Origin of the sequence: Streptomyces caeruleatus (assembly GCF_001514235.1) — a bacterium.
Lineage (GTDB): Bacteria > Actinomycetota > Actinomycetes > Streptomycetales > Streptomycetaceae > Streptomyces > Streptomyces caeruleatus.
Window position 1 is genome coordinate 14,208 of the sequence record NZ_KQ948929.1, and the last position, 99,333, is coordinate 113,540.

Consider the following 99,333-nt stretch of genomic DNA (forward strand, 5'->3'; position numbering starts at 1 on the left):
ACAATCGCGGCACTGCGAACCACTCACCCACGAAGACGGGACATCGTCGGGTCGAACAACGGCTCCTCGCTCACGACCGCCTCGACGCGCTGGTCGAAGTAGCCGATGTGCAGCGTGCTGCCGGGCACGGCAACCTCGGTCGGCAGCCACGCGTACGCGATGCCCTTGCCGATCGTGTAGCCGTACGCCGCGCTGGTGACGTAACCAACCGCCCGCTCGCCGTCGAACACCGGCTCCTTGCCCAGGACGACCGACTGCGGGTCATCGATGGTGAGGCAGGTCAGCCTGCGCCCCACGTTCTCCTTGCGGAGCAACAGCGCCGCCTTGCCGATGAAGTCGCCCTTGTCGAGCTTGACGGCGAAGCCGACCCCGGCCTCGTAGGGGTCGTGCTCGTAGGTCATGTCGGTGCCGAAGGAGCGGTAACCCTTCTCCAGGCGCAGGCTGTTGAAGGCGCCGCGGCCGGCGATGACGCCGCCCAGCGGCCGCGCCGCCTGCCACAGGGTGTCCCACAGCTTCTGGCCCTGGTCGGCGGTGGTGTACAGCTCCCAGCCGAGTTCACCGACGTAGGACAGGCGCATCGCCGTCACCGGGACGCTGCCGATGTAGGCGCGCTTGGCTCGGAAGTACTTCAGGCCGTCGTTGGTGAAGTCCTCGTCCGTCAGGGGCTGGAGGACCTGACGGGCCAGCGGGCCCCACAGGCCGATGCAGCAGGTGCCGGGGGTGATGTCGCGGACCTGGACCGTGCCGTCGGCGGGGAGGTGGCGGCTGAACCAGTCGAGGTCCAGGTTGCCGTTGGCCCCGACCTGGAAGAGGTCACGGGCCAGGCGGGCGACGGTGACGTCGCTGCGGATGCCGCCGTCGTGGTCCAGCAGCAGGGTGTAGGTGACCGAGCCGACGGACTTGGCGACCTTGCCGGTGCACAGGCGCTCCAGGAACTCGGCGGAGCCGGGCCCGCTCACCTCCAGGCGCTTGAGGGCCGTCATGTCGTACATCGCGACGGTCTCGCGGGTGGCCTGTGCCTCGGCGCCGACGATGGGCGACCAGAACTGGGCGGCCCAGTCGTTCGGGGTGGGGATGGAACGGCCCTCGACCAGCTTGGCGTTGGCCTCGTACCACTGCGGGCGCTCCCAGCCGTTCGCCTCCAGGAAGAAGGCGCCGTGCTCCTGCTGGCGGGCGTGGAAGGGGCTGGTGCGGATCGGGCGCGGCTTCCCGGACGGCTGGAGGGGGTGGAGGATGTCGTAGACCTCGACGAAGTTCTGGCAGTCGCGGGCCAGGACGTACTCCGGGGACAGCTGGTGCGGTTCGAAGCGGTTGACGTCGCACTCGTGCAGGTCGAAGGAGGAGCAGTAGCCGTCGACCAGCCACTCGGCCATCGCCCGGCCGACGCCCGCGGAGTGGGTGACCCACACGGCCTCGGCGACCCAGAAGCCCTTGACGTCCGTGGACTCGCCGAGCAGCGGGAAGTTGTCGGTGGTGAAGGAGAACAGGCCGTTGATGCCCTCCTCGACCTTGGCCTCCCGTGTCGCGGGGAGCAGGGACTGGGTCTCGGCCCAGGCGGGCTCGAAGTCCTCCTCGGTGAACTTCAGGACCGACGGCATGTCGGCGGCCTCGTCGACGGAGAGGATCTCGTCGGCGGTGATGGGCATCGGGCGGTGGCCGTAGTAGCCGATGCCGATGCCGTCGAAGCGGTCGCGGTAGTAGAGGTCGGCGTCCTGGTGGCGCAGGATCGGGCGGATCGCCTCCTCGGTCTGGCCGGCGAGGGCCGGTACCGGGCCGGTCCAGGCGAGCTGGTGGGCCAGCGGGGTCAGGGGCAGGTTCATGCCGGCCATGCGGGCGATCTTCGGACCCCAGATGCCGGCGCAGCACACGACGATGTCGGCGGGGATCTCGCCCTGGTCGGTCAGGACACCGGTCACCTCGCCGTCGGACTTGAGGACGTCGAGGACCTCGTGGCGGGCGAGGAAGCGGACGCCGCGCTCGGTGGCCCGGCGGATCTGCGCCTCGACGGCGAGGACGGCCTTGGCGAGGCCGTCGGTGGGGACGAGGAGGCCGCCGAGGACCTTGTCCCGGTTGACCAGCGGGTGCTTCTCGACGCACTCGGCGGCGGTCAGGAGCTGTGACTCGATGCCCCAGGCGGTGATCCAGCCGTGGCGGCGGTGCAGTTCGGCGAGGCGCTCCGGGGTGGTCGCCACTTCGAGGCCGCCGACCTGGAGGAAGCAGGGCTTGCCGTCGACGTCGAGGGAGCAGAACTTCTCGACGGTGTAGCGGGCCATCTCCGTCATGGTCTTCGAGGAGTTCGTCTGGAAGACCAGGCCGGGGGCGTGCGAGGTCGAACCCCCGGTGGCCGGGAGCGGGCCCTGGTCGACCACGGTCACCTCGGTCCAGCCCCGCTCCGAGATCTCGTCCGCGAGAGCCGCGCCGACGACTCCCGCTCCGATGATGACCACACGCGGTCCCGCCATCGCCGCACCTCCGGTTGAGTTGCTTTGTACGCAACATGATTCAGGTTGCGCAACTCAATGTGCCTGCCGTCCAGGTGGGTGTCAAGAGGTCCGGTGACGTCGGAGAACGGCCTGGAAAACAGGAATGCCCGGTGGGCGGTGCGCGTCCTCGCGCACCGCCCACCGGGCATCCGTCAAGGGCCTACTTGATCCAGGTCTCCACCTTGTCGCGGTTGGCCTCGACCCACTTCTTCGCAGCGGCCTCCGGAGCCATCTTGTCCACCGCGATGTACTTCGCCACGACGTTCTGGTCGTCGTTGCTCCAGCTGAAGTTCTTCACCAGGTCATAGGCGGGGCTGCCCGACTTGGCGAACTTCGCGCTGACGATCTTGTCCAGCTGGTAGACGGGGTAGTCGCAGTTCACCTTCTCGGGATCGGCGTCGCAGCCCTCCTTGTACTCGGGCAGCTTGACCTTCTCAAGCGGCACCTCGGACATGAACCACTGCGGCTCGTAGAAGTAGCCGATCACCCATTCCTTGTCCTTCTCCGCCTTGCGGAAGGCCTGGATGAGGGCGGTCTCGCTGCCGGCGTACACGACCTTGAAGTCCAGCTTCAGGTTCTTCACCAACGACTCGTCGTTCGTCACGAACGACGGGTCGCCGTCGAGGAGCTGGCCCTTGCCGCCGGACTCGGACGTCCTGAACTCGGCCGCGTACTTGTCGAGGTTGTTCCAGTCGAGGATGTCCGGGTGTGCCTTGGCCAGCCACGGCGGCACGTACCAGCCGATGAGGCCTTCGTTGCCGGTCGGGCCGGCGTCGACGGCGGTCTTCTGGTCGGTGATGTACTTCTTCTTCAGGTCGTCGTGGCCCCAGTTCTCGACGACGGCGTCGACCTCGCCCGTCCCGAAGCCCTGCCAGGCGATCTCTTCCTTGAGGTCCTTCTGGTTGACCTTGCAGCCGAGGTCGTGCTCCGCGACGTACGCGAGGACCGCCGCGTTGGCCTCGTAGCCCACCCAGGGGTTGACCGCGAGGTTGAAGGTGCCGCACTTGCCGGAGCTGCCCGAGCCGCCGGCGTCCGAGGAGCTGTCGCCGACCTTCGCGCCACCGCATGCGGTGAGGGTGAGGCCGAGGACCGCTATGCCGGCCGCGCCGACTCTCCACTGTCTTGCTTGCCTTGCCATGGTGTGCTGCTCCTTATGCGCTGGTGCGGCGAGCCGCTGCCTGGGTGATCCGGTCGAACATGACGCCGAGAAGGACGATGGCCAGCCCCGCGGCGAGCCCCTTTCCGAACAGCTGTCCCTGCGAGAAGCCGGCCACGACGTCGTAGCCGAGGGCGCCCGCGCCCACCAGGCCGCCCACCACGACCATCGACAGTACGTAGATCAGGCCCTGGTTGGTGGCGAGCGTCAGGGCGCCGCGTGCCATCGGCAGTTGGACCTTGGTGATGATCTGCCAGGTGTTGCACCCGGCGGAGGTCGCCGCCTCCACGGTGGTCGCGGGCACGTTCCGCACCCCGTCCGCGATGATCTTCATGGCGACGGGGGCCGCGTAGACGACGGCGGCGACGATCGCCGTGAAGCGGGTGGCGCCGAACAGCGCGAGGAACGGCACGAGATAGACGAACGGCGGCATGACCTGGGCCGCGTCCAGGGTGGGCCGGATCAGCCGGTCCACCAGCGCGCTGCGCCCCATCCACACGCCGAAGACGACGCCGAGCAGCATCACGAGCACCGTGGCGACGAGGGTGGACGCCAGCGTCGTCATGCCGTCCGACCAGACGCCGGTGCCGACCAGCAGACCCACGCAGACGGCCGTGGTGATACCGGCGCGCCGGCCGCCGAGGACGACGGCGAGTGCGATGAGTGCCGCGCCGACGAGCCACCAGGGGGAGTCCGTGAGCAGCGCCTGGAACGGGTTGAGCAGACTGTTGGTGAGGGCGTCCCGGAAGGCGTTGGTGACGCCCGAAAGGTTGTCCTGCACCCAGGTGGTCACGCTGTCCGCCGTGCTCCTGATGGTGCTGCCGGTGCTCCCCTCGCCGGGGAACTCCGCCGCCCACAGATAGGTGTGGGACAGATAGGCCAGCACCGCCGTGACCGCCGCACCTGCCGCCAGCAGCGGGCGTCGCCAGGTGATGAAGCGGTTCTTCGAGAGGCGGGCGGCCTCCTGGCGTGCGCTTGCCGCGGTGGTGACCCGGTCCAGCACGATGGCCATGACGACGATGGCCAGACCCGCGTTGAAGGCCGTGCCGACGTCGAGCGTCTGGAGCGCCTGGACGACGGTCTTGCCGAGGCCGGGCGCGTCGATCAGGGCGGCGATGGTCACCATGGCCAGGGCAGCCATGATGGTCTGGTTGACGCCCATCACCACGGTCCGCTTGGACATCGGCAGCAGGACCTTCATGAGGGACTGCGCTCGCGTGGCACCCAGCGAGTCGGCCGCCTCCACCGTCGTCTCGGGGACGGAGCGGATGGCGTGCGCGGTGATGCGGATGGTCGGCGGCGCCGCGTAGATCAGCGTGGCGATCGTGGCGGAGGCCGGGCCGATCTGGAAGAACAGCGTCAGTGGGGCCAGGTAGACGAAGGTCGGCATGGTCTGCATGAGGTCCAGGAAGGGCGTCACGAACCGGTTGAACCGGTCGGACAGTCCCGCCCACACACCCAGCGGGATCGCGAACACCAGCGCCACGAAGACGGCGGAGACGGTGAGCGCCAGGGTGTCCATGCTCTCCTGCCACAGGCCCTGCAGGCCGAGGAAGGTGAAGCCGGCCACTGCCAGCAGCGCGACCCGCCAGTTGCCCACGGCCCAGGAGACATAGCCGGCGATGCCGACGACACCGAGCCAGCCGATCTGCGGGACGGGCCGGCCGACGGACGGCTGTGAGATCAGCTCCTGGACGAAGGTCACCAGGGAGTCGATGACCAGGCGGATCTCGTTGAAGAAGTACAGGAACAGCGGGTTGGAGTTGCGGTTCGCGCCGATGGAGTCGTTGACGTCGTTGAACCAACGGTGCAGGTCGGTCAGGTCGGCCGCCCCCAGGACGAGGGTCTGCTTGCCGCGCAGTACGACGAACAACACCAGCCAGACGAGCAGGATCGCGCCGACCACCATGGACCGGCTGACCTTGCGCACGCTCCTGGCGGGAGCGGGCGGCTCGACGGCCCCGGTCTGCTGCGGTTTCTCGGTCTTCTCCACGGCGACGGTCATCACGCGCCGCCTTCCTGCCCGGCGACCACCGCGAGGATCTCCTCGTCGCCGACGATGCCGAGCAGCTTGCCGTTCTCGACGACCTTGACCGGCTTGTCGGCCGCGAGCACCGCTCGGGTGGCCTCCTTCACCACGACGTCGGGGCCCAGCTCGGGACCGTCCAGGGCGTCGCCGTCCGCCGGCGGGCGCATGATCCAGCGCAGGGTGAGCACGTCGCCGCGCGGCACGTCCTTGACGAACTCGCGGACGTAGTCGTCCGCCGGGGCGCCGACGAGTTCGTCGCCGGTGCCGCACTGGACCATCTTGCCGTCGCGCATGATCAGGATGCGGTCGCCCAGTTTGAGGGCCTCGGAGAGGTCGTGGGTGATGAACACCATGGTCTTGCCGACCTCGTGGTGCAGGCGAATGACCTCGTTCTGCATGTCCCGGCGGATCAGCGGGTCGAGGGCGGAGAACGGCTCGTCGAAGAAGAGCACGTCAGGGTCGCCGGCCAGCGCCCGGGCGAGGCCGACACGCTGCTGCATACCGCCGGACAGCTGGTCGGGGTAGGACTTCTCGTAGCCCGCGAGGCCGACCAGCTCGACGACCTCCTGGGCCCGCCTGACGCGCTCGGTCCTGCCCATGCCCCGGATCTCCAGACCGAACGCCACGTTGTCCACAACGCGGCGGTGGGGCAGCAGACCGAAGTGCTGGAAGACCATGGAGAACTTACGGCGGCGCAGGTCGCGCAGGCGCTTGTCGTCGGCCTGGCGGATGTCCTCACCCTCGAAGACGACCTCACCGGCGGTGGGTTCGATCAGCCGGGTCAGACAGCGCACCAGCGTGGACTTGCCGGAGCCGGACAGGCCCATGACGACGAAGACCTCGCCGGGCGAGACGTCGAAGTGGACGTCGCGTACGGCGGCGGTGCATCCGGTACGGTCCATGAGTTCGCGCCGGGTGAGGCCGCACAACTCCTCGGAGTCCGGCACCTGGTCGGCCTTCGGCCCGAACACCTTCCACAGCCTGCGCACGGAGATGACCGGGGTGGAGCCCGAGTCCTGGGACGTGCCGCGCCGCTGCGGCACCTCGGTCTGTGTGGTCACGTTCGACCTTCTTTCGGCGTTCAGCCGCTGAACCAGCGCTGCGGCCGGGGTTGGATGTTCTGCCAGATGTGTTTGGGCTCTCGGTACTCGTTCAGGCCGGTCGGTCCCAGCTCGCGGCCCATGCCCGAGTGCCCGAAGCCACCCCATTCCGCTTGCGGCACATAGGGGTGGTAGTCGTTGATCCACACCGTGCCGTGGCGCAGCCGCCGGGCGACCCGCTGGGCCTTGCCGGCGTCCTGCGTCCAGACGGCTCCGGCGAGTCCGTACTCGGTGTCGTTGGCGATGCGTACGGCGTCCTCCTCGTCGGTGAAGCGCTCCACGGTGAGCACGGGCCCGAAGGACTCCTCGTGCACCACCCGCATGTCCTGCCGGCACTCGTCGAGCACGGTCGGCGGGTAGTAGTGGCCGCTCGCCAGCGCGGGGTCGTCGGGCCGAGCACCGCCGCAGCGCAGTACGGCACCCTCGGCGAGTCCGGCCGCGACGTACGCCTCGACCTTCTCCAGGTGCTGTGCGGAGATCAGCGGTCCGGTCTCGGCATCGGGGTCGAAGGGGCCACCGAGCCGGATCCGCCGGGCACGGCGGACCACCTCGTCGACGAAGGCGTCGTGCAGCGAGTCCTGGACGATCAGCCGGGCGCCGGCCGAGCAGACCTGACCGGAATGCAGGAAGACGGCGGTGAGGGCGAAGTCCACGGCCGTCTCGAAGTCGGCGTCGGCGAAGACCACATTGGGGTTCTTGCCACCGAGCTCCAGCGCCACCTTCTTCACGCCCGCGGCGGCGGTGGCCATGATCCGCTTGCCGGTCTCCAGGCCCCCGGTGAAGGAGACCATGTCGACGGCCGGGTCCTCGGACAGCGGCGCGCCCACCTCGGGTCCGGTGCCCAGGACGAGGTTCGCGACGCCGGCTGGGAGTCCGGCCTCCTCCAGCGCCTTCATCAGCAGGATCGAGGTGGAGGGAGTGAGCTCGCTGGGCTTGAGGACGATCGTGTTACCGGCCAGCAGTGCCGGGGCGACCTTCCAACTGGCTTGCAGCAGCGGGTAGTTCCAGGGCGTGATCAACCCGCACACCCCGACCGGCTCGTGGACGACCCGGCTTACGGCGTCGTCGCGGCCGGTGTCGATCACCCGGCCGGCGTCGGTGCCCGCGATGCCGCCGTAGTAGCGGAAGCAGGAGACGACGTCGGCGATGTCGTATTCGCTCTCCACCAGCCGCTTGCCGGTGTCCAGGGACTCGGCGCGGGCGAGAACCTTGGCGTCGCGCTCGAGGATGTCGGCGGTGCGCAGCAGCAGCGCGCCGCGCTCACGCTCGGGGGTGCTGGGCCAGTCCCCCGCGTCGAAGGCGCGGCGGGCCGCGGCGATCGCGGCCTCGGTGTCGGGGCGGGTCGCCTCCGATACGGTCGCCGCGAGCGTGCCGTCGGCAGGACATCGGATCTCCCGGTGCCCACCGGCGACCGGATCCCGCCATTCGCCATCCACGTACAGGTCTGCCACGCGACGAGCCCTTTCCATGGAAATTCGTTGCGCATCGTGCACCCGATTGCTTGTGGTGGAACACAGTGTCGAATAGGCAGATCGGCGTCAAGAGGTTGGCTGATGACGATTTCGCCAGGTGCGCCTTTACCCACCCGCCCTTGACCGCAAGCGACGCCGAGTCGACCATGTTGCGTATCGCTCACCATGTTGTGTATTACGCACCGACGGAGGCCGCACATGTCCCCACGACCCCACCCTGGCCGCGAGTACATCCTGACCCTCTCCTGTCCCGACAGCGCGGGACTGGTGCACGCCCTGAGCGGCTTTCTCGTCAGGAACTCCGGCAACATCCTGGAAAGCCAGCAGTTCGACGACCGACTTCAGGACCGTTTCTTCATGAGGGTCCACTTCGACGTTTCCGACCCGAACGTCGACCTGGAGAATCTGCGTACCCGGTTCGGGCCCGTGGCCCAGGCCTACGGCTTCTCCTGGGCCCTGACCGAGGCGGCCACGCCGACCAGGACGCTGATCATGGTGTCCAAGTTCGGCCACTGCCTGAACGACCTGCTGTTCCGCCGGCGCACCGGTGCCCTCAACATCGAGATCCCCGCGATCGTCTCCAACCACCGGGACTTCGAGGGTCTCGCGGAGACCTACGGCGTCCCGTTCCACCACGTCCCGGTGACCAAGGACAACAAGCCCGAGGCCGAGGCGCGGCTGCTGGAACTGGTGCGTGAGCTGGACATCGACCTCGTGGTGCTGGCCCGCTACATGCAGATCCTCTCCGACGACCTGTGCAAGCAACTGGAAGGGCGCGCCATCAACATCCACCACTCCTTCCTCCCCAGCTTCAAGGGCGCCCGCCCGTACGACCAGGCCTATCAGCGCGGAGTGAAGCTCGTCGGCGCGACGGCGCACTATGTGACGTCGGACCTGGACGAGGGCCAGATCATCGAGCAGGACGTGGTCCGGGTGGACCACTCGCTCGACCCGGGCGAGCTGGTCACCGTCGGGCGGGACGTGGAGGCCCAGGTGCTCGCGCACGCGGTGAAGTGGCACAGCGAGAGCCGCGTGATGGTCGACGGCAACCGCACGGTGGTCTTCCGCTGAAGCCGTATACGACAGGGGCGGGACCGGTTTCCGGTCCCGCCCCTGTCGTATACGGCTCGGCAGTGCCCCTGAGGGGCGCGGGACTGTATCCACATGCGGCTACCGCCGCGCGGGCGCGACCAGCCACGACGAGCCCGCAGACGACGGACGCCCCTTCCGTCTCAGCCGCCCAACCGGTCAAGCACAGCGCAGCGCCACCGCTCCGTCTCGGCGATCTGGTTGAACGTGAACAGGTGCAGGCCTGCCACCCCGGCCGAGGGTGCCGTGAGGGCCTCCTCGGTACGGGACAGCAGGCGCTCGGGGGCATAGCCTCCGGGGGCCGCGAAACGCACGAACCACGAGGCGTGCTTCGTGAGGAAGCGCGTCGACTCCCCCACCCCGATCTTCGTGGCCATCGCCAGCAGCTTCGCCCGCTGCACGGGCCCCGCGATGCCCACGTGGACCGGCAGGGTGACGTCCCGGCGCCGTATACGAACGAGCCACTCCCCCAGCACCCGCGGGTCGAAGCACAGGTTGCTCACGATGTACGTGGCGTGTTCGCGCTTGTCCCACATCGCCTGGATGGTGACGTCGTCGTGGATGAGCGGATGGCTCTCGGGGTAGCCGGTGACGCCGACGCGGGCGAAGGGGCTGCCAACTCGCTCAGCTGGCGCAGCACCGGAAGCGCCCCGCCGTAGACCCCGGCCGGCGGGTCGGAGTCCCCGGCGGGGACGAAGACGTCGTCCACACCGGCCTCCCGGAGCCGGCCCGTGACCTCTTTGAGGTGCACGTCGTCCCGCAGCAGCCGGGCCGGCACGTGCGGGACGACCCGGTAGCCGTGCGCGGCGAGCCGGGCGGCGAGGTCGAGGGTCGGTTCCAGGCCCTTGACCGGCGACGCCGTCACGGTGACGACGACGTCGCGCGGGATATGGGCGAGAACCTTGTCCTCGGTCGCCTTCGCGGGCAGCACCTCGTAGCGGACGCTCTCCAGCAGCGCCCTCAGCCCTGTCGCGCTCAACACCTACCCCGTCAGCTTCCGGGCGTCACGATGGCGGTAGTACGCGGCCTTCGACGGTGCGAGCGGCTCCTTGCCGAGGATCAGGTCGGCGGCCTTCTCGGCGATCATCATCACCGGGGCGTAGATGTTGCCGTTGGTCACGTAGGGCATCACCGACGCGTCGACCACACGCAGCCCCTCCACACCGTGCACCCGCATGCCGGCGGGGTCGACGACGGACATCTCGTCGGTGCCCATCTTGCAGGTGCAGGACGGATGCAGGGCGGTCTCGCCGTCCTTGGCCACCCACGCGAGGATCTCCTCGTCGGTCTCCACCGACGGTCCGGGCGAGATCTCCCCGCCGTTGTAGGCAGCGAGCGCGGGCTGGTTCAGGAGCTTGCGGGCGACCCTGATCGCCTCGACCCACTCACGGCGGTCCTGTTCGGTGGAGAGGTAGTTGAAGCGCAGCGCCGGGTGCTCGCGCGGGTCCCTGCTCCTGATCTTCACGGAGCCGATGGCATCGGAGTACATGGGGCCGACGTGCACCTGGTAGCCGTGGCCGCCGGCGGGCACGGAGCCGTCGTAGCGGACCGCGATGGGCAGGAAGTGGAACATCAGGTTGGGGTAGTCCACGTCCTCGTTGCTGCGCGCGAAGCCGCCGGCCTCGAAGTGGTTGGTGGCGGCCGGTCCCTTCCTGAACAGCCACTGCAGGCCGATGAAGGGGGCCCGCCACTTCGCCAGGTACGGCTGCATGGAGACGGGTTGCCTGCAGGCGTACTGGATGTACACCTCCAGGTGGTCCTGCATGTTCTCGCCGACGCCGGGGAGGTCGTGGACGATGTCGATACCGAGGGCGCGCAGTTCGTCGGCGTTGCCGACGCCGGAGAGCTGGAGAAGTTGCGGGGAGTTGATGGCTCCGCCGCAGAGGATGACCTCCTTGGCGCGGACCTGCTGGAGCGCGCCCCGGCCGCGCTGGTACTCGACGCCGACGGCGCGCTTGCCCTCGAAGAGGACACGGGTCACGAGGGTCCGGGTCCGGACGGTGAGGTTGGGCCGCTTCATCGCGGGCTTGAGGTAGGCCTTCGAGGCCGACAGCCGACGTCCGCGATGGACGTTGCGGTCGAACTTGGCGAAACCTTCCTGTCGATAGCCGTTGACATCGTCGGTGGGCGCGTAGCCCGCCTCCTCGGTGGCCTTGAGGAAGGCTCCGAACAACGGATTGGCCGCCGGGCCGCGCTCGAGGACGAGGGGGCCGTCGTGACCGCGGAACTCGTCGTCCGGGTCGGCCGCGAGGCAGTTCTCCATGCGCCGGAAGTACGGCAGACAGTGCGCGTAGTCCCAGGCGTCCATGCCCGGGTCGGCCGCCCAGCGCTCGTAGTCCATGGGGTTGCCGCGCTGGAAGATCATGCCGTTGATGCTGCTGGAGCCGCCCAGTACCTTGCCGCGGGCGTGGTAGACGCGCCGACCGCCCATGTGGGGTTCGGGCTCGGACTCGTACTTCCAGTCGTAGAACCGGCTGCCGATCGGGTAGGTCAGCGCCGCGGGCATGTGGATGAAGACATCCCACGGGTAGTCCGACCGGCCCGCCTCCAGTACCAGCACCCGGTTCGCCGGGTCCGCGGAGAGTCTGTTCGCCAGTGCGCTGCCGGCGGAACCGCCGCCGACGATGACGAAGTCGTACTGCAAGGGAGCCATAGTGCCTCGTCTCGCTCGCGCCGTAGATGTGCGAGGCATGCTAGACCCGGTCGCGCTATACGCACCAGGTTGCGAACAACGCAACTTCCGGGCCTTCATTTCAGCACGGTTACTTGCAGCTACGTTGTTTACTACGCGTATAGTTTCACTGTGAGCAACTACAGCCCTGACACAGAAACATCAAACTCGCAAACCGGCGGTGTGCAGTCGGTCGACCGCGCCATCAGCGTCCTGGAGATCCTCGCTCAGCGTGGCGAGGCGGGCGTCAGCGAGGTGGCGGGCGAGATCGACGTGCACAAGTCCACCGCCTTCCGACTGCTCGGCGCCCTGGAGGCGCGCGGTCTGGTGGAGCAGGCCGGTGAGCGCGGCAAGTACCGCCTCGGCTTCGGCATCGTCCGGCTGGCCGGCGCGGTCACGGACCGTATCGACATCACACAGCAGGGTCGCCCGGTGTGCGAGCGTCTCGCCGAGCAGCTCGGCGAGACCGTGAACATCGCCGTGATGCAGGAGCACTACGCGATCAACCTCTACCAGGTGCGCGGCCCCGGGGCGATCACCGCGCACAACTGGGTGGGCCAGCTCACCCCCCTGCACGCCACGTCCAGCGGCAAGATCCTGCTGGCGCACATGCCCGCCAAGGAGCGCGCCGCGCTGCTGACCTCCGCCGGTATGCAGAAGGTCACCCCGCGCACCATCACCGCGAAGACCAAGCTCGAGAAGAACCTCGCCGAGACCAGGGAACGGGGCTACTCCTTCACCCTCGAGGAGCTGGAGGTCGGTCTGCACGCGATGGCCGCCCCGGTGCGCAACAGGGACGGCGATGTCGTCGCGGCGCTCAGCGCCTCCGGGCCCGGCTACCGGCTGACCGAGGAGCGCATGCACGAGCTGTCCCCGGTGCTGATCAAGGGCGCCGATGAGATCAGCCACCGGATGGGCTATCTGGGCTGAATCATCCCTGAGGGGCACCCAGGCGCTCGTTCACCCAGTCGTGGAAGGCGCCGATGTGGTGCTCGCTGGGCACGAGCACGCCCCCCTTGGCGTACATACGGGAGCTCATCCCGGGCTGCGTGCGCTCGCAGGCGTCGAAGTCCTGCTGGTTGACGCGGTGGAAGAGTTCCACGGACCGGCTGACGTCCTTGCCGCTCTCGACGACGTGCGGCAGATACAGCCAGTCACACTCCACGATCGTGCGGTCCACCGACACCGGGTACATCCGGTGGAAGATCACGTGGTCGGGGACGAGGTTGATGAAGACCTGCGGCCGCACCGTGATCGCGTAGTAGCGGCGGTCCTGGTCGTCGGTGACCCCGGGAATGCGGTCCAGCCCTTCGGATCCGTCCACGGTGAAGCCCTGGACGTCCTCACCGAATTCGGCGCCGTGACCGACGTAGTACTGGGCGGCGTAACCGTCCGCGAACTCCGGCAGTACCTCGGTGAGTTCGGGGTGGATCGTGGCGCAGTGGTAGCACTCCATGAAGTTCTCGATGATGAGCTTCCAGTTGGCCTTCACGTCGTACGTGATACGGCGGCCCACCTGGAGGTCCTCGATGCCGTAGCGCTCGATCGACTCGACGTCGCCGAGGCGGGCGACGATCTCACCGATGACCTCCTCCTCGAAGGAGGGCGGGTTCTCGGCCAGGCAGACCCACACATAACCGAGCCATTCGCGCACGGCCACGTCGACCAGGCCGTACTCGGTGCGTCCGATGTCGGGCATCTTGGTGAGGTTGGGCGCGGCGACGAGCTTGCCGTTCAGGTCGTACGTCCAGGCGTGGTACGGGCATTGGAAGGCCCGCTTGACCTCGCCGGACTCCTCGGTGCACAGCTTGGCGCCGCGGTGCCGGCAGACGTTGAAGTAGGCACGGATCCCGTTGTCCCGGGCCCGGGTGACGAGGATGCTCTCGCGGCCCACGTCCACGGTGCGGAAGGCGCCGGGCTTCGCCAGGTCGGAGGCGCGCGCCGCGCAGAACCACATGGTCTCGAAGATGCGCTCCTGCTCCTGGGCGAAGATCTCCGGATCCGTGTAGGAGGGGCCGGGAAGGGTGGCGATCAGGCTGTCCGGCAGACTGGTCGAGGTCACGGTGCACTCCTCGGGAGAACGTCGTGGAGGGGTCATTCACGCGCCGGGAAGAGCGACTCCGGACGGCGTTGTGTATGGAGCAACGCTGCGTGCCATATGCAACCGCAGCATGAGATGCCGCTGGGGCGGTGTCAGGATGCGGGCGAGGTCAGGATGTGGCGGCGGCAAGCTGCTTGCGCCAGCGCATGAACAGTCGCGGCTGGTTCATCCCGAGCACGGCGACCGGGTCCCCGGCACGCCGGTAGACGGCCAGGACGTCGCGGTCGTCCGCGGCGCCCGCCTCGATGGTGACGCTGTCGGCGCCGGCCGCGTGACCGGCGAACTGGATCTTCACGCCGTACTGGTCGGACCAGAAGTACGGCGGCCGGGGCACACCCGGTTCCACCGCGCCCCCCGCCAGCAACGTGGCCACCGCGACGTCGGGGCGCTCGCGCGCGCCGGTCCAGTGCTCGATGCGGCGGTGGAAGCCCGCGCGCGGGTCGTACCAGTTGGCGCAGTCACCGACCGCGACCACGCCGGCCAGGCTCGTGCGGCCGTCCGCGCCGCACTTGACGCCGTCGTCGAGAGCGATGCCGGAGCCTTCCAGCCACTCGACGTTCGGACGGGCGCCCACGCCGACCACGACGAGGTCGGCGGGGATGCCGCGGCCGTCCTCCAGCAGGACGGCGTCGACCCGGGCCTCCCCGCTCAGCCCCTTGACCCCCACGCCGCACTCCACGCGTACGCCGTGGTCGGCGTGGAGGGCGGAGACGATGGCGCCCATGGTCTCGCCGAGCGATCCGGCCAGTGGCGTGGGAGCCGCCTCCACGACGGTGACGTCGAGCCCGAGGGCGTACGCGGTGGAGGCGACCTCGGCTCCGATGAAGCCTCCGCCGATCACCACCAGCCGTCCACCGCGGGCCAGTTCGTCCCGCAGGGCGCGGGCGTCGTCCAGGGTGCGCAGGGTGTGCACCCCGGCCAGCCCCTCGGAGCCGGGGAGGGTGCGTGCCGCGGCGCCCGTCGCGATGACGACCCCGTCGGCCCGCACCTGACGTCCGTCACCGAGCCGGACGACACGCCGTGCGTGGTCGAGTCCGGTGGCGCGGACGCCGAGCAGCCACTCCGCCCTCAGGTCCTCGCCGTCCGTCTCCAGCGCGAGTTCGGCTTCGCCGAGGGTGCCGGCCAGGAACTCCTTGGACAACGGGGGCCTGTCGTACGGGCGGTGAAGCTCGTCCCCGACGACGACCAGCCGGCCGTCGTAGCCCTGCTTGCGCAGCGAGCGCGCCGCCGACAGGCCGGCCAGCGAGGCGCCGACCACGGCGACCGTCCTCACGCGGGACCTCCGGCGAGCCGGGCCGAGATGCAGGGCGGCAGGTTGGGCGCCTCGGTGGACAGACGGACGTAGATCATGCCGTCGTCGACGACGACCTCGTGCGTCCGGACCGGAAGCTTGGCCGGCGGGGCGTCGACCGAACCGGTCCTCAGGTCGAACTTCGAAGCATGCAGCGGGCATTCCACCTCGCAGCCCTCCAGCCAGCCGTCGGCGAGCGACGCGTCCTGGTGGGTGCAGGTGTCGTCGATGGCGAAGAGTTCGCCGTCGTCAGTGTGGAACACCGAGACCGGCGGATCGATGTCGAGCCGGTGAGCCTCACCTCGCGGGAGATCCACGAGTCGGCACGCGGGAATCATCATGACACCTCGGGTGCGTATAGCGGAACGGATTGCGATAAGCGCAACGCCAGTCTGAGGTCGCCCAGAATGCTTGTCAAGGCATTCAGAGGCCACGAGGGACCGTTCATTTTGTTGCGCCACGAAAAACTCAACTCATATAGAACAACAGCAGCCCGCCGTATCGGCTCGCGATGACCGCGAGCCGGTACGGCGGGCGTACGAGGGCCGCCTGCGGGCGTCAGAAGCCTCGGTCGATCCACTCCTGGAGGTGCGGGGCCTCGGCGCCGACGGTGGTCGTGTCCCCGTGTCCGGTGTGCACGACGGTCTCCGCGGGCAGCGTGAGCAGCCGGTCCCGGATCGACTCGACGATGGTCGGGAAGTGGCTGTACGACCGTCCCGTTGCCCCTGGACCGCCGGCGAACAGCGTGTCGCCGCTGAAGAGCGCCGCGAGGGCCGGTGCGTACAGACATACCGCACCCGGGGCGTGGCCGGGCGTGTGCAGCACGGTCAGCTCGATTCCGGCCACCGAGATGCCCTGGCCGTCGGCCAGCTCGGCGTCCGGCGCCCGGTCGGGGTGGGTCTGCTTCCACAGCGGCAGGTCGTCCGGGTGGAGGAGGACCGGGGCACCCGTGCTCGCCGCGAGTTCGGGCGCGGCGTCGATGTGGTCGTTGTGGGCGTGCGTGCACACGATCGCGGTGAGGCGCCGGTCGCCGACCGCCCGGGCGATGGCGTCGGCGTCATGGGCGGCGTCGATGACGACGGCCTCGCGGTCGTCGCCGACGATCCAGACGTTGTTGTCGACGTCCCAGGTGCCGCCGTCCAGCGAGAAAGTCCCCGAGGTGACGAGGTGTTCGATGCGGGCGGCCATCAGAGGACCACCACCGAGCGCAGCACGTCGCCGTGGTGCATTCGCTCGAAGGCCTTCTCGACCTCGTCCAGCGCGATGGTCTCCGTGACGAAGGCGTCCAGGTCGAGCCGGCCCTGGAGGTAGAGGTCGATGAGCATCGGGAAGTCCCGGCTGGGGAGGCAGTCGCCGTACCAGGAGGACTTCAGCGAACCGCCCCGGCCGAAGACGTCCAGCAGTGGCAGTTCGAGCTTCATCTCCGGGGTGGGTACGCCGACCAGGACGACGGTGCCGGCGAGGTCGCGGGCGTAGAAGGCCTGCTGGTACGTCTCCGGGCGGCCGACCGCCTCGATGACGACGTCGGCGCCGTGGCCGCCGGTCAGCTCACGGATCGCCTCGACCGCGTCGGACTCCTTGGAGTTGACGGTGTGGGTCGCGCCCAGCTTCGAGGCCGTCTCCAGCTTGCGGTCGTCGATGTCGACCGCGATGACCTTCGCCGCGCCCGCCAGGTTCGCCCCGGCGATCGCGGCGGCCCCGACACCGCCGCAGCCGATGACGGCGACCGAGTCGCCCCGGCCGACGTTGCCGGTGTTGATGGCCGCGCCGATGCCCGCCATCACGCCGCACCCCAGCAGCCCGGCGGCGGCCGCGGAAGCGGTCGGGTCGACCTTGGTGCACTGCCCGGCCGCGACCAGCGTCTTCTCCGCGAAGGCGCCGACGCCCAGGGCCGGCGACAACTCGGTGCCGTCCAGCAAGGTCATCTTCTGCTTGGCGTTGTGGGTGTTGAAGCAGTACCACGACTCCCCGCGCAGACAGGCCCGGCACTGGCCGCACACCGCACGCCAGTTGAGGATCACGAAGTCGCCGGGTGCGACATCGGTGACCCCCTCCCCCACCGACTCCACGATGCCCGCGGCCTCATGGCCCAGCAGGAACGGGAAGTCGTCGTTGATGCCGCCCTCTCGATAGTGCAGATCGGTGTGACAGACCCCGCAGGCCTCGATCTTCACCAGCGCCTCACCCGGACCCGGGTCGGGCACGATGATCGTCTCCAGGCTGACGGGGGCGCCCTTGCCCCGCGCGACGACAGCACGGACCTGGTGCGTCATGGCCACTCCTCGGCTGGTTCGAGACTTGAAACTGATGTTGCTCATTACGGCACACATCTCATGTGCCGCAACACAGCATGGTTGAGCGCCGACTGAGGGTCAAGGAGCGCGACGAGGTTCCCTCAGCCGGGCCGGACCGCGGTCCGAGCAGCGAGAACGCCCGGCGGGGCCGTGGCCGACCAGGTCGGTGCCACGGCCCCGCCGGGCGAGGAGCCCTCCGGCCTCAGCGAGCTGCGGAGGAGGGGGACTGCGTCGGTTGCGACGACTCCTGGGACTGGGACTGCGCGTCCTCCGTGCCGTCGTTGCACGCGACGGGGCCGATGCGGAGTTCGAAGTCGCCGTCGTACTTCTCGTGGCCGGCGATGACAGCCGTTTCGATGGCCTCCTTGCCTATGCGCCCGCGGATGATGAGCGGGTCCTGGCGCAGATCGCGGGTGAGCGCGACACACAGACCGACCATCACCAGGGTGAAGGGGGCCGCCGCCAGGATGGTGAGGTTCTGCAGTCCGGTGAGCGCGTCACCCTTGCCGCCGCCGATGAGCAGCAAGTCCGTCCAGCAGGAGGTCCCCGAGTTCGAAGAAGGCGTCGCAGGCGGTCAGGCCGGTGCTCTCCAGAAGAGCCCCGGACCGGACCGCGTCAACGGTCACCCCACGACCGGGGCGGCGAACTGCCCGTTGAGCGCCCGGAAGGACGCCAGTCCGCACACCTTCCTCGATCCAGTGACGCCTGCCTGAGACGCTGCGTCTGCGTCTGCGTCTGCTTCGCGACGCTCGCGGATGATGATCTCTTCAGGTCACGCGCTGTGTGCGGGTGGCGCTGAGCAGCATCGCCACAGAATTTCGTCGATCACTTGTCGATGATCGCGGCACCGAGCGCAAGGCCGGGGCCGGGGCCCACGCCGGCCGTGCCGGGAGGCCATGTGCACCTGTTCCGGTAGGGCGGTGTCTCGGGGTCCTGGCAGCGTGAACGGGCGGTCCGGGGTTCAGGATGATCCGGTGCTGTAGCGGCTGAGCATGAGGGCGACGGCTTCGTCCACGATCGCTGCGTCGGTGGGGTTGGGCGGGACGAAGTCGGTCCGTACGAGTTGGGGCCACAGGAACTGGCTGCAGATCATGCCGAGGAACTGTTCGGCCACTTCGGATGCCGGCTGCGGCTGTCCGTCGGCCGAACGGAAGTCGAGTGTGCCGGCCTGTGCTTCGGCGTCGAGGTAGTCGCGGAGCCGGTCGAAGAAGGGTCCGCGGTCGATGGCGAAGCCGGTGCCGACGATGTCGGCGAGTTCCGGCATCTGGGGAAGTTCGGTGATGATGAGGCGGCACAGCGCCGCCGTGCCGGGCCGTGCGACCAGGCAGGCGTAGTCGCGGCCGATGTGGTCCAGACCGTACCGGGGATCACCGGGCGGGGGCGGTTCGGCGTACTCCACATCCAGCTGCCACTGTTCGGAGGTGACGGCCGCGAACAGCGCGGCCTTGGAGGGGTAGCGCTTGAAGAGGGTGCCGGTGGAGACGCGGGCCTCCTTGGCGATCTGGGCCAGGGAGGTCTTGTCGTATCCCCGGGCGAGGAAGAGGTCGCGGGCGGCGCGGATGATGCGCGCGCGGTTCTCCGCCTTGATCTGCGCGTGATACCCGGCCTGGCACGTATCGCCTCCGGTTTCCGCTCGGCCCGCCGCCGACATACCCACGCCCCTCGCCCCTCGCCCGTCTCGCGGCCGCGTCCTCGCTGTCAGAGGACGGTCTGGCCTCCGTCCAGGATAAGGTCCTGGCCGACAGCGAAGGCGGAGGCATCGGAGGCCAGGTACACCACGGCTTCCGCGACCTCCTCGGGCAGACCCATGCGTCCCAGCGGGATGGTGGAGCTGATCCCCTCCACCACCGCCGCCTGCACCGCGGGGTCCTCGATCCCGAGCTTGGAGGCGGAGTACAGCGGGGTGTCCACCGGCCCGGGGCTGACCGCGTTGAACCGGATGCCGTGCGAGGTGAGCAGGTCCGCGTTCCACGATCGCATCAAGGAGGAGACGGCCGCCTTCGTCGCTGCGTAGGCGTTCGAATGCCCGTAGCCGCCGTGCGCGCTGTTGGACGCATTGAGGATGACCGAGGACGGGTTGGCCAGCACGGGCACCAGGGCCTGGGTGAGGAAGAAGACGCTCTTGACGTTGATGTCGAAGAGCCGGTCGTAGCTGTCCTCCGTGTGGTCCTCGAACGGCCGCCAGTCCGAGACGCCGGCGTTCAGGAAAGCCACGTCCAGCTCCCCGAAGTGCTCACGCACCTGCTTGGCCAGGCCGCGCTGCGCATCGAGATCCCGTGCGTCGGCCTGCACCACCGGCACCTTCTCCCCGAGGATCTGCCGCGCCCTGTCGATGCTGGCCGGGGTCACGCCCGTGACCAGTACGTCGGCCCCCTCCGCGATGAAACGCTGGGCGGTCTCCAGACCGATCCCGCTCGTGCCGCCGGTGATGAGGGCGCGCTTGCCCGTAAGACGAGTCATGTTCGTTGGTCCTTACCGAGACGTAAGGTAAGTCGATGGACTCACCACCCGAAGGTAACCCTCGCACCCCCTGACGGCAAGTCGATCCACTTACCATTGGCCGGCCGGAGCGCTACGGCCATACCGCTGGGCGGCCATGCGAGCCCCGCAGCGCGTCCGCGGTCAGGAGGCCGTCCCCGCCCGACGACGCCTTCGAGCTGCGCGGGGCGCAGGCGGGTGCGTGCGGACAGGGGCGAGCCCTTGCGCAGGGCGCTGACGAGCGAGGGCTCGCCGTTCGCGGGGAAGCTCTTCACGGGGCCCGTCGCCGCCGGGGCAGCGGGGGCGACCTGAGACCCTGCCGTCAGCGGGTTCCCTGCCTCGCCACGCCGACCTGCCCGGGAAAGCCGGTGAAACTCGCGGGCCCGAGCACGCCGGCTGATCATCACAACGGGACACGACCGACGCGGCACACAGCGAGTGCGGCACGACACCGGTCCAGGCCTCAGCAGCGAGATGTCGGCGATTACGTCCCGCACGTCACGCGGCTGCAGCCTCGACAAAAGATCTTGGCGCCCGCTCGACTCCCATCGAAAAGAGGCCAATTGCCCGGGAGTCGCGGGCACGTTCGGGTGTAGCGGATAAAGCCGACGGAATCCCAGGTCGCGGCCCGTATCGCCCTCACCGGTGACCTGTTGAGGCTCGCCGGGTTGGAACCAGCCGTGACTGCACGACGGCCGGCAGCGGCGCGTATGGGATGACTCCGAAGCGGAGACGACGGACCGTGACGGCTTCACCACGCCGGGGAACACGACCCGAAGCGTGGACCGTCGCGGCTGCGGCGCTGGACACCACACTGCGCTACGAGGGCCGCGAACCCTGCGGCTGCGGCAAGGAACCCGATTCCCGCCCGAATCGGGACTCCTCGCGCCGGATGCTCGGACACGAAGACCCACAGGCACCCGCATGGCTGACGCGCCGCTCCACACCCTGCACACGACCAGAAGCCGCACACGCCCCCTGGCGCGACGGCACTCACCTCACTCGGCGGGCCTCAGACGAAAAGCGGGGCCGGGGATGCTCTCGATGTCTTCCGGCTGCACGGCGTGGCCCTGGTCGCAGCGGATCTGGGCGTCAACGTGCGCGCCGCATCCACGGTGCCTGGAGAGCATGGCCGGGCCCTCCGGGTCGGCGCTGTAGCGGTCGCCCCACTGCAGGAGCCCCATCACGGCCGGGACCAGATCCATGCCCTTGGGCGTGATCACGTACTTCGGCCGGCTCCGCGAGCCCGGCTCCTTGTAGGTCTCGGCGGCCAGGATCCCTTCCTCGACGAGCATCCGAAGTCGCGCCGCGAGGAGGTTGCGAGGACAGCCGAGGACGCGTTCGAACTCGCTGAAACGGGACGAGCCGTACCAGACCTCGCGCAGGATCAGGATCGTCCACTTCTCGCCCACGACCTCAAGGGTCCGGGCGATCGAGCAGTTCGACGTGTCCCGGTCGAGACGGGGGTCCACGCCGGCGTCCTGCAGAGCTTCGGTCGTTGCGTCCATGGGGTGATTCTAACCTCATCTGAGTTTACTTTTCTATACCCAGCCAGTAACGTCGCACCCGGCACATCAACCCGGCCGCACACGAGACACGGGCGCGCAGGGGGACCCGCCCGAGGAATCGCATCAGCCACCGAAACACCCGCGCAGAGAGGCGGCCGCCATGAAGGCATTCGTCGTCGAGAAGTACGGCAAGGACGGCGTCCGCGCCGCAGACGTACCCGAGCCCGCCGTCGGAGACCGTGACGTCCTGGTCAGAGTGAGCGCCGCCAGCATCAACCCGCTGGACAAAATGGTCCGCAACGGGGAGTTCAAGCAACTCCTGAAGTACAAGCGCCCGTTCGTGCTCGGCCACGACGTGGCGGGCGTCGTGACGCGGGTCGGCTCCGCCGTACGCGGCTTCGAGGTCGGCGACGAGGTCTACGCCCGTCCGCGCGACCTGCGGGTAGGAGGCTTCGCGGAGTTCATCGCGATCGACGCGGACGACGTCGCGCCCAAACCCGCCTCCCTCACCCTTCAGGAGGCAGCCGCGGTGCCGTTGGTGGCCCTGACCGCCTGGCAGATCCTCGTCGAGCGCGCGCACGTGAAGCCGGGGCAGAAGGTACTCGTCCACGCCGGTGCCGGAGGCCTCGGGTCGACGGTCATCCAGCTCGCCAAGCACCTCGGCGCCACGGTGGCGACCACCGCGAACCCCAGGAACGAGGAACTGGTCAGGAGCCTCGGCGCCGACCTCGTCGTCGACTACTCCAAGGAGGACTTCTCGAAGGTGCTGTCCGGCTACGACCTGGTGCTGGACTCCGTGGGCGGGGCGAACCTCGAGAAGTCGCTGACCGTGCTGAAGCCCGGCGGCCTGGCCGTCAGCGTCGTCGGCCCGCCCGACGCCGGTTTCGCCAAGCAACTCGGCGCCCCCGCCGTCCTGGGCCTGGTCATGAACACCCTCAGCCGCAAGATCCGCAAGCGGGCCAAGGCGCTGGGCGTGCGCTATGAGTTCTTCTTCATGCAGGCCAACGGCTCCCAGCTGCGCAAGCTCGGCGCCCTCTACGACAGCGGGAAACTCCGCCCCGTCATCGACAGCACCTTCCCCTTCGACCAGACGCTCGAAGCGATGGCGTACGTCGAGCAGGGCCGCACCAAGGCCGGCAAGGTCGTGGTCTCCATGGCGCCCGACAACGACTGAGACGCGGCCGGCAACAGACCCTCCCTGCCGGCACGGCCACCCAAAGGGGGCACGACACCGCCGCAGTCCAAAGGGCGCACACCGCCGCGGTCCAAAGGGCGCCTACGGTCGCGCAGAGCCGCAGTTGTAGAGGTGCGGTGCCATTCGGCACGCCGTTGCCTCCGGCACAGCGCGGGGCGCGGCACAGCGCGGGGCGCGGCACAGCGCGGGGCGCGGCACAGCGCGGGGCGCGGCACAGCGCGGGGCGCGGCACAGCGCGGGGCGCGTCTTTAGATGCCCGCGCCGAAATGTGCCCTGCCGCCTCAACCCCCGGCAGATCGTTCCCCCGCCACCGCTCGGTCCAGAACACGCGCAACCGCGACGACGGTGGCGCGCTGCCGCAGGGGTCGATGAGACCCGACTCTGTACGGACGCAGCCAGACCGCTCGCATCAGCGGCGCACCGGTTGCCATGGACCCCTATGACTGCCACATGGCTCCCGCCCCGGTCGAACATCTGCCGCGGCAGTCTGCGGGAGCCATACGCTCCCGATTCGCTGACGCGCGGCCCTCCCGCCTCCCCCGCACAAAGCAAGGCGATGTCGTGCTCACGGCGGACACGCTCAGGACGCCGGCGTCCCTCCGCCGAGCGACGCACGTTGCCAGGTGGGAGTGCGGTCCTTGTCGACCAGGGCGGCACGGACGCCCTCCAGGAAGTCCGGCGTGCGGATGGTCGTGCGCGTGAGGGCGAGTTCGGCGTCGAGGCATTCGCGCAATGTGCGCTGTCTGCCTCGGGCCAGCAGGGCGTGAGTGATCTCCAAGCTCTGCGGCGAGGCGGACTCCAGGGCACCCAACGCGGCTGCCGCCCAAGGGGTGTCGAGGTGACGCAGGCGCTTCTCGATCTCGCCGGGGGTCGGCGCACCGAAAGCCCAGTCCACGTCCCCGCGAACCTCCGCCAATCTGCTCTCCGCCACCGGGGAACGGCCGGCGAGACGGTTCAGGACGACGTCCACCGGCTCATCGGGGCTGTCGGCCAGGGCGTCCACCACCGTGTCCAGCAGGTCCGCGGAAACGAAATGCGTGGCCAGCCCCGCGTACAAGGCATCGGCCGCGTCGATCCGCTGCCCGGTCAGCCCCAGGTACATGCCGATCGAGCCGGGCAGTCTCGGCAGAAAGTAGCTCGCCCCGATGTCCGGGAAGAACCCGATCCCGGTCTCGGGCATCGCCAGCACCGCGCGTTCGGTGACGACACGGAAGCCACCATGGACGGACAGCCCCAGACCGCCGCCCATGCACAAACCGTCGATGAGCGACACGACCGGCACGGGATACTCGGCGATCCGGGCGTTGAGCCGGTACTCGGAGGCGAAGAACCGCTCACTGGCCTCGGCATCGCCCGCGAGGCTGTACTCGCGGATCGTCCGGATGTCCCCACCGGCGCAGAACGCCTTCGTGCTGGTGCTGGCGAGCACCACGGCGGACAGCGGCGCGTGCTCCCACGAGGCGAGCGCACGGTCGATAGCGGAGACCATGTCTGTGGTCAGGGCGTTGAGCGCCCTGGGCCGGTTCAACAGGATGCGGCCGACGCCCCGGTGGACGTGGGCGAGAATCTCGACCCCAGCGGTATCAGGCATGGCTCGTCATCTCGTCCCCGCGGACCTGGCTGTCGTGGCCATCATGTTCCTTAACTCGCCGTCGATGAGCCGTGGGCTTGAGGGACAGGCACCTCAAGCTCCTCGCACACGGCGCGGAGCGCCTCGACGAGCTTACCGGCGGCCACGGCGGGGCTGCGGCACCGCCTTCGCCCCCCGCCCTGGGACGCGTTCGCCGCCGGCACCCCAGGCTCCAGGTCGAACTCATCAGCGCGACACGGCAGCTCACCCTGCGCCCATCCGGTTTCGATCTTGCTCTCGCCGTCGGCGTTCCCTCCAGCAGCCGCCAGCCCATCCCCGATGCCCCGAAGGGCTTCCTCGCACCCATGAGGGTGATCTCGTGATCTCACCGCATCTGAGTTTACTTTCATATACTCAGCCAGTAGCGTCATGACCGGCACATCGACCCGGCTGCCGCAGGGGAACCCAGCACGGCACCCGCCCGAGAAGGAGCACCACCATGGGAGCAAGCCCAGAGGCACACGAGTTCGCGGAGTTCCTCGCGAGTGTGAGCGCGAAGTCGTCGACACCGGGCCTCGACCTGGTTGTCATCCGTGACATCGTCGACTCGAACCACAAGGCGTCGACCGAGCCGGAAGGCGTCACCTACGCCGAAGTGGACGCGGGCGGCGTCCCCGCCCTGTGGGCCATCCCCGAGGGCGCCGATCCCGAACGCGCGCTGCTGCACTTCCACTTCGGCGGGTCCGTCACCGCCTCCATGCACTCCGACCGCAAGGCCGCGGGTCATATCGCGAAGGCGGCCGGCGCCCGCTCGCTGGTCGTGGACTTCCGGCTGGCGCCCGAACACCCCTATCCGGCGCAGCTCGACGACGCCGAGTCCGCCTACCGGTGGCTGCTCGCGCAGGGCTACGAGCCGCAGAACATCGGCAGCACCGGCCACTCGATCGGCGGCACCCTGGCGGTGATGCTGCCGCTGCGCCTGCTCGCCAAGGGCGAGGCCACGCCCGGCGCGATCGTCAGCGTCTCCCCCTGGGCCGACCTCACGCTCCAGAACCCGGCAGTGGACGCCAACGAGTCGAACGACAAGATGCTCAGCCGTGGCACGCTGGAGCTCTTCAGGGGCGCCTGGCTGCAGGACCCCGCCGTGGACTTCACCGACCCGCAGATCAGCCTCGTGAACGCCGACCTGACCGGCCTGCCGCCCACGCTCGTCTACTACGGTGAGTACGAGGCCCTCGCCGACGACGGCGCCCAGCTCGGCCGCCGCCTCGCGGACTTCAAGGTCACCACCGAGACCCACGCGATGCCCGAAGGGCAGCATTCGTTCGTCCTGGGCGCCGGACGCGTACCCGAGGTGGACCAGGCCATCGAACAGATGGGCCAGTGGCTCCGCAACCACCTCGGCGCGTGAGCGAAAGCCGCGCCTGACGCCGGGTCTGCCCGCTCGTCCGCCGCGCCACCGCGATGCCGGTGACCGGTCCTCCGGTCAGCGGCATCCTGCTCGACCACGCCGACCGGCATACGGCATACGGCACGTGTGTCCGACACCGTTCCGCACGCAACCACACCACCTCCCGATGCCACAAAGGAGCGCTCGATGGGAACGTACGAGGATGTCTTCCGTGCCAGTACCGAGGACCCGGAGCGCTTCTGGCTGCAGGCGGCGGAAAGCATCGACTGGGATGTCGCTCCGCACCGCGCCTCGACTCCTCGGGCACGCCCTTCTACCGCCGACTCCCCCACGGACAGCTCAACGTCTGCTTCAACGCACTCGGCCGGCACGTCGAGGCCGGCCGGGGTGACCAGCCCGCACCCGTCCACGTGGGCCCGGGCGAGACCATGTTCACCCTCCCCCACCGCCTTCCGAGCCATCCGCAAGGAGGACCCGAAGGGAACGCTCACCGCCGACTACGATCTGACCGGCCTACGACACCTCTTCCTCGCCGGCGAGCGCCTCGCCCCCGAGACCTACCACTGGGCGAGCGCGCTGCTGGGCATCCCGGTGATCGACCACTGCTGGCAGACCGAGACCGGCTGGCCCATCGTCGCCAACCCGGTCGGCATCGAGAGCGCTCCCCTCAAACCCGGCTCCTCCACCCGTCCGCTCCCGGGCTGGGATGTTCCTGCCCTCGACCCCTCGGGCGAGCCCGTACCCGCGGACGTCGACGGCGCCATCATGGTGAAGCTCCCCCTACCGCCCGCCGCATCGCCCGCCCTCTGGAACGACGACGACCGCTACGTCGCCTCCTGCCTCTCCGCCTACGACGGCTACTACCTCACCAGTGACAGCGGCCACACCGACGACGCCGGCTACATCTTCGTCATGGGCCGCACCGACGACGCAATCAACGTCGCCGGACACCGACTGTCCACCGGCAGCATGGAGGAGGCCCGGCCGCCCTTCCCGACGTCGCCGAATGCGCCGTCTTCGGCGTGGCCGACGAACTGGGAGGCCAGATCCCGCGCGGCTTCGTCGTCCTGAAAGCCGGCATCAGCCGCGACGCGACCGAGGTCGAGGCCGAACTCGTCCAGCTCGTACGCGAGCACATCGGCGCCGTCGCCCCCTCAAAGACGTCACGATCGTGGCAGCCCTGCCCCAGCCCCCCTCCGGAGCGAACCTCCGCAAACGATGCGCGGCATCGCCGACGGCCACGACGAACCCACCCCCTCCACCGTCGACGAACCCGACGTCATCGAAACCTGCGCCCGGTTCTCCGCCGCGCCGGACACACGCCGGGCAAGGCTGTCCCAGGACATGAAGAACCACGGGGAGCACGTTCCACACCGACGGACGCCGGCGCCGATCACTTCGCAGGCGGTGGACAGTCCTGCGACCCTCCGACGGACCGGCCAGGCGGCCTCGGAGGGCTGTCCGGACCCGGCGCCCGACGCAGGGCGGACACACACCTGTCCGGAAGGCTCGGAGCCGGCTCGCCCACCGGGGGCGCCGAAGACGTGGCGCACGCCGACCGCGGCGATACGGTCCAGCAGATATCCGCTGACGGTGGACAGGGGTTCCTGACTCATGAGGTCCTTGCCTTCTGGAAGCGTTCAGCCCAGCAGGGGCAGCTTTCCGACGATCTTGGAAACGCGGTTGCGGGGGCCGACGATGCTGACCGCGCAGTAGTCCAGCTCGGCGCTGTCGGTGTTCGCCACGGATGCGGCGTAGTCGGTGTAGACGAGGGTGTGCTGGGCGCTGGCGGGCATGTCGGCGACGAAGGTGTCGGCGTACGAGGCCGCTTTCTCGCGAATGGCACGCAACACGGCCGGATCGGCGGCGAGTACAGAGCAGCCCACCCAGGGCAGTGCCGGGTGGACGGACCCCGTCGCGTCGGAGATGTCCGCCCCGAGCAGGCCGGGAACTCGGGCCACGGTCGGAGCCGCAGCGCAGACCGCGGCGTTTGCGGCGCGGCCCGGGGCTCTTTTCATGGCCATGGACGAACTTGATACGGCGATTTTGCGGGAATTGCAGTCGGATGCACGGAAGACCAACCGGGAGGTAGCCGCAGCAGTCGGCGTGTCCCCGACGACGGCGCTCGACCGTACGCGGGCTCTGCGCCGACGGGGAATCATCCGTGGCGCGATCCTCGACGTGGACCTCACCGCGATCGGGCGCCCCGTTCAGGCACTCATCGCCGTGCGCGTCCGACCACCGTCCCGCCCGGTGATCGAGAGTTTCCGCAACTGGGCCATGGGCCTGCCGGACATTCTCGGCGTCTTCGTCACCACCGGCACCGAGGACTTCGTCCTGCACGTCGCCGTTCCTGACAACACCAGTCTTTACGCCTTCGTCATCGACCGCCTCACCGAACGTCCGGAGGTCGCCGATGTGCGCACCTCGATCGTCTACGAGTACCTCACCAACAACCGCATCACCCCAGCGCACGGCACCGGCTCTTCGTCAGAGAATGTCTGACGAACGGCGTCTCCAGCGGACGCAGGCATCGGCGGCGGCACGGCAACGACGAGGCCGCCAACCGCCCTGCATACACGGCCATGTTCAACACCGTGAGCCGACGTTCCGACGATCCACGGCGCCAACGGCTACCTGGTGCACCAGTTCCTGGCCACCAACACCAACCAGCGCACCGACCGGCACGGCGGCTCCACCGGACAACCACATCCGCTTCGCCGTGGACGTCGCCACCGCCGTGGCCGACGAGATCGGAGCGGTCCGCACCGGCATCCGGATCTCTCCCCCCAGTTACCGTTTCGTGGCTCCGCAATGGGGCCTCCGGCCTTCCGGTCCGGCATGACTCCCCCTCCTGTTGTTGATGATCCGGGGGGGGTGGTGTCACCGGGTCCGAAGACATTGGCGGACCGCTGGTGAGGGGCTTGAGCACTGGTTTCACCCGAGCCGGAAGAGCTCTCCGTAACGTGGTTGTGGCAGCTCGGTGCCCTGGCAAGGCCGGACGAAAGCGTGATGGAGGGGCCTGCACGTGATCGATACCGGCGGCATCGACGTCTTCCTCGGCCTGGACGTCGGCAAGGGCGAACACCACGCCACCGCCGTCACCCCGGCCGGGAAGAAGGCCTTCGACAGGCGCCTGCCCCATCCTCACCCACGAGCAGGCGGCACCACCTTGACGAGAGCGATAGGGCCCCCGGCCCGGTCCACATCGACGGCAGACGAGCAGGGACCCAGACGAACTTGCGCGACACAGCTCCTGACGCCCCATCGAGGGAAGCGCTTCGACGCGCAACTTTTCGAAACTCGATGCGGATTCCATGCGGGATCAGCCCGTTCTCTCGGCGTCAGGTTGCGCTAGGCTCCCGCAGCGTGTCGAAGCGCTTCGACGATGGGCGTCGTCGACATGGGGGGGCAGGGCCTTTTCGACTCAATGGAGAGTTATATGCCGAGTTCAGCCGGTTTCACTCGCCGTCAGGTCATGACGACCTCCGCGGCCCTCGCCGTCACGGCGTTGTCCGTCCCGACGGCCGCCCAGGCCGCTGCCCGGTCCACTGGTTCCGCCGCGTCGGCGTCCGCGATGGATGTGGTCGCGGACATGCAGCCCGGCTGGAATCTGGGCAACAGCTTCGAGGCCATCGGCGCCGACGAGACGGCGTGGGGCAACCCGCGGGTGACCCGGGCGTTCTTCCGCAGGCTGAAGGCGCAGGGTTTCAAAAGCATCCGGATCCCGGTGACCTGGGGCCAGCACGAGGGCCCGGCTCCGACCTACACCCTCGACCCGGTGTTCCTGGCCAGGCTCAAGCAGGTGGTCGAGTGGGCCCTGGCCGATGGCTTTTACGTTCTGATCAACATGCACGGCGACGCCTGGCAGTGGATGCCGAACCTGCCGACCCAGCATGACGCGGTCCTGGCCCAGTACACGGCCACCTGGCAGCAGATCGCCGCCGCCTTCCGGGACGAGCCGCGCCGACTTCTCTTCGAGAGCGTCAACGAGCCCTTCTTCAACGGCAGTTCCGGCGACGAGCAGAACGCCGTTCTGATGAACGAGCTCAACACGACCTTCCACTCCGTCGTGCGCGCGACCGGCGGAAACAATGCCGACCGGCTGCTTGTCATGCCGACCCTGGGGGACACCCCGGACCAGGCCAAGATCGACACCCTGCTCGCCACCTTCGCCGCGCTCGACGACCCGAACCTGGTGGCCTCGATCCACTACTACAGCTTCTGGCCCTTCAGCGTGAACCTCGCCGGCTACACGACCTTCAACGCGACCACCCAGCAGGACCTGACCGACACGTTCGACCTGCTGCACAGGTCTTTCGTGGCCAAGGGGATCCCGGTCGTCGTCGGTGAGTACGGGCTGCTCGGCTGGGACTCCGGCCCCGGCACGGTCGAACAGGGTGAGACGCTCAAGTATCTCGAGTATCTCGGCTACTACGCGCGCCACCGGGGCCTGACCACGATGCTGTGGGACAACGGCAGCCGCTTCAACCGCCGCACCATGCAATGGAACGACCCGAGCCTCTACGCGCAGATACGTTCGAGCTGGAGCGAGCGCTCCGGCACCGCGTCCGCCGATCAGCTCTTCGTGCCCAAGGGCAAGACCCCGACGGACGCGACGATCACGCTGAACCTCAACGGCACCGGACTCAAGGGGATCGATGTCGGCAGCCGCTCCCTGGTGCGGGGCGTGGACTACACCGTCAGCGGCAGCACGCTGACGATCGCGGCGGCCACGCTCGGCCGGCTGACCGCGTCGCAGGAGCACGGGACCAACGCCGTCCTGTCCCTCCGGTTCACGCAGGGAATTCCCTGGGCCGTCAACGTCATCACCTATGACAAGCCGGTACTGACGAGCGCGACCGGCACGACGGCCTCGCTGGTGATACCCACCGCGTTCAACGGCGACAAGCTGGCGACCATGGAAGCCGTCTACGCCGACGGCACCGCCGCCGGTCCGCAGTCCTGGACGACGTACAAGCAGTTCAACGTTGCCTTCACACTCGACTACACCGCGGGCACGATCACCTTGCCGACCGCGTTCTTCGACGAGGTCACCGACGGCTCCGCCGTGACCCTCACCTTCCACTTCTGGAGCGGGGCGATCTTGACGTACACGCTGACCAGGTCCGGCACCGCGGTCACCGGCACCTCAGCCTGAAAGCGGGTCCATCAGTACGGTCCTCGAAATCCGGGACGGCCGACGAAGACGCGGCATGCGCTGAACCGTCCCCCGGATCCGCGCCCCGCCCACCGGGGCGCAGAAGTCGCGCAGGTTCTCCGGGCGTGGGCGCGGGCGAGGTTCGTCGGGCCGGCTGGTGGTACTGGGTGCGGCTACCAGGCGGCCAGTGAGCCGTCGGTGTTGCGCCAGACGGGATTGCGCCAGCGGTGGCCGCGTTCGGCGGCGGCGCGGACCGCGTCCTCGTCGATGGTGATGCCGAGACCGGGTGCTGTCGGGCGGTCGATGTAGCCGTCGCGGAACGTGAAGGGCGTGGTGTCGGCGAGGTAGTCCAGCAGGCCGCTGCTGTCGCCGTAGCCGATGCCCAGTGCCTGTTCCTGGATGAGGAAGTTGGGGATGGCGAAGTCGAGTTGGAGGCTGGCGGCGAGGGCGATCGGGCCGAGCGGGCAGTGCGGTGCCACCAGGACGTCGTACGTTTCCGCCATCGCGGCGATGCGACGGGTCTCGGAGATGCCGCCGGCGTGGCTGATGTCGGGCTGGGCCACGGCGATGCCGTCGGAGAGCACCGAGCGGAAGTCCCAGCGGGAGTAGAGCCGTTCGCCGGTGGCGATGGGGATGGAGGTGGAGCGCGCCACGGCGCCGAGATCCTGGGAGAACTCCGGTAGTACGGGCTCTTCGACGAAGAGCGGCAGGAGCGGCTCCAGGAAGGGCAGGACGCGGCGGGACATCGCCCCGCTGAACCGGCCGTGGAAGTCCAGCGCCAGGTCACGGTCCGGCCCGATGGCCTCGCGGACCGCGGTCACGCCGGCCACGATGGCGTCGATCGCGGCGGGCGTGGCGAGGGGCTCCAGCTGGCCGCAGGGGTTGAGCTTGACCGCGGTCATGCCCTTGGCGACCTGCGCGGCGGCCGACTCGGCCAGTTCCTCGGGGGTTTCGCCGCCGACCCAGCCGTAGACACGCACCCGGTCGCGGACGTGGCCGCCGAGCAGCTGGTGGACCGGGACGCCGTGGGTCTTGCCCGCGATGTCCCACAGCGCCTGGTCGATTCCGGCCAGGGCGCTGCTGAGGACGACTCCGCCACGGTAGAAGCCGCTCTTGGCGAGCACCTGCCAGTGCTCCTCGATGCGGGCCGGATCCTGGCCGAGGAGGTAGTCGAACATCTCCTCGACGCAGCGTGCGACGGTGTGGGCCTTGCCCTCGACTATGGGCTCCCCCCAGCCGGAGATGCCCTCGTCGGTGTCGACGCGGAGGAAGAGCCAGCGCGGTTCGACGAGGAAGAGCTCGTATCCAGTGATCTTCATGGGAGGGACCTCCGGGTCCGGTGCGGTGTACGGCCTGATGCGGGGCCGGGGCTCGGTGAGGGGTGAGTCGGTCGTGAGCGGAGTGAGCCAGAGGGGCGTTGCCCGCCTGGTGGCGCGGGAGAGGCGTCGGAAGGGGGGTGGAGGGCCGTTGCGGGCGGGCCGGGGTGGAGTTGCGGTGGTGCCGGGGCACTCCCGCAGCGGGCAGGACGGGTCTTCGCCCGGAACGCTTCGCGCGGAACGGGTACGGACGGTGGCCTACTCCTGGGAGCTGATGCTGCGGCCTCCGTCCACGAGCAGGTTCTGGCCGGTGACGAAAGCGGCGTCCTCGGAGGCGAGGAAGGCCACGGCGGCGGCGATGTCCTCGGGGACTCCGAGCCTGCCGGCGGGGGTGCGCGCGGCGGTCTGCGCCTTGTACTCGTCGGGCGCCTCGGCCCACAAGGCGGTGACCACGGCTCCGGGAAGGACGGAGTTGAACCTGATCTGGCCTGCGTACTCGACGGCCAGCTGGCGTACCAGGGCGTCGATCCCGCCTTTGGCGGCCGCGTACGCGGGGAAGCCCTTGAAGCCGATGACCGCGTGCACGGACGAGGTGATCACCACCGCACCGCCGGCCGTTCTCAGCAGGGGCACTGCGGCCCGGACACCGTAGAACACGGAGTCGAGGGAGAGCCTCAGCTGGTCGTGCCAGCCGGTGTCGTCCAGTTCGTGGGCCGCCGCGGGCAGGTTCCGGCCGGCGTTGAGATGGAGCACGTCCAGGCGTCCCGTCCAGGACCCGGCCTCGGCGACGGCCGCGGCCCACTCCCCCGGCGAGGTGACATCGAGGCGCCGGTCCCGCGCCCGCCCTCCCCCGGCGCGGACCTCCTCGGCCACGCGCCGGGCGCCTTCGGCGTCCACGTCGGTGACCATGACGGAGGCGCCCTCCGCCGCCAGCCTGTGGGCGGTGGCCGCCCCGATACCGGAGGCGGCCGCGGTGAGCAGGGCCGTACGGCCGGTGAAGCGCGCCGGTGCGGCGACGGTCATGGCGTTGCTCCTGGTTCTGCCGGTCTGGCCGTGGAGCCGCGCAGCACGAGCTGCGGCTCAGTCGGTACGACGACGTCTCCTGTCTGCCTGCCCTCGATGGTGGCCACCAGGGCATCCACCGCGGCGGTTCCCAGCTCGTGCAGGGGCATCGCGACGGTGGTCAGCGGAGGATTGAGATGCGCGGCCACGGGCAGGTCGTCGTTGCCGACCACGGAGACGTCTTCCGGGATTCTGAGGCCGAGGTCCCTGATCGCGGCCATGGCGCCTATCGCCTGCGCGAGCGAGCTGGTGTAGAGCGCGGTGACGGGTGGCCGCCCGTCCCCGTCGGCGGGGCGCAGCAGTTCCCGCGCGGCGGACCCGCCCCCGTCCTCGGTGAAGTCCCCGGACGCGACGGGCGCCGCGTCCAGCCCGAGTTCGTCTGCGTGCTCGAGGAAAGCCCGCTTGCGGACCTCGCTGGGGGTGATCCCGGGGGGACCCGCGATGTGGCCGACCCTGCGGTGACCGAGGTCGTACAGGTGGTCGAGTGCCGTCACGCTGGAGCGGGCGACGTCCATGGTCACGTTGCGCCCCGATCCCTCGACCGAGCGGTTCAGGAAGACATGAGGGACCGCACTGCGGCTCAGCGCGTCCAGCAGGGGGTGCCCCGGGCGGGCCGAGGCGATGAGCAGTCCGTCGACCCTGCCTTCCTGGACCAGGTCGTGGAAGGACTCGTCGGCCTCCTGCCCGTCGAAGTCCTCGGCCAGCAGGGAGAGATAGCCCAGCTCACGGGCCCGCTGGTAGGCACCTCGGGCAATGGTGACGTACGTGGGGTTGGCGAGCGCGGGGATCAGCAGAGCCAGCGCGTGGGTGTTGGCGCCGGCCAGCGCCCGAGCCCCGGAGTGCGGCCGGTAACCGAGCGCCTCAGCGGCCTCATGGACACGCCGACGCGTCTCCGGCCGTACGGACAGGTCCTGGCGGCCGTTGAGCACCTTGGACACGGTGGCCTTGGAGACCCCGGCCGCGTGTGCCACATCCACGAGCTTGACCCGGACGGACTGTTCCGGCACGTGCTCCCCCTCTTCGGTGGGCGTCGTCCTGGTCCGCCGTGCGGAAACCGGAGTGACTTGTTCTGGCCTCTTGACACCTTCTGGAAACGCAACTTAACGTTCGCGAAAGTTTCAGTCAACCGGTTTCCTCAGACGGAAATAAGCGATAAGTCTGAGGAGAACCCATGAAACCGGTCATACTGAAATAGCTAGATGTCGGCCATAGTTGACTCCACGTCAGCGATGGCCGAGGAGTCACCATCGGACTCACCGCGTACGCGACCACCGTCGCACTCGCGGCCCCCTGCCACCCGTGTGCGCACTGTCCACGCAGACATATGCGCCTGATTCAGGGCATATCGCACCACTCCCGAGCAAGCCGTCGCACCACCGGCCACCATGCTCGCCCGTATCGCTTCTCGCGGCAGCCCCTCATGCCGCCATGGACTCCGCCCCACGTCCCGCAGCCCTCGTACGTCCCGCAACCGCGCACCTCTCGCGACCGGGCACGTCCCGCCACGAAAGGCACTCAGCATGCCCATGTCAACATCCCTCGACAGACGGCGCTTCCTCGCCCTCTCCGCCGGAACCGCGCTCGCCTCGACCGGTCTGTCCGCCTGCGCCGGCGCTGCCGGCACCGGCACGAGCGGCTCCGGGAGCGGCAAGACGACGCTCACCGTGATGACGGTCGAGGACGAAAGGAAGGCCCTCAAGGACGCCGAAGAGGCGCTGGGGATGAACATCAACGTCATCCTCTGGGACCCCACCAAGCTCAACGCCATGCTGGCCGCCAAGAACCCGCCGGACGTCGTCCGCGGCTTCGGCGCCACCGAGACCCCGTACTTCGCCGCCCGCGGCCTGATGACGGACCTGGACCCGTACTTCGCCAAGAGCTCGGCGCTGAAGGTCTCCGACCTCGACCCCGTCAACGACGTGTGGCGCTACGACGGCAAGAAGCAGGGTGCCGGACCGCGCTACGGCATGGCGAAGGACTACTCCCAGGACTCCATGTTCTGGTACCGCACCGACCTCTTCGAGGCCGCCAAGCTGGACGCCCCGAGCGCGACCGAGCCGATCTCCTACGACGAGTGGCTGGACCTGGGCAAGAAGCTGGTCAAGCGCCGCCTGGGCAAGGTGAAGGTGTACGGCCTGAACGCCACCGGCATGGGTGTCTTCCCGCAGCTCATGGGGATGACCGCGTCGGCCGGCGGCACCCTGTTCGCCGAGGACCTGGCCACGGTGGACTTCTCCTCCCCCGAGGCGCTCAAGGCGCTGCGGTGGTACCTGGACTACGCCAAGGCCGACATAGGCCCGAACGTCGTCAACCCCAACCCGGACGGCTGGGACGGCCCCACCTACCAGGCCAACCGGATGGCGATGAGCTGCAACGGCTACTGGTTCGGCGGACTGATCGGCGCCGACGCCAAGCTCGCCAAGGTCTCCCGCTTCGCGCCCGCGCCGCAGTTCGGCGGCGACCGCGTCAGCTCCTGCTTCGGCGCCACCGGCTTCTGGATCCCGAGGGACGCCAAGAACAAGGACGCGTCCTGGAAGTTCTTCGAGTGGTACTTCGGCGGCAAGCCCGCCCAGGAGCGCGCGGCCAGCGGCTGGGGCATCCCCTCGCTGAAGTCGCTGCGCGCGAACATGCCGCAGACCAACGCCTTCCAGAAGCAGGCCTTCCGGGTGCAGGAGCAGGAACTGCCGCACTTCTCCGTCCTCAGCTTCACCCCGTACGCCCAGCAGGCCGCCCTGGAGGGCGTGCTCAGCAAGGTCCTGCCGGGCGCCGTGAAGTCCGGGACGTCGGCGGGCAAGGTCGCCGACACGCTCAACTCCCGGATGAACGAGCAGCTCGCCCAGGGCAAGGAGCTCGTGGGGTGAGTACCGGACAGATCACCGCGCCGGGTGCGCCGTCCCCCTCCGGGGAGACGGCCGCCCGGCCCGGGCCCCGCAGCCACGCGCGCGCCGGCCGCCGGCGCACCTCCCTGACCACGCGCCGGGCCATCTCCTTCTACGTGTTCGCCGGACCCTGGTTGCTGGGCTTCCTCACCCTGACGGCCTTTCCGCTCGGCTACGCGCTGTGGCTGAGCCTGACCAACTCCGACGGACTGTCGAACAACTCCCGCTTCGTCGGCCTGGACAACTACCGGGAGGTCCTGACCGACCCGGAGACGCTGTCCTCCCTGGCCCGCACCGGCATCTTCACCGCGATCACCGTGCCGCTCAGCATCGCGGCCGGACTGCTGCTCGCGGTGCTGGTCAACCAGCCGATCCGGGCCCGCGGGGTGTTCCGCACCCTGCTCTACCTGCCCGCGGTCGTGCCGCCGGTCGGCGCCGCCCTCACCTTCAAGCTGATCTTCGACCGGGACTCGGGCGCCGCCAACGGCGTCCTCGACGCCCTGAACATCAACGGCGTCAGCTGGCTGATGGATCCCTACGCCCGCTGGGTCCTGATCACCCTGATGCTGTGGGGCTGCGGCAACGCCATGATCATCTCGCTGGCGGGGCTCCAGGACATCCCCAAGGAGCTCCACGAGGCCGCCCGCATGGACGGGGCGAACGCCTGGCAGTCCTTCTTCAAGATCACCGTCCCGATGCTGTCCCCGGTGCTGTTCTTCCAGGTCATCACCGGCATCATCGCCGCCGTACAGAGCTTCCTGCCGCTGCTGATCTCCCTCGATCCCACCCCCAGGGGCGTCTCGGCCGTCCCCGAGGGCAACTACCTGTTCATGATCCACGTGTTCGCCCAGTACTTCGCCAACGGCCGCTACGGATACGCCTCGGCGATGCTCTGGGTGCTGTTCCTGATCATCGTCGCGATCACCTTCCTCGTCTTCAGGCTCAGCAAGGGCGCGGTCTTCTACTCCGTCGCCCCGGAGCCGGACAAGCCCTCTCGGCCGCGCACGATCGGAGGCAAGTGATGGTGTTCCCCCGCAGAAGTGCCGTCTACGTGTTGCTGGTCGGCGCCGTCGTCCTCTTCCTCGGTCCGTTCGCCTGGCTGCTGGACACCGCTCTGAAGGCTCCCTCCGAGCTGCGCGCGCTGCCCATCCACTGGTGGCCGCACGACCCCGGTCTTGCCAACTTCCGGGACGCACTGACCCATATCGACTACCTCGGCTATGCCCGCAACTCCCTGACGATCGCCACCCTTTACGCCGTCCTGGTCACCTTGGCCTCGGCGTGGGCCGGCTACGGCTTCGCCCGTCTCCAGGCGCCCGGCAAGCGGCTGATCTTCTCGGTCCTGCTGTCGACGATGATGCTGCCGCAGGTCCTCACCCTCATCCCGACCTATCTGCTGTTCGCCAAGATCCACCTCACCAACACCTATGTGCCGTGGGTCCTGTGGGGCCTGTGCGGCGCCCCGTACCTGATCTTCCTGTTCCGGCAGTTCTTCTCGAACATGCCCAAGGAGCTGGAGGAGGCCGCGATCGTGGACGGCTGCGGGCAGATCCGCATCTTCTGGCGGATCTTCCTGCCGCAGTCCTGGCCGGTCATCGCCACCAGCCTGATCCTCTCCTTCAGCTGGACCTGGGGCGACTACATCGCGCCCGCCCTGCTGCTGGACGACGCCCACACCACGCTCGCGGTCAAGCTCGCCTACGGCTACGTCAACGCGCACGGCTCGCCGCTGCCGAACCTGGTCGCCGCGGGCGCCGTGATGTACGTCATCCCGGTGCTGGCGTTGTTCCTCATCGTGCAGCGGGGCTTCGTCACCGGCTCCGCCACCTCCGGGCTCAAGTGATCCCCCCGCACCGACGCAGGCGCTGATCCGCCCGGCCCTGCGACGCATCTCTGATCCGCGTCACCGACGCACCTCTCATCCGCGTCACCGACGCACCCGCCAGCAAAGGAACCCGCATGACCGACACCCAGGGAATTCTCAACTCCCCCACGGCGGTGGGGTCATGACCGAGCGTCCCGCCCTCACCCCGCAGCTCGGCCGGACACGGGTCATGGCCATCCTGAGGTCGGCCGACGCCTCCGGGCTGCCCGCCGTGGCCCGGGCCCTCGCGTCGGGTGGCATCACCTGCCTGGAGATCACCCTGACCACCGCCGGAGCGCTCGACGCGCTGGCAGCCGTACGGGCGGAACTCGGCCCGGACGTCGCGGTCGGCGCCGGCACCGTGATCACCGGTGGGCAGGCCAGGGACGCCCTGGCGGCGGGAGCGGAGTTCCTGGTCGCCCCCGTCGTGGACACCGCCGTCGTCCGGAACGCGGCGGACGGGGGCATACCGTGCTATCCGGGCGCCTGGACACCGACCGAGGTGTCCCAGGCGTGGCAGGCAGGCGCGGCCGCCGTCAAGCTGTTCCCCGCGGGCACGGGCGGCCCCGCCCATCTGCGCCACCTGCGAGCCCCACTGCCCGACATCCCCCTCGTCGCCGTCGGCGGCGTCGGCATCGACCAGGCGCGGGACTACCTGGACGCGGGCGCCTACGCGGTCGGTATCGGCTCCCCGCTGCTGCGCGGGGCGGACCGGGACCCGACTCCGCAGGCACTGGACGCCCTCACCACGAGGGCGCGCACCCTGCTGGAGGCGGTACGGGCCACCGCGCGGGCCGGGGAGGCGAGCGCGTGAACGCCTCCCCGCCCCCGTCCGGCGGGCCCTACCTCGTCACCCTCGGCGACGTGCTCGCCGTCATGGCGGCCCGCGAACCCGGCCCGTTCTCGCTCGGCACGAACCTGCGCCTGGGGATCGCCGGCGCGGAGTCCAACGTCGCCATCGGGGTCAGCCGACTCGGCGGAGCCGCGACCTGGATCGGCCGGGTGGGCGACGACGAACTCGGCGAAATCGTCCTGCGGGAACTACGGGCCGAAGGAGTCACCACCGTCGCCGTACGCGACCCCGCCCCCACCTCCCTGCTGCTGAAGGAGCGACGCACCTCCACGCACAGCCGTACGCGCTACTACCGCGCCGACACGGCCGGAGCCCGGCTGCTGGCCGACGACGTACCCGAGCACGTCGTCGCGGGGGCGGCGGTCCTGCACATCACGGGCATCACCCCGGCGCTCGGGGAGGGCCCCGCCGCTGCCGTGACCCGGGCCGTGGACATCGCCGCCGACGCGGGCGTGACCATCTCGCTGGACGTCAACTTCCGTTCACTGCTGTGGAGCGAGGCCGAGGCCAGGGCGATGCTGCTGCCTCTGCTGCGCAGGAGCGACCTGGTCTTCGCCGGACCGCACGAGGCCGCTCTCGTGGTGCCCGGCGCCGACGGACCGGAGGAACTCGCCCAGGGCATCTGCGACCTGGGGCCCGGCGGGGCCGTGATCAAGCTCGGCGCCGACGGGGCATACGCCCTGCTCGACGGACTGTCGCACCGGCAGCCCGCCCTACCGGTCCGCGTGCACGACACGGTGGGCGCCGGAGACGCGTTCGCCGCCGGCTACCTCGCCGAACTGCTCGCGGGCGAGCCCCCGGAACGGCGGCTGAGGACGGCGGCCGTGCTCGGCGCCTTCGCGGTGAGCACCGCCGGCGACTGGGAGGGCCTGCCCCGGCGCTCCGAACTGGAACTGCTGGACCACCACGACGACATCGTCCGCTGAGACCTGATCCACCGACCTGCTCGATGAACCTCCCGGGACCACCCATGCGCACCAGCTCCCTCACCGGCGTGACCCCTGTACTCACCGGCTCCTACACCCCCGACTCCGGCGGCGACGGCCCCGGCATCGCCGCTCTACGGCTCGATCCCACGACCGGACACCTCTCGTACGACGAGGTGGAGCCGCTGCCCGTGAGCGGGGCCTCGTTCCTGGCGGCGCACCCGTCCCTGGCCGTCGTCTACAGCACCAACGAGACCGAGGCGGGAACCGTCAGCGCCGTCACCCGCGCCGACGACGGCACCCTGTCCCCGCTGGGCGACCCGATGAGCAGTGGCGGGGCGAACCCGTGCCACCTCACCGTCCACCCGGGCGGCGAGTGGCTGCTGACCGCGAACTACGGCAGCGACACCGCGCCCGGCACCGTGGCCGTGCACCGGCTCGGCGCGGACGGAGGCCTGCTGGAACCGACCGATCTCGTCGTCCACCAGGGGTCGGGACCGGTCGCCGGACGGCAGGAGGGCAGTCACGCCCATCAGGTACTCGTCGACCCGGCGGGCCGTTTCGTGCTGGCCACCGACCTGGGGGCGGACGCGGTCTTCACCTACCGGCTCGACACCCGCACCGGAACCCTGGAACGGGTCGCGGTGAACCCGATGCGCGCGGGATCCGGACCCCGCCACCTCGCTTTCTCCCCCGACGGTGACCTGGTGTTCAGCGCGGACGAACTGTCCTCTACCGTCACCTGCCACCGCTATGACGCCGCCACGGGCGTCCTGACGGCGCTCTCCTCCGTACCCGCCACGACAGCCGAGGACGTCGCCAACCAGCCCGGGGGAATCGTGGCCTCGCCCTGCGGACGCTTCGTGTGGGTGACCAACCGCGGCGCGGACACGGTCGCCGCGTTCCGACTCGCGGGCAACACCCTGGAACCGCTCGGCGAGGTCCCGGCCGGCGGCGCGTGGCCCCGCGGCCTCGCTCTGGTGGACGGCCATCTCCTCGTGGCCAACCAGCACAGCGGCTCGCTCGCCGTCCTGCGTGTCCTGGACGACGGAAGCCTGGCCCAGCCCCACCCGCCGATCTCCGCCCCCTCGGTGGTCTGCGCACTGGCGCTCTGACCCTCCCCTCCCCTCCCCTTCCCTCCCGCCCTCCCCGTTGTCACGTCCGAAGTGACGTCCGAAAGGCAGTCATGTCCGAGCCCACCACCTCCCCCGCCGCCCGCTTCACCCTCGACTCGGCGTTCGACGTCGGCAGCGTCAACCCGCGTCTGTACGGATCGTTCGTCGAGCACATGGGCCGCTGCGTCTACACCGGCATCTACGAGCCCGGCCACCCCGCCGCCGACGCGGACGGCCTGCGCCAGGACGTCCTGGAACTGGTCCGGGAGCTCGGCGTCACCACGGTCCGCTACCCCGGCGGCAACTTCGTCTCGGGCTACCGCTGGGAGGACAGCGTGGGCCCGCGCGAGGAGCGTCCGACCCGGCTGGACCTGGCCTGGAAGTCCACCGAGACCAACGAGTTCGGCCTCGGCGAGTTCATGGAGTTCTGCGGCAAGACCGGCATGGAGCCGATGATGGCCGTCAACCTCGGCACGCGGGGCGTGGAGGACGCGGTACGGCTGCTGGAGTACGCGAACCACCCCGGCGGCACCGAACTGTCCGACCGGCGTATCGCCCACGGCGGCAAGGAGCCGTACGGCATCCGGATGTGGTGCCTGGGCAACGAGATGGACGGCCCCTGGCAGACCGGGCACAAGACCCCCGAGGAGTACGGTCGCCTCGCCGCCGAGACCGCCCGCGCGATGCGGCAGGTCGACCCCGGTCTGGAACTGGTCGCCTGCGGCAGCTCCAGCTCCTCCATGCCGACGTTCGCTTCCTGGGAGTCGACGGTCCTGCAGGAGACGTACGACTTGGTGGACTACGTCTCCCTGCACGCCTACTACGAGGAGATCGACGGTGACCGCGACTCCTTCCTGGCGTCCGCGGTGGACATGGAGCACTTCATCGAGTCGGTCGTCGCCACCTGCGACCACGTCCGCGCCCGCCTGAAGGCGGACAAGCGGATCAACCTCTCCTTCGACGAGTGGAACGTCTGGTATCAGCAGCGGCCCAACCCGCACGCGGTGGAGGAGTGGCAGCAGGCGCCGCGCATTCTGGAGGACGTCTACACCGTCACCGACGCGGTGGTCTTCGGCTCGCTGCTCATCGCGCTGCTGCGGCACGCCGACCGGGTCACCTCGGCCTCCCTCGCGCAGCTCGTCAACGTCATCGCGCCGATCATGACCGAGCCGGGCGGCGCGGCGTGGCGGCAGACCACGTTCTACCCCTTCGCGCAGGCGTCGGCGTACGGGCGCGGCCGGGTGCTGCGCGTCGAGGTGGACAGCCCGACGTACACCACCGCGCGCTTCGGTGAGGTACCGCTGCTGCACGCCACCGCGGTGATCGACGACGAGACCGGCGACATCACCGTCTTCACGGTCAACCGCAGCCAGACGGACGCCCTTCCTCTGCGGGTCGACCTGCGTGGCGTCGACGCCCACACCGTGGTGGAGCACCTCGTCCTGGCCGACGGCGACCCGGAGGCTGTCAACACCGCGGACCGGCCCGACCGGGTCACCCCGCGGCCCGCCACCGGCACGGCCGTCACCGACGGCGTCCTCCACGCCGAACTCGAACCGCTCTCCTGGAACATGATCCGCCTGACGAACCGGCCCGCCTGACGACGTCGGCGAGCCGACCGCCCCTGGGCCACCGTCGAACTCACTCCTGGGAAGAACCGATGACAGCCGTTGCCCGACCCCTGTTCCGCGACCCCGTGCACGACGGCGCGACCGACCCCACCGTCATCTGGAACCGGCACGCCGGCGAGTGGTGGATGTTCTACACGAGCCGTCGCGCCGACGCGCCACCGTTGAACGACGTGAGCTGGGTGCACGGGAGCGACATCGGGATCGCGTCCTCCTCGGACGGCGGGGCCTCCTGGCTGTACCGCGGAGTCGCCGAGGGGCTGGACATCGAGCCCGGACGGCACACCTACTGGGCCCCCGAGATCATCGACGACGGAACCGAGTACCACATGTTCGTCAGCGTGATCCGGGGCGTCCCGACCCAGTGGGCGGGCCACGCCCGCGTGATCCGCCACTACACGAGCCACGACCTGTTCTCCTGGACGTACCGCTCCACCTTGTCGCTGTCGTCGGACAGGGTGATCGACACCTGCGTCCTGCGGCTCCCTATGGGCGGCTACCGCATGTGGTACAAGGACGAGGCCGACCACGCGCACACCTATGCGGCGGACAGCGAGGACCTGACGCGGTGGACCGTCCGGGGGCCCGCCGTCGAGTGCTCGGCACACGAAGGCCCCAACGTCTTCGAGCTCGGCGGCAGTTACTGGATGCTTGTCGACGAGTGGCATGGCCTGCGCGTTCTTCACTCACGGGACCTGGAGACATGGGAGCCGAGGGGCCTCGTCCTCGACCGTCCCGGGCAGGGCCCGGACGACGGGGGGTACGGCTACCACGCCGACGTCGTCACCAGTGAACTCGGTGCCTACGTCTTCTACTTCACGCACCCGGGGCGGTCCGACGACGGCGCCGTGCACCCCGGCGACGACAACGACCGCCGAAGCTCCATCCAGGCAGCCCGCCTGCGGGTGAGCGGAGACACCCTCGTGTGCGACCGCGACGAAGCCCTTGAGGCCCCCATCCTTCCTCTCGAAGGGCCGTTCCGGTGACAGGAATCCGACAAGCGGCCCCGCGCCCGAAGAGGGCCCGGCGCACGGCGGTGATGTCGTTGTTCGCCGTGCTCCTGCTCGTCACCGGATGCCAGGCCGAAGAATCACCGGCCGGCTCCGGGGTGACCCTGCTCGACGGCGACACGATCGACGTCTCCGGCCCGACCCTCGTAGCCGCCCTCCCCGTCGACGACCAGGGAGACGTCGTCGCCGCGCACGCACGGAGCCAGATCCCGTCGCTCAAGAGCGTGGCGCTTCAGTACCCCGACGTCCGGGTCCTCATCACCGACTCCGACGGCAACACGACCGACGGCGCACTGCGGAACTTCGCGGCGAACTGGTCCATCCCGGCCGGACTCGTGGTCGCCGCGGACTCGGCCTCGGCCGGCGCCCGGCTGTCCAAGGACGGACAGCTCCACACACTCCTGATCGGCGCCGATGGACACGTGGCGGCCGATTGGGCGAACCAGCCCGCTCCTACGCAGGCGATCGTCGCCGCGCTCCGCAAGAGCACGGCGAGCCCAACCACCCATCCCGACAATGTTGTGCGGGGAGAATCACCATGAGACATGTCACCGACACAAGACGGTTCATCGCAGGCCTGGTCGTCACCCTGCTGCTCGCCTGCGCCACGGTAGTACTTACGCCGGCGGTGCAAGCCCAGGCGGCGGGCACCTCCTACTACGTGGACTGCTCGGCGGCAGCGAACGGGACCGGCACGTCCGGCTCGCCGTGGAACTCGCTGGCCGGCCCGAACGCGAAGACCTTCGCGCCGGGGGACCAGCTGCTGCTGAAGCGAGGGACGACCTGCACCGGAACCCTGCACCCGCTGGGCTCGGGCAGCGCTGCGGGCGGGTCGATCTCCATCGACGCCTACGGCACGGGCGCCCTGCCGATCATCGCCGGAGGCGGCGGCACGGACGCGATCTACCTGCACAACCAGGAGTACTGGGAGATCTCCAACCTGGAGGTGACCAACACCGGCGCGGTGAAGGGCGCCAACGCGCGGCGCGGTGTGTACGTGGTGCTCGAGAACTACGGCACCGGCAACCACTACAAGGTCAGCAACCTCAACATCCATGACGTGAACGGCAACAACTCGAAGGAAGTCGACGGCAGCGCCGGCATACTCTTCGCCGTTCTCGGGACCACGACGCCCAGCGCCTTCAACGACGTCGACATCGACGGCAACACCGTCGCCAACATCGCCCGCAGCGGTATCAACATGTCGAGCACATGGCTGTGCCGGCCGTCCATCGGCTGCAACACCCCGGCCTGGACCCCCTGGACCGGCGTCGTCGTCCACAACAACACCGTCCACGACACGGACGGTGACGGCATCGTCGTCCAGATGTCGCAGGACGCCCTCATCGAGCACAACGTCGTCTACAACGCGGCGAAGGCCCCGAACGCGGCGAACGCCGGCATCTGGGCCTGGGACTCCGACGGGACCGTGATCCAGTACAACGAGGCCTACGGCACCAAGAAGCTCACCGGGAACCCCGACGGCCAGGGCTTCGACGTCGACTACGGGCAGGACGGCACCGTCGTCCAGTACAACTACAGCCACGACAACGAGGGCGGGTTCCTCCTCTTCTGCGGCTGCGGCGGAGGGTCACGCCTGAGCAGCAACGCCGTGGTCCGCTACAACGTCAGCGAGGACGACCGTCTCCGGGTCGTCAACATGCTCGGCTCGCAGGACTCCAAGTTCTACAACAACACCATCTACCTCCCCTCCGGATCGACCGCGAACGTCTTCGAGGTCACCGGCGCCTGGAACGACCTCACCCTCGCCAACAACCTCATCTACAACCTGGGCAGCGGCGGCTACGCCTACACCAGCGGCCAGCCGGCCTCGAACTTCGCCTGGCGGAACAACCTCTTCTACGGCAATCACCCGGCCAGTGAGCCGACCGGCAACGGGAACATCACCGGCGATCCCCTGCTGGCCTCGCCCGGCAGCGGCGGCACCGGCATCGGCAGCGTCGCGGGCTACCAGATCAGCTCGTCGTCGTCCCCGGCCATCGGCGCGGGAGTCGTCATCCCCGACAACGGCGGCAAGGACTACTGGGGCTCGGCCGTTCCCTCGGTCTGCGCACCCGACATCGGCGCCGACCAGTTCAGCACGCCGTCCGACGCGACCTGCCTCGCGAACGAGAACCTCGGCTTCGAGAAGGGATCACTCACGGCGTGGAGCGCCTGGAACTCCGCCTCGGTGGTGAACTCGGGCGCCCACAGCGGAACCTACGCGGCCCGGGTCGGTCCCTCGCCGGCCTCCGTCGAGCAGAACGTCCCTGTCGCGCCCCGGACGACGTACCGGGTCTCGGGCTGGGTGAAGTCCGCCGTCGCCGGTGAGGTCATGAACGTCGGCGTCAAGAACACCGGCGGCCTCGAAACGACGGCAAGCGCCAGCGGCACCGGGTGGACCTTCGTCTCCGCCGACTTCACCACCGGGGCGGCGAACGGCACCGTGCGGCTGTACTGCTACAAGAGTTCGGGTACGGGCAACGGTTACTGCGACGACCTGGCCGTCACCCCCGTCAAGAACTACGCGATCAACGGCAACTTCGAGTCCGGCCACACCGTGCCCTGGCGCAACGGCGACTTCTCGCTCACGGGCACGGCGGCCAACGGCAACGCCGCCGGGCTGACGAACGCGTCCCTGACCTCAGGCTCCCTGTTCCAGATCGTCACCGGCCTCACACCGAACACCACCTACCGGCTGACCGGCTCCCTCGCGAGCCAGACCGCCGGCACGACGACGGCACTGGAGGCCAAGCTCTACAACGGCACCGCCGTCACGAGTGCCTCGACCACGTCGAGTACGTACTCAAAGCAGTCGACGACCTTCACCACGGGCGCGGGCGTGACCTCCGCCCGCATCTACTGCCACCTCGTCTCCGGAAGCGGCGACGGCTACTGCGACGAAGTCACCCTGACCCAGCAGTGACCGACAGCGTGGGCGTCCCGCACGGGCCAGGACCGTGCGGGGCGCCCACGCGTTTCTCGTGTCGATGTCTTTTTCACGCAACTCAACAGAGAGGTGACCGACCATGGGAACGTCAGGACGTCAGGAGCAGCCCGGCCTGCCCGACGCCGCTCGCCCGGGTGTGCTGTCCCGGCGCGGGGTCCTCAAGGCAGCGGCGGTCGCGACGGGGGCGACCGCACTGGGGCTGGCCGGCACGGGAGAGGCGCACGCCGCGGACGCCGTCATGACCGCCACGTCACCGGACGGCAGCAACAGGATCACGGTGTCGCTGATCGGCGGAACGCTCTCCTGGTCGGCCAAACGCGCCGGCACGACGGTCGTCGGCACCTCGGTGCTCGGGCTCGTGATGAGCGACGGCACCACGCTGGGCACCGCGAACACCGTGATGACCAGATATCAGCACTGGACCCAGGACAGCACCTGGACCCCGGTGTACGGGCGCAACGCGACGATCCGCGACCACTACCAGGAAATGCGCTGGAACCTTCAGGACAGCGGCAGCGGCGTCACCTTCGGCGTCCAGATACGCGCCTACGACACCGGAGTCGCGCTGCGCTACACGCTGCTCGGCACCGGCAAGGCCACCATCTCCGACGAGCTGACCGGCTTCGTGTTCCCCGCCGGCACCCTGGTCCACAGCGCCCGGGACGAGGGCGTGTACACCCCCGTCGCGCCGGACGCGATCCCCTCCACCGGCACCTCCGGCACGGACGTCGGCCCCCTGACCGACATGCCTCTGCTGGTCACGCTGCCCGGCGCGCTGCGTGCCTGCATCTGCGAGTCCTCCCGCGTCAACTACCCGCGGGGGATGCTCACTTCGGTCTCCGGGCAGAGCAACACCCTCAAGACGTACCTGATGAAGAAGACCGCCCGCGGCAGCGGCACCGTGCAGACCACCTCGACCGTCACCACACCGTTCGCCACGCCCTGGCGGGTCCTCGTCCTCGGATCCTCCGACACCGACCTGGTCGACAACGCCGAACTGGTGCTCAACCTGGCCCCGGCCAGCGCCCTCACCGACACGACGTGGATCCGGCCGGGCAAGGTGTTCCGCTGCAACCTGACCACCGCCGCGGGAATCGCCGGCGTGGACTTCGCCGTCGCCCGCAACCTGGACTACGTCGAGTACGACGCGGGGTGGTACGGCCCGGAGTTCACCACCACCGACGCGACCACGGCGATCGGGGACATCGACCTGCCCATGGTGATCAACCACGCCACGACGAACGGCATCGGCGTCTTCCTCTACGTCAACCGTCTGGCCCTGACCGACCCCGACACCCTGTTCGCCCTCTACAAGAGCTGGGGCGTCGCCGGCATCAAGCTCGGCTTCATCAACGACGGCACCCAGGCCATGACCAACCAGATCATCGCCTGGGCCAAGACGGCCGCCAAGTACAACCTGCTGATCGACATGCACGACAACGTGCGGCCCTTCGGCTACGAGCGCACCTACCCCAACTGGATCAGCCTGGAGGGCGTCCGGGGCAACGAGCAGTTCCCCACGGCCACCCACAACGTGACGCTGCCCTTCGCCCGCAACGTCGGCGGACCGATGGACTACACCATCTGTTACGGCCAGTCCCGCGACCTGACGACCAACAACCACCAGATGGCGATGGCAGCGGTGTACTACCAGCCGCTCAACTTCCTCTACTGGTACTCCACACCGTCGTCGTACGCCACCACCGCCAACTGGCCCGGGCTGTCGTGGTTCGACGCAGTGCCCACCACCTGGGACGAGAGCAGAACCCTCACCGGTTCGATCGGCGAGTACATCGCGGTCGCCCGCCGCAGCGGCGCCACCTGGTTCCTGGGGGCGATGACCAACGAGACGGCCCGCACCCTGTCGGTCCCGCTGGACTTCCTCGACAGCGGCGTCAACTACACCGCCACCGTCTACGCGGACGGACCGGCGGGAACCACCCCGCACGCCACGCCCACGGTGGTCAGCACCCGGACCGTCACCTCCTCGACGACTCTGAGCATGGCGATGACCAGCGCGGGTGGTCAGGCGGTCATCCTCAAGCCGAGCTGACGCCCCGCGCCCCGGGCTGTCCCGTACCGACCCCGACGTCGCGCCAGCCCCGCAGCCGCGCCCACACCATGTCCGCGGTGCCGATCAGTGTGGTGGCCAGCACCGTGTCGTCGGTGGCCGGGCCGACCGGGCCGACCGGGCCCGTCGTAGTCCTCCACCACGCTCGCGTCGAAGCCGAGCGGTCGGTGGAAGGTGATCGACCCCTCGTTGGTGACGGAGGTGATCGCTTTGAGGCGGACCGCGCCCTGGCCTCGCGCCACCTCGGTGAAGTGCGTGTGGAGGCGGCGGCCGAGGCCGGTGCCGCGGCTGTCGTCCCGGGTGGCGATCAGGTGGACGTATCCGGTGTGGTCGGGCGTGACGAAGCCGAGAAGGTAGCCGCGGATGCCGTCCTCGGCGCGGGCGACCAGGCAGGTTGCTCCGAACTCCCGCACCAGCACCGGCTGGTGGGGCGATCATGGTACGCGGGTTACGTCGAGCTGTCGGGCGGTTGACTGCGACGCGTTTCAGAAAGTGGACGCGTGTTGGCCCTGAGCTGCGGCTGCTGTAGAAATGGGCCTCATGAATTCCGAGCTCTTGGTGCGACGCCTGGTCATCGACCTGTGCCGACGCCCGGGCTCGTGTTGTCGCTGATCTGACTTCTTCTCTCTGATGCGCCCTGCCGTGCGGTGACCTCACCCGCATCAGGGCGGTTCCCGCGTCCTCACTCCGGGCGCGCTCCCCCTTCTTCGTTCGCCATCACCCTCGCTCGGGGCCCGGCTGTCGTTGTCGGTCGACAGCGGTTGCTCGCGTCCCGGCGTTCACGGAGGACCCCTCGTGTCCACAACCAAGCCTGTGTCGACGGCTGATGACGCTGCGTCAGCCACGACGCCCCGGCGATCTCATACGTCGGCCGGCGGCGCCTGGGTGCGGCTGCGCCACGTCGCGCTGCCGGTCGGGTCGCTGCTGCTCTTCCTCGTGCTGTGGCAGCTGCTGGCGGCGAGCGGTACGTGGAGTGAGACGCTGGTTCCGTCGCCGGCGAAGGTGTGGGACGCGTTCGTCGACGTCTCGACCACGCATGACGGCGTACGCGGATACAACGGCACCACGCTCATCGAGCACCTCGGTATCAGTCTGCGGCGCATCGCGTTCGGTGCGGGCATCGGCGTCGCGGCCGGGGTGGTGTTCGGGCTGCTCATGGGCACGGTCGGCTGGGTGCGGTCGCTGTTCGAGCCGTGGATCACGTTCCTGCGGACGCTGCCGCCGCTGGCGTACTTCTCGCTGCTCATCATCTGGCTGGGCATCAACGAGGAGCCCAAGGTCACGCTGCTGGCCGTGGCCGCGTTCCCGCCGGTGGCGGTGTCGACCACCGCCGCCGTGGCGGCCGTGCCGAAGAGCCTGATCGAGGCTGCCCGCGCACTCGGCGGGTCACGGTGGGACGTCATCCGGGACGTCGTCGTCCCGTCCGCGCTACCGGAGACACTCACCGGCGTCCGGCTCGCCGTGGGAGTGGCCTACTCCTCCCTGGTCGCCGCCGAGTTGGTGAACGGCCTGCCCGGCATCGGCGGCATGGTCAAGGACGCCGCCAACTACAACAACACCCCTGTGGTCGTGGTCGGCATCATCGCGATCGGCGTCTCCGGCCTGATCATCGACGGCCTGCTGCTGCGGCTGGAGCGCATGGTCGTGCCCTGGCGCGGACGCACATAGCCCCCCGGCCTCCCTGCGCACCGACACCCCCTCCCCATAGAAACGGCTCCGCCATGTCCCGTGTCCCCCAAGGCCCCTCCCGTCGTCTCCTCTTCGCCGGCGCGCTGGCCGCCGTGTCCGCCGCCGTCACGGGCTGCTCCTCGGACAGCGCGGGGTCCTCGTCCGGCGGCGCCAAACGGCTGCGTATCGGCTACTTCGCCTTCCCCAGCGGCGACTTGCTGGTGAAGAACAGAAAACTGCTGGAGAAGGCACTGCCGGACTACGACATCTCCTGGGTCAAGTTCGACTCCGGCGCCAGCGTCAACCAGGCCTTCATCGGCAAGTCCCTCGACATCGCCGCGCTCGGCTCCAGCCCGTTCGCCCGCGGGGTGTCCGGCAGCTCGCCCATCCCTTACAAGGTCGCCTGGATCCTCGATGTCGCCGGCGAGAACGAGAGCCTCGTGGCGCGCAAGGCCACCGGCATCACGGACGTCGCCGGGCTCAAGGGCAAGAAGATAGCCACTCCCTTCGCCTCCACCTCGCACTACAGCCTGCTGGCGGCGCTGGAGGCGGCCGGTCTCGCGGCCTCCGACGTCCAGCTCATCGACCTTCAGCCGCAGCCGATCCTCGCCGCCTGGCAGCGCGGCGACATCGATGCCGCCTACGTCTGGCTGCCGACCCTGGACGAGCTGCGCAAGACCGGCAACCAGCTCACCAGCAGCAAGGAGATCGGTGCGGCGGGCAAGCCGACCCTCGACCTGGCCGTGGTGTCGGACGACCTCATCGCCCGGGACCCCAAGGCGATCGACGCCTGGCGCAAGGCGCAGGCCGAGGCGCTGCGCCTGCTCAAGTCGGATCCGCAGGGAGCGGTGAAGGACGTCGCGGCCGAGCTCAGCATCAGTGCGGCGGATGCCGAGGCTCAGCTTTCGCAGGGCGTGTTCCTCACGCCGGAGCAGGTGGTCTCCGCCGGCTGGCTGGGCACCGACGACAGCCCGGGCAAGCTGCTCACGTATGTCACGGACACCGGCCGGTTCCTGGCCGACCAGAAGCAGATCGACGCCGCGCCGTCCGAAGACGTCGTCCGCAAGGCGTTCTACCTCGAAGGGCTGGCCGATGTCCTCAAGTGAGATCACGGCGGCCACGGAGAGTGTGGCCGCGGTGGACGCGGTGCGTGCGGGTGCAGTCCGTCTGGACCAGGTCACTCACCGGTACGGCCGGGGCGGCGAGGCCTTCACCGCCGTCGGGCCGGTCGACCTGACCGTGCCGTCCGGGGAGTTCCTGGTTCTGGTGGGTGCCTCCGGTTGCGGCAAGAGCACGCTGCTGCGGCTGATCGCCGGCTTCGAGCGGCCCACGCGGGGTTCGGTGCGGGTGTCCGGCACCGAGCCGCGGCCCGGGGATACGGCAGGCGTGGTGTTCCAGACGCCGCGGCTGTTCCCGTGGCGGACCGTGCGGGGCAACATCGACCTGGCCCTGCGGTACGCGGGCGTCGATCGCGCCCAATGGCCGCAGCGGCGCGCGGAGTTGCTGGCCCGCGTAGGCCTGGAGGGCACCGAGAAGCGGCGTATCTGGGAGATCTCCGGCGGTCAGCAGCAGCGCGTCGCCATCGCCCGGGCTCTCGCCGCGGAGAACCCGCTCATCCTGCTCGACGAACCGTTCGCGGCGCTGGACGCGCTGACCCGGGAGCGGCTCCAGGAGGACGTCCGCCTGGTGGCCGAGCGGACCGGCCGGACCACGGTGTTCGTCACACACTCGGCGGACGAGGCGGTGTTCCTCGGCTCCCGGATCGTGGTGCTGACCAAGAGCCCCGGCACCGTGGCCCTGGATCTGCCGATCACGCTGCCGCGCGGCGACATCGATGCCGAGGAGCTGCGCAGTTCCCGCGAGTTCGCGGAGCTGCGCGCGCAGGTCTCCCATGCCGTGAAGTCAGCCGCGGCGGCCTGAGTCCCTGCTGCCAGGATCACGACCTTCAGATTGGACACAGTCATGAGCATCCTCAGCGAGCGGCGGCCGCCCACCGCGCCGACACTTCCGGTCGTCGAGCTCGGCCCTCATTTCGGTGCCGAGATCCATGGCATCGATCTCGCCCGCGTCGACGACGATCAGGTCCTCGCGCTGCGCGAGGCACTCGTGGCGTACAAGGTGCTGTTCGTGCGCGGTCAGCACGGTCTCGACGACGCCGCGCAGATCGAGTTCGGCAGACGCCTGGGCGAGGTCACCGTCGGGCATCCGGTCCACGACTCCGGTGACGTGGCGCCCGAGGTGTACTCGTTGGACAGCCAGGACAACGGGTTCGCCGACGTGTGGCACACCGATGTGACGTTCGTGGAGCGGCCGTCGGCGATCTCCGTCCTGCGGGCTGTGGTGCTGCCGCCCAACGGCGGCGACACCAACTGGGCCGACAGCCAGCTCGCCTACGAGTCGCTGTCGCCGGGCCTGCGGGACTACGTGGACACACTCAGCGCGGTCCACGACGGCTCCCGCGAGTTCGGCTACTACCTCGCCCAGCGCAGGCAGGGCCGGGGCAACCTGTGGGAGGGCGAGGTGTTCACCCACCTGACCCCGGTGGAGCACCCGGTGGTGCGCGTGCACCCCGAGAGCGGCCGCAAGGGCCTGTTCGTGAACCCCGGTTTCACCTCGCACATCGTGGGTGTCTCGGAGCACGAGAGCCGGGGCATCCTCGACATCCTGTACGCCCACCTCACCAAGCCCGAGCACGTCGTACGGCACCGCTGGCAGCCGGGTGACGTCGCCCTGTGGGACAACCGCAGCACCGCCCACTACGCCAATCGCGACTACGGCGACCGGCATCGCGTGATGCACCGCATCACCCTGCGGGGGGACACCCCGGTCGGCCCGGCCGCGACCGCGACCCGCTGACTGCGTGGGGCACTTGTTCAAGCGCGGTGATCGGGGCGACGGAGCAGCGGGCGCAGCGTCTCGATGACACTCGGATCGTCCACCGTGGACGGGATCGGTTCGTCGTGGCCGTCGGCGATGCCGCGCATCGTCTTGCGCAGGATCTTCCCCGAGCGTGTCTTGGGCAGGGCGGCCACGACGGCGACTTCCTTGAGGGAGGCGACGGCACCGATGCGCTCGCGCACGAGCCGGACCAGTTCCGCCTCGACCTCCTTCGGGTCGCGGCCGGTCCCCGCCTTCAGGACGACGAAGCCCCGCGGCACCTGCCCCTTGAGGGCGTCCGCGACACCGATCACCGCGCATTCGGCGACATCGGGGTGCGCGGCCAGGGCCTCCTCCATGCTGCCGGTGGACAGCCGGTGGCCGGCGACGTTGATGACGTCGTCCGTGCGGCCCATCACATAGACGTAGCCGTCCTCGTCGATGTGGCCGCTGTCGCCGGTGAGGTAGTAGCCGTCGTAGGCGGAGAGGTACGAGGCGACGTAGCGGTCGTCGTCGTTCCAAAGGGTGGGCAGGGAACCGGGCGGCAGGGGGAGCTTCACGACGATCGCGCCGTCGACGCCCGCCTCCACGGGTTGCCCCGCCGGGTCGAGGACACGGACGTCCCAGCCGGGCAGGGGGCGGGTGGGCGAGCCGGGTTTGACGGGGGCGGCCTCGATGCCGACCGGGTTGGCGACGATGGGCCAGCCTGTCTCCGTCTGCCACCAGTGGTCGATCACGGGGATGTCCAGGAGGGCGGCGGCCCAGTGGTACGTCTCGGGGTCGAGGCGCTCACCGGCAAGGAAGAGGTAGCGCAGCCCGGAGAGGTCGTACTCGGCGGTGAGGGTGCCCTTCGGGTCCTCCTTCCTGATGGCGCGGAAGGCGGTGGGCGCCGTGAACATGGTCTTGACGCCGTGCTCGGCGACGACCCGCCAGAACTGGCCCGCGTCCGGGGTGCCGACCGGCTTGCCCTCGTACAGCACGGTCGTGGCACCGGCCAGCAGCGGCCCGTAGACGATGTACGAGTGCCCGACGACCCAGCCGACGTCGGACCCGGTGAACATCGTCTCGCCCGGACCGATGTCGTACACGGCAGCCATCGACCAGTGCAGAGCCACGGCACAACCGCCGCTGTCGCGGACAACTCCCTTGGGTTTCCCGGTCGTTCCGGACGTGTAGAGGATGTAGAGGGGATCGGTCGCGGCCACCGGAACACAGGCGGCCGGCGACGCGCCGGCGACCAGGTCGGCCCAGTCGAGGTCGTCCGGCCCCAACTCGGCCCGTTCCTGCGGCCGTTGCAGGATCACTTGCTTGTACGGCTTGTGCCCGGCGAGTTCGACCGCCCGGTCCAGCAGCGGCTTGTACGGGATGACGCGCTTGCCCTCGATGCCGCAGGAGGCGGAGACGACCACCTTGGGGGTGGCGTCGTCGATACGGACCGCGAGTTCGGGCGGCGCGAACCCGCCGAAGACGACCGAGTGGACGGCGCCGATCCGTGCGCAGGCCAGCATCGCGACGGCGGCCTCGGGGACCATCGGCATGTAGATGACCACGCGGTCGCCGTGCCCCACCCCGAGCCCGGTGAGCGCCCCGGCGAAGGCCGCGACCTCGTCCCGGAGCCGGGCGTAGGTGTAGGTGCGCCGGGTGCCGGTCACCGGTGAGTCGTAGATGAGCGCGGCCTGTTCGCCCCGGCCCGCCTCGACGTGCCGGTCCACCGCGTTGAAGCAGACGTTGAGGCGGCCGTCGGGGAACCAGCGGTAGAAGGGCGCGGCCGAAGGGTCGAGGGCACGGGACGGCGCCACCTCCCAGTCGACGCCCTCCGCCGCCCGCAGCCAGAACCTCTCCGGGTCTTCGAGGCTGGCCCGAAAGACGTCCTCGTACATTCCCATCGCGCTCTCCTTGACCCGAGTCGTGGTGGCCCGCCTGCCACCATGTCACACGTTGATCATGCGATCGGCCAAGCGGTGTGCGCCCTTCTCGACCGGGTCACAACCGAGGCCCCCTCTTGTCTCGGGCGGCATGCCACCCGTACGCTCACCCTCCGTACCGACCAGCCGGTATGGCACACGGAAGAACCGGTAGGTGACGTCGGCCTCCGGGTGAACGCTTGACGCGACCGTCGAAGGAGCCGCCGCAGATGAGCAGGATCAACCGTCAGGTACGCCTGGCCGCGCGTCCCGTGGGAGAGCCGCGGCCCACCGACTGGGAGCACGTCGAGGAGCCGGTCGGGCAGCCCGGCGACGGGGAGTTCCTGGTGCAGGTGCTCTTTCTGTCGATCGACCCGGCGATGCGCGGCTGGATGAACGCGGGCCGGTCCTACATCCGCCCGGTCGAGCTGGGTGAGGTGATGCGCGCCGGTGCGGTGGGGCGGGTGATCGCGTCCCGGCACTCCGGGTTCGCGGTCGGCGACCATGTGTCGGGCTCGTTCGGCGTTCAGGAGTACTGCGTGTCGAACGGTCGCGACGTGACCAAGGTCGACCCGGCGGCGGCCCCCTTGCCGACGTATCTCGGCACGCTCGGCATGTCGGGCCTGACGGCCTACTTCGGCCTGATCGAGGTCGGGCGTCCCGAGCCCGGGCAGACCGTCGTGGTCTCGGGAGCGGCCGGGGCCGTCGGCAGCGTCGTCGGGCAGGTCGCCAAGAACCTTGGCTGCCGTGTCATCGGCATCGCCGGCGGCGAGGCCAAGTGCCGGCTGGTGGTGGACGAGTTCGGGTTCGACGCCGCGATCGACTACCAGAAGGAGGACATCCGCAAGGCGCTGCGCGAGCACGCCCCCGACGGCGTCGACGTGTACTTCGACAACGTCGGTGGCGACATTCTGGACGCCGTACTGCTCCGGCTGGCGCGCGGTGCCCGCGTCGTCGTCTGCGGTGCGATCTCCCAGTACAACAGCACGCAGCCGCAAGGCCCCGCCAACTACCTGTCGCTGCTGGTGAACCGGGCCTCCATGACGGGCATCGTGGTGTTCGACTACGCCGACCGGTACGGCGAGGGCGTGGCACAACTGGCCAAGTGGCGGGCGGAGGGCCGGCTGACGTCCCTGGAGGACGTGGTGGCCGGCTCGGTCGCGGAGTTCCCGGAAACCCTGATGCGCCTGTTCCGTGGTGACAACCGCGGCAAGTTGGTGCTGAAGATCGCGGACTGACCGGGCAGAAGAGGGGAGGGAGAGATCCGATGAAGGCATTGACCTACCACGGCCGTCACGACATCCGGTACGGCGATGTCCCCGACGCGGCCGTCACCAACCCCACCGACGCGGTGGTGGAGGTGACCTCGGCCGGCATCTGCGGCAGCGACCTGCACATCTACGGCGGTCATCCGTTCAGCCCGGAACTGGGCTACACACCGGGGCATGAATGCGTCGGCGTGGTCGTCGAGACGGGCGGCCAGGTCTCCCGCTTCAAGCCCGGCGACCGGGTTCTGGTGCCCGCCTCCGTCGGCTGTGCGCAGTGCCGGTCGTGCGCGGCCGGGTTCACCGCCCGGTGCGAGCGCGCGAAGTCGAGCATGGAGCTCTGCTACGGCGTGAGCCCGCAGCTCCAGGGCAGCCAGGCCCAGGCGCTGGCAGTGCCCTGCGCCGACGTCAATCTCGTGCGACTGCCCGAGAGCATCTCGGACGAGGCCGCCCTCGTCCTGACGGACAACGCGCCCACTGCCTGGTACGGCTGTCGGCGCGCCCGCATCCAGCCCGGCGAGACGGTCCTGGTGATCGGCCTCGGTCCGGTCGGCCTCATGGCCGCGCAGTCCGCCTTCGCGATGGGCGCCGCGCGGGTACTGGGCACGGACCTGGTCGCGGAGCGCCGTGCCTTCGCCGCGACCCTGGGTGTCGAACCTGTCGAGGGTGAGGACGTGCGCGCTGCCATACGGGAGATGACCGGCGGACGCGGGCCGGACGCCGTGGTGGAGGCCGTGGGCTCGGACACGACCATCGAGCTCGCCCTCAAGGCCGTACGCCAGGCCGGCCGGGTGAGTGTCATCGGAGTCAGCCAGAACAAGGCGTTCCCCTTCCACATGGGGCTGGCGCAGATCAAGGAGCTGGAGTTCGCGATCGGGTTGTGCTCGGTGCATTACGAGCTCCCTCCCCTGATCGCCCTCACCCAGGCCGGCCGGATCAAGCCCGAGGCCGTGGTCTCCCACCACTTCGCGCTGTCCGAGGGCCCGGCGGCGTACGAACTGTTCGCGGGCCGGGCGGACGGCGTCCGCAAGATCGTTCTCGATCCGACTCGCTGACGATTCTTCAAGGGCCGCCTCGGTGTTGCCGAGGCGGCCCGCAGCCGTGCCCTGGGACCACCACGGCAGCCTCATTCGGCCATTCCCCGCGCGTCCGTGGACACCGGACACTCTGAATGGAACGCTCGCTCCAGACCGCGGGCAGTACCCAAGAGGCGCCCCCGGCCCGCGCCGACGCTGTTCCCCGCACGAGCCGCGCACCCGCACACCCGCACACCCGCACACCCGCACCCGCTCACCCGCTCATCAGCACGAAGTCCTCGCAGCCGCAGAGTCCTGGTACGCCCGGAATGCTCGCCGAGAGGGGTTCACCCCGTGAAATCCATGGCCGCCACGGCCGCAACTGCCGCCGTGCTCCTGTCCATTGCGGCGCATCCCGCCGCCCTTGCCGCCGCTCCCCCGGCCTCCGCCTCCGCCCCGGCCCCCGCCCCGTCCCCCACGGAGTTCACCGTCGACACCACGTCCGACGCGGTCGACGTCGACGGGGCGGACGGCCGGTGTCTGACCGCTTCGGGCGCGTGCAGTCTGCGTGCCGCGGTGATGGCCGCCAACGCCCGCCCGGGCAGCACGATCACACTGCCTCCAGGCCACTACCGGCTGACGATCCCGCCCGACCCGCGGCTGATCATCGGCGACAACCCGGACCCCACCACGGGCGATCTGAACGTGGCCGCCCAGACCACGATCAAGGGTGCCGGCGCGCGGAGCACGGTCATCGACGCCAACCATCTGGACCGGGCCTTCCGTATGCAGGCGGACAGCCGGATGTCCGATCTGACGATCACCGGTGGGGTGGCCAGGCAACGCGAACTGCCCATCACCGACACCGGCGGCGGCGCAATCGCCAACGGACATCACATGACGCTGCGACGGGTCACGGTGACCGGGAACTCCGCCGGTTACGGCGGGGGCATCTTCAACGTCCCCGGCTCCCACCTCGATCTGATCGACAGCACCGTCAGCAGGAATGCCGCGGGAGAGGCCGGCGGCATCCGGTTCGACGACACCGGCACCGTGACCAACTCGACGATCGCGGACAACCGGGTGACGAACCCCGGCGACCGCCCCGGCAGCCTCGCCGGTTACGGCGGGGGCATCGACATCCGCGGGAGGGGACCCGTGGAGATCCTCAACTCGACCATCACCGGCAACCGTTCGAGCGACGGGGGTGGCGGAATCAACTTCGCCCCCGCCTATCTCGACAGCCTGCCCTCACCGATCCCCGACGTCATCGATCTGCCCCTGGGGCGTCTGACGCTGCGCAACTCCATCATCGCGGGCAACACCGTTGACGGCGCGCCGGCCGACTGCAAGAAGGCCTTCGCCACCATCGCGTCGCTGAGCAACAACTTGGACAGCGACGGCAGTTGCCGACTCACCGCACCCGGCGATCTGCCCAGCCGCACCCCACGGATCGGCCCGCTCGCGGACAACGGCGGCCCCACCGACACGGTCGCGCTGCAGCCCGGCAGCCCTGCTCTGGACGCCGCCGACGACTGCCCGGCCACGGATCAGCGTGGCGTCGCACGCCCCCAGGGCGCGGCCTGCGACATCGGCGCCTACGAGCACACGTCATGACCCCGGGCCCGTCCCCGAAGGGGATGAGAGCGCCGCGCCCTGCTCTGGCCCGAACCACAGCCGCGTTCGCGGCCCTACTTCTGACACTGCCCGTCCCCCCGCTTCTGACACTGACCGTCCCCCCGGCCTCCGCCCGCTCCGGCACCGGCACCGGCACCGGCCCCGACTCTCCGGTCGTACGCACGGACCGGGGCTGGGTGCGGGGCACGGCGGCCCAGGACGGCGGGCGGGTCTTCCAAGGGATCCCGTTCGCCGCCCCGCCGACCGGTGAGCTGCGCTGGCGTCCGCCGCGACCCGCCGCACGCTGGTCCGGCACACGGGACGCCACCGCACCGGCCCACCCCTGCCCCCAGTTGCCGTTGACGCTGCTCCCCGACGGTGGCCCGGTCCTGCCCGGCGAGTCCAACCGCACCGGCAGCACGGTGGAGGACTGTCTGTACCTCAATGTCCATACGCCCGCCCGCACCAGCGGCCGGCCGCCGCTCCCCGTACTGGTATGGCTGCACGGCGGCGCCAACGCGTACGGCGCCGGCAGCGACTACGACGGCGCCGCGCTGGCCGCACGCGGCGTGGTCGTGGTGACGGTCAACTACCGCCTCGGAGCACTGGGGTTCCTGGCGCACCCCGCCCTGTCGGCGGAGAGCGCCGACCGTGCCTCCGGCGACTACGGCCTGATGGACCAGCAGGCGGCGCTGCGCTGGGTACGGCGCAACATCGGCGCCTTCGGCGGTGACCGGAACCGGGTGACGCTCGGCGGCCAGTCGGCCGGATCGGCGGACACCTGTCTCCACATCGCCTCGCCGACGGCGAAAGGCCTGTTCCACCGGGCGATCCAGCAGAGCGGAGCCTGCGCCGCGGACGGCGGTCTGACACCCCTCGCACTCGACGCGGCCGAACGGAAGGGAAACGACTTCGCGGCCTCGTTCGGCTGCACCGGGCCGACGAACGCGGCAGCCTGCCTGCGCGCGGTACCCACCACCGAGCTGATCCGCGCCACGGGAACAGGCACCGCCTCCCTGTGGGCCCCGAACACCGGTCCCCGCGTCCTCCCCCGCACTCCGCGGACGGCGTGGGCCGAGGGACGGGTGAACGCGGTCCCGACGCTGAGTGGCAACACCCATGACGAATACCGCTACTTCACCGCGCTGTACGTGGATCTCCTCGGCGGCGGCCCACTGACCCCCGACTCGTACGCCGCCCTCATCAGGCTCCAGTACGGGGACCGAGCGGCCGGGGTCCTGGACACATACCCGGCCTCGGCGTTTCCGTCCCCCAATCTGGCGTACTCCGCCGTCGGCACCGACCAGCGGTTCGCCTGCCCGGCACGGGCCGACAGCCGTCTGTACGGGAGCCGTGCGCCCGTCTACGCCTACGAGTTCGACGACGCGCAGGCACCACCGTTCATCCCGGCACCGCACACGCCGCAGGGCGCCTTCCACGCCTCCGAACTGGCCTATCTCTTCCCGACGGACGTACTGGCGCCCCTGACGCCCGCCCAGCGGCGGCTGTCCGCCACGATGACCGCGTACTGGGCCCGTTTCGCGGCCACCGGCACCCCCAACGCACCCGGCACTCCGCCGTGGCCGCGCTACACCGCCGCCGGAGACCGCATCCAGGTACTGGCACCGGACCGGGTCGGATCCACCAGCGGCTTCGCAGCCGACCACCACTGCCAGTTCTGGCAGCCGCCGTCCCGATTCCCGGAGCAGCCGTGAGATGACGTCGGCACACCCGTCCCTCCGCTGCCGGGTCGTCATTCCCCGGTCGTGATGTGCCCGGACGGGGCGTCCTCTTCACCAGGGACGCCCCCGACCGGAACCCCGTGATGGTCCGCCAGAGCCAGCAGCGCCACACGCAGCGGCCCGGTGTCCAGGACCGTGTCCGGCTCGAACCAGCGGGCCACGGCGGTTCCGCTCGCCATCCTCAGCGTGAAGCGCGCCAACTCGTCCGCCACCTCGGGCCGGTCCCGCAGCCCGAACACGGAACTCACCGATTCCCGGGCCCAGGCCAGCAGCGCGTCGCGGTACTGATGCACCTCGGCCGCAGCGGCCGCACTCGCGTCCTGCTGCACCATGCCCAGCCCCAACAGCAGCTTCACACCGCGTGGATGGCGCTGAAACGCGTCCTCGACCTCCCTCAGAAAGGTGTCCAGACGCTCCGCGACGTCGGTGCCCGGCACTTCGCTCGGCGGCAGGGCCTCCAACAGCGCGATCCTGGCGCGCTCCAGTACGGCGACGTAGATCCCGTCCTTGCTGCGGAAATGCCAGTAGATGGAACTGGTCGGCAGACCGGACGCGGCGGAGATCATCGAGATCGACGTGGCGGCGTACCCGTGGCGCGACATCAGCTCACCACCGGTGTCGAGTATCGCGTCCCGCGACCGCGCGCCTCGGTCCATTGCCGGTGCCTCCGTCATAGGGCCGACTTTAGAGCAGCCTCCTTCAGACCCGATGCGGAACGGGGCTACGGAGGGGTGCGTACGTTCGCGGGGAGGCCACTGAGACCAGGGGGTGCCGTGATCAGCGGAGCTCGTAGGATCCGAAGAACCGGAAGAACAGGGCCGGGAAGTTGCGCCGCTCCAGTCCGGGGCGAGCGCGGCGGCGCAGGCGGCCGTGGAGGTCGCGTGCCGGTGCGTCGGCCAGCAATATGCCTGGGGTGGCGGGCATGCGCAGGGGGTGCCCGGTCCGAGTCAGGGCCAGGTCGACCTCACGGAGAGCGACTCGTACGCGGACCCGGAGCTGTGGAGCTTCGACTGCATCGGCCTGGTGCGCTGGGCCTGGTACAAGGCGACCGGCCGTGACCTCATCACCGAGCGCACGACGCAGGCGACGTTCGCGGCGCCGGGATACGCGCACAGCATGAAGATCCAGGTCAACACCATCAGTGCCCGCTGGGACCGCTACCAGGGCGCGTTCCGCCCGCACGCCGACGTCACACCGGGGGTCTGCTCCTGGGACGGCCGAGGCTCGTTCCACGGCATGGTGAACAACGTCTGGTCGTTCCTGCCGGACTACCACCGTACAGCGGTGACTATCCGGAGATCGGCGGCACACTGACCGGCGCGGAGAACAACACGTCCTGCGGCGACGGTACGGAACCGAACTCCACGAGCGCCTGGACGGCCAAGTCGACGACCGTCTTCGGCCGCACCGTGGAGCTGCGCTACAACAGCACCACCCAGTGCGCCTGGGGTCGCATCGTCGGCGGTGCGCCCGGCGACGAGATCTGGGTCGACCGCAGCGCCGACGGGGGGCAAGACCTGGTCCCCGATGCTCGGCTTCACCACCATCACCTCGGGCAACGACGCGTACACCACGCAGTGGAACGACGCCGGCCTCGTCATGCGAGCCTGCGGCACCAACGGTCCGGGCGGCGCCATCGAGTGCACCGGCTGGTTCTGATCGGCCGGCCGGGCCGGTCGAGCCGGTCGAGCCGGTCGAGCCGGTCGAGCCGGCGGACGGTAGTGCGGGAGAGTCGGGGTCAGGCGCCGCGTCGTACCCGGGCCGCCTTGCGGGCCTCCGCGAGCTTGCTCGCCTCGCTGCTCTTGCGGGACGACCTGCCGCCGGAAGCGCGCTTCGTGTCCTTGGTGCTGCCGAGGCCGCGGAACGGAGCGTTGTGGTTCTTGGGGCGCTGTGCGGTCGGCCCGCCGTCGAGAGGTACGCCGGAGGGGGCCTTGGCGCCGGTGATCCGGCTCAACTCGGCCTCGCCGGAACGCACTTTGCTGACCTTGGGGGCAACGCCGGCGTCCGTCATGACCTGGTTCGTCTCGCGGCGCTGTCCCGACAGGGCGAGTGTCACGACGGTGCCCGAGCGGCCGGCCCGGGCCGTGCGGCCCGCGCGGTGCAGGTAGTCCTTCGGGTCGGTGGCCGGGTCGACGTTGACCACGAGGTCGAGGTCGTCGACGTGCAGGCCCCGTGCGGCGACGTTCGTCGCCACCAGCGCGGTGACCTGCCCGTTCTTGAACTGGGCCAGGGTCTTGGTGCGCTGCGGCTGGGACTTTCCGCTGTGCAGGGCGGCGGCGGGCACGCCACTGGCCCGCAGATGCCGCGTGAGCTGGTCGACGCCGTGCTTGGTGTCCAGGAACAGCAGGACGCGGCCGTCCCGGGCGGCGATCTCCGTGGTCACGGCGTACCGGTCCGGGCCGTGCACGACGAAGACGTGGTGCTCGATCGTGGAGACCGCGCTGGACGAGGGGTCCACAGAGTGCACGACGGGGTCCCGGAGGTAGTTCTGCACCAGCTGATCGACATCGCGGTCGAGCGTGGCGGAGAACAGCATCCGCTGGCCGTCGGGACGTACCTGGTCCAGGATCTCGGTGACCTGCGGCAGGAACCCCATGTCGCACATCTGGTCGGCCTCGTCCAGGACCGTGATGCGCACCCGTCCCAGTCGGCAGCCCTTGCGCTCGATGAGGTCGTGCAGCCGACCGGGCGTGGCGACGACTATCTCGGCGCCGTCCCGCAGCTCGGCGGCCTGCCGGCCGATGGACACCCCGCCCACGACGGTCGCGAGCCTCAGCCGCAGTGCCTCGGCGTACGGGGTGAGCGCCTCTCCGACCTGCTGCGCCAGCTCCCTGGTGGGTACCAGGACGAGCGCCAGCGGTTCCTTGGGCTGTGCGCGTCGCCCGGCCGTCCGGGCGAGCATCCCCAGGCCGAAGGCGAGCGTCTTGCCGGAGCCCGTGCGGCCCCGGCCCAGGACGTCCCGTCCCGCGAGCGCGTTCGGCAGCGTCGCCGCCTGGATGGGGAAGGGCACGGTCACATCGCGCTCGTCGAGCGCCCGCAGGATCTGGGCGGGCAGCCCCAGCTCCGCGAAGGACGCCGCAGCAGTGGCGTCCGCCACCTCGGCCATGTCGTCCTGCTGCCGGGCATCACAACGTGCTGATTCGCTCACAGAAAGCCTTCCTCCGAAGGGACCGTACCGAGGAAGGCGCGGCGGGGACGCGGCCACCAGCCGGGGACACCGAATGGACCACCGACACAGCCACGCCGCAAACGGAGCACTTTAGCACGGGTCACGGCACCCGAGCCGCCCGTGATCACGCCGCTCAGCCCTTGGCCAGGGCGTCGAGGCGCAGTTCGGAGTAGCGATGGGGTGGGGCGTCCCCGCTCACGTCCACGCCGAAGCGATCCTCGGCGCCCTGCTGGAAGCCCCCCGGCCGGCGTGACCATCGCCCAGCTGGTGTCCGCCGTCGTGCAACCGGAGGATCACGGGACCGCAGCGGTCGGCGACGATCCGTTGCGGACGGTGCCCCAGTGGATACGTGTCTCGTTGTGGATGTGCCAGATGTCGTCCTCTGAGAGAAGGACCGACACCACCCCGGGGAAGGCCTCCTCGAAGTAGATGTAGGGCTTCCGGTTGTCGACGCGGGGCGAGTGGTAGTCGAGCCGGTCCTGCATGCCGTGCTGGGCGGTGACCGGGGTCGCGGGATGGTAGGTGAGGATGTTGGGGCTGGCGAGGTCGATCAAGCCGTCGTCGATCAGCCGCCCCACCTCGTGGATGGTCTCGTCGATGCTGGCGCGTGTCTCTCCGTCCAGGCCGAAGAGCACCGAGGTGCCCAGTTCCAGCCCCTGTTCCTTCACCAGCCGGGCCGCTTCCCTGACCTTCGCCTTCCAGGGGCGGGTCTCGTCCCGGCGGAGGTTCTTGTGGATGTGGTCCATGACCTGCGTCGACATGCTCTCGATGCCCATGTAGACATAGGTGCATCCGGCGGCCTTCATCTTCCGCAGGATCCCGGCTGACTGCTCGGACGAGTGCAGGGCCACGAGCGTGTCCACCGTGAGCTGGGCCCCCCACTGGAGCCCGCGCAGCCGTTCGAGGTCGTCGGGATCGCCGAGCCGCTCCCGGAAGCGGGCGGGGATCCGCTCGGCGTCCAGCGCCCGCAGCTCGGCCAGCGCGTCGCAGAACTCCTCGATGTCCCGGTAACGTCCGCTCCAGAACACGGAGTCGTCGAAGAAGAGGGACTCGGCGCCGTAGTGGACGTACTCGCAGACCCGCTCGACCGCCGTGCTGATCGGGTCGTGTTTGAAGCGCTTCAGGGTGCCCGCCACCTGCACCGACTCCGAGCAGAAGTTGCAGCGGTACGGGCAGGCGTTGGACACCATGAAGTGGGCGGTGCGCAGGACCGCGCCGGTGTCGGGGGCGGTGAAGATCGGGAAGTGCGAGCGGATCGCGAACGCCTCGTAGGGCGAGGGGAGTTCGGCGAGGTCGAGCGTGCGACCGCGCAGCGGTACGGCGTCGAAGCCGTCGTCCGAGGCGAGGACGGCCAGGGCCTGGCCCGGGCCGGGTCCCTCCTCGGCGAGCAGCCCCTGGAGGAGTCCGAGGACGCGCTCGCGGTCCACCCACTGCCGGTCGAGGTCTACGGCGAGGGCCACGGCCCGCATCAGCAGGTCCACCGCGTGCTGGGCCTCGCCGGTCACCACGGCGTCGATGACCCGGGGTGCCCTGCCCTCCTGGATGACGGACAGGGGGCTGCTGGGCTTGAGGAGGAGCCTTCGGCCGTCCGGCGTACAGGTGATGGTCTCGTCCGCGTGCCGGCCGCCGAGGATGACGAAGGCCTCCGGGAGCTCGCTCTTGACGAGGGAGGCGATCTCCAGCGCGTAGCGGTGTGCGGGGGAGACCGCACTGATCAGAACCACCCGGGGGCGCACCTCGCGCAGCAGCCGGATCCAGCGCATTCTGGCCGCGTCGTCCCAGACCCGCGGGTCGAACACCGTCTGGTCGGTGTTGGGGTCGCTGCCGTACGGCCGGTAGCCGTCCGCTCCGGCGGCCAGCCGGTACTCCTTGGACGGTAACCGGGTCCATTCGGGGGCGAAGTCGGTGTAGTGCGTGGCTTCTGTCAGTGGTCCCGCGTCGGCGACGGCGCGGTGCACGGCCACACAGAGCGCCGCGTAGAGGCACATCGGGTCACCGGGGTAGGTGATCTCTCCCTCGGCCTGGGTCATGACGGGTGCCAGGACCGACAGCACCGGGAAGTAGCGGCCTGCCGTGCGTCCTCGTGCCAGGTCGTCGAGCAGTCTCTCCCGGCGTACGTGGCGCAGTTGCCGGAAGGAAGCGAGGTCCGCCGCCTCCCCCGGCCGATGTACCCGTATATTTCCGCCGGTGAATTGCACGCTTTCGACAGTGTGAATGGTCATCAGCCCTCCGGATCGTTAGACGGCACTGATTGGGTTGGCCGTCTGATCCCGGTTGTGCGGGTCCGACACGGAGCACCTGATAATCGGTTCGACTGGCATGGTTTGTCGACCGTGCGCGTAATCAAGAAAACCCCCGTGATCTTTGTTGTCACCTTACTAGGCGGCGCCCGGTGCGAGTCAACAGGACAAAGAAGACAGTCACTTCGACAGGCGCCGGACAGCGGTGTGCATACGGTCCAGCGTTTCGTCCAGCACCTTGAGGGAAGTGCCGAAATTGAGGCGTACGAATCCGTTTCCCGCCGCGCCGAAGGACGGGCCGGAGAACAGCAGCACCTTGGCCTCGTCGCGGAAGAAGGCCATGGGATCGTCGCCCACGTCCAGGCGGCGGCAGTCCAGCCAGGCGAGGAATCCGGCCTCCGGAATCCGGTAGGACACTCCCGCGGGCAGCCGCTCGGCCACCCGGTGGCGGTTGCGGTCGAGCAGTGCCATGACCTCCTCCAGCCAGGAATCGCCCGAGGTCCAGGCGGCCTTGAGCGCTTCCACCGCGAGCACGCTCACCTGACCGAAGAGCAGGCCCCGCCGGGCGTCGACGGCCTCGCGCACGGCCTTCGGCCCCACATGGGCGACCGCGCAGCGGATCCCGGCCAGGTTGAACGCCTTGCTGCCCGAGGTCAGGGTGACGGTGCGGGCCGCCACCTCGGGGCCCAGCGAGGCGAACGGGATGTGCCGGTGCGGGGCGTGGGTCAGATCCGCGTGCACCTCGTCCGAGACGACCAGCAGGTCGTGACGGAGCGCCAGTTCCGCGAGCGCCTCCAGCTCGTCACGCCTGAGCACCCGGCCCGTGGGGTTGTGCGGGTTCACCAGGAACAGGGCGCGGCACCGGCCTGGCCCCGCCTCCGCGACGGCGCGTTCCATCCGGTCCGGATCGAACCCCCAGCCCGTGCCGTCGTCCTCGATCGGCACCGTCAGCGGCCGGCGCCCGATCCGCTCGATGACCTCGACGAACGGGGGGCAGGCCGGGGTGTGCACCAACACCGCATCGCCGGGAGCGGTGGCCAGCTGGAGGACGGCCAGCATCGCCTGGTTGATGTCGGTGAACAGCCGCACGTGGGTGGGGTCCGGGAGGTGTCCGTAACGGCGCCGGGTGCGCTCGGCGAACACCTCGCCGAGCGGACCACCCTCCGACTCGTCGAACCACGTCGGATAGCCGAGGTCCCCCGCTGCCCGGCGTGCCACCGCCTCACTGATCGCGGGTGCCGTGGGAAAGTCCATGTCCGCGACCCAGGAAGCCAGCACGTCCGCTCCGGCGTACGCCCATTTCTCGCCGTCCCGGCGTGACAACTCGCCAATGTCGAGAGAATCCAGTGCCGACTGCGCGGACAAAGCGGTGGAGTTCATGGTGCGACCTCCCGGCCGTTCGGGAATGTCCCGCTGCGGAGCCGATACCCCGAAAGACATTGCATCAGGTTGCGCTCCCACTTCTCGAATGAATTGTGACGCTCGTCACCTTGTGAGGGCCGGAGGTGATCGATAATCTCGCCAACCAGTCGTTGTCGCAATATACTTGGCAATGTGTCAGCCAGGGACCGGTCGCATGCCGAATACGCGCATGCGCCGCCCGGAAATCCCAGACGGAAGGCGGGGAATTGACTTTCCATGCCGTTCAGCTCCCAGGCGACCGGACGAGCGGTGGTTCCCAGCCGCGCTGCACGGGAACGGCGCGCCGGAATGTCCCCGCGATGTACGACGCCGGCCTCGAAGCGCTGGCGAAGACCTGTGGCACCACCCGGGAGCGGGTGGCCGTCGCCGCGTTCGCCGCTCTGCTGTACCGGTACACCGGCCGCAACCACGTCGAGCTCGGGCTGAGCCGGGACCGCTCCGACGACACCGCCGTCCGTCTGACGGTCACCGGGGAGGCCACCTTCCGCGCACTGGTCAAGGACTCCGCGGCGGCGCAGGAGTACCCGGCGGCGGGCCGCGTCGGCACGGTCGTCAGCATCGGAGCGACGGTGCCGGCCGACCTCCCCTACGAGGCACTGCTCGTTCTGCCCGCCGCCGGTGCAGGTCAGCCGCCGGTCGAACTGCGCTACGACCAGTCGGTCTTCGACGCCGCCACGGCCGAGCGGCTGCTCGCCCATTTCCACGCCCTGCTGGCCGAGGGGCTCGCCCGCCCGGACGTGCCCCTGGCGGAGCTGGAGTTCCTCGGTGAGAGCGAGCTGCACCGGATCCTCGTCGAGTGGAACGCCACCGCGACGCAACTGCCGCACCCGCGGTCTTGTCTGCACGAGGCGTTCGAGGCTCAGGCGGCGCGCACCCCGGACGCCGTCGTCGTGGCCCAGGACGACCGGCGGCTGACATTCCGCCAGGTCAACACGGCCGCCAACCAGCTGGCCCACCAGCTGCGCGGACTCGGCGTCGGCCCGGACCGACGTGTCGGCCTGTACCTCGACCAGTCGCCCGATCTCCTGGTCGCCATCCTCGGCGTGCTCAAGGCGGGCGGCGCCTACGTACCGCTGGACCCCGGCTACCCGAGCGCGCGCGTGGCCACCATGATCACGGGCGTCTCCTGCGTGGCCGTGATCAGCCGAAGCGATCTCGCCGACGGCCTCCCGCAGACAGAGGGACCCGGAGCCCATCTGATCGTCCTTGACCGCACGGCCGACGAACGGGCCGCCGAGCCCGACCATGATCCCCATCCCCTGGCCGGTCCGGACAACCTCTGCTACGTCATGCACACGTCCGGCTCCACCGGCACGCCCAAACCCATCGCCCTGTGCCATCGCGGCGTGATGAACAACATCGCGGACCTCAACGCCCGCTTCGCCGTAGGACCGGGCGACAGCGTCCTGGGCCTGTCGTCGCCGAGCTTCGACATGTCGGTGTACGAATTCCTCGGCGTGCCCATCGGCGGGGGCACCCTGGTGCTGCCCTCGGCCGGCCGCACGAGGGACCCCGGGCACTGGGCCGAGCTGTCGGCCCGCCACCGGGTCACCCTCTGGAACACCGCGCCGGCGCTGCTGGAGCTGGTCCTGGAACACCTCGACCACGCCGAGCGGTCCGCACCCGACGAGCAGCGGGCCGATCCGCGGTCTGCCGGCCGGCCGGTGCCCCTGCGCGACCTGCGGCTGGTGATGCTCGCCGGTGACTGGATTCCCCTGCGGATGCCGGACCGGATCCGGTCCCGCGCACCCGAGTGCCGTTTCATCTCCCTCGGCGGCGCCACGGAGGCGTCCATCTACTCGACCGTCTTCGAGGTCGAGGCCACCGACCCGGCCTGGACGAGCATCCCGTACGGTCGCCCGATGGCCAACCAGCGGGTGTACATCCTGGACGACGCCCTGCGGCCCGTACCGCCCGGTGTCACGGGCGAGTTGTACCTGGCCGGCACCGGGCTCGCCCGCGGGTACCTGGACCAGCCCGAGCGGACCGCGGAGCGCTTCCTGTCGTGGTCGTACGGGCCTGTGAGCGAGCGCCTCTACCGCACCGGAGACCTGGCCCGGTTCGACGCCGGCGGACTGATCGAGCTGATCGGCCGGGTCGACCTGCAGGTGAAGATCCACGGCCTGCGCGTCGAACTCACCGAGATCGAGGCGGCGCTGCGCGACCACCCGGCGGTCAAGGAGGCCGTGGTGACGGCACAGGCCGATGCCACCGGCTCCCCGGTGCTGGTCGGCTACGCCGTGCCGCACGAGAGCGCCGGCTTCCGGGCCGACGACGTACGCGAGTACCTGGCGTCCCGGCTCCCGCCGCACATGGTCCCCGGCACCCTGCTCACGCTGCCGGCGATGCCCCTCAGCCCCAACGGCAAGATCGACCGCAAGGCCCTTCCCGCCGCGTTCGCGCCCGGACCGGACCTCGCGGTGCCCGCCGAGGACCGGCCGCGGGGCCCCTGGGAAGCACGGCTCGGCGCGGTCTGGCAGGAGGTTCTGGGCGTCGCGTCGGTGCGCCGGGACGACGACTTCTTCAAGCTCGGCGGCGACTCGATGAAGGCCATGCGCACCATGGCGCTGATACCGGGCTTCACCCTGGCGGACCTGTACCGGTATCCGACCCTGCGGGAGCTGGCCGGGTATCTGGAGAACACCGCGGGCGACCCGGACGGCGGGCCGCCCGGCGACTCCGCCTGACCGGTCGGCCGCACTGGCGGGCGGCACCGTGGCGTGCCGCCCGCACCGGCCCGTCACGAACCCGCCGAACATCGCACCGGGAGCCGGCTGACGCCCGTCAGGAAACTGGAGGCCATCCGCTCGACGGGCCCGGCCGGCTCCAGTTCGCCGACCTGACCGCGCAACTCCTCCAGCATGACTCGCAGTTCCACCCGGGCCAGCGGTCCCCCAAGGCAGAAGTGCGGGCCGTGGCCGAGGGTCAGGTGCCGGTTCGGCGTGCGGGAGATGTCGAAGCGGTAGGGGTCCTCGAAGATCTCCGCGTCCCGGTTCGCCGAGATGTTCCACAGCGTGACGATGCTGCCGGCGGTGATCCGACGGTCCCTCAGCTCGATGTCCACCGTGGCGGTACGGCCGATGTGCGTCACCGGAGTCGTCCAGCGCAGCACCTCCTCCACGGCGGGATCGAGCAGCTCCTCTTCCTTGCGCAGCCGCTCCCACTGCTCCGGGTGCTCCATCAGTGCCAGCGCCGCGCCCGCGGACGACAGCCGGGTCGTCTCGTCGCCGCCGATGATGATGTTGTAGCAGTTCAGCAGCACCTCGGCGTCGCTGAGCCGGGCACCGTCGGCCTCCTCGGTGGCGAGCAGGCTCACGATGTCCTCCCCGGGCGCCTTACGGCGGCCGGGGAGCAGTCCGGCGTAGTAGAGCAGGATCTCCTGCTGGGCCTGCGCGGCCTCCTCCTGGGACTCCTGCGAACCGTCCGCGCCCAGCGCGGCCATGGTCATCTCCAGCATCGCGGCACGGTCCGAGGGCGGCACGGCGAGCAGCTCGCAGATCGCGACGAGCGGGATCTGCGCCGCGACGTCGGCGACGAAGTCGCCCCCGCCGGCCTCCACCAGGCCCGCCACCAGGCTGCGGGTGGCGGTCCTCACGCCGTCCACGACCGGGGCCATGGCCCGGGCCGAGAACGCGCCCATCAGCATGCGGCGCACGGCGGTGTGCCGGGGCGGATCGGTGACCACCAGCATCTGGCCGCCCGCGGAGTCCCCGCCGGTGAGCAGGGTGCCGAGCATGTTGCCCTGCTCCGAACTGAGCCGTGCGGTGTCCCGGTAGACCGCGGCGATGTCACGGTAGCGCGTGACCGCCCAGAACCCCGGGCCGCCGTTGCCGGTCTCGCACCGGACGACCGGCTGCTCCTCCCGCAGGTGGCGCCAGGTGTCGCAGGCGTCCGGGTCCGGGTGAACGGCCGGGTCGATCAGGTGGAAGGGAATCGTGGGCCCGCCGACGGTGCCGGTGAGGTCAGCGGTCATGCGATGCCCCGATGAGGTCGTCCGCCCAGGATCGTTCGATCAGCTCCAGGCAGTCCGCCCGGGCGGCCGGCCCGTACGCGACCGACCACCCTGCCGGCACGTCCGCCGTCGCGGGCCACAGCGAGTACTCGTGCCGGTCGTTGACCAGAGCGAGGAAGCGGCCCGCGGTGTCGGCCGGGGCGTCGAAGGGACTTCTCACAGGTGTCTCCTGACAGGTCGGGCAGGATGCCGGCGCGCATCGCTCACGCGATGTGGTCCGGGCCGTCCAGGTGCCGGGCGAGCACGGCGGCGATGTCGGCGAGGGGGCCGGGGGCGAGCATGTCACCGTGCCGGCAGGCGATCGGATGACTCTCGATCCGTCCGCTCGTGTACGGCGCCCAGTCGCCCGGCCGCTCGGGGTCCGGCGCCTTGTCCTCCATCGCCTCGAAGAACAGCACGTCCACGTCGACGGGCCGGGAGTCGTGCCGCCGCTGTGCGTTGAGGTTGTTGGTGAACACCTCGGCCACCGAGGCGAGCTGATCGCTCGACAGCGTGCCGAGCGGGCTGCCGTGCTCCGCCAGGACGCGCAGGGCCGCCGCCGGGTCGAACGGGGGCGCGCCGTCCGGGTGCCGGATGCCGAGCGAGTGCAGCACCTCCGCGAGGGCCTCGGGCTGGTCGTAGTCCACCGGGCGGGCGTCCGGCCGCCGGGGAAAGGAGTCGAGCAGCGCCAGCAGGGCGACCTCCTCGCCCTCGGTGCGTAGCAGCCGGGCCGCCTCGTGGGCGAGGATGCCGCCCATGGACCAGCCCAACAGGTGGTAGGGGCCGTGGGGTTGGACGGAGCGCAGCTGTGCCACATGGTCCCTGGCCATCGCGGCCAGGTCCGGCATCAGGGCGGCCGGGTCGTCCAGGCCGCGGGACTGCAGGCCGTAGACCGGGCGCTCGGCATGCAGGTGGCGCAGCAGCCCCGAGTACACCCAGCCGAGCCCGACGCCGGGGTGGAAGCAGAACAGCGGCTCCCTGCCGCCGTGCGGCCGCAGCGGGAGCAGCACGTCCAGCGCACCGTCCGGGTCGGCCTGCGGCGCCGGACCGTCGAGGAGGGCGGCCAGACCGGCGACCGTCGGGGTGCGGAACAGCGTGTCGATGCCGAACCGGGCCCCGAACCGGGAGCGCAGCAGCCCCAGCAACCGGAAGGCGAGGAGTGAGTGACCGCCGAGGTCGAAGAAGCTGTCGTGCGCACCGGGCCGGCCGGCCGGCCCGGTCGTGCCCAAAACCTCGCCGAAGAGGGCGGCCAGCTCCTTCTCCAGGGCGGTGCCGGGCGGCCGCTCCTCGCGTCCGGCCGCGGCGGCGGGGTCCGGCGCCGGCAGCGCCCGCCGGTCCAGCTTGCCGTTGGGGGTGCGGGGCAGGGCCGGCAGGATGACGACCATCGGCACCATGTGCCGGGGCAGTGTGCTCTCGACGTGTCGGCGCAGTGCCAGGCCGTCGGTCGCGGCTCCGGGTTCCAGGACGACGTAGCCGACCAGCCTGCGGTCACCGGGCCGGTCCTCACGGACCGCGACGACCGCCTGGGCGACGTGGGGGTGGCGGAGGAGGGCCGCCTCCACCTCGCCCAGCTCGATCCGGAAGCCGTTGATCTTGACCTGGTCGTCCAGCCGTCCGAGGAACTCCAGGTCGCCGTCCGGCAGCCAGCGCACGAGGTCCCCCGTGCGGTACATCCGGGCTCCCGGCTCGCCCTGCGGGTCGGCGACGAAGCGCTCCGCGGTCAACGAAGGCCGACCGAGATATCCGGTGGCCAGGCCCGGCCCGCCCAGATAGAGCTCACCCGGCACGCCCACGGGGACCGGGCACAGCCCCTGGTCGAGAACGTAGGCGCGGGTGTTCCAGGACGGGCGGCCCACCGGGGGTGCCTGGTCGAAGGGGCCGCCGCCGAGCCAGCCGGTGGCGTAGACGGGAGCCTCGCTGGGGCCGTAGATGTTGACGACGCGTGCGCCGGGGAACGCCCCCGCGATCTCGTTCGCGACCGCGGCGCCCAGCTGTTCGCCGGCCAGCACCACCGTTCCCGCGGTGACCGCCGGGTCCAGGCGCCGGACCAGGTCGGCGAAGACCGAGGGGACCCCGCTGACCAGGGCCGGCGCGGTGACCGGGCCGGCCGCCAGGGTCTCCTCCTCCGCCAGGGCGAGCAGATCCCGGTGGATCCGGACGGTGCCGCCCGTGGCGAGCGGGCCGAAGACCTCGAAGACGGAGACGTCGAAGCTGACCGAGGTGGTGGCCTGCACCTGGGCGAGCCCCTCCGTGCCGAGGAAGCCGGCCAGCCAGGCCAGCAGGTCGGCCATGTTGGCGTGCGAGACGACCACGCCCTTGGGCCGCCCGGTGGACCCGGACGTGTAGATGACGTACGCCGGGTCGGCCGGGCTCAGCGGGCGCGGACGCTCGGCGTCGGTGACATCACTGTCGGGCCGGCCGGCCTGGTGGACCGCGGGGTCGTCCAGGACGAGCCGCGGGACGTCGGCCGCGGGCAGGGCACGGTCCGTCCCGGTGGTGGTCACCAGGAGCGTCGGACGGGCGTCCGTCAACAGCAGGGTGATCCGTTCCCGCGGGTACTGCGGATCGATGGGCAGGTAGGCGGCGCCGGTCTTCAGCACCGCCACCAGGGCCACGAGCAGTTCGGCTGAGCGGGGCAGGGCGAGCGCGACGATGCGGCCGGGGCCCGCGCCGCGGGCGAGCAGTTCCCTGGCCAGCCGGTTGGCCCGGGAGTTCAGCTCCGCGTAGCCGAGCTTGGCGCGGCCGTCGACGACGGCCGGTGCGTGCGGCCGCTCCCGCGCCCGGTCCTCGAACAGCGCCGGGAAGAGGCGGTTGCCGTCCCGGGGTACGGGATCGCCGTGCCACCGGTCGAGTCGGCGCAGTTCCGTCTCGGAGAGCAGCACGGTGTGTTCGTACCGGTCCCCGGGAGCGGTGGCCAGCGCGGTGAGCGTCCGCCGGTAGTAGCCGCCGATCTCGGCCACCTGCTCGTCGGTGAACCGGTCGGCGTCGTAGCGCAGATGCAGTCGTACCGCGGCCGAGGTGAGGTCCTGGGAGAACTCGGCGCCGAACGGGATGCTGGTGTTGGTGACGCGCCGCTCGTCGAGCACCTCCAGTTCGGCCGCCCTGTCCAGGACCGAGCGGTAGACGTGGAAGCGGGTGAAGTTGAAGAAACTCTCGAACAGCTCCCGGCCGCCGACGGCCCGCATGATCTCCGGCATGGGGAAGCGCCGGTGCGGCTGTACGGCGATGTCGGTGCGGTTGACGGCGGTCACCAGGTCGTCCCAGGTGCCTCCGGTCAGCCGGGTCCTGAAGGGCAGGGTGTTGAGGAACATGCCCAGCACCCGGTCGCCGTCGCGGTCCTCGGTACGGCCGTTGTAGACGACGCCGGTGACGACGTCCGGGCTTCCGGTGAGCAGGGAGACCACGCGCAGGTGGGCGGCGAGCAGAAGGGTACGCACGGGCACCCCGAGCCGTTCGGCGCACTCGGTCAGTGCCGACGCCTCGTCCTGCGGCAGCTCCACGGGGACGATGCGCATGTCGGGCCGCCCGGTCGCGGGCCGCAGCCGGGGCAGCGCCGTGAACTCGCAGTCGGCCAGGTGCTCCGCCCAGAAGGCACGGTGCTCCTCGTCGGCCACGGCGGCGCGTTCCTCCGCGACGAACGCGCCGAAACGGGCTGCGGGCGGTTCAGGGAACACGATCCTGGATGCCCCGGAGCCGTCGACGCACCGCAGATAGCGGTCGAACAGCTCGGTGATCAGCGAGCGTTCGCTCCAGCCGTCGAGGATCGCGTGGTGCTCCGTGACCCACAACTGGAAGGTGTGGTCGGTCAGCCGCTGCGCGTGGAACCGGATCAGCGGGGCCTGTTCCCAGGAGAACGGGGTCTGCTTCTCGGTGGTGAACCGCTTGTCCAGGGCGGTTCGTCGACCGGCCTCGTCCAGATGGCGCAGGTCCTCGAAGGAGACCGGGGCCGTTGTGCGGCGGTGCACCAGCTGGAGCGGTTCGCCGAAACCCTCCAGGTGGAAGGAGACCCGCAGAATCTGGTGGTCGGCCACCATCGAGTCCACGGCGGTGCGCCAGGCATCCTCGGACCAGGCGGCCCGGATGTGGTATCCGCAGACGTTGTGGTAGATCCGCTCGGCCGCGTCCAGCCCGCTGTGGTAAAGCATGCCGGCCTGCAGCTGGGAGAGCGGGAAGGCGTCCTCGACGTCGGCGGGCAGCGCGGCCCGGTCCTCGGCGGTCAGCAGCGACAGCGGCCGGTACCGGGTGCCCCCGCTGCCGGGGGCGACGAGGGAGGTGTGCGGGGCCAGGTCCCGGATGGTCTGGTACCGCAGGAGGTCCTGGAGCCGGAAGTCCAGCCCTCTCTCCCGGGCCCGGCTCAGCAGGGCGATGGTGCGGATCGAGTCGCCGCCCAGCAGGAAGTAGTTCTCGTCGGTGCCCACCCGCTCATGGCCGAGCACCTCGCTCCAGACCTGGACGAGGATTTCTTCCGGCCGGTTGGCCGAAGCGGTGACCGGCGCGTCCGCCGCGCGGGACGGAGCGGGCAGCCGACGCCTGTCGACCTTGCCGTTGACGGTGAGCGGGAAGCGGTCGAGCACCACGAAGGCTGCCGGAACCATGTGGGGAGGCAGCGCGTCGAGGAGGTGGTCCCGCAGCTCAGAGGCGCCCAGGCCGGCCCGTTCGGAGACGACGTGGGCCACGAGCCGCGGGCCGCCGTCCCGGCCGTCGTCAACGGCCGACACCAGGGCCTCCCGTACGTCCGGATGCCCGACGAGTGCCGCCTCCACCTCTCCGGGCTCGATCCGGAAGCCCCGGATCTTCATCTGGTCGTCGGCCCGGCCGCAGTACTCCAGCTCCCCGCCGGGCAGCCGCCGTACCAGGTCGCCGGTGCGATAGGCCCGGCCGCCGGGCAGCGTGACGAAACGGGCCGCGGTCAGCTCCGGGCGGCCGAGATAGCCACGGGCGAGTCCGGCCCCACGTACGTACAGCTCGCCGGTGACCCCGTCGGGCACCGGGCGGCCCCGGTGGTCGAGGACGTCCAGCGCGAGGTCCGGGATGGCGACGCCGATGACGCTGCCGGTGCCCTCCTCGGCGTCCTGCGGCGAGATCGGCCGGTAGGTGACATGGACGGTCGTCTCGGTGATGCCGTACATGTTCACCAGGCGCGGTCCGTCGGGATGCCGTGCGAACCACGGGCGCAGCGTTCTCGGCTCCAGCGCCTCGCCGCCGAACACCACGTATCTGAGGGCCGGTACGGCGACGTCCGCGCGGTCATCCTCGCGCATCAGCACGGCGAACGCCGACGGGGTCTGATTGAGGACGGTGACGCCTTCGGCGCCCAGCAGCCGCAGAAACGCACCGGGGTCCCGACTGGTCTCGTACGGGACGACGACGAGCCGGCCGCCGTGGACCAGGGCACCCCACAGCTCCCACACCGAGAAGTCGAAGGCGTAGGAATGGAACAGGGTCCAGACGTCGTCGGGGCCGAACCCGAACCAGTGCCCGGTCGCGGTGAACAGCCGGGCGACGTTGCGGTGCGGGATGAGAGTGCCCTTGGGTTCTCCCGTGGAACCGGAGGTGTGGATGACGTACGCCAGGTCGTCCGGGCGGACCCGGTGGTCCGGGGCCTCGGCCGGGTGCGCGACGATGGCGGCCGCGTCGTCCCGGAGCGAGACCACGGTGCCGGTGAAGCCGTCCAGCCAGGCGCCCGGACGCCCGTCGAGCAGTACATGGGTCAGCGCGGTGTCCCGCACGATGAAGGACAGCCGGGCGTCCGGGTAGGCCGGGTCCAGCGGGACGTAGGCACCGCCGGCCTTCTGGATGCCCAGGATCGCCACGACCAGGTCCGGGGACCGTTCGGCGCTCAGGCCGACCAGGACCTCGGGGCCCACGCCGAGCTGCCTCAGGTGCCGGGCGAGCCGGTTGGAGCGGCGGTCGAGCTCGGCGTAGGTGAGCTGGTCACTGCCGTGGCGGACCGCGACGGCGTCGGGCCGGTCGGCGGCGTGACGGGCGAACCGGTCGAGGACGGTCTCCTCGCTCGCCTCCGGCGCCGCGTGGGCCGTCGGCCCGGCGGCGGGCACCGCGAGGGTGTGCACCGGGTCGCCCGGGCTGCGAACGACCTCGGTGAGGAGCTGGGCGTAGTGCCGGGCGAACTGCTCGGTCAGCCAGTGGGGCCAGGCGGCCTCGAAGCGCGCCGCCCCGTCCGGCGTGACGGTCAGCCGCAGCGCGTGGGGGTGCGGCGCGGGAGTGTCCTGGCGGGTGACGACGACCCCGTCCGGCAGCTCCCGCACGCCGGTGTGCCGCGCGCGCGACTCGAAGGCGACAGGGAGCGGCGGCTGTTCGTCCCACCAGTCGGCCCCGGCGCCGTGAGGGACAAGGTGGCTGAGCCGTCCGAGTACGGTGGGGAAGTCCGGGTCCCCGGTCAGGTCCGCGTGGACGGTCAGGGGAATGGTGAACGGGCCGACGGCGGAGGCGAACGCGGTTCCGCGCTCGTCGCGGACGGTGGCGAGAAGGACGTCGTCGGTGTCCGCGTACCGGGCGACCAGCAGGGCCAAGAGGGCCGTCAGCCCGTCGTCGAGGTGGGCTCCGGCTGCCGCGCACAGGTCGCGCAGACCCGTGACGTCCGACTCCGGAAGGCGCAACCGGTGGGTGGTGGCCCGGCCGGGAAGGACGCCCGGAAGCCGCGGCGAGGTGCGGTCCTCGGCGTCAGCGGCCGCGGCGACGGGGCCGTCGGCGGCGGCCGCGGCGTACTCGGTGAACTGCGGTGCGGGCGAGGCGGGCGGATGTGCCGCTCCCGGTCTGTCCTGGGCCTGCCACGCGGCCAGGAGGTCGTCGAGGAGAAGGTCCAAGGAGCGTTCGTCGGCGACCATGCGATGCAGGGTCAGCGTCAGCCGGAGGCCGGTGCGGCCGGCGGGTTCCACGGCGGCCCGCAGCAGCGGTCCCCGCTCCGGGTCGAAGGCCGCGTCCGGCTGCGCCCACGACGACGGCGGTTCGCCGGTCACCGACTGCACCAGGGTGGTGCCCTCGAAGGTGAAGCGGGTGCGCAGCGCGTCGTGGCGCCGGACGCACGCGGCCACGGCGGACCGCAGCCGCGTGGTGTCGGTGGTGCCCTCGAAGGTGACGGTCAACCGCAGCTCGTGGGCTGTGTGATCCGGTGTCAGCTCGTGGGTGACGTAGAGCTGTTGCTGGTGCGGTGTGGCCGCGACGGCGGTCGGCGGCAGGGTGGCCATCGGTGCCTGCGCGTGGCCCGCCTGATGGGTGCTCACTGATCATCGCCCCTTCGTCGTCACGGGTGTCGCTGCTGGGATCGTTCGGTCCGTCGGCGCCATTCGCCCAGGGCCCTGGCCCGGGAGGCGCCCCGGGCGGGTGGCCGGGCCGGGCGGGCCTCCGGGGTGTCCGCGCCGTCCGGTGGAGCGTCGAGCCGCCGGGCCAGGCCGCGGACGGTGGTGTGACGGAAGAGTTCGGCGGCGGTCAGCTGCGGATACCGGTCCGCCAGCAGGACGAGCACCCGCAGGAGTCCGGCGGAGGTGCCGCCGAGGTCGAAGAAGGTGGTGTCCAGGTCGGCGACGGGAGCACCGAGGACGCGTTCCCAGGCCCGGCGCACGGCGTCCAGGGCCCGCCCGGCGGGTTCCGGGTCCGGCGGACTGGGCCGGGAGGACATCGCGCGCGCCGCCCAGCCGCCCGCGGTGGCCCGGTCCAGCTTGCCGTTGGGCAGCTGCGGCAGTTCCCGGACGAGCAGCCACACGGCGGGCACCATCGCCGGTACGAGGGAGGCGGCCGCGTACCGCCGTATCTCCTCCGCCTGTTCCGGTGGCATGGGCACGGGGGCGCCCGGGTCCGGGGCGCCGCTCGCGGGGACGAGACACGCGGTGACCGTGGCGCCGTCGGCGGCGACGGTGACGAGGGCGTCGCGGACGGCCGGATGGGCGCGCAGCACGCTCTCGATCTCAGCGAGTTCGATCCGTTGCCCGAGGATCTTCACCTGGCCGTCGGCACGGCCGAGGAACCGCAGGCCGTGCTCGGGGTCGAGAACCGCGAGGTCGCCGGTGTCGTACCCGGCGCGGCCGTCGTACTCCCGGAACCGGTCGGCGGTCAGGTCGGGCCGGTGCCAGTAGCCGGAGCCGACGCCGGCTCCGAGGACGAGCAGCCGGCCCGGCACGCCGGGCGGCAGTGGCCGGTCGTGGGGATCGACCACCAGGCACTCCTCGCCCCCCAGGGGGTGGCCGATGTGCACGGGTACGTCCGGCCGTATCCGCCAGACGGTCGACCACACCGTGGTCTCGGTCGGGCCGTAGCAGTTGAGCACCTCGCCGGGGACCAGTGTGTCCAGCCGGTCGGCCAGGTCGCGTGGGAGCTGTTCACCGCCTACCAGCAGGGTGCCCAGCCGGCCCAGCAGGCGGCGCCCGTTCGGGTCGTCGGCCAGGATCCGCGCCACCGTGGGGGTGCACTGGTAGAGGGCGCCAGTGGGTATGTCCTGCCCGGCGACCTCGCGGTGCCCGGTGAGGAGGACGGCTCGGCCGGCGGTGAGCGGCCAGTACAGCTCCAGTGCGCTGATGTCGAAAGAGACGCTGGTGGCCGCGACAGTGACCGCGGGCGGGCCGGACAACTCCCGGTCGAAGGCGGCGAAGAGCGCGGACAGGTTCTCGTGGCGGACGATCACGCCCTTGGGCCTGCCGGTCGACCCTGACGTGTAGATGACGTAGGCGGGGTCCTCGGGGCGGATCCGCGGCCATCGCTCGGGCACCGGGGCAGCCGCGTCCGGTGCGAGGACCACCGGTGTCGCGGCCCCGGCGTCGGTGCCGGGGACCGGTGGGCCGATGATCGCGGACGGCTGGGCGTCCTCGATCATCAGCCGGAGCCGTCCGGCGGGGTAGTCGGGGTCGAGCGGCACATAGGCGGCGCCCGCCCGCCAGACCGCGAGCAGTGCCACCAGCAGATCGGGGGTGCGCGCCAGCCGCACGGCGACCCGGTCACCCGGCCGTACCCCGGCCTCGATCAGGGCGGCGGCCAGTTTCTCCACCCGGTGGTCCAGTTCGGCGTAGCCGACCTGTGCACCGCCGTACACGAGCGCGGTTGCCTCGGGGGTGCGCCGGGCGTGCTCGGCGACGTGGTCGGGGACGGCCCGGGGGGTCTTCGGGGGCGGTTCCGTGCCGACCTTCGTAACGGCTGCGGGGTCGCTCGCCCCCGCGCCGGTGCCGGTCTGCGGGTGGCCCTCGTCGGCGGCTTTGCCGGCCCCGGCGCCGCCCTCGTCGGTCAGTCGCAGCCGGGTGAGCGGGACGGCCGGTTCGGTGGTGAGGGTGCGGAGGGCGCGTAACAGGTGCTCGGCGAATGATTCGGCGGCGCTCGTGGGAAGTTGGGAGCGGTCGTACTCGACGCTCAGACCGTCGCCGCCGTCGGGGGCCCGGTGCAGGGTCACGGCGAGCGGGTACTCCCCCGCCGCCGCGGAAGGTGGGGTGAGCTGCCAGACCAGGCCGCTCGCGGTGAGCTGGGCGGGCGCGGAGGTCTGGGTGCAGATGATGCCGGTCAGGGGTTTGCGTCCCGGGCTGCGCTCGGCCCGGCTCACCCGCAGGATGTCCTCCACAGGCAGCTCGGCGTGGTCCAGCGCGTCGAAGAGGGCGTCGGCGGCGAGGTCGCACACGGACGCGGTGTCGGCCCCGGCCAGCCGAAGGCGGACCGGCAGGGTGTTCTGGAGACAGCCGATGACATCCTGTTCGGCCTTGGTCCGGGTGGTGGCGACGGTGGCGAGCACGACGTCGTCGCTGCCGCTGTACCACCCGGCCACCACCCCTACGGCGGCGAGGAGTTGGGCGAACACGGTCGCCCCCGTCGCTCGGGCGCGCCGGTGCAGCGCCGCGCTCAGGGCCGCCGGGACGGGCCGGATCACCGTGGCGTGGCCGGGTGGTTCGGCGGACGCGATCCGGGGCAGTGCGGTGTGCGCGGGGCAGTTGTCGAGTTCCCGGGACCAGAAGGCCTCCAGCGCCGCCACGCGGTGGGCGCCCGGTGCCGGTCTGCGGTCGTCGGCCTGCCGTGGCGGTGTGCCGGCGTAGGCGTCGGCGAGCAGCCGCAACAGGACGGCGGCCGACTCCTCGTCGAACACCGCGTGATGGATCCCCACCAGGCAGTGGGCGCCGTCCGCGGTGACGAGGACACGGATCCGGCACAGCGGCCCGTGCCCGTGGACGAACGGGGCACCGGTCTCGGCGATGCGCGCCGCCAGCGCCGTGTCGTCCGCGTCCGCGGACCGTTCGGTCGCGATGTCGACTTCCTCGGCGGTGTGCAGTCGCCGCAACAGGCCGTCGGCAGTGGGGTGCAGGGACGTCCGCAGTGCCGGCTGGGCGACGACGACCGACCGGACGGCCGCCGTCAAACGGTCGGGGTCGACCGGTCCGTCGACGCGGATGTGATGGAGAAGGGTCGCCCGGCCGCCCTGTTGGTCGAGCAGGAAGAATCGTGTCTGTTCGGCACTGGCCGGACTGATCGCATTCTCTAATGCCACGTCGTCAGACATTCGGAGAGCCCCCGCCTCATATCCGCATGACGAATTAACAGAGCCACCCTAGGAAGATCCGTTTTCGGGTGTCAAGGAAGAAGATCGATTGACTTCCCCCGGGGCGCATCGGAGGATTTCCGTGCACAATTGGACATTAACTACGTGACGTGCGTCACATTGATCATTAATGGATGGCACTGTAACGTGGCCCGGGCATTCAATCTGTAGGTCCTTGAGATTATGGGCAGTTGAGGCGGCGACCAGCGACAGGCGCCTGGCCGGCCCGGGAAATTTTCCGTCACCTTTACACACGTGACGAAGAATTCGGACCAATGGAATTCGGGGGACTTCTCAGTGGAATCGAATTTACACCCGTCTGGCGCCTCCGCCGGTGCGGCCGTGGACCTGGCGGAGAGTCTTTGGAGCGAGATCCTGGGCCCTGATGCCGATACCGGCACCGGATTTCTGGAGAACGGTGGCGACTCGTTCCGCGCGGTCCTGCTGACCACCCGTCTGTACGAACTGACGGGGCGTGAGGTCGAGTACCTCGACGTGCTCGAGGCGGACGGGGCCGCGGCGATAGCCCGTCTGCTCACCACCGACACCCCGGGGAGCTGACCCATGGGCTGGGAACTGGCACCCAACCAGATCGACCTCTACACCGCCGACCACGCCACCGACGACCCCGCCACGTATCTCGTGAACGCGGTCTACCGGATCACCGGTCCTGTCGATCCCGACCGCCTCGCCCGGAGACTGGAGCGACTCACCGCCGCCCACCCCGTGCTCGCCGTCAGGGTGGTCCAGGACGGAGCCTCCTGGTTACTGGAGGAGGTGCCCGACCGACCGCACCTGCGGTGCGTCGCACTCGACACCGACCCGGACGGTACGGCGGCCCGGCAACGGGTGCGCGACGAACTGCGCGTCCCGCTGGACCTGACCGAGGGCCCGCTGCTGCGGGTCGTCCTGATCCAGTACCGGCCGGACACCGCCGACCTCCTGCTCGTGGCGCACCACTTGGTCGTCGACGGGCACTCCCTGGCACTGATCGCCCGCGGGCTGCTGACCGACGAGCCCTGCGCGTCCGGTCCCGCCTTCGCCGACTGGGCCGCGACCGCCCGCGACCGGCAGAGCGCCCGCACCGCCGACGCCGCCGCGATCCGTGCCGAACTCGCCGCCGCGGACTGCGCGCCCTCCCTCGACTGGGCCACACCGGACGGCCCCCCGGCCCAGGACGAGCCGACCGGCGGAGTCGCCGAGGCCCTCATCCCCGCCGCGCTGCACGACGGCATCCGGCGACTGAGCGCCGGCCTCGGCATCACGGCCCACTCGGTGGTGCTGGCCGCCGCGGGGTTCGTCATCGGCCGCAACTCCGGCTGCTCCCAACCGGTCGTCGGTACCACCGTCTCCCGCCGCCCGGCCGCCCACGCCACCACGGTCGGGTACTTCAACACCACCACCCCGGTGCCCGTCGGCCTCGACGACGCGACCACCGTGTCGGACTTCCTGCGCGCCGTGCACCGGCGCGGAATGCGGGCGTACCGCGAGGCGGACGTGCCCCTGTCCGCCGTCTGGCCCTCGTCCGCCGGCGCCACACCACAGGTGGTGCTGGCCGCCATCGACGCCCTGCCGCACCTGTCCGACGGCGAGCTGACCGCCGTACCGCAGCAGGACCAGGGACTCGGCACGGCCCACTTCCCGCTCACGGTCGGCCTCTACCAGCAGCCCGACCGGCAGGGCGGGATCCGGATGCTGCTGCGGCACCAGCGCGCCCTGGTCGACGACTCGGCCGCCGCCCTCTTCTTCCGGCAACTGCTCCATGTGCTCGGCGAGTTCACACAGACGCCGCAACGGCTGCTCGGTGCCGTGGCCACGCTGCCCGACCCGGAAGTACTCGCAGGGCTCGACACCGGGCGCGGCGCGCAGCTCGACGTACCCGCCCGCACCCTGACCGAGCTGTTCGAACAGCAGGCCGCCACCGTCGCCGACAGCATCGCTGTCGTCTGCGGCGCGGACCGCCTCACCTACCGCGAACTCGATGAGCGCTCCAGGGCCCTGGCCGTCGCGCTGGGCGAGGCGGGGGTGCGGCCCGGCGACCGAGTCGGCGTCTGCCTGGACCGCGGCACCGGCCAGGTGGCGGCCGTCCTCGCCGTGCTGCGCGCCGGAGCGGCCTATGTGCCCCTCGACCCGGACTATCCGCCGCAGCGTCTCGCCTTCGTCGTCGAGGACACCGCCCTGCGCACCGTCATCACCCAGGAAGGACTGCTGTCCGGGACGCAGGGGCTGCGCGTGGTCCCGGTGGACGCCGAGCCCGAGAACCCGAACCGGCCGCTGCCCTCGGTGCCCCCCGACACCACGGCCTACGTGATCCACACCTCGGGCTCCACCGGCCGGCCCAAAGGTGTCCTGGTCAGCCACCGCAACGTGGTGGCACTGCTCGCCGCCACGGAGCAGGAGTACGCACCGGGACCGGACGACGTCTGGTCGTACTTCCATTCCCTGGCCTTCGACTTCTCCGTCTGGGAGATCTGGGGCTGCCTGCTGACCGGCGGCCGGCTCGTCGTCGTCCCCTACGACGTCTCACGTGACGCCGAGGCCTTCCACGCCCTGCTGTGCGCCGAGGGCGTGACCGTCCTCAACCAGACGCCGTCCGCGTTCGCCCAACTCGTGAACACCCGCGCCTTCCAGGACGGCGGCCTCGCGGTACGGCTGCTCATCTTCGGCGGCGAGGCCCTGGACCGCGGCATCCTGCTGCCCTGGATGGACCGCTATCCCGAGGACGTCTGCCGCGCCGTCAACATGTACGGGATCACGGAAACCACCGTCTTCTGCACCTGGCACACCGTCGACCGCGCCGAGGCACGGCGCGGCAGCCGCTCCATCGGACGGCCCCTCCCCGGCTGGGACATCCACGTCCTGGACGATCGCGGACGCCCGGTCCCCCCGGGTGTGCCCGGTGAGATCCACGTCGGCGGTGCCGGTGTCACCCAGGGGTACCTGGACCGGCCGGAGCTGAACGCCGAGCGGTTCCTGGACGGCCTGCCGGTCCTGCCCGGCCGGCGCCTCTACCGCAGCGGCGACCTGGGCCGCTTCCTGCCCGACGGCCGGCTGGAGTACCTGGGCCGGCTCGACGAACAGGTCAAGATCCGCGGACACCGCATCGAGCCCGGCGAGATCCGGCACTCCCTGCTGGAGGACGCGCGCGTGCGGGCCGCCGCCTGTGTGGTGCGCACCCCCGGCGGACCGGACACCGCACGCGTGGACGCGTATGTCGTCACCGACCGTCCGGACGCGCTCGACGACATCCGCCACCGGCTCGCCGACCGGCTGCCCGGCCATGCGCTGCCCGCCACCCTCACCCCGGTGCCCGAACTGCCCCTGACCCCGAACGGCAAGCTGGACACCGCCCGGCTGCCCGACCCGGCGCCGGCCGTGCCCGCCGTCGGCCGGGACGCACGGCCGGCCGAAGCCGACGGCCCCTGGGCGGCCATGGCCGCGACCTGGCAGGAGGTCCTGGGTGTGCCCGTCGGCGCGGACGACAACTTCTTCGACCTCGGCGGCACATCGGTGCAGGCGGTCCTGCTCATCAGCGCCCTGCGCGAGGCGAACTTCCCCGACGTCCGCCTGCGGGACGTCTTCCGCAACTCCACCCCCAGGCGGCTGGCCGCCGCGCTCGACCAGCGCCCGGCGCAGTCATGACCCGAGGAGTCCGGTCCGGGGGAACGGACCGTCCTCGACCGGTCATTCGTTCCCGGCCTGGTCGCACGCACCTGAAGGAGCACCGGCATGACTGAGTCGGACCGTCCGGACAACGCCGTGGCCGTCGTCGGACTCGCCTTGCGGGTCCCCGGGGCGTCGGACCCCGGCACCTTCTGGGCGAACATCGTCGCGGGCCGGGTCTGCCTGCCCGCCGCCCGGGAGGACCGCGCGGACCCGGCCGACGGACCGCTCGTCGCGGGCCAGATCGACCGCTACGAGCGGTTCGACGCCGAACTGTTCGGCATGACACACGCCCAAGCGGCGACCACCGACCCCCAGCACCGCGTGCTCACCGAGCTGACGTGGGAGGCCCTGGAGGACGCCGGGATCGACCCCGAGCGGGATGACGGCCGGGTCGGTGTCTTCGTCGGCTGCGGACCCGACGACTATCTGCACCACCACGTGCTGCGCAACGACCGCGTGGTGCGCACCCAGGGCACCGAGCAGATCCTGTTCGGCAACTCCCGCGACTACCTCGCCACGGCGCTGTCGTACCGGCTCGGCCTGACCGGCCCCAGCATGACGGTGCAGACGGCGTGCTCCACCTCCCTGGTCGCCGTCCACCAGGCCGTGCGCAGCCTGCTGACCTACGAGTGCGACATCGCCGTCGCGGGTGGCGTGACCGTCTTTCCCGTCGAGCGGCCCGAGTACCGGTGGTCCGAGGGCGGCATCTACGCACCGGACGGCCGCTGTCGCGCCTTCACCCGGGGCAGCGGCGGAACCGTTCCGTCCGGCGGGGCCGGCGTGGTGGTGCTTCGGCGCTCCGCCGATCTGCCGGAGCCCGGCCGGGCCGCGCGGGCACACATCGTGGGCAGCGCCGTCAACAACGACGGCGCCGACCGGATGGCCATGTCCGCGCCGAGCCCGCGCGGGCAGGCCGAGGTGATCCGCGAGGCCCTGGAGGTCGCCGGACTCACCCCCGAGGACATCGGCTACGTGGAGGCGCACGGCACCGGCACCGTCCTGGGCGACCAGGTCGAACTGGCCGCGCTCGCCGAGGTGTACGGCGCCGCGACGCCGGGCTGTGCGATCGGCGCGGTCAAGCCGAACGTCGGCCACACGGACACCGCCGCCGGAGTGGTGGGGCTGATCAAGACGGTGCTGGCCCTCCAGCACGACACCGTGCCGCCGGTCCCTGCCCAGCCGGGCGACGGCCCGGACGCCGAACTGGGCGCGGCCAGGTTCTTCATCCCCCGCCAGGCCCGGCCGTGGAACGGGACGGTGCCCTCTCGCGCCGCCGTCAGCTCCTTCGGGCTCGGCGGCACCAACGCGCACGTGATCCTCGCCCCCGGTGCCGCCGGACCCACCGCCGACGGCCCCCGGGCGGCCGATGGGCCGGAAGCCTGCGACGAGCCGCGGGTGGCCGTGGTGACGGCCGCGACACCCCAAGCCCTGCGCGACCGCGCCCGGGACCTCGCCACCTGGCTGGACGGCCCCGGAGCGGACGTCGGCCTCGGCGACGTCATCGGCACCCTCTGGCACGGGCGGCGCCACCTGGCGCACCGGGCCGCGATCACCCTGCCCCCGGACCCCGAGCAGGCGCACGCGGCGCTGCGGAAGACCCTGGAGGAGGTGGCCGAGGGCACGGACGTGCCGCCCGCCCGGCCCGAGCCCGCCGTGGCCGTCCTGCTCCCCGGGCAGGGCGTGCGGCTGTCGGCGGCCGACGCACCGACCGACCGGGATCCGGCGTTCGCGGCCGACCTGACCCGGTTGCAGGACGCCGTGCTGCGCGCGGGCGGACCCGACCTGCGGGACTTCAGCACCTGGGACGGCGACGACCCCCGGCTGCTGGACACCGCGGTCGTACAGCCGCTGCTGTTCACCTTCGGCCTGGCCCACCTGTGGTGGCTGGAGCGCCGGGGCATACGGCCCGGCATTCTCCTCGGACACAGCATCGGCGAGCTGACCGCCGCCGCGTACGCCGGGGTGTTCGACGTCGAGGACGCCGCGGCGGCCGTGGTCCGGCGCGGGGCGCTGATGGGCGAGGCCCCGCCCGGAGCGATGCTGGCCGTGCCGCTCGACGAGGCGGCCGCACGCGGGATCGTCGACGGGCTCCCTGCCGACCTGTGCGGTGTCAACGGCCCCGACGCCGTCGTCCTCGGCGGCGACCTCGCCACTGTCGCCGAGATCGAACGGCGCTGCGCCGAGCGTGGGCTCGCCACTACCCGGCTGGCCACCTCCCACGCCTTCCACACCCGCTCGATGGATCAGGCCGCCGCCCGTTTCGAGGAGTTCCTGCGCGCGCTGCGGCTGTCCGCACCGCGCACCAGGGTGATCTCCAACGTCTCCGGTGCGGAGTTGACGCCCGGCCAGGCCACCGACCCCGGCTACTGGGCGGCCCAGCTCCGCGGAACGGTACGGCTGGCCGACGGAGTCCGTACGCTGCTCGCCGGACCCTGCGACGTGGTCGTCGGTGTGGGCGGCAGCCGGTCGCTGACCAATCCGGTGCGCCGCGCGGCCCGTGCCCTGGGCACGGCACGACCACCCCGGATCGTCGAACTGCTCGGCGGCTCCGACCAGGACGTGACGCTCGCCCGCCACGCCGCCCTGGCCCGGCTGTGGACGGCCGGCTGCGCCGTCGACCTCGCCCCGCCCCGCCCGGACCGGCCCGCCCCGCTGCCGCGCTACCCGTTCGCGGACACCCGGCACTGGATCGACGCGCCGGACACACCGTCCGACGACGTGGGCGACACCCCGCACGGCGTCCGGGAGACCGACCCTCCAGCCGGAGACGACGGGTCGGCCGCCCCTGCCGCGCAACCTGCCCCCGAGGCGAGCGAGATCGCCACCGTGATCACCGAGATCTGGCAGGACGCCTTCGGCGGTGCGCCCCTCGCCCCCGAGGACAACTTCTTCACCCTCGGCGGCACCTCGCTTCAGGCCGCTCAGCTCATCAACGTCATCAACGACACGCTGCTCCTCGCCCTGGTGCTCGGGGACCTGTACGAGCACTCGGACCTGGCCGCGTTCATCCGCCGGGCCGAGGAACTGGCCGGCGAACGCGACGACGAGGAACTCCTGCGGCTGTTGAACGAGATCGAGGAAGTGCCGTGACCGACCTGTCCCGCCGCCTGGCCGCCCTCACCCCCGAACAGCGCAGGCTCCTCGGGCGAAGGCTCCAGCACAGCACGGCCCGCGAACCCGCCGAGGCCGCGGCCGCCGGGGCTCCCGAGCGGCAGAGCCTCTACTTCTTCGCGAGCGCCGACGCCGTCTCCGCACCGGAGTACTACCGCTTCGTCCTCGACGCGGCACGTCAGGCCGACACCGCGGGACTGCACGCCGTCTGGCTGCCGGAGCGCCACTTCGTGGACTTCGGCGGGCACTCGCCCAACCCGGCTGTCCTCGCCGCGGCCGTCGCCGTGCAGACCGAACGGGTGCAGATCCGCGCAGGCAGCGTCGCCGCCCCCCTGCACCACCCCGCGCGCATCGCCGAGGACTGGTCCGTCGTCGACAACCTCAGCGGCGGCCGGGCCGGTATCTCCTTCGCCAGCGGCTGGCATCCCGACGACTTCGTCCTCGCCCGCACCGACTACGCGCGGCGGCGCGAGACGACCCTGGGGATCATCGACCAGGTCCGGGCCCACTGGCGGGGCGAGAAAGTCAGCCACCCGACGACCGCGGGCGGCACCGCCGCCGTCCGTACCGGCCCCGCGCCCGTACGACGCGACATGCCCGTCTGGCTCACCTCGGCGGGCAACTCCGCCACCTTCGTCTCGGCCGCCCGCGCCGGGCTCGGCGTGATGACCGCGCTGCTCGGCCAGACGATGCCGCAGCTGCGGGAGAACATCGCCCACTACCGCGAGGAGTGGCGCCGCGCCGGCCACCCGGGGGACGGCGACGTGGTGGTCATGGTGCACGCCTACGTCAGCGAACGCGCCGACCTGGAGGACTTCCTGCGGCCCGCGATGCACGGCTACCTGAGGGCGTACCGGAGCCAGACCACCGCGCCCGGCGAGGACGAGACGCTGCTGCTGGAGAGCGCCTATCTCAACTACCTCGCCGGTCCCTCCCTGCTGGGACCGGCCGCCAAGGCGGCCGCCGTCCTCGGACAGCTGCGGGAGGCCGGCGCCGACGAGGTCGGCTTCCTGGTCGACTTCGGCCTGCCCACCGCCGAGGTGCTGGCCGCCCTGCCCGCCCTGTTCTCCTGTGTTCCCGCGGAGCGTGACCGATGACCGCAGCCGCCGACAAAGCCGCCCTCACTGCCCGGCTCGCGGGCCTGACCCCGCAGCAACGGGCCGCTCTGGCGGCACGGTTGTCCCGCAAGCGCCAGGGGCCGCCGCCACTCGTGCCGCGGACCGGGCCGCGTGAGACCGCGCCCCTGGGCATGGACCAGGAACGCCTGTGGATCCTCGACCAGCTCTACCCCGGCACCGTCACCTACACCCTCGGCTTCGGACTGCGCTTCGTCGGGGAGTTCCACCGCGACGCGTTCGACGAGGCCGTGTCCACCGTGGTGCGTCGGCACGAACTGCTGCGCAGCAGCGTCGAGGTGGAGGGTGCGCAGCCACGGCTGCGCCTGCACCCGGACCGCGGCGCGGACCTCACCTTCGCCGACCTGTCGGCAGGTCCGGCGGAGGAGAGGGAGCTGCGCCGCAGGGAGTTCGTACGGCAACAGGTGCGGCGCCCGTTCGACCTGTCCCGGGATCCGGTGCTGCGCATCGGCGTGGCCGACCTCGGCGGCGGCGACCACCAGATCGTCCAGACCATGCCGCACTCCTTCACCGACCAGTGGTCGTACGTGCGGCTCAACCGCGAACTGCTGGAGGCCTACCAGGCCCGGCTGGAGGGCCGGGAGCCCCAACTTCCGGATCTGCCCGTGCAGTTCGGCGACTACGCGCAGTGGCAGCGCGCGTACTTCGAGACCGAGTACGGCGAACGCCACCGCGCGTTCTGGCGCGAGTACCTCGCGGACGTACCGGATGTGCCCCTGCTGCCGTACGACCACCCGGTCGCAACCGAGGACCGGCTCGGCCGTCAGCACAACTTCGTGCTGGACAAGGGCACCGCCGCCGCGTTCATCAGCCGCGCCAAGGCCGCCCGCAGCACTGTCGCCAACGCCATGGCGGCCGCGTACGCGGCCCTGCTGTACGAGGAGAGCGGCGAGCGCGACATCCTGATCGGGGTGCCCAGCGTGACCCGCGGCCAGGCCGCGGTGCAGGATCTGGTCGGCTTCCTGCTCACCAATGTGCCGCTGCGGATCCGGCTGCCCGAGAACCCCACCCCGAACGACTTCCTGGCCGCGGCCCAGGCGGCGGGCGCGGCCGTCGCGGCCCACCACGAGACGCCGTTCGGCGAGATCGTCCGGGCCGCCGCCCCCGAGCGGACCGCACACGGCTATCCGCTGCTGCGCACCATGCTGGTCCACCTGGACCTGGCCGAGACGGTCTCCTACGAGGTGCCCGGCGCCACCGTCTACGCCAACGCCGTGCCCGAGGGCATCTCCTCGATGGACGTGACCGTCGCATGGTGGCACCTCGGCGACCTGGTCTACGGCCGGTTCGAGTACCGCACCGCCCTGTTCGAACCGGAGACCGTCGACCGGCTCGCCCGGCGGCTGCTGCAACTGGTCGAACTCTTCGCCAGCTCCCCGGACACCCCGCTCGTGAGCCCCGCCGCCCGAGCCCGTGACACCGTCGCCGCCGCCTGGCGCGAGGCACTCGACCGGGACACCGCCGGACCGGACGACGGCTTCGCCGCGAGCGGAGGCACGCCGCTGCTGTCCGCACGGCTGGCCCGGCTGCTGCGCGGCGCGGGTTTCGACGCGGGCCCCCGGGACATCGCGCCCGGCACCACGCTCGCCGAACTGACCGCACGGCTCCTGGCTCGCGGGAATCCGCTGCGCCCGGGCACCCCGCCGGACACCGCCGTACCCGGTGCGGTCGGGGTCTCGGAGGATCACCTGGAGCGCCTCTTCGCCGACGCGAGCGGCGCGAGCGGCGCCCAGGTCCGCGACGTCCTGCCCCCCACCAGTCAGGAAGACACCCCATGACCACTGCCGCGGAACCCGAGCGAGTGGCGCCACACCGTCGGCCGCTGTTCATCCTGCTCCTGGCGCACTACCTGTCGTCGTTCGGCAACGCCATCACGGTGATCACCGTCCCGCTGTACGTCCTGCACACCACCGGCAGCTCGGTCTCCACCGGACTGGCCGGCTTCGCCAACACCCTTCCGCTGATCTTCGCGGGAGCCGTCGGCGGGGTCTGGATCGACCGCGTCGGCGGCAAGCGGATGAGCGTGCTGAGCGATGTCGTCGCGGGCGTCTCCATCGGACTGGTCCCACTCCTCGACGATACGGTGGGACTGCCGCTGCCCGTCCTGATGGGACTGCTCTTCGGCCGCAGCCTGGGCTCCACGCCGACCGGCGCCGCACGGCAGAGCCTGATCAAGCCGCTGGCGGAGCGGGGCGGGATCCGGCTGGCGAGCGCCAACTCCTGGATGCAGGGGGCTCCCAGGCTCGGCCTGCTGGTCGGCGCTCCGCTGGCCGGCCTGCTGATCGCCGTGTCCGGACCAGTGACCGGCATGTACATCGACTCCGCGTCCTTCCTGCTCTCCGCCCTGCTGGTCGCGGTCGGGGTGCCCCACAGCTCCTCCCCCGCCTCCGCCGCGCAGCGCGGGGAGGGATTCCTGCGGCAGCTCACCGAGGGCGCCAAAGTGGTCCGCGGCATCCCTGTGGTCGGCGCCATGACGGCGTTCGTCTTCGTCACCAACTTCCTCGACGACGCCTTCACCCCGGTCATCCTGCCGGTCTACTCGGACCAGGTGCTCGGCAGCGGCCAGTACCTGGGCTGGCTGGTGGCCGCCTCCGGTTGCGGCGCAGTCGTCGGCACGTTCGGCTACAGCCCCGCCAGCGCCCGCTGGCTCACCAGCAACCGCTGGACCCTGCTCGGCTGTTTCCTGGTCATCGGCGCCCTGCGCCTGAGCCTCACGGGCATGCCGGGCGCGGTGCTGAGCATCGTGATCTCCTTCCTGCTCGGCCTCGCGGCCGGACCGCTCAACCCGGCGCTGTCCACGGTGATGATGGAGAAGGTCCCAGCGGCGGTCTTCGGCCGGGTCTTCGCCCTCACCTCCGCCGTCGGGATGAGCGCCGCCCCGATCGGCATCCTCGTGGCCGGCTGGTCGATCCACGGCATCGGGCTGCGTGGAACCCTCCTGTGCTTCGGCGCCACGTACATCGTCCTGGTGCTCGTCTCGCTGCGCAGTCGCGCGCTGCGCGACATGGACACCCCGCCGGCGCCGGCCGAGGATTCCTCGGACACCGACAAGGAGATGGCCCGTGAGTGACGACGCGCCGGTCCGCGTGCAGCGGGCCTCCGCGCTGGAACGGCAGTTCTGGGTCGGCGAGCAGATCGCGCCGTCGACCCGGGCCAACCGGGCCCTCGCCCGGATCCGCGCCGACGGTCCGGTCGAGCACGGTGCGCTCGGGGCGGCGCTGAACGCGGTCGCCGCCCGCCACGAGGCGCTGCGCACCGCCTTCGTCGTCGAGCGGGGGGAGTTGGTGCGCAAGGTGCTCCCGCCCCGGGACGTCCCGCCCCCGCTGTACCTCCCCGCGGGAACCGGCAGCCACGACGCGACCGCCGCCCTACTGGCGGACGACTCCCTGGACCTCGCCGCGGGACGCCTGTTCCGGGCCGCCGTGGCACCGGACGACGCAGGGGCCACGGTCTACCTGGCGGTGCATCACATCGCCTTCGACGGGATGTCCCAGGAGATCTTCGCCGCCGACCTGGCCCGCGCCTACGCCCTGGCCGTCACGGGCGAGGACCCCGTGCTGCCCGTCCGCGAACGGGCAGAGCCCGCCACCCTGCCTCCCGCCCGGCGCGCCGAACTCGCCACCCACTGGCGGACCGTGCTCGACGGCGCGGCCGACCTGCCCCTCCCGGGTGCCGCCGTCGGCCCCGGCCCCAGCCAGCGGCAGCTGGCCCAGGCCGAACTGGCTGAGGACAGCCTCGAGTTACCGGCCGCCACCTGGCGGGCGGTGCGCACCCGCGCCCGGCACAGCAGCTGCTCGCCGTACGCGGTGCTGCTGGCGGCCCTCGGCCGGGCACTGGCCGAACTCACCGGCGGCGCCGGCTTCTGCGTCGGAACGCCGGTGGCCGCACGTACGCCCGGCCAGAGCGACGAGATCGGCTATCTGACGAACACCCTGCCGGTGCGCATGCCCGAACTGTCCGGGCCCGGAGTCGTCGAACGGGTCTGGGGGTCCCTGCGCGAGAGCGTCATCGGTTCCGCGCTGTCGTGCGACGAGATCATCCGTGCCGCCCGGACGACGCCCGGCCGGCGGATGCCCGTCTACCAGGCACTGTTCGCCTTCGAGAACTGGGAGCGGGCGGAACACACCGCGGGCCCGGTTCGGATCCGCGCCCTCCCCGTCCCACCCGTCGGCGGGCACGCGGAGATCCAGCTCCAGGTGACCGAGCTGTCCACCGGCACCCTGCACTGCGTCGCCCAGGCCCCGCTCAGCAGCCCTTGGCAGGGCCACTCGGCCGCCCTGCTGCGCGCCTTCGACGCCCAGCTCGGCCTCCTGTGCGCCGACGCAGCCACCCCACCCCTCGGCCAGGAGAACACGGTATGACCACCTCAGTGATGTGCCTGCCCTACGCGGGAGCGGGCGCGGGCGTCTACCGCCCCTGGCAGCTTCAGGAGTCCTCCGCACTGCGTGCCGTACCCATCCAGGTCCCCGGCCGGGAGCGGGAGTTCGGCAAGCCGTTCTACCGCGACTTCCCCGAGGCCGCCGCCGGAACCGCACAGCGCATCCGGGAAGCCGCCGCGGACGGACAGCCGTTCATCGTCTTCGGGCACAGCTTCGGCGCGCTGCTCGCCTACGAGGCGGTCCGGCACCTGGCCGACACCGGCGGCCCGCTGCCCCGGCACCTGGTGGTCAGCGGCTCCGTCAGCCCCTCGCACCGGCAGGCCGAACGGCTCGACGGTGGCGACGAGGAGGTCATGGCGCGGGCCAGGGCCATCGCGGGCCGGGACATACCGGAGTACGCCGACCCCCGGCTGCGGGACTTCCTGCTGCCGGTCATGAGGGCGGACGTGAACCTGCTGGCCGATTACACGCCGCCCGCCCGCGACCCGCTGCCCGTCCCGATCACCGCGATCCGCGGCGACCAGGACCACTTGGTGCCCGAGGAGGAGTGGCTGGACTGGGAGGCCTTCACCTCCGCCGGCTTCGACACCGTCGAGTTCGCCGGGGGCCACATGTACGTGACGGAGTGGTGGCCGGAGGTGTGGAAGACGCTGGAGCAACTGGTGTGAGCTCCCCGAAAGCGACCTGCGCGCACACCCGTTGCCCGAGGCCTGCCGACTCCCGGTGACCGAGCCAACGCCCCTGCTTGAGTCACGAGTTCGCCCCGCATCCCCGCTGCCACTGCCCTCCGTCCCTCGCCGTACCGGCCCGGAAGCCGCGAAGAACAGGACGTGTCCGATGGAACCCGCCACTCTCGTCGACCTTTTCGCCGCCAGCGCCGAACGCCACCCCGAGCGCATCGCGCTGGATGTGCGGGACACCGCGCTCACCTACCGGCAACTGGACACCGCGGCAGCCCGGATGGCCGCCGTCGTGGTCCGGCGGCTGCCGGACCGCCCGGCCAGGATCGGACTGCTCGCGGCCCGCAGCCTCACCACCTACGCCGGCTATCTGGCCGCGCTCCGCCTCGGCGCGGCCGTCGTCCCGCTCAACCCGTCCTTCCCGGCCGGCCGGCTCCGCGCCATCGCGGACATGACGGATCTGGACCTGATCGTGGTCGACGAGCACGCCACGGCACGGGCCGGTGAACTGGCCGCTGCGCAGAGCGCGGACGGGACGGACGGCCGGAAGCTGCCTCCCCTGGTCACCTTCACCGACGCCGAGGCGGCCGGCGCGGTAGCGGAGGACGTGCAACCGGCTCCCGTCGTGCGGGTGTCGCCGCAGGACGTCGCGTACATCCTCTACACCTCCGGTTCCACGGGTCGGCCCCGAGGTGTGCCGATCCGGCATGCGCGGGTGGTGCCGACGCTGCGCTGGCTGGTCGACTACAACGCCTTCACACCCGAGTCCCGGGTCTCGCAGAACGTGGAGATCTCCTTCGACGTCGCGGTCTTCGAACTCTTCGCCGCCTGGGCGAGCGGCGGCGCCCTGGTGGTGCCCCGGCCCAACGACGTCGTACGGCCGGCGCCGTACGTGAACGCCAAGCGGGTCACGCACTGGTTCTGCGTTCCGTCGGTGGGCGGCATCGCCGCCCGCACCGGAGGGCTGGCACCGGACTCGATGCCGTCGCTGAAGGTCGTCTTGTTCGGTGGCGAGCGGTTGCTCGCCGAACAGGCCGAGCAGTGGGCCGCGGCGGCGCCGGGGGCACGGTTGTGGAACCTGTACGGGCCGACCGAGGTCGCGATCGTCTGCTCGGGGCAGGACCTCGGCGGGAAGGGGTCGCTGCTCGCCGCTGGCACCAACGGGACCCTGCCGATCGGCGAGGTGCCGCCGCACCTGGAGCATGTGGTCCTCGACGACGAGGGCGAGCCCGCCGAGACGGGCGAGCTGTGCGTCCGGGGCGTCCAGCGCTTCGACGGCTACCTCGACCCCGCCGACGACGTGGGCCGTTTCGTGGACTGGAGCCCGGGGCGGGCGGCGGTGGTCCACGACGGCACGGCGCCGCTGACCCAGGACCTCTGGTACCGCACCGGCGACCGGGTCCGCCGGGAGAACGGCGCCCTGGTCCACCTGGGCCGCCTCGACCACCAGGTCAAACTGCGCGGCCACCGCATCGAGCTGGGCGAGGTCGACGCGGCCCTGGCCCGGCACCCGGCCGTGCGCGACGCGGTCGCGGTGGTGCAGGAGCACGAGAGCGATGCCGAGTTGGTCGCCTATTACACGGGCGAGGCGGTCTCGCAGAGCGATCTCACCGCGTTCCTGCGCGCCCGGCTGCCCGTCTACATGATTCCGAGGCGGTTCACGCATCTACAGAAGCTGCCGCTCAACGCCAACGGCAAGGTGGACCGCACCGCTTTCGCGGCCGGACCGCACTCGGCGGCACAGGCCGGCTGAGACCTGGATTCCAGGGAGACATGACATGACCGCAACCCCGTCGCCCCTGCCCGTCCCACCACGGCTCACCACGCCCACAGGACCGCGCGGAGCGGATCAGCCATGGTGGAACGCCCAGCTCGGCTCGGCCATGCCCTCTTCCCGCTACGAGCGGTCCGGCACCCGTCTTCCGCTTCCGCTGACGGACCGCACCTGGCCGTCGAAGTCCCTGGTCAGGGCCCCGCTGTGGGCGTCGGTCGACCTCCGGGACGGCAACCAGGCGCTGCGCGACCCGATGGACATCAGGCGGAAGAGGGCGATGTTCGACCTGCTGGTCCGCATGGGCTTCAAGGACATCGAGGTCGGATACCCCTCGGCCAGCGAAGCGGACTTCTCATTCGTCCGCACGCTGATCGAGGAGGACCTCATACCGGACGACGTGACGATATCCGCCTTCACACCGGCCCGGCCCGAGCTGATCGACCGGACCTTCGAGGCCCTCGACGGGGCGGACCGGGCGGTGGTGCATCTGTGCCACGCCACTGCCTGCCTGTGGCGCGAGGTCGTCTTCACGATGACCACCGACGAGGTCGAGGAGATGGCGGTCCGAGCGGCAGGGCACGTCGCCCGCCGCGCGGACGCCACCAAGGGAACCCGGCTGCGTTTCCAGTACTCACCGGAGACGTTCAACGTGACCGAGCCGGAGTTCGTCCTGCGGCTGTCGAACACGGTCGCCGCGCTGTGGGACGCGAGTCCGGACCGACCGGTCACCCTCAATCTGCCGACCACGGTGGAGACCGACTCCCCCAACGTCTTCGCCGACCAGGTCGAGTGGATGCACCGCAACCTGGACAACCGGCGGTCGGTCATCCTCTCCGTCCATCCGCACAACGACCGCGGCACCGCGGTCGCCTCCGCGGAGCTGGCCGTCCTGGCGGGCGCCGAACGGATCGAGGGCACCCTCTTCGGCAACGGGGAACGCACGGGCAACGTCTGTCTCGCGACGCTGGCGCTGAACCTCTTCAGCCAGGGGGTCGATCCCCAGCTGGACTTCTCGGACATCGACGGGATCCGCCGCACGGTCGAGTTCGCCAACCAGCTGCCGGTGCCGCCCCGTCACCCGTACGTCGGCGACCTCGTCCACACGGCCTTTTCCGGCACGCACCAGGACGCCATAGCCAAGGGCCTGGCCGCGATCGGGCACCGTGCCGCCGAAGCGGGCACGCCTGCCACCGCGGTGCCCTGGGACGTCCCTTACCTGCCCATCGATCCCAAGGACGTGGGCCGGACGTACGAGTCCGTCGTCCGGGTCAACAGCCAGTCCGGGAAGGGCGGGGTGGCGCATGTGCTCAACGCCGCCTACGGGCTGGACCTGCCGCGCACGATGCGGGTGGAGTTCGGCCGCCGTGTCCAGCGCGCCGCGGACCACGACGGCGGCGAGCTCACCTCGCGCGAGCTGCACGCCCTCTTCACCGAGGAGTACCTGGAGTTCGACCGGCCGCGGCTCATGCTCAAGGAGTTCCGAGCGACGCCCGGCGCCGTCGGCGTCGCCCTCGCCGCCCTGGTCGTCCTCGCGAACGGCGAGGAGCGGCGCCTGACCGCCGACGGAGCCGACGCGGCCACCGCCTTCGCCGCCGCCCTGGCCGGCATCGGCATCACCGTGCAGCGCCCGGAACTGACCTGCCACCCGCTGCCCGACACCGTCGGTACCCGCTTCGCCGCCTACGCGCGGGTCACCGTCGACGGCACGGTCCACCACGGCGCCGGCATCACCGACGACGCGGAACTGGCCCGGTTGAGGGCAGTGGTCTCGGCGGTCAACCGGGCTTCTTCCAGCACCTCGCCGGCGACGGTGCCGTCGCCTGGTCGGGCGGCTCCGACTCCGGATTCGAGGTCGACCCGGCAGCCATCGCCACGATGAGCGAGCGCGGCATCGACATCTCCCGCGAGTTCGCCAAGCCCTGAACCGACGAGATCGTCCGCGCCGCCGACGTCGTCGTCAGCATGGGATGCTCAGCATGGGCTGCCGCGACGCCTGCCCGGTCTCTGCCCCGGCAGGCGCTACCTAGACTGGACCCTGGACGGGCAGGACCGTCGACGCCGTGCTCACGACCTCTGCGTCCATGCCCGCGCCGGGCATGCCTGCTTGGCCGTCCTGCCCGAGAGCTGGACGCGGCGTAGCAGAAACGGCCGTAGGGTGGCGGGCGGAAGGGAGACCCGAAGCCTCCCACTGGGTTGGAATCGGGCGGTTCGGCCCCTGCGGAGGCCGTATCGCGCCTGTCGCCCGTACCCTTCGTGGTGTCTACGGCGTCACATAGCGGGCGCCAAACATTGGAGGCAATACCCCGTGCTGATTGCTCAGCGTCCCTCGTTGACCGAAGAGGTCGTCGACGAGTTCCGCTCCCGGTTCGTGATCGAGCCGCTGGAGCCGGGCTTCGGTTACACCCTCGGCAACTCCCTGCGTCGTACGCTCCTGTCCTCGATCCCGGGTGCGGCGGTCACGTCCATCCGCG

68 protein-coding genes and 10 pseudogenes are annotated in these 99,333 nt (G+C 70.6%); 45 read left to right on the forward strand and 33 right to left on the reverse strand.

Going from position 1 to position 99,333, the window contains the following annotated elements; all coding sequences use genetic code 11:
* Positions 1-23: 23 nt before the first annotated feature.
* The 5 genes from AQJ67_RS18450 to AQJ67_RS18470 all read right to left on the reverse strand — a co-directional run bounded on the left by AQJ67_RS18450 (position 24) and on the right by AQJ67_RS18470 (position 8,219).
* Complete coding sequence (locus AQJ67_RS18450) at positions 24-2,462, reverse strand: GcvT family protein (RefSeq protein ID WP_062720104.1); 2,439 nt, start codon at positions 2,460-2,462, stop codon at positions 24-26.
* Between the two features lie 181 nt (positions 2,463-2,643).
* The gene (locus tag AQJ67_RS18455; RefSeq protein WP_062720105.1) at positions 2,644-3,621 is read right to left on the reverse strand and encodes an ABC transporter substrate-binding protein; all 978 of its coding nucleotides are present in this window, start codon (positions 3,619-3,621) and stop codon (positions 2,644-2,646) included.
* A gap of 13 nt (positions 3,622-3,634) precedes the next feature.
* The gene (locus tag AQJ67_RS18460; protein WP_062720106.1) at positions 3,635-5,644 is read right to left on the reverse strand and encodes an ABC transporter permease; all 2,010 of its coding nucleotides are present in this window, start codon (positions 5,642-5,644) and stop codon (positions 3,635-3,637) included.
* On the reverse strand, positions 5,644-6,729 hold the full coding sequence (locus tag AQJ67_RS18465) for a quaternary amine ABC transporter ATP-binding protein (protein WP_062720107.1): 1,086 nt from the start codon (positions 6,727-6,729) through the stop codon (positions 5,644-5,646). The genes AQJ67_RS18460 and AQJ67_RS18465 overlap by 1 nt, the downstream gene beginning before the upstream one ends.
* A 20-nt stretch (positions 6,730-6,749) precedes the next feature.
* Positions 6,750-8,219, reverse strand: coding sequence for an aldehyde dehydrogenase family protein (locus AQJ67_RS18470; protein WP_062720108.1), 1,470 nt, complete (start codon positions 8,217-8,219; stop codon positions 6,750-6,752).
* A gap of 219 nt (positions 8,220-8,438) precedes the next feature.
* Here AQJ67_RS18470 and purU point away from each other — a divergent pair, with 219 nt between their 5' ends.
* Positions 8,439-9,311 carry a formyltetrahydrofolate deformylase gene (gene purU / locus AQJ67_RS18475; RefSeq protein ID WP_062720109.1) on the forward strand — a complete coding sequence of 291 codons (873 nt, stop codon included), beginning with the start codon at positions 8,439-8,441 and terminating at the stop codon, positions 9,309-9,311.
* Between the two features lie 161 nt (positions 9,312-9,472).
* Here purU and AQJ67_RS18480 read toward each other — a convergent pair.
* A pseudogene (locus AQJ67_RS18480) lies at positions 9,473-10,308 on the reverse strand (methylenetetrahydrofolate reductase).
* Between the two features lie 3 nt (positions 10,309-10,311).
* Complete coding sequence (gene betA, locus AQJ67_RS18485; RefSeq protein ID WP_062720110.1) at positions 10,312-11,982, reverse strand: choline dehydrogenase; 1,671 nt, start codon at positions 11,980-11,982, stop codon at positions 10,312-10,314.
* 201 nt (positions 11,983-12,183) lie between these two features.
* Between betA and AQJ67_RS18490 the strand changes: the two genes are divergently transcribed.
* Positions 12,184-12,930, forward strand: coding sequence for an IclR family transcriptional regulator (locus AQJ67_RS18490; RefSeq protein WP_062720111.1), 747 nt, complete (start codon positions 12,184-12,186; stop codon positions 12,928-12,930).
* Position 12,931: 1 nt separating this feature from the next.
* Here the strand turns inward: AQJ67_RS18490 and AQJ67_RS18495 are convergent, their stop codons facing one another.
* From AQJ67_RS18495 to AQJ67_RS18520, 6 genes and pseudogenes are all read right to left on the reverse strand, one after another.
* Positions 12,932-14,062, reverse strand: coding sequence for an aromatic ring-hydroxylating oxygenase subunit alpha (locus AQJ67_RS18495; RefSeq protein ID WP_062720112.1), 1,131 nt, complete (start codon positions 14,060-14,062; stop codon positions 12,932-12,934).
* A 148-nt stretch (positions 14,063-14,210) separates the two neighbouring features.
* Entirely contained in the window at positions 14,211-15,374 is a 1,164-nt protein-coding gene (locus AQJ67_RS18500) for an NAD(P)/FAD-dependent oxidoreductase (RefSeq protein ID WP_062720113.1), read from the reverse strand.
* A complete protein-coding gene (locus AQJ67_RS18505; RefSeq protein WP_062720114.1) occupies positions 15,371-15,733 on the reverse strand; it encodes a bifunctional 3-phenylpropionate/cinnamic acid dioxygenase ferredoxin subunit in 363 nt (120 codons plus the stop codon). The genes AQJ67_RS18500 and AQJ67_RS18505 overlap by 4 nt, the downstream gene beginning before the upstream one ends.
* A gap of 217 nt (positions 15,734-15,950) precedes the next feature.
* The gene (locus AQJ67_RS18510; RefSeq protein ID WP_062720115.1) at positions 15,951-16,580 is read right to left on the reverse strand and encodes an MBL fold metallo-hydrolase; all 630 of its coding nucleotides are present in this window, start codon (positions 16,578-16,580) and stop codon (positions 15,951-15,953) included.
* Positions 16,580-17,665: an S-(hydroxymethyl)mycothiol dehydrogenase gene (locus AQJ67_RS18515; protein WP_062720116.1), complete on the reverse strand. Its 1,086-nt coding sequence runs from the start codon at positions 17,663-17,665 to the stop codon at positions 16,580-16,582. The genes AQJ67_RS18510 and AQJ67_RS18515 overlap by 1 nt, the downstream gene beginning before the upstream one ends.
* 223 nt (positions 17,666-17,888) lie before the next feature.
* Positions 17,889-18,212 (reverse strand): annotated as a pseudogene (locus AQJ67_RS18520) (BCCT family transporter); the annotation flags it as partial.
* Here AQJ67_RS18520 and AQJ67_RS48610 point away from each other — a divergent pair.
* Positions 18,202-18,399, forward strand: coding sequence for a hypothetical protein (locus AQJ67_RS48610; RefSeq protein ID WP_208614995.1), 198 nt, complete (start codon positions 18,202-18,204; stop codon positions 18,397-18,399). The pseudogene AQJ67_RS18520 and the gene AQJ67_RS48610 sit on opposite strands and share 11 nt — an antisense overlap.
* A 248-nt stretch (positions 18,400-18,647) precedes the next feature.
* On the opposite strand, the gene AQJ67_RS18525 is transcribed toward AQJ67_RS48610, so the two are convergent.
* The 4 genes and pseudogenes from AQJ67_RS18525 to AQJ67_RS18535 all read right to left on the reverse strand — a co-directional run bounded on the left by AQJ67_RS18525 (position 18,648) and on the right by AQJ67_RS18535 (position 21,672).
* A complete protein-coding gene (locus AQJ67_RS18525; protein ID WP_062720118.1) occupies positions 18,648-19,337 on the reverse strand; it encodes a TetR/AcrR family transcriptional regulator in 690 nt (229 codons plus the stop codon).
* 47 nt (positions 19,338-19,384) lie between these two features.
* Positions 19,385-20,146 carry an SDR family oxidoreductase gene (locus AQJ67_RS18530; RefSeq protein WP_062720119.1) on the reverse strand — a complete coding sequence of 254 codons (762 nt, stop codon included), beginning with the start codon at positions 20,144-20,146 and terminating at the stop codon, positions 19,385-19,387.
* Between the two features lie 464 nt (positions 20,147-20,610).
* Positions 20,611-20,727 (reverse strand): annotated as a pseudogene (locus AQJ67_RS50705) (hypothetical protein); the annotation flags it as partial.
* A gap of 435 nt (positions 20,728-21,162) precedes the next feature.
* Positions 21,163-21,672, reverse strand: coding sequence for a winged helix-turn-helix transcriptional regulator (locus AQJ67_RS18535; RefSeq protein ID WP_244190500.1), 510 nt, complete (start codon positions 21,670-21,672; stop codon positions 21,163-21,165).
* Positions 21,673-21,832: 160 nt separating this feature from the next.
* Here AQJ67_RS18535 and AQJ67_RS18540 point away from each other — a divergent pair, with 160 nt between their 5' ends.
* Positions 21,833-22,846: an NADP-dependent oxidoreductase gene (locus AQJ67_RS18540; RefSeq protein ID WP_062720120.1), complete on the forward strand. Its 1,014-nt coding sequence runs from the start codon at positions 21,833-21,835 to the stop codon at positions 22,844-22,846.
* 601 nt (positions 22,847-23,447) lie between these two features.
* Here AQJ67_RS18540 and AQJ67_RS18545 read toward each other — a convergent pair.
* On the reverse strand, positions 23,448-24,458 hold the full coding sequence (locus AQJ67_RS18545; RefSeq protein WP_062720121.1) for an enoyl-CoA hydratase/isomerase family protein: 1,011 nt from the start codon (positions 24,456-24,458) through the stop codon (positions 23,448-23,450).
* A gap of 478 nt (positions 24,459-24,936) precedes the next feature.
* Between AQJ67_RS18545 and AQJ67_RS18555 the strand changes: the two genes are divergently transcribed.
* From AQJ67_RS18555 to AQJ67_RS49385, 3 genes and pseudogenes are all read left to right on the forward strand, one after another.
* Positions 24,937-25,848 (forward strand): alpha/beta hydrolase, encoded by a 912-nt coding sequence (locus AQJ67_RS18555; RefSeq protein ID WP_062720123.1) that lies wholly within the window; start codon positions 24,937-24,939, stop codon positions 25,846-25,848.
* Between the two features lie 186 nt (positions 25,849-26,034).
* A pseudogene (locus tag AQJ67_RS49380) lies at positions 26,035-26,562 on the forward strand (AMP-binding protein); the annotation flags it as partial.
* A 308-nt stretch (positions 26,563-26,870) separates the two neighbouring features.
* A pseudogene (locus tag AQJ67_RS49385) lies at positions 26,871-26,939 on the forward strand (hypothetical protein); the annotation flags it as partial.
* Positions 26,940-27,488: 549 nt separating this feature from the next.
* On the opposite strand, the gene AQJ67_RS18570 reads toward AQJ67_RS49385, so the two are convergent.
* Positions 27,489-27,872 carry a DUF2000 family protein gene (locus tag AQJ67_RS18570; RefSeq protein ID WP_079056068.1) on the reverse strand — a complete coding sequence of 128 codons (384 nt, stop codon included), beginning with the start codon at positions 27,870-27,872 and terminating at the stop codon, positions 27,489-27,491.
* On the opposite strand from AQJ67_RS18570, the gene AQJ67_RS18575 reads away from it, so the two are divergent.
* The 4 genes and pseudogenes from AQJ67_RS18575 (at position 27,865) to AQJ67_RS18580 (ending at position 31,009) form a co-directional block, all read left to right on the forward strand.
* A complete protein-coding gene (locus AQJ67_RS18575; RefSeq protein WP_341846159.1) occupies positions 27,865-28,353 on the forward strand; it encodes an Lrp/AsnC family transcriptional regulator in 489 nt (162 codons plus the stop codon). The two genes, AQJ67_RS18570 and AQJ67_RS18575, sit on opposite strands and share 8 nt — an antisense overlap.
* A 111-nt stretch (positions 28,354-28,464) precedes the next feature.
* Positions 28,465-28,636: pseudogene (locus AQJ67_RS45250) on the forward strand (oxidoreductase); the annotation flags it as partial.
* 240 nt (positions 28,637-28,876) lie between these two features.
* Positions 28,877-29,005, forward strand: a pseudogene (locus AQJ67_RS50710) (IS110 family transposase); the annotation flags it as partial.
* A 321-nt stretch (positions 29,006-29,326) separates the two neighbouring features.
* Positions 29,327-31,009 (forward strand): cellulase family glycosylhydrolase, encoded by a 1,683-nt coding sequence (locus AQJ67_RS18580; protein WP_244190502.1) that lies wholly within the window; start codon positions 29,327-29,329, stop codon positions 31,007-31,009.
* A gap of 173 nt (positions 31,010-31,182) precedes the next feature.
* Here the strand turns inward: AQJ67_RS18580 and dgoD are convergent, their stop codons facing one another.
* The 3 genes from dgoD to AQJ67_RS18595 all read right to left on the reverse strand — a co-directional run bounded on the left by dgoD (position 31,183) and on the right by AQJ67_RS18595 (position 34,394).
* Positions 31,183-32,328 (reverse strand): galactonate dehydratase, encoded by a 1,146-nt coding sequence (gene dgoD / locus AQJ67_RS18585; RefSeq protein ID WP_062720127.1) that lies wholly within the window; start codon positions 32,326-32,328, stop codon positions 31,183-31,185.
* A gap of 255 nt (positions 32,329-32,583) precedes the next feature.
* Entirely contained in the window at positions 32,584-33,348 is a 765-nt protein-coding gene (locus tag AQJ67_RS18590; RefSeq protein ID WP_062720128.1) for an SDR family NAD(P)-dependent oxidoreductase, read from the reverse strand.
* Positions 33,345-34,394, reverse strand: a complete 1,050-nt coding sequence (locus AQJ67_RS18595; protein ID WP_062720129.1) for a LacI family DNA-binding transcriptional regulator — start codon at positions 34,392-34,394, stop codon at positions 33,345-33,347. Before AQJ67_RS18595 ends, AQJ67_RS18590 begins: the two co-directional genes overlap by 4 nt.
* A gap of 513 nt (positions 34,395-34,907) precedes the next feature.
* On the opposite strand from AQJ67_RS18595, the gene AQJ67_RS18600 reads away from it, so the two are divergent.
* From AQJ67_RS18600 to AQJ67_RS18650, 11 genes are all read left to right on the forward strand, one after another.
* On the forward strand, positions 34,908-36,248 hold the full coding sequence (locus AQJ67_RS18600) for an extracellular solute-binding protein (RefSeq protein ID WP_062720130.1): 1,341 nt from the start codon (positions 34,908-34,910) through the stop codon (positions 36,246-36,248).
* Positions 36,245-37,288 (forward strand): carbohydrate ABC transporter permease, encoded by a 1,044-nt coding sequence (locus tag AQJ67_RS18605; RefSeq protein WP_062720131.1) that lies wholly within the window; start codon positions 36,245-36,247, stop codon positions 37,286-37,288. Before AQJ67_RS18600 ends, AQJ67_RS18605 begins: the two co-directional genes overlap by 4 nt.
* Positions 37,288-38,109 (forward strand): carbohydrate ABC transporter permease, encoded by an 822-nt coding sequence (locus AQJ67_RS18610; RefSeq protein WP_062720132.1) that lies wholly within the window; start codon positions 37,288-37,290, stop codon positions 38,107-38,109. The genes AQJ67_RS18605 and AQJ67_RS18610 overlap by 1 nt, the downstream gene beginning before the upstream one ends.
* 163 nt (positions 38,110-38,272) lie before the next feature.
* Entirely contained in the window at positions 38,273-38,944 is a 672-nt protein-coding gene (locus AQJ67_RS18615) for a bifunctional 4-hydroxy-2-oxoglutarate aldolase/2-dehydro-3-deoxy-phosphogluconate aldolase (protein ID WP_062720133.1), read from the forward strand.
* Positions 38,941-39,909: a sugar kinase gene (locus AQJ67_RS18620; protein WP_062720134.1), complete on the forward strand. Its 969-nt coding sequence runs from the start codon at positions 38,941-38,943 to the stop codon at positions 39,907-39,909. Before AQJ67_RS18615 ends, AQJ67_RS18620 begins: the two co-directional genes overlap by 4 nt.
* Positions 39,910-39,953: 44 nt before the next feature.
* A complete protein-coding gene (locus AQJ67_RS18625; protein ID WP_062720135.1) occupies positions 39,954-41,024 on the forward strand; it encodes a lactonase family protein in 1,071 nt (356 codons plus the stop codon).
* A gap of 71 nt (positions 41,025-41,095) precedes the next feature.
* Positions 41,096-42,625 carry an arabinosylfuranosidase ArfA gene (gene arfA / locus AQJ67_RS18630; RefSeq protein WP_062720136.1) on the forward strand — a complete coding sequence of 510 codons (1,530 nt, stop codon included), beginning with the start codon at positions 41,096-41,098 and terminating at the stop codon, positions 42,623-42,625.
* Positions 42,626-42,684: 59 nt separating this feature from the next.
* A complete protein-coding gene (locus AQJ67_RS18635; RefSeq protein WP_062720137.1) occupies positions 42,685-43,638 on the forward strand; it encodes a glycoside hydrolase family protein in 954 nt (317 codons plus the stop codon).
* The gene (locus AQJ67_RS47715) at positions 43,635-44,204 is read left to right on the forward strand and encodes a hypothetical protein (protein WP_159058789.1); all 570 of its coding nucleotides are present in this window, start codon (positions 43,635-43,637) and stop codon (positions 44,202-44,204) included. Before AQJ67_RS18635 ends, AQJ67_RS47715 begins: the two co-directional genes overlap by 4 nt.
* Positions 44,201-46,588: a carbohydrate binding domain-containing protein gene (locus AQJ67_RS18645; protein WP_062720139.1), complete on the forward strand. Its 2,388-nt coding sequence runs from the start codon at positions 44,201-44,203 to the stop codon at positions 46,586-46,588. The genes AQJ67_RS47715 and AQJ67_RS18645 overlap by 4 nt, the downstream gene beginning before the upstream one ends.
* 103 nt (positions 46,589-46,691) lie before the next feature.
* Complete coding sequence (locus tag AQJ67_RS18650; protein ID WP_062720140.1) at positions 46,692-48,665, forward strand: glycoside hydrolase family 97 protein; 1,974 nt, start codon at positions 46,692-46,694, stop codon at positions 48,663-48,665.
* A gap of 128 nt (positions 48,666-48,793) precedes the next feature.
* On the opposite strand, the pseudogene AQJ67_RS18655 reads toward AQJ67_RS18650, so the two are convergent.
* Positions 48,794-49,111: pseudogene (locus AQJ67_RS18655) on the reverse strand (N-acetyltransferase family protein); the annotation flags it as partial.
* A gap of 457 nt (positions 49,112-49,568) precedes the next feature.
* Here AQJ67_RS18655 and AQJ67_RS18660 point away from each other — a divergent pair.
* From AQJ67_RS18660 to AQJ67_RS18675, 4 genes are read left to right on the forward strand one after another with little or no spacing between them, the layout of a single operon-like run.
* Positions 49,569-50,351 carry an ABC transporter permease gene (locus tag AQJ67_RS18660; RefSeq protein ID WP_244190503.1) on the forward strand — a complete coding sequence of 261 codons (783 nt, stop codon included), beginning with the start codon at positions 49,569-49,571 and terminating at the stop codon, positions 50,349-50,351.
* Between the two features lie 53 nt (positions 50,352-50,404).
* Positions 50,405-51,457, forward strand: coding sequence for a taurine ABC transporter substrate-binding protein (locus tag AQJ67_RS18665; protein WP_062720141.1), 1,053 nt, complete (start codon positions 50,405-50,407; stop codon positions 51,455-51,457).
* Entirely contained in the window at positions 51,444-52,271 is an 828-nt protein-coding gene (locus tag AQJ67_RS18670; RefSeq protein WP_062720142.1) for an ABC transporter ATP-binding protein, read from the forward strand. The genes AQJ67_RS18665 and AQJ67_RS18670 overlap by 14 nt, the downstream gene beginning before the upstream one ends.
* Before the next feature lie 42 nt (positions 52,272-52,313).
* Entirely contained in the window at positions 52,314-53,207 is an 894-nt protein-coding gene (locus tag AQJ67_RS18675; protein WP_062720143.1) for a TauD/TfdA dioxygenase family protein, read from the forward strand.
* 17 nt (positions 53,208-53,224) lie between these two features.
* Here AQJ67_RS18675 and AQJ67_RS18680 read toward each other — a convergent pair whose 3' ends face one another.
* Positions 53,225-55,114 (reverse strand): propionyl-CoA synthetase, encoded by a 1,890-nt coding sequence (locus AQJ67_RS18680; protein ID WP_062720144.1) that lies wholly within the window; start codon positions 55,112-55,114, stop codon positions 53,225-53,227.
* A gap of 248 nt (positions 55,115-55,362) precedes the next feature.
* On the opposite strand from AQJ67_RS18680, the gene AQJ67_RS18685 reads away from it, so the two are divergent.
* The 4 genes from AQJ67_RS18685 (at position 55,363) to AQJ67_RS18700 (ending at position 60,745) form a co-directional block, all read left to right on the forward strand.
* Positions 55,363-56,370 carry an NADP-dependent oxidoreductase gene (locus AQJ67_RS18685; RefSeq protein ID WP_062720145.1) on the forward strand — a complete coding sequence of 336 codons (1,008 nt, stop codon included), beginning with the start codon at positions 55,363-55,365 and terminating at the stop codon, positions 56,368-56,370.
* 29 nt (positions 56,371-56,399) lie between these two features.
* A complete protein-coding gene (locus AQJ67_RS18690; protein WP_062720146.1) occupies positions 56,400-57,452 on the forward strand; it encodes an alcohol dehydrogenase catalytic domain-containing protein in 1,053 nt (350 codons plus the stop codon).
* Between the two features lie 324 nt (positions 57,453-57,776).
* Positions 57,777-59,030 (forward strand): choice-of-anchor Q domain-containing protein, encoded by a 1,254-nt coding sequence (locus AQJ67_RS18695; protein ID WP_062720147.1) that lies wholly within the window; start codon positions 57,777-57,779, stop codon positions 59,028-59,030.
* Between the two features lie 23 nt (positions 59,031-59,053).
* A complete protein-coding gene (locus AQJ67_RS18700; protein ID WP_062720532.1) occupies positions 59,054-60,745 on the forward strand; it encodes a carboxylesterase/lipase family protein in 1,692 nt (563 codons plus the stop codon).
* A gap of 38 nt (positions 60,746-60,783) precedes the next feature.
* On the opposite strand, the gene AQJ67_RS18705 is transcribed toward AQJ67_RS18700, so the two are convergent.
* Positions 60,784-61,446, reverse strand: a complete 663-nt coding sequence (locus AQJ67_RS18705) for a TetR/AcrR family transcriptional regulator (RefSeq protein WP_062720148.1) — start codon at positions 61,444-61,446, stop codon at positions 60,784-60,786.
* A 103-nt stretch (positions 61,447-61,549) separates the two neighbouring features.
* A complete protein-coding gene (locus AQJ67_RS47720) occupies positions 61,550-61,696 on the reverse strand; it encodes a hypothetical protein (RefSeq protein WP_159058790.1) in 147 nt (48 codons plus the stop codon).
* A gap of 9 nt (positions 61,697-61,705) precedes the next feature.
* On the opposite strand from AQJ67_RS47720, the gene AQJ67_RS49395 reads away from it, so the two are divergent.
* The 3 genes and pseudogenes from AQJ67_RS49395 to AQJ67_RS50200 all read left to right on the forward strand — a co-directional run bounded on the left by AQJ67_RS49395 (position 61,706) and on the right by AQJ67_RS50200 (position 62,431).
* Positions 61,706-62,086, forward strand: a complete 381-nt coding sequence (locus tag AQJ67_RS49395; RefSeq protein WP_062720149.1) for a hypothetical protein — start codon at positions 61,706-61,708, stop codon at positions 62,084-62,086.
* Positions 62,083-62,274, forward strand: a pseudogene (locus AQJ67_RS50715) (DUF2690 domain-containing protein); the annotation flags it as partial. The gene AQJ67_RS49395 and the pseudogene AQJ67_RS50715, both read left to right, overlap by 4 nt.
* Positions 62,275-62,299: 25 nt before the next feature.
* A complete protein-coding gene (locus AQJ67_RS50200) occupies positions 62,300-62,431 on the forward strand; it encodes a hypothetical protein (protein ID WP_279616892.1) in 132 nt (43 codons plus the stop codon).
* Positions 62,432-62,510: 79 nt separating this feature from the next.
* Here the strand turns inward: AQJ67_RS50200 and AQJ67_RS18715 are convergent, their stop codons facing one another.
* From AQJ67_RS18715 to AQJ67_RS18725, 3 genes are all read right to left on the reverse strand, one after another.
* Entirely contained in the window at positions 62,511-63,878 is a 1,368-nt protein-coding gene (locus AQJ67_RS18715) for a DEAD/DEAH box helicase (protein ID WP_062720150.1), read from the reverse strand.
* A gap of 356 nt (positions 63,879-64,234) precedes the next feature.
* Complete coding sequence (locus AQJ67_RS18720; protein WP_079056031.1) at positions 64,235-66,163, reverse strand: B12-binding domain-containing radical SAM protein; 1,929 nt, start codon at positions 66,161-66,163, stop codon at positions 64,235-64,237.
* A 198-nt stretch (positions 66,164-66,361) separates the two neighbouring features.
* A complete protein-coding gene (locus AQJ67_RS18725; protein WP_062720151.1) occupies positions 66,362-67,561 on the reverse strand; it encodes a MalY/PatB family protein in 1,200 nt (399 codons plus the stop codon).
* Between the two features lie 341 nt (positions 67,562-67,902).
* On the opposite strand from AQJ67_RS18725, the gene AQJ67_RS18730 reads away from it, so the two are divergent.
* Complete coding sequence (locus tag AQJ67_RS18730) at positions 67,903-70,290, forward strand: non-ribosomal peptide synthetase (protein WP_062720152.1); 2,388 nt, start codon at positions 67,903-67,905, stop codon at positions 70,288-70,290.
* Between the two features lie 53 nt (positions 70,291-70,343).
* On the opposite strand, the gene AQJ67_RS18735 is transcribed toward AQJ67_RS18730, so the two are convergent.
* The 4 genes from AQJ67_RS18735 to AQJ67_RS18750 are packed head-to-tail and all read right to left on the reverse strand — an operon-like array spanning position 70,344 to position 82,065.
* Positions 70,344-71,576, reverse strand: a complete 1,233-nt coding sequence (locus tag AQJ67_RS18735; RefSeq protein WP_062720153.1) for a cytochrome P450 — start codon at positions 71,574-71,576, stop codon at positions 70,344-70,346.
* Positions 71,566-71,775, reverse strand: a complete 210-nt coding sequence (locus AQJ67_RS18740; RefSeq protein WP_062720154.1) for an MbtH family protein — start codon at positions 71,773-71,775, stop codon at positions 71,566-71,568. Before AQJ67_RS18740 ends, AQJ67_RS18735 begins: the two co-directional genes overlap by 11 nt.
* A 43-nt stretch (positions 71,776-71,818) precedes the next feature.
* Entirely contained in the window at positions 71,819-78,835 is a 7,017-nt protein-coding gene (locus AQJ67_RS18745; RefSeq protein WP_062720155.1) for a non-ribosomal peptide synthetase, read from the reverse strand.
* Between the two features lie 20 nt (positions 78,836-78,855).
* Positions 78,856-82,065, reverse strand: a complete 3,210-nt coding sequence (locus tag AQJ67_RS18750) for a non-ribosomal peptide synthetase (RefSeq protein ID WP_159058791.1) — start codon at positions 82,063-82,065, stop codon at positions 78,856-78,858.
* A 306-nt stretch (positions 82,066-82,371) separates the two neighbouring features.
* On the opposite strand from AQJ67_RS18750, the gene AQJ67_RS18755 reads away from it, so the two are divergent.
* The 11 genes and pseudogenes from AQJ67_RS18755 to AQJ67_RS49400 all read left to right on the forward strand — a co-directional run.
* Positions 82,372-82,677, forward strand: coding sequence for a phosphopantetheine-binding protein (locus tag AQJ67_RS18755; RefSeq protein WP_159058792.1), 306 nt, complete (start codon positions 82,372-82,374; stop codon positions 82,675-82,677).
* A 3-nt stretch (positions 82,678-82,680) separates the two neighbouring features.
* A complete protein-coding gene (locus tag AQJ67_RS18760; RefSeq protein ID WP_062720158.1) occupies positions 82,681-85,758 on the forward strand; it encodes a non-ribosomal peptide synthetase in 3,078 nt (1,025 codons plus the stop codon).
* A gap of 87 nt (positions 85,759-85,845) precedes the next feature.
* The gene (locus AQJ67_RS18765; protein WP_062720159.1) at positions 85,846-88,872 is read left to right on the forward strand and encodes a type I polyketide synthase; all 3,027 of its coding nucleotides are present in this window, start codon (positions 85,846-85,848) and stop codon (positions 88,870-88,872) included.
* Positions 88,869-89,990 carry a MupA/Atu3671 family FMN-dependent luciferase-like monooxygenase gene (locus AQJ67_RS18770; protein ID WP_062720160.1) on the forward strand — a complete coding sequence of 374 codons (1,122 nt, stop codon included), beginning with the start codon at positions 88,869-88,871 and terminating at the stop codon, positions 89,988-89,990. The genes AQJ67_RS18765 and AQJ67_RS18770 overlap by 4 nt, the downstream gene beginning before the upstream one ends.
* The gene (locus AQJ67_RS18775) at positions 89,987-91,807 is read left to right on the forward strand and encodes a condensation domain-containing protein (RefSeq protein WP_062720161.1); all 1,821 of its coding nucleotides are present in this window, start codon (positions 89,987-89,989) and stop codon (positions 91,805-91,807) included. Before AQJ67_RS18770 ends, AQJ67_RS18775 begins: the two co-directional genes overlap by 4 nt.
* Positions 91,804-93,099, forward strand: coding sequence for an MFS transporter (locus AQJ67_RS18780; RefSeq protein ID WP_062720162.1), 1,296 nt, complete (start codon positions 91,804-91,806; stop codon positions 93,097-93,099). Before AQJ67_RS18775 ends, AQJ67_RS18780 begins: the two co-directional genes overlap by 4 nt.
* The gene (locus AQJ67_RS18785; RefSeq protein WP_062720163.1) at positions 93,092-94,390 is read left to right on the forward strand and encodes a condensation domain-containing protein; all 1,299 of its coding nucleotides are present in this window, start codon (positions 93,092-93,094) and stop codon (positions 94,388-94,390) included. The genes AQJ67_RS18780 and AQJ67_RS18785 overlap by 8 nt, the downstream gene beginning before the upstream one ends.
* Positions 94,387-95,076: a thioesterase II family protein gene (locus AQJ67_RS18790; protein WP_062720164.1), complete on the forward strand. Its 690-nt coding sequence runs from the start codon at positions 94,387-94,389 to the stop codon at positions 95,074-95,076. The genes AQJ67_RS18785 and AQJ67_RS18790 overlap by 4 nt, the downstream gene beginning before the upstream one ends.
* A gap of 169 nt (positions 95,077-95,245) precedes the next feature.
* Entirely contained in the window at positions 95,246-96,841 is a 1,596-nt protein-coding gene (locus AQJ67_RS18795) for an amino acid adenylation domain-containing protein (protein WP_062720165.1), read from the forward strand.
* 25 nt (positions 96,842-96,866) lie between these two features.
* Positions 96,867-98,741 carry a 2-isopropylmalate synthase gene (locus AQJ67_RS18800; protein WP_079056033.1) on the forward strand — a complete coding sequence of 625 codons (1,875 nt, stop codon included), beginning with the start codon at positions 96,867-96,869 and terminating at the stop codon, positions 98,739-98,741.
* Positions 98,742-99,167: 426 nt separating this feature from the next.
* Positions 99,168-99,333, forward strand: a pseudogene (locus AQJ67_RS49400) (DNA-directed RNA polymerase subunit alpha); the annotation flags it as partial.

Excerpts from the sequence above, each read along its gene's own strand:
- AQJ67_RS18460 (WP_062720106.1), bottom strand. The coding sequence starts at position 5,644 with ATGACCGTCGCCGTGGAGAAGACCGAGAAACCGCAGCAGACCGGGGCC.
- AQJ67_RS18725 (WP_062720151.1), bottom strand. The coding sequence starts at position 67,561 with ATGAACTCCACCGCTTTGTCCGCGCAGTCGGCACTGGATTCTCTCGAC.
- AQJ67_RS18675 (WP_062720143.1), top strand. The coding sequence starts at position 52,314 with ATGAGCATCCTCAGCGAGCGGCGGCCGCCCACCGCGCCGACACTTCCG.
- AQJ67_RS18535 (WP_244190500.1), bottom strand. The coding sequence starts at position 21,672 with ATGGACGCAACGACCGAAGCTCTGCAGGACGCCGGCGTGGACCCCCGT.
- betA (WP_062720110.1), bottom strand. The coding sequence starts at position 11,982 with ATGGCTCCCTTGCAGTACGACTTCGTCATCGTCGGCGGCGGTTCCGCC.
- AQJ67_RS18730 (WP_062720152.1), top strand. The coding sequence starts at position 67,903 with ATGTACGACGCCGGCCTCGAAGCGCTGGCGAAGACCTGTGGCACCACC.
- AQJ67_RS18695 (WP_062720147.1), top strand. The coding sequence starts at position 57,777 with ATGGCCGCCACGGCCGCAACTGCCGCCGTGCTCCTGTCCATTGCGGCG.
- AQJ67_RS18735 (WP_062720153.1), bottom strand. The coding sequence starts at position 71,576 with ATGACCGCTGACCTCACCGGCACCGTCGGCGGGCCCACGATTCCCTTC.
- AQJ67_RS18685 (WP_062720145.1), top strand. The coding sequence starts at position 55,363 with ATGAGCAGGATCAACCGTCAGGTACGCCTGGCCGCGCGTCCCGTGGGA.
- AQJ67_RS18705 (WP_062720148.1), bottom strand. The coding sequence starts at position 61,446 with ATGACGGAGGCACCGGCAATGGACCGAGGCGCGCGGTCGCGGGACGCG.
- dgoD (WP_062720127.1), bottom strand. The coding sequence starts at position 32,328 with ATGAAGATCACTGGATACGAGCTCTTCCTCGTCGAACCGCGCTGGCTC.
- AQJ67_RS18555 (WP_062720123.1), top strand. The coding sequence starts at position 24,937 with ATGGGAGCAAGCCCAGAGGCACACGAGTTCGCGGAGTTCCTCGCGAGT.
- AQJ67_RS18775 (WP_062720161.1), top strand. The coding sequence starts at position 89,987 with ATGACCGCAGCCGCCGACAAAGCCGCCCTCACTGCCCGGCTCGCGGGC.
- AQJ67_RS18690 (WP_062720146.1), top strand. The coding sequence starts at position 56,400 with ATGAAGGCATTGACCTACCACGGCCGTCACGACATCCGGTACGGCGAT.
- AQJ67_RS18645 (WP_062720139.1), top strand. The coding sequence starts at position 44,201 with ATGAGACATGTCACCGACACAAGACGGTTCATCGCAGGCCTGGTCGTC.
- AQJ67_RS18455 (WP_062720105.1), bottom strand. The coding sequence starts at position 3,621 with ATGGCAAGGCAAGCAAGACAGTGGAGAGTCGGCGCGGCCGGCATAGCG.
- AQJ67_RS18800 (WP_079056033.1), top strand. The coding sequence starts at position 96,867 with ATGACCGCAACCCCGTCGCCCCTGCCCGTCCCACCACGGCTCACCACG.
- AQJ67_RS18795 (WP_062720165.1), top strand. The coding sequence starts at position 95,246 with ATGGAACCCGCCACTCTCGTCGACCTTTTCGCCGCCAGCGCCGAACGC.
- AQJ67_RS18780 (WP_062720162.1), top strand. The coding sequence starts at position 91,804 with ATGACCACTGCCGCGGAACCCGAGCGAGTGGCGCCACACCGTCGGCCG.
- AQJ67_RS18790 (WP_062720164.1), top strand. The coding sequence starts at position 94,387 with ATGACCACCTCAGTGATGTGCCTGCCCTACGCGGGAGCGGGCGCGGGC.
- AQJ67_RS18525 (WP_062720118.1), bottom strand. The coding sequence starts at position 19,337 with ATGTCGGCGGCGGGCCGAGCGGAAACCGGAGGCGATACGTGCCAGGCC.
- purU (WP_062720109.1), top strand. The coding sequence starts at position 8,439 with ATGTCCCCACGACCCCACCCTGGCCGCGAGTACATCCTGACCCTCTCC.
- AQJ67_RS18505 (WP_062720114.1), bottom strand. The coding sequence starts at position 15,733 with ATGATGATTCCCGCGTGCCGACTCGTGGATCTCCCGCGAGGTGAGGCT.
- AQJ67_RS18680 (WP_062720144.1), bottom strand. The coding sequence starts at position 55,114 with ATGGGAATGTACGAGGACGTCTTTCGGGCCAGCCTCGAAGACCCGGAG.
- AQJ67_RS18545 (WP_062720121.1), bottom strand. The coding sequence starts at position 24,458 with ATGCCTGATACCGCTGGGGTCGAGATTCTCGCCCACGTCCACCGGGGC.
- AQJ67_RS18570 (WP_079056068.1), bottom strand. The coding sequence starts at position 27,872 with ATGGCCATGAAAAGAGCCCCGGGCCGCGCCGCAAACGCCGCGGTCTGC.
- AQJ67_RS18635 (WP_062720137.1), top strand. The coding sequence starts at position 42,685 with ATGACAGCCGTTGCCCGACCCCTGTTCCGCGACCCCGTGCACGACGGC.
- AQJ67_RS18765 (WP_062720159.1), top strand. The coding sequence starts at position 85,846 with ATGACTGAGTCGGACCGTCCGGACAACGCCGTGGCCGTCGTCGGACTC.
- AQJ67_RS18590 (WP_062720128.1), bottom strand. The coding sequence starts at position 33,348 with ATGACCGTCGCCGCACCGGCGCGCTTCACCGGCCGTACGGCCCTGCTC.
- AQJ67_RS18540 (WP_062720120.1), top strand. The coding sequence starts at position 21,833 with ATGAAGGCATTCGTCGTCGAGAAGTACGGCAAGGACGGCGTCCGCGCC.
- AQJ67_RS18600 (WP_062720130.1), top strand. The coding sequence starts at position 34,908 with ATGCCCATGTCAACATCCCTCGACAGACGGCGCTTCCTCGCCCTCTCC.
- AQJ67_RS18580 (WP_244190502.1), top strand. The coding sequence starts at position 29,327 with ATGACGACCTCCGCGGCCCTCGCCGTCACGGCGTTGTCCGTCCCGACG.
- AQJ67_RS47720 (WP_159058790.1), bottom strand. The coding sequence starts at position 61,696 with ATGCCCGCCACCCCAGGCATATTGCTGGCCGACGCACCGGCACGCGAC.
- AQJ67_RS18615 (WP_062720133.1), top strand. The coding sequence starts at position 38,273 with ATGACCGAGCGTCCCGCCCTCACCCCGCAGCTCGGCCGGACACGGGTC.
- AQJ67_RS18510 (WP_062720115.1), bottom strand. The coding sequence starts at position 16,580 with ATGGCCGCCCGCATCGAACACCTCGTCACCTCGGGGACTTTCTCGCTG.
- AQJ67_RS18575 (WP_341846159.1), top strand. The coding sequence starts at position 27,865 with ATGGCCATGGACGAACTTGATACGGCGATTTTGCGGGAATTGCAGTCG.
- AQJ67_RS18650 (WP_062720140.1), top strand. The coding sequence starts at position 46,692 with ATGGGAACGTCAGGACGTCAGGAGCAGCCCGGCCTGCCCGACGCCGCT.
- AQJ67_RS18670 (WP_062720142.1), top strand. The coding sequence starts at position 51,444 with ATGTCCTCAAGTGAGATCACGGCGGCCACGGAGAGTGTGGCCGCGGTG.
- AQJ67_RS50200 (WP_279616892.1), top strand. The coding sequence starts at position 62,300 with ATGCTCGGCTTCACCACCATCACCTCGGGCAACGACGCGTACACCACG.
- AQJ67_RS18450 (WP_062720104.1), bottom strand. The coding sequence starts at position 2,462 with ATGGCGGGACCGCGTGTGGTCATCATCGGAGCGGGAGTCGTCGGCGCG.
- AQJ67_RS18700 (WP_062720532.1), top strand. The coding sequence starts at position 59,054 with ATGAGAGCGCCGCGCCCTGCTCTGGCCCGAACCACAGCCGCGTTCGCG.
- AQJ67_RS18715 (WP_062720150.1), bottom strand. The coding sequence starts at position 63,878 with ATGGCCGAGGTGGCGGACGCCACTGCTGCGGCGTCCTTCGCGGAGCTG.
- AQJ67_RS18665 (WP_062720141.1), top strand. The coding sequence starts at position 50,405 with ATGTCCCGTGTCCCCCAAGGCCCCTCCCGTCGTCTCCTCTTCGCCGGC.
- AQJ67_RS18760 (WP_062720158.1), top strand. The coding sequence starts at position 82,681 with ATGGGCTGGGAACTGGCACCCAACCAGATCGACCTCTACACCGCCGAC.
- AQJ67_RS18610 (WP_062720132.1), top strand. The coding sequence starts at position 37,288 with ATGGTGTTCCCCCGCAGAAGTGCCGTCTACGTGTTGCTGGTCGGCGCC.
- AQJ67_RS18625 (WP_062720135.1), top strand. The coding sequence starts at position 39,954 with ATGCGCACCAGCTCCCTCACCGGCGTGACCCCTGTACTCACCGGCTCC.
- arfA (WP_062720136.1), top strand. The coding sequence starts at position 41,096 with ATGTCCGAGCCCACCACCTCCCCCGCCGCCCGCTTCACCCTCGACTCG.
- AQJ67_RS48610 (WP_208614995.1), top strand. The coding sequence starts at position 18,202 with ATGAGCAGCAAGTCCGTCCAGCAGGAGGTCCCCGAGTTCGAAGAAGGC.
- AQJ67_RS18515 (WP_062720116.1), bottom strand. The coding sequence starts at position 17,665 with ATGACGCACCAGGTCCGTGCTGTCGTCGCGCGGGGCAAGGGCGCCCCC.
- AQJ67_RS18720 (WP_079056031.1), bottom strand. The coding sequence starts at position 66,163 with ATGACCATTCACACTGTCGAAAGCGTGCAATTCACCGGCGGAAATATA.
- AQJ67_RS18530 (WP_062720119.1), bottom strand. The coding sequence starts at position 20,146 with ATGACTCGTCTTACGGGCAAGCGCGCCCTCATCACCGGCGGCACGAGC.